This window comes from [Clostridium] ultunense DSM 10521, from assembly GCF_000511955.1.
In the GTDB taxonomy this organism is placed as follows: Bacteria; Bacillota; Clostridia; order Tissierellales; family Tepidimicrobiaceae; genus Schnuerera; species Schnuerera ultunensis.
Window position 1 is genome coordinate 698384 of sequence record NZ_AZSU01000003.1, and the last position, 97740, is coordinate 796123.

The 97740-nt window shown below is 32.5% G+C and carries 93 protein-coding genes and 3 riboswitches; of the genes, 19 read left to right on the top strand and 74 right to left on the bottom strand.

The window, feature by feature from the left end:
• On the bottom strand, positions 1-542 hold a 542-nt coding region (locus CUL_RS17240), incomplete at its 3' end, for a nucleoside recognition domain-containing protein (protein WP_035143067.1).
• Positions 543-751: 209 nt separating this feature from the next.
• Here CUL_RS17240 and CUL_RS0110660 point away from each other — a divergent pair.
• The gene (locus CUL_RS0110660; protein WP_025641644.1) at positions 752-1621 is read left to right on the top strand and encodes a DUF4349 domain-containing protein; all 870 of its coding nucleotides are present in this window, start codon (positions 752-754) and stop codon (positions 1619-1621) included.
• A 53-nt stretch (positions 1622-1674) separates the two neighbouring features.
• Here CUL_RS0110660 and CUL_RS0110665 read toward each other — a convergent pair whose 3' ends face one another.
• The 33 genes from CUL_RS0110665 to cobU form a co-directional block, all read right to left on the bottom strand.
• On the bottom strand, positions 1675-1926 hold the full coding sequence (locus CUL_RS0110665) for a cysteine-rich small domain-containing protein (protein WP_025641646.1): 252 nt from the start codon (positions 1924-1926) through the stop codon (positions 1675-1677).
• Positions 1926-2657, bottom strand: a complete 732-nt coding sequence (cobK, locus tag CUL_RS0110670; RefSeq protein ID WP_025641648.1) for a precorrin-6A reductase — start codon at positions 2655-2657, stop codon at positions 1926-1928. The genes CUL_RS0110665 and cobK overlap by 1 nt, the downstream gene beginning before the upstream one ends.
• Positions 2654-3376, bottom strand: a complete 723-nt coding sequence (gene cobJ / locus CUL_RS0110675) for a precorrin-3B C(17)-methyltransferase (RefSeq protein ID WP_025641650.1) — start codon at positions 3374-3376, stop codon at positions 2654-2656. The genes cobK and cobJ overlap by 4 nt, the downstream gene beginning before the upstream one ends.
• A 1-nt stretch (position 3377) precedes the next feature.
• The gene (gene cbiG / locus CUL_RS0110680) at positions 3378-4391 is read right to left on the bottom strand and encodes a cobalt-precorrin 5A hydrolase (protein ID WP_025641651.1); all 1014 of its coding nucleotides are present in this window, start codon (positions 4389-4391) and stop codon (positions 3378-3380) included.
• Positions 4388-5143: a precorrin-4 C(11)-methyltransferase gene (cobM, locus tag CUL_RS0110685; protein ID WP_025641653.1), complete on the bottom strand. Its 756-nt coding sequence runs from the start codon at positions 5141-5143 to the stop codon at positions 4388-4390. The genes cbiG and cobM overlap by 4 nt, the downstream gene beginning before the upstream one ends.
• A gap of 39 nt (positions 5144-5182) precedes the next feature.
• Positions 5183-5731 (bottom strand): precorrin-6Y C5,15-methyltransferase (decarboxylating) subunit CbiT, encoded by a 549-nt coding sequence (cbiT, locus tag CUL_RS0110690; RefSeq protein ID WP_025641655.1) that lies wholly within the window; start codon positions 5729-5731, stop codon positions 5183-5185.
• On the bottom strand, positions 5718-6308 hold the full coding sequence (gene cbiE / locus CUL_RS0110695) for a precorrin-6y C5,15-methyltransferase (decarboxylating) subunit CbiE (RefSeq protein WP_025641657.1): 591 nt from the start codon (positions 6306-6308) through the stop codon (positions 5718-5720). The genes cbiT and cbiE overlap by 14 nt, the downstream gene beginning before the upstream one ends.
• On the bottom strand, positions 6308-7384 hold the full coding sequence (gene cbiD / locus CUL_RS0110700; RefSeq protein WP_025641659.1) for a cobalt-precorrin-5B (C(1))-methyltransferase CbiD: 1077 nt from the start codon (positions 7382-7384) through the stop codon (positions 6308-6310). Before cbiD ends, cbiE begins: the two co-directional genes overlap by 1 nt.
• Entirely contained in the window at positions 7381-8001 is a 621-nt protein-coding gene (locus CUL_RS0110705; RefSeq protein ID WP_025641661.1) for a precorrin-8X methylmutase, read from the bottom strand. Before CUL_RS0110705 ends, cbiD begins: the two co-directional genes overlap by 4 nt.
• An 11-nt stretch (positions 8002-8012) precedes the next feature.
• On the bottom strand, positions 8013-9320 hold the full coding sequence (locus tag CUL_RS0110710; protein WP_025641663.1) for a cobyrinic acid a,c-diamide synthase CobB: 1308 nt from the start codon (positions 9318-9320) through the stop codon (positions 8013-8015).
• Complete coding sequence (locus CUL_RS0110715) at positions 9321-10370, bottom strand: pyridoxal phosphate-dependent aminotransferase (protein ID WP_025641665.1); 1050 nt, start codon at positions 10368-10370, stop codon at positions 9321-9323. It abuts the gene before it with no gap.
• A 4-nt stretch (positions 10371-10374) separates the two neighbouring features.
• Positions 10375-11325 carry an adenosylcobinamide-phosphate synthase CbiB gene (gene cbiB / locus CUL_RS0110720; RefSeq protein ID WP_035143068.1) on the bottom strand — a complete coding sequence of 317 codons (951 nt, stop codon included), beginning with the start codon at positions 11323-11325 and terminating at the stop codon, positions 10375-10377.
• Positions 11326-11333: 8 nt separating this feature from the next.
• The gene (locus CUL_RS0110725) at positions 11334-12176 is read right to left on the bottom strand and encodes a cobyric acid synthase (RefSeq protein ID WP_025641668.1); all 843 of its coding nucleotides are present in this window, start codon (positions 12174-12176) and stop codon (positions 11334-11336) included.
• Positions 12177-12192: 16 nt separating this feature from the next.
• Positions 12193-12972 (bottom strand): ABC transporter ATP-binding protein, encoded by a 780-nt coding sequence (locus CUL_RS0110730; RefSeq protein ID WP_025641670.1) that lies wholly within the window; start codon positions 12970-12972, stop codon positions 12193-12195.
• A gap of 31 nt (positions 12973-13003) precedes the next feature.
• Positions 13004-14014 carry an ABC transporter substrate-binding protein gene (locus tag CUL_RS0110735; protein WP_025641672.1) on the bottom strand — a complete coding sequence of 337 codons (1011 nt, stop codon included), beginning with the start codon at positions 14012-14014 and terminating at the stop codon, positions 13004-13006.
• 12 nt (positions 14015-14026) lie between these two features.
• A complete protein-coding gene (locus tag CUL_RS0110740; protein ID WP_005584668.1) occupies positions 14027-14803 on the bottom strand; it encodes a sirohydrochlorin cobaltochelatase in 777 nt (258 codons plus the stop codon).
• Entirely contained in the window at positions 14778-15599 is an 822-nt protein-coding gene (locus tag CUL_RS0110745) for an energy-coupling factor ABC transporter ATP-binding protein (RefSeq protein ID WP_025641676.1), read from the bottom strand. Before CUL_RS0110745 ends, CUL_RS0110740 begins: the two co-directional genes overlap by 26 nt.
• Positions 15600-16283 carry a cobalt ECF transporter T component CbiQ gene (gene cbiQ, locus CUL_RS0110750; protein WP_025641677.1) on the bottom strand — a complete coding sequence of 228 codons (684 nt, stop codon included), beginning with the start codon at positions 16281-16283 and terminating at the stop codon, positions 15600-15602. It abuts the gene before it with no gap.
• Positions 16267-16560, bottom strand: a complete 294-nt coding sequence (locus tag CUL_RS0110755; RefSeq protein WP_025641679.1) for an energy-coupling factor ABC transporter substrate-binding protein — start codon at positions 16558-16560, stop codon at positions 16267-16269. The genes cbiQ and CUL_RS0110755 overlap by 17 nt, the downstream gene beginning before the upstream one ends.
• Positions 16544-17275: an energy-coupling factor ABC transporter permease gene (locus CUL_RS0110760; RefSeq protein WP_025641681.1), complete on the bottom strand. Its 732-nt coding sequence runs from the start codon at positions 17273-17275 to the stop codon at positions 16544-16546. Before CUL_RS0110760 ends, CUL_RS0110755 begins: the two co-directional genes overlap by 17 nt.
• A gap of 214 nt (positions 17276-17489) precedes the next feature.
• Positions 17490-17666, bottom strand: a riboswitch (cobalamin riboswitch).
• A 59-nt stretch (positions 17667-17725) separates the two neighbouring features.
• The gene (locus CUL_RS0110765; protein WP_025641683.1) at positions 17726-19804 is read right to left on the bottom strand and encodes a putative cobaltochelatase; all 2079 of its coding nucleotides are present in this window, start codon (positions 19802-19804) and stop codon (positions 17726-17728) included.
• 23 nt (positions 19805-19827) lie between these two features.
• A complete protein-coding gene (locus tag CUL_RS19760) occupies positions 19828-20211 on the bottom strand; it encodes an SPASM domain-containing protein (protein ID WP_081722837.1) in 384 nt (127 codons plus the stop codon).
• Positions 20208-20846 (bottom strand): radical SAM protein, encoded by a 639-nt coding sequence (locus CUL_RS18060; RefSeq protein WP_051403539.1) that lies wholly within the window; start codon positions 20844-20846, stop codon positions 20208-20210. Before CUL_RS18060 ends, CUL_RS19760 begins: the two co-directional genes overlap by 4 nt.
• 14 nt (positions 20847-20860) lie before the next feature.
• Complete coding sequence (gene cobN / locus CUL_RS0110775) at positions 20861-24610, bottom strand: cobaltochelatase subunit CobN (RefSeq protein WP_025641685.1); 3750 nt, start codon at positions 24608-24610, stop codon at positions 20861-20863.
• Positions 24611-24659: 49 nt separating this feature from the next.
• Complete coding sequence (locus tag CUL_RS0110780) at positions 24660-25835, bottom strand: ABC transporter ATP-binding protein (RefSeq protein WP_025641687.1); 1176 nt, start codon at positions 25833-25835, stop codon at positions 24660-24662.
• Positions 25832-26848 carry a FecCD family ABC transporter permease gene (locus tag CUL_RS0110785; RefSeq protein ID WP_005583035.1) on the bottom strand — a complete coding sequence of 339 codons (1017 nt, stop codon included), beginning with the start codon at positions 26846-26848 and terminating at the stop codon, positions 25832-25834. Before CUL_RS0110785 ends, CUL_RS0110780 begins: the two co-directional genes overlap by 4 nt.
• Before the next feature lie 39 nt (positions 26849-26887).
• The gene (locus tag CUL_RS17250) at positions 26888-28090 is read right to left on the bottom strand and encodes an ABC transporter substrate-binding protein (protein WP_005583034.1); all 1203 of its coding nucleotides are present in this window, start codon (positions 28088-28090) and stop codon (positions 26888-26890) included.
• Positions 28091-28144: 54 nt separating this feature from the next.
• Positions 28145-28879, bottom strand: coding sequence for an ABC transporter permease (locus CUL_RS0110795; protein WP_005583033.1), 735 nt, complete (start codon positions 28877-28879; stop codon positions 28145-28147).
• A 1-nt stretch (position 28880) separates the two neighbouring features.
• The gene (locus CUL_RS0110800; RefSeq protein WP_025641689.1) at positions 28881-29723 is read right to left on the bottom strand and encodes an ABC transporter ATP-binding protein; all 843 of its coding nucleotides are present in this window, start codon (positions 29721-29723) and stop codon (positions 28881-28883) included.
• 75 nt (positions 29724-29798) lie between these two features.
• Positions 29799-30773: a FecCD family ABC transporter permease gene (locus CUL_RS0110805; protein ID WP_025641690.1), complete on the bottom strand. Its 975-nt coding sequence runs from the start codon at positions 30771-30773 to the stop codon at positions 29799-29801.
• A 127-nt stretch (positions 30774-30900) separates the two neighbouring features.
• Positions 30901-31077: riboswitch (cobalamin riboswitch) on the bottom strand.
• 76 nt (positions 31078-31153) lie between these two features.
• Positions 31154-31729 carry a histidine phosphatase family protein gene (locus CUL_RS0110810; protein WP_005583030.1) on the bottom strand — a complete coding sequence of 192 codons (576 nt, stop codon included), beginning with the start codon at positions 31727-31729 and terminating at the stop codon, positions 31154-31156.
• On the bottom strand, positions 31720-32484 hold the full coding sequence (gene cobS / locus CUL_RS0110815; protein ID WP_051403540.1) for an adenosylcobinamide-GDP ribazoletransferase: 765 nt from the start codon (positions 32482-32484) through the stop codon (positions 31720-31722). The genes CUL_RS0110810 and cobS overlap by 10 nt, the downstream gene beginning before the upstream one ends.
• A complete protein-coding gene (cobU, locus tag CUL_RS0110820) occupies positions 32454-32990 on the bottom strand; it encodes a bifunctional adenosylcobinamide kinase/adenosylcobinamide-phosphate guanylyltransferase (protein WP_005588158.1) in 537 nt (178 codons plus the stop codon). The genes cobS and cobU overlap by 31 nt, the downstream gene beginning before the upstream one ends.
• Before the next feature lie 125 nt (positions 32991-33115).
• Positions 33116-33295, top strand: a riboswitch (cobalamin riboswitch).
• Between the two features lie 113 nt (positions 33296-33408).
• Between cobU and CUL_RS0110825 the strand changes: the two genes are divergently transcribed.
• From CUL_RS0110825 to CUL_RS0110845, 5 genes are read left to right on the top strand one after another with little or no spacing between them, the layout of a single operon-like run.
• On the top strand, positions 33409-34356 hold the full coding sequence (locus CUL_RS0110825) for an ABC transporter substrate-binding protein (protein WP_025641694.1): 948 nt from the start codon (positions 33409-33411) through the stop codon (positions 34354-34356).
• A gap of 1 nt (position 34357) precedes the next feature.
• Positions 34358-35335, top strand: a complete 978-nt coding sequence (locus CUL_RS0110830) for a FecCD family ABC transporter permease (protein ID WP_005588160.1) — start codon at positions 34358-34360, stop codon at positions 35333-35335.
• Between the two features lie 13 nt (positions 35336-35348).
• Positions 35349-36149 (top strand): ABC transporter ATP-binding protein, encoded by an 801-nt coding sequence (locus tag CUL_RS0110835; RefSeq protein ID WP_005588161.1) that lies wholly within the window; start codon positions 35349-35351, stop codon positions 36147-36149.
• A 25-nt stretch (positions 36150-36174) separates the two neighbouring features.
• A complete protein-coding gene (locus tag CUL_RS0110840; RefSeq protein ID WP_025641697.1) occupies positions 36175-36678 on the top strand; it encodes an ECF transporter S component in 504 nt (167 codons plus the stop codon).
• Positions 36662-37390, top strand: a complete 729-nt coding sequence (locus CUL_RS0110845; protein ID WP_025641698.1) for an AIR synthase related protein — start codon at positions 36662-36664, stop codon at positions 37388-37390. The genes CUL_RS0110840 and CUL_RS0110845 overlap by 17 nt, the downstream gene beginning before the upstream one ends.
• Positions 37391-37436: 46 nt before the next feature.
• On the opposite strand, the gene CUL_RS18945 is transcribed toward CUL_RS0110845, so the two are convergent.
• From CUL_RS18945 to CUL_RS0110860, 3 genes are all read right to left on the bottom strand, one after another.
• Positions 37437-37595 carry a hypothetical protein gene (locus CUL_RS18945; RefSeq protein ID WP_005588164.1) on the bottom strand — a complete coding sequence of 53 codons (159 nt, stop codon included), beginning with the start codon at positions 37593-37595 and terminating at the stop codon, positions 37437-37439.
• A gap of 109 nt (positions 37596-37704) precedes the next feature.
• Positions 37705-38277: a hypothetical protein gene (locus tag CUL_RS0110855; RefSeq protein WP_005588165.1), complete on the bottom strand. Its 573-nt coding sequence runs from the start codon at positions 38275-38277 to the stop codon at positions 37705-37707.
• 246 nt (positions 38278-38523) lie between these two features.
• Positions 38524-39675, bottom strand: a complete 1152-nt coding sequence (locus CUL_RS0110860) for an aminotransferase class V-fold PLP-dependent enzyme (protein ID WP_005588166.1) — start codon at positions 39673-39675, stop codon at positions 38524-38526.
• A 199-nt stretch (positions 39676-39874) separates the two neighbouring features.
• Here CUL_RS0110860 and yedE point away from each other — a divergent pair, with 199 nt between their 5' ends.
• The 4 genes from yedE (at position 39875) to CUL_RS0110880 (ending at position 43550) form a co-directional block, all read left to right on the top strand.
• Positions 39875-40957 carry a YedE family putative selenium transporter gene (gene yedE, locus CUL_RS0110865; protein ID WP_025641699.1) on the top strand — a complete coding sequence of 361 codons (1083 nt, stop codon included), beginning with the start codon at positions 39875-39877 and terminating at the stop codon, positions 40955-40957.
• Between the two features lie 11 nt (positions 40958-40968).
• Positions 40969-41184, top strand: a complete 216-nt coding sequence (locus CUL_RS0110870) for a sulfurtransferase TusA family protein (protein ID WP_035143069.1) — start codon at positions 40969-40971, stop codon at positions 41182-41184.
• Between the two features lies 1 nt (position 41185).
• Positions 41186-41425: a putative Se/S carrier protein gene (locus CUL_RS0110875; RefSeq protein WP_005588169.1), complete on the top strand. Its 240-nt coding sequence runs from the start codon at positions 41186-41188 to the stop codon at positions 41423-41425.
• Positions 41426-41612: 187 nt separating this feature from the next.
• Positions 41613-43550: an amidohydrolase family protein gene (locus CUL_RS0110880; RefSeq protein WP_025641701.1), complete on the top strand. Its 1938-nt coding sequence runs from the start codon at positions 41613-41615 to the stop codon at positions 43548-43550.
• Here CUL_RS0110880 and CUL_RS0110885 read toward each other — a convergent pair.
• Positions 43547-44305: a sugar phosphate isomerase/epimerase family protein gene (locus tag CUL_RS0110885; RefSeq protein ID WP_005588171.1), complete on the bottom strand. Its 759-nt coding sequence runs from the start codon at positions 44303-44305 to the stop codon at positions 43547-43549. The two genes, CUL_RS0110880 and CUL_RS0110885, sit on opposite strands and share 4 nt — an antisense overlap.
• Before the next feature lie 111 nt (positions 44306-44416).
• Between CUL_RS0110885 and CUL_RS0110890 the strand changes: the two genes are divergently transcribed.
• The 6 genes from CUL_RS0110890 (at position 44417) to CUL_RS0110915 (ending at position 49207) form a co-directional block, all read left to right on the top strand.
• Entirely contained in the window at positions 44417-45091 is a 675-nt protein-coding gene (locus tag CUL_RS0110890; protein WP_005588174.1) for a TraX family protein, read from the top strand.
• A gap of 79 nt (positions 45092-45170) precedes the next feature.
• Positions 45171-46178, top strand: a complete 1008-nt coding sequence (locus CUL_RS0110895; protein WP_005588175.1) for an alpha/beta hydrolase — start codon at positions 45171-45173, stop codon at positions 46176-46178.
• A gap of 15 nt (positions 46179-46193) precedes the next feature.
• Positions 46194-47177, top strand: coding sequence for an alpha/beta hydrolase family protein (locus CUL_RS0110900; protein WP_025641705.1), 984 nt, complete (start codon positions 46194-46196; stop codon positions 47175-47177).
• 13 nt (positions 47178-47190) lie between these two features.
• A complete protein-coding gene (locus CUL_RS0110905) occupies positions 47191-47799 on the top strand; it encodes a regulatory protein RecX (RefSeq protein ID WP_025641707.1) in 609 nt (202 codons plus the stop codon).
• A gap of 11 nt (positions 47800-47810) precedes the next feature.
• Positions 47811-48065, top strand: a complete 255-nt coding sequence (locus CUL_RS0110910) for a GIY-YIG nuclease family protein (protein ID WP_005588180.1) — start codon at positions 47811-47813, stop codon at positions 48063-48065.
• A gap of 122 nt (positions 48066-48187) precedes the next feature.
• Positions 48188-49207: a D-alanine--D-alanine ligase family protein gene (locus tag CUL_RS0110915; protein WP_025641709.1), complete on the top strand. Its 1020-nt coding sequence runs from the start codon at positions 48188-48190 to the stop codon at positions 49205-49207.
• Positions 49208-49237: 30 nt separating this feature from the next.
• On the opposite strand, the gene CUL_RS0110920 is transcribed toward CUL_RS0110915, so the two are convergent.
• Entirely contained in the window at positions 49238-50164 is a 927-nt protein-coding gene (locus CUL_RS0110920) for a VanW family protein (RefSeq protein ID WP_005588182.1), read from the bottom strand.
• Between the two features lie 245 nt (positions 50165-50409).
• On the opposite strand from CUL_RS0110920, the gene CUL_RS0110925 reads away from it, so the two are divergent.
• Positions 50410-50982 carry a glycerol-3-phosphate responsive antiterminator gene (locus CUL_RS0110925; RefSeq protein ID WP_005588183.1) on the top strand — a complete coding sequence of 191 codons (573 nt, stop codon included), beginning with the start codon at positions 50410-50412 and terminating at the stop codon, positions 50980-50982.
• Between the two features lie 38 nt (positions 50983-51020).
• Here the strand turns inward: CUL_RS0110925 and CUL_RS0110930 are convergent, their stop codons facing one another.
• From CUL_RS0110930 to CUL_RS0110980, 11 genes are all read right to left on the bottom strand, one after another.
• Positions 51021-52640 (bottom strand): carbon starvation CstA family protein, encoded by a 1620-nt coding sequence (locus tag CUL_RS0110930; protein WP_025641712.1) that lies wholly within the window; start codon positions 52638-52640, stop codon positions 51021-51023.
• A gap of 47 nt (positions 52641-52687) precedes the next feature.
• Positions 52688-53182 carry a DUF8052 family protein gene (locus CUL_RS0110935; RefSeq protein WP_005588184.1) on the bottom strand — a complete coding sequence of 165 codons (495 nt, stop codon included), beginning with the start codon at positions 53180-53182 and terminating at the stop codon, positions 52688-52690.
• Positions 53183-53301: 119 nt separating this feature from the next.
• Positions 53302-54069 carry a LytR/AlgR family response regulator transcription factor gene (locus CUL_RS0110940; RefSeq protein WP_025641714.1) on the bottom strand — a complete coding sequence of 256 codons (768 nt, stop codon included), beginning with the start codon at positions 54067-54069 and terminating at the stop codon, positions 53302-53304.
• A complete protein-coding gene (locus CUL_RS0110945; protein ID WP_005588188.1) occupies positions 54066-55775 on the bottom strand; it encodes a sensor histidine kinase in 1710 nt (569 codons plus the stop codon). The genes CUL_RS0110940 and CUL_RS0110945 overlap by 4 nt, the downstream gene beginning before the upstream one ends.
• 90 nt (positions 55776-55865) lie before the next feature.
• Positions 55866-57359, bottom strand: a complete 1494-nt coding sequence (locus CUL_RS0110950) for a hypothetical protein (RefSeq protein WP_025641716.1) — start codon at positions 57357-57359, stop codon at positions 55866-55868.
• Positions 57356-58762: a sensor histidine kinase gene (locus CUL_RS0110955; RefSeq protein ID WP_025641718.1), complete on the bottom strand. Its 1407-nt coding sequence runs from the start codon at positions 58760-58762 to the stop codon at positions 57356-57358. The genes CUL_RS0110950 and CUL_RS0110955 overlap by 4 nt, the downstream gene beginning before the upstream one ends.
• Positions 58763-58780: 18 nt before the next feature.
• Positions 58781-59476, bottom strand: coding sequence for a response regulator transcription factor (locus tag CUL_RS0110960; protein WP_005588195.1), 696 nt, complete (start codon positions 59474-59476; stop codon positions 58781-58783).
• Positions 59477-59533: 57 nt separating this feature from the next.
• Complete coding sequence (locus tag CUL_RS0110965) at positions 59534-60406, bottom strand: polysaccharide deacetylase family protein (protein WP_005588196.1); 873 nt, start codon at positions 60404-60406, stop codon at positions 59534-59536.
• 170 nt (positions 60407-60576) lie between these two features.
• Positions 60577-60900 (bottom strand): polysaccharide deacetylase family protein, encoded by a 324-nt coding sequence (locus CUL_RS0110970; RefSeq protein ID WP_005588197.1) that lies wholly within the window; start codon positions 60898-60900, stop codon positions 60577-60579.
• Positions 60901-60965: 65 nt separating this feature from the next.
• Positions 60966-62693 (bottom strand): ABC transporter ATP-binding protein, encoded by a 1728-nt coding sequence (locus CUL_RS0110975; protein ID WP_025641720.1) that lies wholly within the window; start codon positions 62691-62693, stop codon positions 60966-60968.
• Positions 62694-62695: 2 nt separating this feature from the next.
• Positions 62696-63139: a MarR family winged helix-turn-helix transcriptional regulator gene (locus tag CUL_RS0110980; RefSeq protein WP_005588199.1), complete on the bottom strand. Its 444-nt coding sequence runs from the start codon at positions 63137-63139 to the stop codon at positions 62696-62698.
• Between the two features lie 124 nt (positions 63140-63263).
• Between CUL_RS0110980 and CUL_RS0110985 the strand changes: the two genes are divergently transcribed.
• On the top strand, positions 63264-64439 hold the full coding sequence (locus CUL_RS0110985) for an MFS transporter (RefSeq protein ID WP_025641722.1): 1176 nt from the start codon (positions 63264-63266) through the stop codon (positions 64437-64439).
• On the opposite strand, the gene CUL_RS0110990 is transcribed toward CUL_RS0110985, so the two are convergent.
• The 24 genes from CUL_RS0110990 to CUL_RS0111110 all read right to left on the bottom strand — a co-directional run bounded on the left by CUL_RS0110990 (position 64429) and on the right by CUL_RS0111110 (position 97213).
• On the bottom strand, positions 64429-66327 hold the full coding sequence (locus tag CUL_RS0110990; RefSeq protein WP_157752650.1) for a hypothetical protein: 1899 nt from the start codon (positions 66325-66327) through the stop codon (positions 64429-64431). The genes CUL_RS0110985 and CUL_RS0110990 overlap by 11 nt on opposite strands.
• 232 nt (positions 66328-66559) lie before the next feature.
• Positions 66560-67297, bottom strand: coding sequence for a helix-turn-helix domain-containing protein (locus tag CUL_RS0111000; protein ID WP_025641728.1), 738 nt, complete (start codon positions 67295-67297; stop codon positions 66560-66562).
• 11 nt (positions 67298-67308) lie between these two features.
• Positions 67309-68163: an alpha/beta hydrolase gene (locus CUL_RS0111005; RefSeq protein ID WP_025641729.1), complete on the bottom strand. Its 855-nt coding sequence runs from the start codon at positions 68161-68163 to the stop codon at positions 67309-67311.
• A gap of 10 nt (positions 68164-68173) precedes the next feature.
• A complete protein-coding gene (locus CUL_RS0111010) occupies positions 68174-71443 on the bottom strand; it encodes a UvrD-helicase domain-containing protein (RefSeq protein WP_025641731.1) in 3270 nt (1089 codons plus the stop codon).
• A gap of 148 nt (positions 71444-71591) precedes the next feature.
• Positions 71592-72521, bottom strand: coding sequence for a carbamate kinase (gene arcC / locus CUL_RS0111015; protein WP_025641732.1), 930 nt, complete (start codon positions 72519-72521; stop codon positions 71592-71594).
• Positions 72514-73947: a YlbE family protein gene (locus CUL_RS0111020; RefSeq protein WP_025641734.1), complete on the bottom strand. Its 1434-nt coding sequence runs from the start codon at positions 73945-73947 to the stop codon at positions 72514-72516. Before CUL_RS0111020 ends, arcC begins: the two co-directional genes overlap by 8 nt.
• A 13-nt stretch (positions 73948-73960) precedes the next feature.
• Positions 73961-75499 (bottom strand): acyl-CoA synthetase FdrA, encoded by a 1539-nt coding sequence (gene fdrA, locus CUL_RS0111025; protein ID WP_005588852.1) that lies wholly within the window; start codon positions 75497-75499, stop codon positions 73961-73963.
• 4 nt (positions 75500-75503) lie between these two features.
• On the bottom strand, positions 75504-76448 hold the full coding sequence (locus CUL_RS18065; RefSeq protein WP_005588853.1) for an oxamate carbamoyltransferase subunit AllH family protein: 945 nt from the start codon (positions 76446-76448) through the stop codon (positions 75504-75506).
• Between the two features lie 13 nt (positions 76449-76461).
• Positions 76462-77775 (bottom strand): uracil-xanthine permease family protein, encoded by a 1314-nt coding sequence (locus CUL_RS0111035; RefSeq protein WP_005588854.1) that lies wholly within the window; start codon positions 77773-77775, stop codon positions 76462-76464.
• Between the two features lie 63 nt (positions 77776-77838).
• Positions 77839-79092, bottom strand: coding sequence for a hypothetical protein (locus tag CUL_RS0111040; protein ID WP_005588855.1), 1254 nt, complete (start codon positions 79090-79092; stop codon positions 77839-77841).
• A 21-nt stretch (positions 79093-79113) separates the two neighbouring features.
• Positions 79114-80316 carry an amidohydrolase family protein gene (locus CUL_RS0111045; protein WP_025641740.1) on the bottom strand — a complete coding sequence of 401 codons (1203 nt, stop codon included), beginning with the start codon at positions 80314-80316 and terminating at the stop codon, positions 79114-79116.
• Positions 80317-80337: 21 nt separating this feature from the next.
• On the bottom strand, positions 80338-81438 hold the full coding sequence (atzD, locus tag CUL_RS0111050; protein ID WP_005588858.1) for a cyanuric acid amidohydrolase: 1101 nt from the start codon (positions 81436-81438) through the stop codon (positions 80338-80340).
• Positions 81439-81712: 274 nt separating this feature from the next.
• Complete coding sequence (locus CUL_RS0111055; RefSeq protein WP_005588860.1) at positions 81713-83323, bottom strand: PucR family transcriptional regulator; 1611 nt, start codon at positions 83321-83323, stop codon at positions 81713-81715.
• Positions 83308-86406 carry a PD-(D/E)XK nuclease family protein gene (locus tag CUL_RS0111060; protein WP_025641742.1) on the bottom strand — a complete coding sequence of 1033 codons (3099 nt, stop codon included), beginning with the start codon at positions 86404-86406 and terminating at the stop codon, positions 83308-83310. Before CUL_RS0111060 ends, CUL_RS0111055 begins: the two co-directional genes overlap by 16 nt.
• 10 nt (positions 86407-86416) lie before the next feature.
• Positions 86417-87316 (bottom strand): ROK family protein, encoded by a 900-nt coding sequence (locus CUL_RS0111065; protein WP_025641743.1) that lies wholly within the window; start codon positions 87314-87316, stop codon positions 86417-86419.
• A 27-nt stretch (positions 87317-87343) separates the two neighbouring features.
• The gene (locus tag CUL_RS0111070) at positions 87344-88024 is read right to left on the bottom strand and encodes a hypothetical protein (RefSeq protein WP_157752651.1); all 681 of its coding nucleotides are present in this window, start codon (positions 88022-88024) and stop codon (positions 87344-87346) included.
• 19 nt (positions 88025-88043) lie between these two features.
• Positions 88044-89300 carry a beta-N-acetylhexosaminidase gene (gene nagZ, locus CUL_RS0111075; protein WP_025641746.1) on the bottom strand — a complete coding sequence of 419 codons (1257 nt, stop codon included), beginning with the start codon at positions 89298-89300 and terminating at the stop codon, positions 88044-88046.
• Between the two features lie 172 nt (positions 89301-89472).
• The gene (locus CUL_RS0111080) at positions 89473-91569 is read right to left on the bottom strand and encodes an acetate--CoA ligase family protein (protein ID WP_025641747.1); all 2097 of its coding nucleotides are present in this window, start codon (positions 91567-91569) and stop codon (positions 89473-89475) included.
• 12 nt (positions 91570-91581) lie between these two features.
• Positions 91582-92115 (bottom strand): 2-oxoacid:ferredoxin oxidoreductase subunit gamma family protein, encoded by a 534-nt coding sequence (locus CUL_RS0111085; RefSeq protein ID WP_025641748.1) that lies wholly within the window; start codon positions 92113-92115, stop codon positions 91582-91584.
• Positions 92115-92852, bottom strand: a complete 738-nt coding sequence (locus CUL_RS0111090) for a thiamine pyrophosphate-dependent enzyme (protein WP_025641749.1) — start codon at positions 92850-92852, stop codon at positions 92115-92117. The genes CUL_RS0111085 and CUL_RS0111090 overlap by 1 nt, the downstream gene beginning before the upstream one ends.
• Positions 92853-92854: 2 nt before the next feature.
• On the bottom strand, positions 92855-93910 hold the full coding sequence (gene vorB, locus CUL_RS0111095; RefSeq protein WP_025641750.1) for a 3-methyl-2-oxobutanoate dehydrogenase subunit VorB: 1056 nt from the start codon (positions 93908-93910) through the stop codon (positions 92855-92857).
• A gap of 60 nt (positions 93911-93970) precedes the next feature.
• Positions 93971-94168, bottom strand: a complete 198-nt coding sequence (locus CUL_RS0111100) for a 4Fe-4S binding protein (protein WP_025641751.1) — start codon at positions 94166-94168, stop codon at positions 93971-93973.
• A gap of 132 nt (positions 94169-94300) precedes the next feature.
• Positions 94301-95446 carry a Glu/Leu/Phe/Val family dehydrogenase gene (locus CUL_RS0111105; protein ID WP_025641752.1) on the bottom strand — a complete coding sequence of 382 codons (1146 nt, stop codon included), beginning with the start codon at positions 95444-95446 and terminating at the stop codon, positions 94301-94303.
• Between the two features lie 375 nt (positions 95447-95821).
• Positions 95822-97213: a YfcC family protein gene (locus CUL_RS0111110; RefSeq protein ID WP_025641753.1), complete on the bottom strand. Its 1392-nt coding sequence runs from the start codon at positions 97211-97213 to the stop codon at positions 95822-95824.
• A 122-nt stretch (positions 97214-97335) separates the two neighbouring features.
• On the opposite strand from CUL_RS0111110, the gene CUL_RS0111115 reads away from it, so the two are divergent.
• Positions 97336-97740, top strand: a 405-nt coding sequence (locus tag CUL_RS0111115) for an IS1/IS1595 family N-terminal zinc-binding domain-containing protein (protein WP_025641755.1), incomplete at its 3' end; no start/stop codon positions are given.

Below are 97740 nucleotides of genomic sequence, written 5' to 3' on the forward strand. Positions count from 1 at the left end.
AAATTTTCTCCGCTAGGGCTAGTTAGCCCCATCATAAAAATAGTAACGATTAGTCCCATACCAAAGGAGGTACCAATATTAGTTAGTGCTGGTAATTGATATTTTTTGAAATATCTACGAAATCTTCTGTCTTCAGCTAAAGTCAATACTGCTGGATTATCTGATAAATAGGTTGTAAATATACTTATTACACTTGCCCCAGGAAGACCGTAGAGAGGCTTCATCAAAGGAGATAATAATTTATTCGCTAGTGAAATAACCCCAAATTCCGTTAAAATACTAGCTACTGCTCCTGCTATTACTGCTATGGCCATTATTTTAAATACTGTGTTCATGAGTAAATCATAGGCTGTATTTAGTAGAGTGTTTATCGCATTTATTAGCCCCATTTTACTTCCTAAAATGGTAAAGAATCCAATTATTATTGCCAAGCATACAAATCCTTCTAAACCTACAGCTTTTTTTAATTTTGTATCTGCCCTAGCTTCAACACCATATTTTTGACTAGCATCTACCTTATTAACATTAGATTGGTTAATCATCCCTTCACACTCCTCTGTGTAATTCTTTACTAAAGCATTTTTTACAGTAAAAGATTTATTTCTTTTAATTTTATTACCATATACTATTATACATTATTATTTAACAAATGCTTATTTTTTAAATTTTTTAACAATTGATAATAATGTAACTAATTTGTAGCATTTTTCTTGTATTTATATTGTATAATCATATTAAAGAGGTGAGCCTAGTGATAAATACTAAAAAGAAAATTCTTTTTTTGTTTAGTGTATTACTTGTTTTATCTATGATAGTTGGTTGCAGTGCAGAAAAAAGTAAAAATACGTCTGTAGATATGGCCATATCCGATTCTGATTCTCATGAGTCCTCAGAAAAAGAAGAAAGCAGTTTTAAAAATGAATCGTCTAGTCCATTGGAACCAGAAAAAGTCATCACCACAATTGATATTAGGTTTGAAACTACTGAGTTTGATAGATCTAATGATGAATTGAATAAGGTTATAGAAAAACATCAGGCTTATGTAGAGTATTCCAATATATCCTATAGTTCAAGGAATTTTCAAAATGGAGAATTTACTATTAGGGTTCCTAAGTCTAGTATTAATAATTTCAAATCCGATTTAAAAACAATAGGAAATAAAGTTTGGGAAAGTACTAATAAACAAGATGTGACCAAACAATATACTGATACAGAATCCAGAATGAAAGTTGTTGAAGTAAAAGAAGAAAGAATTCTTGCCCTTATGGAGAAAGCTGACAAAGTAGAGGATATTATCGCTTTAGAAAACCAGTTAAATGAAGTCATATATGAAAAAGAAAGGTTAAAATCTAGTCTAATGGATTTGGATGATAAAGTGGATTTTACTACAATCAATTTATATATCCAAGAAGTTGAAAAACTAACTAGCTCAACAAGTCCAGAAACTTCCTTTGGTAGAAAAGTTTTAGATGCTATTGATGAATCTTTATATTTCTTTAAAAACACTTTGGAAAAATTAGTAATTTTACTAATTTATTTATTACCCTTTATTATTATCCTTGGAATAATTGGTTTCTTAATCCATAAGGGTATGGTTAAGTATAAGAAGAGTAAAAAATAATTGAAACATTAGCCTTAGTTTCTTTGTTTAAATTGGAGACTAAGGCTATTTAACTACTTTCTTATCCGTCTATTCACTTCCATTATCTTTTCATTTATATAATCATATCCTTTCGGGGAATGGGGTATTAGGCAATTGGTACAGTCCTTTATTCCATTATTGTCAAAATGATTTCCTCCACATTCTTCTAAAAAATATAATGGACAATAACAGAACATACAATTAAAATTTTCTTCATCTTTTACTTTATGACAAGGAAAATACTCACAAGCAGTATTTCTATAAAATCTATAGGAATTCTCCATTAGACATGCCTCCTTATTATTTTTTCTATGGAATCTAAACTATGAAAGCCACCTTCCATCTCCCTCCCTATTATAATAGGGATTATACCTAATTCCTCACAAGCCCTTATTTTATCTAGGGTACCTCCTTCCTCTCCACTATCCTTCATTACTACATAATCTACACCATACTCTTTAAACATAGTCTTATTATACTCCACTGAGAAGGGCCCTAGGACAGCAATTATGTCCTTTAACTTTATATCATGTTTTCTACATATTTTAATACTTTCTAATGCAGGTAGTATTCGATAAATAAATCTATTTTCTCCCCGTACTTTTTCAAAATCGCCTATATTTTTTGAACCTGTGGTGAAAAATACCGTCCCATTTATTTTAGCAATATAATCATAGGCTTCCTCATAATTCTTCAAGTATATACCTTTAGAATTTGAGACTACTTTCTTTCTAGCATACCTAATATATCCTATATTCTTTTCTTCTGCCACCTTTTTTGCATTTTCTGTTACTACCTTTGCATAAGGGTGGGAAAGGTCTACTATTAAAGATATACAGTTTTTAGAGACAAACTCTAGCATTCCAGCATAGTCCATTCTTCCCGTATAAAACTTTAGATTTTCAATAAACTCTTCCCCACTTTCTGTTGCCACGGTAACAATATAGCTATCCAAATCCTTTATTCTATCTATAAGCCTTCTAGATTCGCTAGTACCACCAATTATCCAGATCATCTTATATGGTACCCCCTTGGAGTTATCATCTGGTCATCTTTTACATAGGTATTACTATTCCCTATTATTAATATACTTAGCATGTCCACCTTTTCATAAGAAATGTTTACTAAGGTAGTTAAGATTATTTCTGTATTTCCACGACCAGAATTCTTTACTATCCCCACCGGTGTGTCCCCTTCTTTATATTTAAGCATTATTTCTACGGCTTTTTCTAAATGGTCCTTCCTCCCCTTACTTCTAGGGTTGTAAATAGCTATTACAAAATCCCCTTCTGCTGCCTTTTCAATCCTTTTCTCGATTACTTCCCAAGGAGTTAATAAATCACTAAGGCTAATGGAGGCAAAATCATGCATAATGGGTGAACCTAATTCACTGGCTGCAGAAAAAGCAGCCGTAACTCCTGGAATTATTTCTACTTCTATATCCTCTTTCAATTCTAATATTGGCCCAGCCATACCATAAAGTCCAGCATCTCCTGTTGAAATTATAGCGGTGTTTTTTCCTTCTTTTACTTTTTTTATTGCTAATTTACACCTTTCTATTTCCCCTTTCATCCCTGTAGAATAAATTTCCTTTCCTTTTACCAAATTGCCCAGATAGTCTATATACGGGGTATAGCCTACAATAATATCAGATTTTTTTATAGTTTCTATGGCCTTCAATGTCATATGCTCTCTACCTCCAGGCCCTATACCGATTACATATAGTTTAGCCATCTTATACCTCCTTTGCTACGGATATGGTTATTCCATCTATTTTAATTTTCCCAGTTAACATCTTCCCTCCTAGTAGATAGGCAGAAGGTTCTGATACAGAATATACTCCTATTGTTTTCTTTACAAATTGGGATTTTGGAAATTGATCTTCTACCTTTTTTATCTCCTCTAAGGTAAATATTTTCAAGGGACAATTGAAATGATTGCAAGCCTCTATTATACCTATTTCATCCTTTTTCACTTCTATGGTTCCTATAGCTTTAATTCCCTTAGAAGATAAATTTAATTGAGTTAGTATATTTTCAATGGCTTCTATTATCCTTTTACCTTCCATACCCCTTCTACACCCTATACCTATATTGATATTCTTAGGTATTAATCTACAGTGTTTTTCATAGGGAATGTCTATCCTTTTTTGAGAACTTACTATAGTAACTCCTTGAATAGAATGGTCTATATCCTGAAAATTATCTAGTATTTTTAGATTGTCATATTTTATAATTTCCTTCAATTCGGAATAAAACCCTATTTTATTTTTATTTACCATCATGGCAGTAATATCCTTTACTGCCCCCATATCTTCCATATGGTAATTATTTTTCATAGCAAATAGATCTATAGATTCTATGCCTCTGTTATCCGAGGCAGTGGTAATAACAGGAATAGCTCCTATAATATCCCCTACCCATTGGGCCAATCTATTTGCACCACCAATATGGCCTGACAATAGACTAATGGAAAAATTACCTCCATCATCTACCACAACTACAGCAGGATCTAAAGTTTTATTAATAATATAAGGATTCATGAACCTAACAGCAATTCCTGTAGCAGATATGAAAATGAGTCCATCATATTCCTTTACGAAATAATCCATTCTAGTCTTTATGCCTCCATGAATTTCATCGTTAATAAAATGGTGGACAATATATTTATTATTTTTAGAGCTTGCTTTAACTAGTTTTTCACCTATTTCTTTTCCCTGTTGGGTAAAGGAAATACAGGCAATTTTCATTTAGAAGCCTCCCTATATTCATGGGAAAAGAATGGGTCATATAGTTTAGACCTTTCGTATTCTCCTTTTATAAAATCCCCTACTAATATCTGGGCGGTTTTAGTAATTCCTGCCTGTTCTACCTTTTCTTCTATATCCTTTAAAGTACCCATTATTATCTTTTCATCATCCCAAGTTGCCTTATATACTACAGCTACTGGTACATCTTCCCTACCATAACCTTTATTTAACTTTTTAACTACCCTATCCATATCCTTTACTGATAGGAATAAGGCCATTGAGGCTTTATGTTTAGCTAATAGCTCTAAATCCTCTTCTTCTGGCACTGGAGTTCGCCCTTCTATTCTGGTTAATATAACTGTTTGGGTTACATTAGGCAATGTAAACTCTTTTTTTATGGCAGAACAGGCAGCAGTAAAGGAGCTAACACCAGGGATAACTTCGTACTCTATGCCCATTTCATCTAATAAATCCATCTGTTCTCTTATTGCGCCATAAATAGTTGGATCTCCTGTATGTAACCTTACTACTTTCAACCCTTCCTTTACTGCCTTCTCCATCTTATCCACTATTTCTTCTAAGGTCATGGAAGCGCTATTATATATCTTACAAGAATCTCTACAAAATTTTAAATGATCCTTTGACACTAGGCTTCCAGCGTATATGACCATATCTGCCTTTTCTAATAACTGTCTTCCTTTAATGGTTATTAAATCCACATCTCCAGGGCCTGCTCCTACAAAACTAATCATTAGATTTCCTCCTCCCTAAAATATAAACATATAGCCTTTTCATCTTTTCACTCCCTTTGCTATAAATATAGGATTATTCCCCCTCATAAGCCCTATCTTGTCCATATAAGAAGACTGGATTAATTGGACATCAACATCTGTGTATTCATAGGCCTTTAATAATTGGAGAAAATGGTTTAAATTGTTTAGAGTGATAAAATTGCCACATAATATGCCTTTTGGTTCCATATGGTCATTTAGATATTCAAATATTTCCTTTAACTTACCACCACTACCTCCTAGGAAACATTTATTAAATTTGATATCTGGTAGAACCTCTGGTGCTTCTCCCTCTATTACATCTATAGTTACATTAAATTTAGACTTGTTTTTATTTATAATATCTATCCCCTCTTGATTTTTTTCAATTGCCCAAACTTCAGCCCCTTGTAGGCTAGCTTCTATAGATATGCTTCCTGTACCAGCGCCTATGTCCAATAACTTGTCCCCTTCTTCTATGGATAAGTAGGCCATAGTTAGTATTCTTATATTGAATTTGGTCATGGGAACCTTTCCCCGTATAAATTCTTCATCTCTAATCCATTTCATTTTCTATCACCACCACAGCTAAAGGAGTAATATCATCTATTTTTTTACCTATCTCTGCCTTTATTATCCTTTCATCTTCATAGGAAAGATTGAAACCTACATATATCCTGCCTTTAACTCCCATTTCATATAGGCTTTTAGAGATAAGTGAAGGGGTATTGTCTTTATCCGTAAGGATTATAGATAATTTATAATTCTTTACACTTTCTAGCTTTCCTTTTCTTCCATGTAAAGAAAGAAAATTTGCTCCTTGCCAGGTAATACCTAATTTTGCCATCATATATTGAAAGGAGGATAGCCCAGGCAATATCTTTTCAATCTTTATATTCTCCCTTTTAAGGTATTCAACAATTCCATAAAAACAAGGGTCTCCTGAAGCTAATATTAGAATATCTTCATATTCTTCTAGAAGTTTATCTATATGAGCAATTTTTTCTATTCTTATAAAATCCTTCCTAATATGGCCTAAAGAATTGGAAACCCTGCCAAAGGCTACTACTTTTTCAAAATTTTCTATGGCATCCTTTACCTCCCTAGTTAAAAATCTAGGATTTCCTGGACCTATACCAGCTACCACTACCCCATATGAACACCCCTTTCCATGGAATAGATAATTACCTTAACTGGATAATCTTCATCCTTCAAATATTTTTTAACCCTTTCTTCTGCTCCTTTTTCCATATCCTTTACAATATTCCCGTATCCTGCTTCAATACAAAGATTTAATCCTTCCTCTGCTGTTAAACAATTATTTATCTCTTCTAACAATGATTTAGATACTCCTTTTAAAGATAGATAATAAATAAAAGCTTCCATCCGTGCATCAGATATATTACTATGGGTATTAAATATACCTATGGATAGTTTAGCAAATTTACCAATATGGCCTACTAAAGTCATAGATTTAAATCCTTTATTGTATATATAGAGAATACTGTCTCCAATAAAATTGGAGATCTTCACTATACCACCTTTTAAATCTAGAGATTTTGCTAATTTCTCTCCATAATTTCCTGGTACTAAGATTATATTTTCCTTACCATATCTATCTTCTATAGCATCTACTTCCATATATATGGTCTTTATTAAAGCCTCCTGGGACATAGGATAAACTATGCCTTTAGTTCCTATAATAGATATACCGCCTTTAATTCCAATATTCTCATTGTAAGTTTTTTTACTAATCTCTTCTCCATTAGGAGCATAGATTAATACATTATATCCTTTAATGGATACCTTTCTTATTTCCTTTTTTATCATCTCTTTGGGTACAGGGTTTATGGCAGCTTCTCCAATCTCTCCAAACAAACCCTTTCTATTTATCCTCCCAATGCCTATTCCTCCGTCTATGACTATTTTTTCATCTTCCCTCTTTTCTACTTGGGCATATATTGCCATTCCATCGGTTACATCTGGATCATCGCCCCCATCTTTAATTACGGAACAGGAGGCTTTGTTTCCTTCTTTCTTTGGATTATTTATTTCAAGTTTCAGCCTTACCCCGGCTGGAGTATCTATTACCACATAGTTTGGAATTTCTCCAGTTTCCAACATAAGAACTGCTGCTTTAGTAGCTGCTGTAGCACAGGAACCAGTTGTATATCCACATCTTAATGGTTTCCCATCTTTTATCACATACATATCCAATTTCATCTTCCTACCACCATATACAATAGGGCGTTAACAATAGAGGCTGCAACGTTACTACCGCCTTTAGTGCCTATTGTAGATATGGAAGGAATATGAAATTCCCTTAAGTATTCTTTAGATTCCTTGGCACCAACAAAGCCTACTGGAACCCCTATGATAAATCTAGGATTAACTCTACTTTCCTTTACTAATTCCAATAGCCTAAATAAGGCAGTAGGTGCATTTCCTATGACGAACATATCTATTCCCTCTTCTATAGCTAAATCTATAGCTGCCGCCGAACGAGTAGTATTTAACCCTTCAGACAGAGCATAGGCCCTTTCATCATCGATTAAATATTTTAATTTACACCGAGTTTTTGATAGGGCTTTTTTATTTATTCCCATATAGGTCATTTTAGTGTCGGTAAAAATAACGCCTCCTTTTTTTATACTATCCACTGCCTCTTCAACAAAATTTCCTTTAAAGGATATAATATTTCTATATTCAAAATCTCCTGTTGTATGGATCATCCTCTTTGCAATTACCTTTTCTTTGTCAGTAAAAGATGTATCCCCCATTACTTCCTCTATAATATCCATACTTTTGTTCTCTATTTCCATTGGATTCTTAATATACATGATTTCCCTCCTTATCTTTTGTTCTCTATCCTATCCAGCAGATAATTAAAAGCCTCCATATTACCTAGGAAATTAATATGGGGATATGCTCCTAAAGCATTTTTATAGCTATATCCGCACTGCCAATTTCTATTGGTTTTAGGTTTACTTATATAATATAAAGGTCTATCTTCTATTTCTATTATAGAGCGGTGAAATTCCTGACCAACTAACTCTTCTCCCCTTCTGCCCAATATAGTATCCTCCATTAGTTGAATATTTGTATATCCAAACCTTTGAAGTCTATCCGTCATATAGGCTTTCCCTTTGAATATCCCTACCATAGGAGCATTTTCTATATTCTCTACTAAATACATAAAACCTCCAGCTTCCCCGTATATATAACCTCCTAATTCTACCATTTTTCTAATAGAATTTATCATAGTTTGATTTTGAGAAAGCTCTTTTTTATATAATTCAGGGTATCCTCCACCAATGTATAATAAATCACATTTTGGTATTTCTTTATCCTTTAGTGGAGAAAAGTATTCTACCTGACAGCTATTTTCCAATAGTCTTAAATTTTCATTATAATAAAAAGAGAAAGCTTTATCATAGGCTATGGCCACTTTAATATTTCTTTTTCTTGGATATTCATATTTTGCTATATCTAAATCATTCATAAGATGGATTATCTCCTCTAAATGGACAGTTTTTTCCATAATCTTTGACAGCCTATCGATTATATTTTCTGCATATTGGTTTTCCATACTTTGAACTAAACCAAGATACCAACTTTGTATTTCAAGATCCTTATCTTCTTCTACATAGCCTAATACTCTAATCCCTATATATTCTTCGATTTTTTCTTTTAATAGAAGGTAGATATCCTTTCTTACCTTATTCAAAATGATCCCTTTAATCCTAGAATCTGAAAAATCTACCATACCTTTTATCTTGGGAATAGCTGAAAACATCTCACCTTTTGGCGTATAGATAAGAAGAGCATTGATATTTAGTTTTTTTGATATATGATAACTGGAATTCTCAAAAGTATTATATATTCCATCAAAATATCCCATGGCTCCTTCTATTAGGGCGTATTCTCCTCTGTTCATAGATAGACCCACCTCTAATCCTTCCTCACCCATCATATACATATCCAAGTTTCCTGCTCTTTTTCCCGAAGCTAATCCTAAATACCTGGTATCGATAAAATCTGGTCCAGTCTTAAAGGCAGATATGTCTAATCCCCTATTTTTTAATGCTCTAATTAGCCCAAGGGTAATTAAAGTTTTACCAGTATTGCTAGAAGGGGCTGTAATCATTATAGTCTTCATCTATGATCTCTCCAATTCCTTAAAGGTTTTTATTAGCTTTAAATTATTCTCTCTGTTTTTTATAGCCAACCTAATATAGGTATTATCTAATCCATTAAAACTGGAGCATCTTCTAACTAACAAACCTCTTTTTAGAAAAAAATTGAATACATATTCTTCATTCCATTTCAATAGTTTTATTAGGATGTAATTAGTATGAGTCGGATAAGGTTTTATCCCTTCAATTTTGTCTAATTCCCTTAATAGAAATTCCCTTTCACCTTCTATATAAGCTTGACTCCTTTTTATATAGTCTTTACATTGGAAAATATATCTACCTGCCTGGTCCGCTAGGGAATTAACGCTCCAAGGTAATTCTATTTCTCCATATTTTTTACCTATATCCATTGATACACAACCATAACCTAATCTAATACCTGGAAGGGCAAAGAACTTAGTAGCAGCTCTAATTATTCCAACATTTTTAAAAGAGTCTTTTCTAAATATTTCAATACTATCATAATCCTTTGGACAGAACTCATAAAAGGCTTCATCTAGTAGTAGGTAGCCTTCCTTTTCCTTGATTATTTCGTATAATTCCATTAAAGTTTCTTTTTCAATCCTCAGCCCTGTTGGATTGTTAGGATTCCCTAGGATTAATAGATCTTCAGCCTTTATTGTCTTTTCTATAGAGGTTAAATCCAGAGTGAAATCCCCATAATAATTTAATCTAACTACTTCTTTTTCGTAGATTAAAGCCCTTTGTTCATATTCTGAAAAGGAGGGTAATGTAACTATTATTCTAGGAAACATAAGTACAAAATTATTTATTATATCTACTGCCCCATTGCCTACTATTACATTCCCTGGATTACATCTTAAATACTTTGATATACTGGATTTAAGATGCCTATACTTTATATCTGGGTAGTTTGTCATATTGTTAAAACCGTGGATTAATTCTTCTTCCAGACCTTCTGGAAATCCTAAAGGGTTTATATTGCTACTAAAGTCTATTAACTCCCCTTCATAATATTTTTCATAAGTTATTAAATCTCCACCATGTCTCATCTTTTCACCTACCTAATAAAATATTAATTAGTCCATAAATAACAAGTAATAATACTTCTGTTCTATACATAATCTCAATGGTTTTCTTAATATCCTGTCTCTGAATATTCCTGATTCTATCCCCTATAGTTGGCTTTTCTACTATCTTGCCAAAATAATAGCTATTACCCCCTAACTGAATATTTAAAAGACCTGCCACAGCTCCTTCTGGATAGGCTGCATTTGGGCTTTTATGATTGTTCCTATCTCGTATCATTATCCTAAAACCATTCTTTACATTGAACCTAAATATGGAAGATAGACATATTAAAACCCCTGTAAGTCTAGCGGGGATATAGTTGTATACATCGTCAACCTTTGCAGGAAAAAAGCCTAGTTCCATATATTTCTCATTCTTATAACCTAGCATAGAATCCATTGTATTAACCATCTTATACATGAAACCTCCTGGAGCACCTAATAGCATAATATAAAACAATGGGGCAATGACTCCATCAGCAGTATTCTCTCCTACGGTTTCTATAGCTGCTCTTATTATTTCTTCTTCTGAAAGGTTCTTCGTATCTCTTCCCACTATATAGGAAAGTTTAAATCTTGCTTCTTCAATTCCTTTATCTAGTCCATAATATACCTTCATAGCCTCCTTATCTAAAGATCTAGCTGCAATACAGGTATATATAAGGTATATATTGATGATGGAATGGAGAACTTTATATTCCTCTATGGTCTTTAGCAATAGATAGGGTATTGTAAAAGCTATAATAATGTTTATAATTACTATTAAAAGCCCTCCAATTTTTAAATTAGAGATTCTTCCCTGACGCCTCCAATGAATTTTTCTCACTAATTTTTCCTCTAAGGATATTAGCCTTCCCATTAGCTTTACAGGATGGGGAAAGCTATAAGGGTCTCCTATTATTAAGTCTAATATTACTGCTATTAAGATACCTTTCATATTTTCACCTAATCTAGTTTCAATAAAGAATATATATAGTCCATATCTAGATTTTCCCTTATCATTTTAGATAGTTTACCTAATTCCCCTTCTATTTCATCTTCCCTTTGAGGAAATAGATTACAATGTTTTTCATAGTCTATTAAGGAATCTTCGTCCACCAATTCTAATGGGGTAAGGGGAAGGGTCCCTATTACAGGTATATTTAGTAATTCTTCTATCATTTCAATGCCTGGATCCAACAATCTTTTATCGCCCCTAAACTTGTTGATAATTAGTCCCTTGATTCTAGCTCTTTCCTCTTCTTCTAAAAGTAGAACCGTGCCATAAAGGGATGCGAATACCCCTCCCCTATCTATATCTGCTACTAATAATACTGGTGCATCGGCCATCTTTGCCATTCCCATATTTACTATATCATTTTCCTTTAAATTGATCTCTGCAGGACTACCTGCGCCTTCCAAAACCATAATATGGTTTTCTTTTTCTAAATTTTTATAGGCTTCTTTAATCATTGGCTTTAATTCATCTTTATAGGTAAAGTATTCTAAAGCTTCCATTCTGTTATAAAACTTTCCTTTTATAATTACATCACTGCCTTTATCCGAATTGGGTATTAATAATATAGGATTCATATTAGGGTTTGGTTCAATACCTGCTGCTTTGGCTTGCAAAGCTTGGGCAGTGCTCATCTTATAACCTTCTTCTGTTTCATAATATTTTGAAGACATGTTTTGGGATTTAAAAGGGGCAACCTTATATCCATCTTCTTTAAATATCCTACATAATCCAGTGCATATAAAGGATTTTCCAGCTGAAGATGTGGTGCCTTGTATCATAATATTTGCCATTTAATACCTCCATCTTTTAATTTACTTTATAAGGTATAAAATAGGGACAATGGTTTATTTCATCCCTATATATGTGACCTTCTACCCTAAATACCTCTTTTAATAATTCTTTTTTAAATATGGAATTGGGATTATTATATTCCCATATTTGTCCATCTTTCAGTACTAATATATTATCCGAAAACCTAGCTGCTTGATTTAAATCGTGCAATACCATTAAAACCGTCAAGTTTAAAGTTTCATTTAGTTCCTTTACCAATTCTAGTATTTCTAGTTGATAGGATATATCTAAAAAAGTGGTAGGTTCGTCTAGTAGCAATATTTCAGGTTTTTGGGCTAAGGACATGGCTAGCCATGCCCTTTGCTGTTCTCCACCAGATAGAGCCATTATATATCTATCTCTAAATTCTTTCAGTCTAGTCTTTTCAATAGCCCAGTCCACAATTTCATAATCTTCTTTCCCCAACCTTTGTCCAAATTTCAAATGGGGATATCTGCCATAGGATACTAATTCTCTTACAGTAATATCGGCAGGTGTATTTTTAGATTGGGGAAGAATAGCCATTTTCCTTGCTACCCATTTTGTAGGTAAGTTTAATATATTCTCGTCCTCTATATAAACGGAACCTTTTACAGGCCTTATACATCTAGATAATGTCTTTATCAAAGTGGTTTTTCCTGAGCCATTTGGCCCTATTATACTTACTATTTGACCTTTCTCTACTCTTATACTTACATCCTTTAATATCTCCTTTTCTCCATAATTTACATAAAGATTTTTTGCTAGTAACCCCATGTCTACACCCTTTTTCTAATTGTAATTTTCCCTATTTAAAGGTATCAGGATAAAGAATTTTTGCTAACCCTTCATAGGCCTCCACATATCTATGGTTTGGTTTATACATATATAGTTCCTTTGGTAAGAATATATATCTATCCTCTTTCACAGCCGTCAAGGAATTCCAAGCTGGATTATCTTCTACATCCTTTTTAAGCCTTTCCAATACCTTTTCTTTATCGGAACCGGTGGTTTGTACGAAAATAAAATCTGGATCTTCTTCCAATATCTTTTCCATACTAAAGGCTATTGCATCGGGTCCTGTAGCTGCCGTATCCGATATATTTGTAGTGTGTAAATCCTTTAACATTTCCCCTACTGTAGAATCGGAACCCCTTACGGTAATGCTTTTTGCACTGGCCATCATTACTAAGATTTTATAGTTCTTATCCTTTGGAGCCTTCTCAATTATCTCTTCCAAACCATCTTTAACTTTAATTCCATATTCCTCATATAGATCTTCTCTATCATTTAAAGCTGTAAACAATCTTACCATTTTAAAATAATCATCTTTAACAAAATAATTTAATGCCACAATCTCAACTCCATTCTCCTCTAGAATAGGTACCAATTCCATCTGATGCTTCTGATTGGAATTAAGAATTACCAGGCCTGGCTCTAAGGATAATACTTTCTCCACATTTATAGCGCCTTGTTTTCCTACCACTTCTGCATCTTTGGCTTCTTCGACTATTTTTTCTGGTGGCGCTTCTAAACGGCCAACAACTGTACCTCCAGATTTACACCATACCTCCAGATAGGAATCGAATAATACTATTGTCCTTTCTGGGTGCTTCCTAATGGTCATCTCTTTATCCCTTCCATCTACAAAAGTAACGGAATCCTCCTTTATATCTATTCCATATTCCAATTCTTCTGTTTCTACTTGCTCTACTTTTCCTGTATTTGTTTTCAAATCTTCATTATTAGAACAAGCAGTAATTAAAGATAGAATTAAAATTAGAATTAATAATGATGAAATTATTTTTTCCCTATTCATTTCTTCCTCCTTTTAATCCATGATTTTTTCTAAATGTTCTAGATAAATATCCTGTATTTTCTCTAGTTGGCCTAGACCCTTTAGGATTGGTTTCACATTAAAACCTTCCCTTTCTAGTATGATTTTCCAAGAGATCCCTTCGTCCGAAGCCATATCGTTAATTGCATGGTCTCCAGCTACTAGCATAAGGGGTTTTAAGACCACCTTCTGTATTCCCCTATCTTTCAGTTTTGGAATTATATCCTCTAAGGTAACTCTACCTTCTACAGTAGCTATATACACATTTTCATATCCCTTTTCCCTAAAAGCCTTTTCCAACTTATCATAGGATATATCCTTTTCATGATCTGTACCATGACCCATAAATACAATCCCTTCCTTGGCCTTTATATCTGAGAGACTTAATCCCTCTACCACCTTTTTATAATCTTCATCATTATAAAGAAGGGGTTTCCCTATTTTAATAGAGTAATCCTTATTATTCTTTAAAAATTCCTCTACTTGTCTTAATAGTTTTTCATACTCATGGCCTAGTATTATATGAAGAGGCTGAATATATATTTCTTTTACTCCATTGGCTTTCATCTTTTCTAAAGCTTCCTTTGGATTGTCAACATGATAGTTGTCCCTATTTTTAAGTTTGTTTATTACCATTTGAGATGTAAAAGCCCTTGATACAAAAAAACCTTTGTACAGTTCTCTCACCCTATCCTCAATGCTTTCAATACATAACTTCCTAGTTTCTTCATAGGTTGTACCAAAACTAACTACTACAATTCCTTTTTTCATAGCCATCTCCTTTCCATTGAAATAACTGATTTTCATTTTTATATAATGGTAAGCCTAGTTCCTCGTGAAGTTTTACTAACCAAGGTCTTTCAAGATAAGCTTTTGTTAATAGGTTTTTTTCTAAAAATATTTCTTGTGTTAATCCTTCTCCCAGTATTTCACCTTGTCTTAGTACATAAACATAATCACAAATTTCATATATTAAATCCATATCATGGCTAGATATAACTATTTTCTTTTCCCTACTCAATTTCTTTATAATATCCTTTATTTCTTTAGTCATATAAGGGTCTAATCCACTGGTAGGTTCATCAAATAATATTACATCTAAATCCATAACCAATACTCCTGCTATAGCAATTCTCTTTTTCTGACCATAGCTTAAAAAATGAGTTGGTCTATCCCTTAATTCGTATCCATCTACAATTTCCAATGCTTTCTTAACCCTTATTTCTATTTCTTCTTCGCTATAGTTTAAATTTCTAAGGGAGAAAGCTAGGTCATCATATACATTAGAATAAAATAATTGCTTGTCTGGATCTTGAAATACAATATTTACCTTTTTTCTGTATTCCCTTAGAAATTTTTTACTATATTGTATATGTGAATTATCATATTTTATACATCCTTTGCTAGGTTTTAAGATACCTACCATATTTAGGAAGAGTGTTGATTTTCCAGAGCCGTTAGCTCCTATAACACCGATGACATTACCTTTACCTAAATCCATATTTATATTCTTTAATGCTTTAGTTCCATCTTCATATTTAAATTCTAAAGACTCAATAGTAATCATCTAATCACCTATTTTAAATTCGCCATTATATAGTTTGCTATCTAAAGAAATAATCATATCTTCATATCTCAATAGAACCCTTATAAATAAGGATTTTATAAGTAAAGCTATGGATCTGAAACTATTTCTCATATTGTTATAACCAAATTTCATCTCTTCTGCCATGATTATATCCTTTGATTCATCTAAAACGATAAATATAAATCTATAAATTAATACCAATAGTTCTATTAAAACATTGGGAAGCTTTAGTTTTTTCAATATCTTTATAATATTATTTAATGGTGTAGTCAAAGCTAAAAAAAATGTTGAACTAATTGATGCTAAAACCCTTGATAATGTATTTATAGATTCTGTTAAGGATTCCCTTGTAATTCCTATATATTTGTTAGATATTTTTACACTAAATATAAATATATCATTAGGAGAAATGCTTAATAATATGGAAATTATGCTAATCATTAAAAAAACAATGGGCATTGCCATAATCTTCAAATACTTATTCAAAGGTATATTGGCTACAAATATTGTCAAAAACGACATTATTATAAATATACTCATATTTATATAGGGATTGTTGAAAAAAATAACTATTGTCAAAGCCCCTATGACAAAGATAAACTTTGTCATAGGGTTATAATCAGCTAGTTTATTAGTATAAGCATATTTATCTATTAGTAGCAACTCTTCTCTTCTCCTTCATCACGCCAAAGATATAACCAATAATCCCAGCGCCAATGGCCACCTGTAGGGAGAATAACAAACTTTCTATTTCACCACTAGGTGGTTCCCATATTGAATCAAACCAAGGTTCATAATCTGAATTGATTTCGTTAATAACATCTTCTGCCTGATCATCAGCACCTTCGAATTCAGCACCTTTTTTAATAAACAAAGGGGTTATGATTATAATAATAGCTAATAGAATAAGTAATATATTAGTTTTATTTGATTGTTTCAATTTTAATCACCCCTTCCTTACTATATTCAACTAATAAATTATAAACAATGGCTGTTATTATTCCTTCTACAATAGCTAAAGGAATTTGAGTAACTGCAAATACAGATAAGAACTTGCTTAAGGAACCAACAAAACCACTTACAGAATCAGGAAATGCTAAAGATAATTGGGTTGCAGTTACTACATAGGTCATCAAATCGCCTAAAAAAGCTGCTAAAAATACTACAAAAGTTGTATTGCCGCCTTTCTTCTTAAAAAGTTTAAATATTCCATAGGATACTAATGGCCCTATTATTGCCATGGAAAAAGTATTGGCACCTAATGTGGTTAATCCACCATGGGCTAATAACAATGCTTGGAATAGTAATACTATTAATCCTACTACAGTCATAGTTGTGGGGCCAAATAATATGGCTCCTAGACCTACTCCCGTTGGATGGGAACAGCTGCCTGTTACAGAAGGTATTTTTAATGCAGATAGTACAAATACAAAACCTCCCGCTAGTCCTAATAGTACTTTTTGATTTGAGTCCCCTTTAAATATTTGATTTATCCTTTTAAATCCAATACCTATAAATGGCATAGATACAATAGCCCAGATAATAGCCCATTTAGCAGGGAGAAAGCCTTCCATAATATGCATAGCATTAGTAATACGTGGTGTCAATGCCATAAGGAATAGCACGAGCAAAAATACCATTTTTTTGCTTTTCATGAAAATCACCTCTCACTATTATTTAAAGGTATAACTACCTTTAGTGCTTATATAAGTCTTAAATCTTTAGTGAAAAGGATTCCCTTAACATAATAAGTATACTAATATTTTTAATAGGTTAGAGCCATAAAAAAATCCCCAACCTTCATAGTTAGGGATTAATATGCATTCATCAATTGCATAAAGATAAGCCTATCCTTCCCACCGAAGGTTACTTTAAATAAACTATTAGGCAGGTCTCCTGACTTATGATCATCCTACTCTCAACACCTTCCCGAGATATTCTCAGTGGTATAAGTTGATTTCGTCCCAATTTACAGTAGCGGGGGCTGTACTGGATTTACACCAGTTTCCCTTTTAATCTAATAGAACCTAATGTTTCTAATATTTAATTTTCTAACTTCATTTTATCATAAGACAATTTTTTCTGCAAGAATTCTTATTATACTTTCAACTAAAGTAACTTGCTTTTCTAAAATTTATACTATTCTTTACAAAGGTAAATATTTCATCCGCTCTTAAATCCTCTAACCTATAATAATTAGCATTCATACACATTGCAATCTCTTCTGCTAAATGAAGTTTTATATAGTCTTCTTCCGTATCTATAACTATATTTTGTATTCCCTCTGATGCTATTTTCTCTGCCACTTCTAATGCTTCTTTATGGGGATCCTTCCCTTGAAAAGATGTATTACCTCTTCCATCCGTCACTAATACCATTACCGGTATAATATCTGGGTCTTTTTTTATTGCAGCTTTTAATACCTTATATCCTCTATATATTCCTAATGACAATGGGGTCTTGCCTCCTGTTGGCAACTCCTCCAACTTTTTATGAGCTAAATCAACACTTCTTGTGATACCAAGAATAAGCTCTGCCTCTTCCTTTCTAAACGCAACCATTCCAACACTATCCCTTTTTTGATATGCATCTGTAAGAAGTGACATTATAGCGCCCTTTACAGCTTCCATCCTCTTTTGTGCTCCCATAGAACCACTAGCATCTACCACAAACAAAATAGTGCTTCCCGTTCGCTTTTCTCTCACCTTTTCCCTCAAATCATATTCCCTTATAGCCAAGGCAAGACCATTTTTATCCCTAGAACTTTGATAAAGGGCTGCAGCTCTCAAGGTTGCACCAAAAGCTATATCTCTAGGTTTGCCCTTTGGAAAAGTATATCGTACATATCTTCCTTGAAGTTCTCCTGTCTTGATAATACTCCTTCTACCACTACCCTTTCTCTTTCTTCTATCTAAAGGTTTGATATCCAGATCCTTTACTTTAAATATATCTCCAATTTTATCTATGCTTTCCTCATCTGAACTTTGAGAGTTATTCATATCATCGGTATCTTCTCTATTATCATCTTCATCATCCTCATATTCTGTATCATCATTATCATCTTGAAATTCTTCCTCTTGTTCTTCTTCCAATGGAGTCTCATCCGAAGTTTCTTGATTTTCTAATTCTTCATTGCTACTTCCCTGATCTTGTCTATCTTCTTCATTGTTTTCATCTTCCTTTTCTTCTTCAGATTCTGAAACATTTGGAGGAATATCTCTCATTCTATGAGGAAGTGCCAACTCTGAAGCTTCTTTCAAATCTTCAATAGTAATATTCTTTCTCCCATCTAGAACTGCAATAGCCTTAGCTGCTTCAACTATTACAATTTCTGCTCTATGGCCACTACAATTTGCCCTCAGAGATATTTCCGAAGCAAGCTTCATAGCATCTTCTGATACCTTCACATCTAGTATTAGCTCTCTTGCTTTTTCAATTTTAGACCATATCTTCTCATCTTCTTCCTTCCATTTATTCGTAAATAGTAACGGATCATTTTCATATTCAATTCTTCTCTTTATAATCTTTACTCTTTCATTTAAATCTTCACTTCCTACAACATCTACATAAAGACCAAATCTATCTAAAAGTTGAGGTCTAAGACCTCCTTCCTCAGGATTCATAGTACCTATCAGTACAAAAGAACAATCATGAGTAAAAGAAATTCCTTCTCTCTCCACATGATTTATACCTGACTGAGATACTTCTAAAATGGCATTTACAATACTCTCACTTAAAAGGTTTACCTCATCTACATAGAGGATATTTCTATTTGCCATAGCTAATATACCTGGTTCAAATTTCTTTTCTCCTTTTTTTATAGCATGTTCTATATCAAGAGTTCCTACCACTCTATCCTCTGTGGCACTAACTGGCAGATCAATAACCTTCATCTTTCCTTTCTTCTTTGAAAATTCTTCGCCTTTTTCATATCTTTCAAGGCATATATCACACATAGAACTTACATCATAAGGATCACAGCCAAAGATACATCCTTCTATTTCATCTTTTTCAGGCAAAAGCTCTTCAAAAGCCCTTACAGCAGTGGATTTAGCAGTTCCCTTTTCTCCTTTTATAAGAACTCCACCTAAATTAGGATTTATAACATTTAATATCAATGCTTTTTTCATAGTTTTCTGTCCTACAATAGCAGTAAATGGATATAATTTCTTCTTATTTCTCATATGTGAATGCTCCTTTCACTAAACTAAGTTTCCTTCTCTACAATTTCAAAAGATGTTTTTCTCAAGGTACAATCCTGTTCTGTAATAACCCCATTTTTATTTATTATCCCTCTAGCCGGACAAGCTCCTTGACAAAAGGATTTGTACTTGCAATTTTGACATCTTGCAGATGGAATAATTTCAACTTTTATATTTTTAATAGTTTTCTCATCTAACACATTGCCCATATAATATTCTTCCAATCCTACTAACGAACCACAAGGATAAATATCTCCATTTGGAAGAACTACAGCTGAACCTCCATAAGATGCATGGCAGTATACTCCACATTTTGGTGGATTATAGAGCCTCTTCCTAGCTTCTTCTATCTCCCGTATGATAACCTTTTTTCCTGAAATGCTTTCTATTTTTTTGTCCTTAGATAGGCCTTCTCTAAAGAGCTTTTTATATCTAGGGGTGAAGCTTCCATAACTTCACTTTTGGTATCAATAGCTCTTCCAGTCAGCCTCAAAAGATCAAGACCTATACCTCCTACATTGCCAAGATAATATGCAATATCCACTAGTTTATCTAAGTATTCAATATTTCTATCTGTAACAACGCAATTTATATTTGCCATTATTCCTTCTTCTCTTAAAATACTCATTCCTCTCAATACATCTTTTGAGTTTCCTCTCAAATATTCATTTATTTCAATAGGACCATCAAAGCTAACACCCATAGCAATATTCATCTTTTTTATATGTCTTGCTATTTCATAATCTATAAGAGTACCATTTGTCTGCATTTGAAGTATTGCAGAAATATTATTTGATTTTATATAGTCATATAATCTTTCTACCAATTTAAAATTTAAAATTGGCTCTCCTCCAGCAAATTGAAGCTTTATACAATTTTCTCCACACAAATCTATTGCTCTTTTAGCCACTTCAAAATTCATATACTCCTTATGCTTTCCAGCATCAGCATAACAATATCTACATCTTAAATTGCAATCTCTAGTCAACCACAACACTAAAAATCTAATATTCCCAAATGCCACAAATATACCCCCAACTATAGATGTACTTCAATATCCCCTTCAATTTCAACATATAACTTCCTCAACTTTTCAATACTCTCATCTTTTGCATTCCACATTCCTCTTTGATGAGCTTCCAAAAGCCTTTCAACCATACTATAAATAGCCCATGGATTCACGCTCTGTATCCATTTTCTTCTCTCATCATTAAAAAGATAGGCTTCAGAAATTCCCTCATACATCCAGTCCTCAATAACATCAGAAGTAGCATCCCATCCAAAAGCTATATCCATCATAAAAGAAATCTCTTGAGCTCCTTTATATCCGTGTCTTTTAAGTCCTTCAAACCATTTTGGATTCAATATTTTTGCACGCATTATTCTAGCAGTCTCTTCATTTACATCTTTTAGCTTTGTCCTTGAAGGATCACTGGTATCTCCACAATAAGCTCTAGGTTTTTTTCTAGAATGAGTTCTTACAGCAGCTATAAGCCCTCCATGATAATTATAAAAATCATCACTATCAAGCATATCAATTTCCATAGAGGATTCATTCTTCACTGTGACATCAGTATTAGAAAGTCTTCTTGCAAAAACTTCTTTTACTTTCTTTCCATATACATTCTTTTCATATGCATGCCCGCCCCATAGGGTGTATACATCCCCAAGGTCCGTTACATCCTCCCAATTCTTGCTGTTTATCAAAATACTTACTCCAGCCCCATAAGTCCCTGGAGGGCACCCAAATATCCTCATTAAAGATTCTTCCTTTGCCTCTTCAAAATTAACTCCCTTTTTCGTGAGTTCCTCAATGTCATTAAGTACATGTTTTCTTATATAGTTATCCTTCACATCTTCATCAAGAGAAGCAACTGTATTTACAGCATCCTCAACAAGCTCTATAAGGTTTGGAAAAGTATCTCTAAACAATCCTGATATCCTCAAAGTTACATCTATTCTAGGTCTTTTTAACTCTTCAAGAGGTATAACTTCAAATCCCACTACTTTGTCAGTATTTTCTAACCATTTAGGTTTCACACCCATTAAATAGAGAATCTCCGAAATATCATCACCATAGGTTTTCATAGTCTCTCCCGAATACACTATTATAGCAATACTCTCTGGAAGTTTCCCTTCTTCTTCCAAATATCTATTTAGCAAATCATCCCCCAGTTTTTTGCCTACTTCATATGACGCCCTTGAAGGTATTTTGGTAGGATCTACAGAATAAAAATTCCTCCCTGTTGGAAGTATGCTTACATTTCCTCTAGTTGGACAACCAGAGCCTCCTGGTGGTATAAAATTTCCCTTTGTTCCTTCTATAAAATACTTTATTTCATCAGTAGTACTGTCCAATTTTGCCTTCACAACTTGAGATGCAAAGGCTAAGACTTCTTTAAACTGAGAAAAATTTTTTCCATCATATTCAGGAATTATTTCATGTAGTACACAATCTATTTTTTCTATATCATAGCCACTTTTTCCAAACTCTTTAATAACTTTCCTAGACAATTCATCCAGTTCATCAAGAACCATTATATTTGTCTTCCCAGTCTCATCTAATTCATAAGGGTGGTCCTTTAAATAGCCATATTCAAGCTCATATCCATTACAAATAGCTTCCATGAGGGAAGGCGTATCTCCATTTTTAAGTCTCAAAAGGGCAACTACTAGATTGTCACATCTTTCATCCTTAGGAACCTCTCCAAATATATGAAGTCCATCTTTAACTAACGAACCCTTTATCTGATCTATCCAGCCATGAAGTTTTTGAATAAATTCTTCAAAATTTTCTTCCATATCCTTCTTTTCAAGCTTTAAATCCACGTCCATATTGTGTTCAATGGCTAAGTCTATAATATCCCTCTTTATATAAACTACCTTTCCTGGATCCCCTTGTATTGCATGATAGTATTGTTCGATAAGCTCATCAAGCTCTTCAATATAATCATAGGAACCACTCTTCATAAGTGAAGGAATCAAGTGATCAATTATAGCACAATATGATCTTCTCTTTGCTTGCATGCCTTCACCCGGAATATCTATAATATATGGATAAATATTAGGTATATCATCAATACATATATCAGGATAACATTCTTCAGAAAGGGCAATTTGTTTCCCTGGAAGCCATTCTAAAGTTCCATGAGTTCCTACATGAACAATAACATCTGCCTTAAATACATTCTTGATCCATTTATAATAGGCAATATACTGATGAGGGCATACAATATCTGTACTATGATAAACTTCATCTGCTTTTTCTTCATATCCTCTAGCAGGCTGGAGGCCTATGAATATATTTCCGTTCAATATCCCTGGTACAGGCATATTGCCATCATACACCATAAATTCTCCCGGTACTTCTCCCCAGTCATGCTCCATCTTGTTTTGAACTTTTTGTGGAAGATCTTCAAACCATTCCTTATATTGATCCTTATTTATAATATCAACACTTTTTTCAACAACTCTATCTGCAGTAAGCCATCTATTGTCATTGCTCACAGCATCAATTATTCTATTTATGATTTCATCTCCATCTTGAAAATCATATTCAGTATGTATTCCTATATCCTTTAGAGAATTCACCATATTATAAACAGCCCTAGGACTATCTAGCCCATAGGCACATCCGATCATATCGTTTCTAGGTGGAATATTGTGAAATATAATAGCTACCCTTTTATCTTTATTTAATTTTTTTCTTAGCTTAGCCCAGTTTAGTGCAAGTCTTGTTATCTTTTCTATCCTTTCCTTTATAGGCTTATCCACTGTTCTTTCTCCTAACTCACATTTCTCCGTTTTATGATAGGAAAAAGCACTAGTTATAAGCTGCCCATCAAACTCTGGCTGATATACACTGCAAGACAAACTTATGTTATCAAGACCCCTTATTGAATTTTCCCATTCATCATATTCTTGATATGAAAGTATAGCTTGAAGTACTGGTACTCCAAGCTTTTCAAATATACTGTTTGTAACAATATTCTGACCATCTCCAGGACTTCCAAGAGTGGTTTGTGAAAAACCCATAGTATTTATAACTGCATCTACAACAGGCTTTCCATCTATCATTAAAAGATTATTAATTGTCCAATCTATTCCCTTTCTCCCAATAGATTCATCAGGAGCTGAACTTGTATATATAGGTAGAGGAATACCTCCATATTTCTCTATGGCTTTTATGAAATAATCTATAGCCTCTGTATTGTTTGTATGCATATAATTGCTATAAAATAGTATCCCTATAACTGGTTTATTGGTATTCTCTATTTTCCCTAAATACTCTTGTACATTTATATCTTTCCCTGGATAGTATATGCCTTCCCAAACTGAAAGCTTAGGCAAATCGTACTCATATCTCTTTTCTCCAAAGATAGAAGCTATATATAAAATCATATTATAATAATTGTATTTTTCTTCCTTATCATAATAATTTATAATTCTTAAATACTGTTCCTGTTTAAGTCCTGTTTTCTTAAAAAGTACTCTGTTTTCCTCACTTAATCCTGATTTTATAAACATTTTTTTGTTCCCTGAAAATTCCTCTATAATCCTATTGAAATTTCTATAAAATCCAATTCCTCCATGAAGAGCTATAAATATAAAATTAGATGAACGTATTTTCTCTATACATTCAAATAGCTTTTTTTCATCTCCATCTATTTCCTCTATACTCATAAATTCAGCATCTATCTCTTCTGGATAATTGTCATCAGCAATATTTTTTGCTTCTTTTAAAATATATCCTCTAGAATCACCTAATAGAAATAAAATTTTAAACATCACATCATCCCCAGTTAAGTATATTTTCCTATCACATTAATCATCTGTTTTAAAGATAATCAACTATATTATCTATCATTGATGATATAGAATGATATTTAACTAATTTATATTCAGCATTTTCATCTCTTAATGATAGGATCTTCACCCCTTCTTGTGATGCAAATCGAAGTAAATCATAATTGCCCTTGTTGATCCCTACCAAACTTACTCCAGAATCTATAACAGCATGGCAATCTTTTATGTACTCTTTGGCCTCATCTATTTTTTTCGGTTTTATATCTACAAAGCAATCCTCTACTATCGTTTTGTAGGCTAATGTTTTAGATGCATTGTAATCAATATCATTTTTGAATAATATTCCGCTATAAAATCCAATACCTTTTTTATTTAATGCTCTATATATCTTTGTAGCTTTTCCTCCTCCACCAACAACAAAAACTTTAGGAGACTCTATCACTCTTGGCAACTCAATATTTCCTATAATTGTATTAAATGAACCACTGTTCAAATCATAGACTTCATTTACTGCTTCATCTGTTATTACATCCTCTGGTGTCCCATATTTATATATCTTGCCATTCTTAATCAACAATACTTTATCTGCAATTTTAGGCACTAGATCAATTTCATGCAATGACATAATTATTGTTTTATTCTTATCTAAAGATAGCTTTCCTAATATATTCAATAAATCTATTTTGAATCGAATATCTAAAAAAGATGTAGGCTCATCTAATACCATAATATCTGATTCTTGACATATTGCTCTTGCAATCATAACCCTTTGTTTCTCTCCATCACTCAATGCTTTAAACTCTTTATGTCTTAAACTTTGACCATCAACAATTTCTATAGACTCATTGATAATCTTCCAATCTTCATCAGTCAATTTCCCAAAATGATTAGTATAAGGATATCGACCTGTTGCTACTACTTCCTCAGCAGTCATCATTTCAGGGGAAATTTTCTCCGTCAGTACTATAGACATTTCCTTAGCTCTATCCTTGTTAGATAAAACATTCAGATCTTTGCCTAATACTGTTATTGAACCATCTAACCGTTTTATATGATCTATAATGGTTTTCAATATTGTAGACTTTCCACAGCCATTTGGCCCCAATAAGCAAAGGATTTCTCCTCTGCTTAAATCAATATTAATACCATCAACAACTATTCTTTGTTGATATCCTACTTTTAAATCCTTTGTTAAGAAAAAAGTCATATACCCTTCCTCCTATTTATCATCATATAAATGACTATAGGTGCTCCAATAAATGAGGTTACGGTACTGATACTTAGCTCAATAGGAGAGCAAATGGTTCTAGCTAAATAATCCGACAACAAACAAAAACTAGAACCTAGTAAAAATATCCCTGGTATAAGAGCCTTAGGTTGTGAGGTTTTCATAATCAATCTAGTCAAGTGAGGAACAGAAATTCCCACAAACGAAATAGGTCCTGCAAAAGCAGTAACACAAGCAGAAAGTATGCTAGATAAAGTTATTAATATTATTCTAAAGGTCTTAATATTGATCCCCATACTTTTAGCATAACTTTCACCTAATAAATATCCTTCCAAGGGCTTAGACAAAATAAATGTAAAAATAATTGTCGGTATTATAATAACAGTAGATACTTTTAGCATATCCCAAGTTATTCCTGAAAAACTTCCCATAGACCATATTGTAAGACTTGCTATCTTTTCTCGCTCAGCAAAAGTGATCATAAGGTTTGTCCCAGCTGATGCAATATATCCAAGCATAATTCCAACTACTATTAATGTAGAAATATCGTCTACCTTTCTTGCAAATATTAATACAAACAGCATAGCTAACAAACTACCTACAAAAGAAGCTATAAAAACGTTTAATGGTCCTGCATTGAATATTTTCAAATTGAAATTTGTTAGGAGGAAAATTCCAACAAACAATCTTGCCCCTGAAGAAATTCCAAGAACATAAGGGCCTGCTATGGGGTTTTTGAAAAAAGTTTGTAGTAAAAACCCCGAAATAGCTAATGCACCTCCAAATAATATGCTACTTATTATCCTTGGAATTCTAATTTTATATAGGATATTATGCTCTAAAGTCGATAACTCCCTATTTTTAAGAAGAACATCCTTCAAATCACCTAATGTGAAATCAATGGATCCAGATACTATGTTCACTACAATTGCAAATATCATGAATATTATTAAAGTGATTAATATGATACTGGATCTCTTATTCCTACTCATAATACCTCTCCAATCTTTAAATATAGTATTTAATTGAGGTTATTTCATTAAGAAAAAATACTCTGTTTCAGTAATTTCTCCATGGTGAGTGGTGAATATAGTATATAAATCCTCGATTATATCAGCTATGTGATCAGAATATTGATAATAATGAGGTTTGTATCCCCATACCCTTCCTTCTTTTACTGCTTTAACATCTGCAAAGTACTCAGCACCAGCTACTAAATCTCCTATGCTTTGTATACTTGGGCCATTGATATTGTTATAGAATAATATGTCTACATTTTCTATTCCTTTATAAAGTTCCTCAGCATTCATTTTGGTATTTCCATCTTCATCTGGATTTAATTCACTCATAATATATTCTCCACCTGCTAATTCAAACATCTTTACTTCATAATCCCCTTTATTCCTAACATAATAAACATCTCCCGATAGGAAAGTAGAGGCAAATTTCTCTTTTCCATCTCCTATTTCTGCAGCCTTTTTTTCTATTTCATCTATTTTTTTAATTTGTTCTTCAAAAAAGTCTTCTGCTTCTTCTTCTTTATCAAACAATGCACCTGCTAATTTTACCCATTCTAATCTACCTCTTGGATCTGTTTCTCTTTGCTCAGCATTTCCTATCCACTTTATTCCCATTTCATCAAATTTTGCAATGGTTTCATCTTTGCCATGAGATGTTCCAGTAGTAATCAATATTAGACTAGGATTCTTTGATTCTATTATTTCATAGTCTGGAGCACTATTTTTCCCTACATACGATATTTTACCTTCATCCATCATCTGTTGTATCTCTGGTACATGCCATCTATCTCTTTCTGTAGTGGTTAAAATTATCTTGTCCATAAGCCCTAAAGGTCTTAAAATTGCAATATTAGTTGTGGAAAAGATTCCAACTGTTTCTATAGGTAGTTGTATAACATTCATTTCCGTTTTTAACTCTGGTACTTCTTTTCCTTCTGGTACTAATAAAGTCTTTCTACCTTCCCAATCGGTTATAACCTTGTATCCACCTTCCAAATAATCTACCACAAATGATTTTGCATATTTTAATTCCATTTCACCTTCACGGACAAGTCCAGTATCTTCATCAATATCATCTTTTACAATTTCTTCAACTTTTTCTGGTTTCGCAGATGTTTCTTCACCCTTTTCCTTCCCTTTACAACCTGTTAAAGTCAATGATAGTACCAATATCATTAACATAACTTTAGTTAAAATACTAATTTTTCTATTCATGGTTTTTCTCTCCTCTTGTTTATATTTTTAATAATAATCCTTTAGTATCTCCCTCTAATCCAACTCCCTATAGCTAATAGCCAGTCCATAAATATAAAAAGCAATAGAGTAAAGCAACAATACTATAATAGAATTCCGATTAAAACTTCCCTTTAAAGCTATATCCCTTAATGCATTGGTGCTATGGGTTAGGGGTAGAATATTTATGAAATTTTTCATCCATAATGGTAGCTTGTTTAATGAGAAAAATGTCCCGCATAAAAATGACATTGGAGTCATTACGAAAGTATTGAATCTACTCATATCGTAATGACTATTAATTGAAAGTGCTGCACCATATCCAAAAGATGAAAATAAAAAACTATTTAAAAAACAAATTAATAGGAAATACAAATTAATTGGTATATAGATTTTAAATATGTAGGATATGGCTAAAACCAATAAACTGGCATACATTCCTCTAAAAGCTCCCGCTAATATATGCCCTAGGGCTAAAAGTTTCATATTGACAGGAGAAGTCAAATAGTATTCAAAACTTTTCTCGTATAGTCTAGAAACATTTAATCTAACTGAAACAGCGTTAAAGCTAGTATTCATAGTCGATAACGCAATGATCCCTGGAATTATAAAATGCATGTAGCTTGTCCCTTCAATATGAACATCAGAACCTAATCCCCAGCCAAATGCTATTATGTATAGTAAAGGATTTATTATTGCTGCAGTTGTTATATTGAACCATCTCCTTTTAAAGAAGATGAACTCTCTCCACAATATTGTAAATACTTCCATATTACATGACCTTCCTATTTGTAAAATTATAGAACACATCTTCTAAAGTTGTATCCCTAATTGTATATGTAAAGTTTTCTATACTTTTAGAGAATACAATAGCATCAGCTCTAGTATCAAAGTATTTATAATTAGTCTTTAAATTTTCATCGAAATATTCTACAGTATATTCTCCTAACCGTTCTTTAAGTATAGCAGGGGTATCATTTTCAAATATCCTACCCTGATCTATAAAACATACTTCATCACACAAATAATCTGCCTCCTCTATATAATGGGTTGTTAAAAGTATAGTCTTTCCCATGGATCTCATAGCCTTTAATATATCCCAGATTTTTCTTCTTCCATTGATGTCTACTCCTACAGTAGGTTCATCTAAAAAAATAATCTCTGGCTCATTTATTAAGGCCTTTGCTATCATAAGTTTCCTCTGCATTCCCCCAGATAGTTGACTTGCCTGTTTATCCCTACTCTTCTCTAATTCCATAAAATGCAACAATTTTTCTATCTTAATCCCGTGATCTTTTTTCTTTATCTTAAAAAGTCTTGCTGCAAACACTAGGTTTTCATAAACAGTTAACTCTTTATCTAGATTTGTATGTTGAGGTATTATTCCTATTTTGCTCTTTATATCATTATTATGTCGATTCATCTTTTGACCTTCTATAAAAACTTCTCCTTTAGTAGGTTTCAACAATCCAATCAACATCTTGATTAAAGTAGTTTTTCCTGCTCCATTTGGCCCTAGAAGGCCTACGAAACTACCATAATTTATGGTTAAGTTAGCATCTTCTACTGCTGTAAAATCACCAAACTTTTTAGTTAGATTTATGACTTCTATCATCCAATCACCTCCTATTGATTAAAACAAAACCACCGATGAGCCTTAACTTCCTCTCGAAGTTTAACAAAAGAATTATTAAATCTTCTCTTTTCTTCTCAATAGTAAAAGAAAGAACGGTGCTCCTAAAGCTGACATAATAATTCCTACTGGAATTTCCATTGGTGCAAATAGGGCTCTAGCCACAGTATCACATAGCATAACTACTGTTCCTCCTAAAAAGATAGATCCAAGAAATAAATATCTATAATTCGAACCTATGAACAATCTTGCAATATGAGGAACCATAAGGCCAACGAAGCCCAATAATCCAACAGCAGAAACAGCTGCTCCTGCTAATAATGAGGATAGTATTATAAATATAAATCTAGTTCTCTCTACATTTAATCCAAGACCTGTTGCTATTTCATCTCCTAACATTAGTACATTTAATTTGGTTGGCAATAGCAATACTAATATAATTCCTATGCTCACATAGGGAAGTATCATCTTTACCTGTATCCAAGTGATAGCTGATAGACCACCTACCATAAAAGATATTACCCCTGCCACTCTATCAGGATAAAATGTCATCAATGTATTTATACCAGCATTTAATAAAGAAGATACAGCTACTCCTGCTAATATTAATCTGGTAGGTAAGGCTCCATCCTTCCAAGCCAGTATATATATGAACAAAGTAGCCAAAAGGGAACCAACAAAGGCTCCACCTGGTACTAGATAATATAATTCGGGAAATAAAACGAGTAAAATTAGTGCTGCAAGGCCTCCTCCAGCAGATACTCCTATAATATTTGGACCTGCTAACGGATTCCTCATGACTCCTTGGAGTATAGCTCCAGATAGTGAAAGACATATGCCTACAAGACCTGCCATTATAGTCCTTGGAAGCCTGACATTCCATATAACCTGTCGATTCACATTGTTTTCTTCGGCAAGAATTGCTTTAGCTATTTCTCTTGCGGATATTTTTACAGCTCCATTACCAAGGCTTATAAAAAAACTTAATATGAATAGAAAAACAAATGCTAATATTAAGTATTTCTTCCTCATTGTCCACCCCTTTTCCTATACCAATACTAAAACAAGCCCCACCTTCTAAAGGTAGGGCTTGTTGACATAAATGATTAACTTATAAAAATGCCAAATAAAAACAATCCTATCCTTCCCTCCGAAGGTTAGTTAGCAAAAACATCAGGCAGGTCTCCTGACTTTTGGTCATCCTACTCTCAACACCTTCCCGAGATATTCTCAGTGGTATAAGTTGATTTCGTCCCAATTACAGTAGCGGGGGCTGTACTGGATTTACACCAGTTTCCCTATTAATCCAAAAGGAACCCAATATTTTTTATATTCAATTTTTTCAATTACATATTATCATAAAACTTTATATTGTCAACAAAATTTTATTTTATTATTACTTATCCATTATATTATTTCACAGTATAGTTGGCCTTTTCAATATATTTGAATCCATATTCATCTATAGAAATTATATTAACGCTTCCGTTTTCTATTTTAAATTTGAAAAAATAATCTAAATTATCAAATACCCAAGATAAAGCAATTCTAGTAACTCCATCATGACATACTAAAACCACATTTTCTCCCTTTTTTGATATTTCCTCTAAAAAGGAAGTCACTCTTTCATATGCCATTTTAATGCTTTCTCCTTTAGGAGTAACATAATTAATATAATCCTCATCCCATATTTTAGCTTCTTTAGGAAACTTGTCCTTGATTTCTTCATAGGTATTCCCTTCAAATAATCCAAAATCCACTTCCTTAATCCTTTCTTCCACTTCTCCATCTAAACCTAATATTTCCATAGTCTGGATAGCCCTGTATAAGGGACTTACATAGACTTTGTCAAAAACTAAGGTATCAACAAAGGTTTTAGTCTTTCTAATCTGCTCCTTTCCCTTATCTGTTAACCTAGTATCCTTTGTGCTAAATATTCTACCTACATTGTCCTCAGTTTGTCCATGGCGAATTAATATTATATCCACTTTAACACCCCCAAAAATATTATCAAGGATATTATCTCTCCAAGTTCTATAGTCGCTCCATATACATCTCCAGTAAAACCACCAATTTTTTTATATGTTATTTTTGTTATTACTTCTCCAACAAAAAACGAAAAGAATAGTGGTATTAAATAAATTGGATTAATGACTAGAACTATTATTAAATACCCAATTACACCAAATAAAGTATATTTTTTAGGATTACTTCTATGGAACATATACCCTATTCCATCTTCTTTAGCAATTCTTTTGGTAGACATTATATAAGCTATTACTAAACGACTATTTCCATAGGCTAATCCTAATATTAAGGGTATATTTCCTTCTAAATTTGAAATGAGAATATATTTGAGCAAAATATCCAGTACTATGGATATTACTCCAAAAGCTCCAATGCGACTGTCTTTCATAATTTCAAGGACCTTATTCTTGTCCCTATAAGATAGAAATCCATCACAAGTATCTGATAACCCGTCTAAATGAAGAGCTCCCGTTACTACTATCATAGATAATAGGGCAAAAAAGCTGCCTATATTTTCATTGAAATAGCCAAATATGTAGTAGAACAAACCTCCTATTCCACCTATTATCATCCCTACCAATGGAAAGAAAAAGATACTTTTGGATAGTTTTTCATCATTAAAATCTATAGATTTTTTTATAGGTAATCGGGTTAAGAACTGGATGGATACTATTAGTCCATCTATCATTTTATTTTCACCGGTATTCCACAACATACCAAATAAACCTCTTGGGATAGAGCTGCTACCCTTTGGTTTATCCTCCCCTGAATATCCCTAAAAACCCTGCCTAAATGATTATCTGGAACTAAAGAATAGCCTACTTCATTAGTCACCAACACTAAATTATATCCCCTATCCTCAATAACCTTTATTAGAGAGGATAATTCTCCATATATTCTATTTTCTATTTTACTCTGTAATTGATAATCTATATATTCTTTCTCTTTTGTTATATCAAACATTATATTGGATGTAAGGAGGGTTATACAATCTAATAGATAGTTTTTCTCCTCTCCCAGAGCACTGGTTAATGAATAGTTTCCTTCATAAGTTCTCCAATAGGAAGGCCGACTAGCCTTATGTAATTTAATCCTTTCCTCCATTTCATCATCCCATATTTTGGATGTGGCAATATATACTACATCCTTTTTGTCCTTATATAGATTTTCTGCAAAAGTACTTTTACCACTTCTAGCTCCACCAGTAACTAAAATAATCATATTATCACCTGAACTATTATTTTTTAAAACTTATATAATTAATTAGTTACAAGTATATCATGAATAACTGTTACTGAAAACTATTGACTTATTTAACCAGTAGTTATACAATATAGGTGTGTAATTGAATATAAAAGTCTTATGGACCGAAAGGTTAAAAGGGAAGACGGGTGAAAATCCCGCGCAGCCCCCGCTACTGTAAGTGAAGATAAAACCCTATAAGCCACTACCTAAGTTTTTAGGTGGGAAGGCAGGGTGGAAGATGAATCACAAGCCAGGAGACCTACCATAAGGTTTTTGTGAATTTACCTTCGGAGGGAAGGTGTAATCTGTTTTTTATGCTTAATTTTTGAAATGAAGGTCTGCCTCCTTAGGTAGGCCTTATTTTAATATTCAATATGATATTAGGAGGATGTTTATGAGAAAATTTAAAAAACTATTTATTTTTTTATTGGTATTTATTCTAACATTTTCATTGGTAGCTTGTACTACAGAGGATTCATCAGAACCTAAAGATAAGGTTGAAAACTCAGATGAAATAGTTGAAAACCAGTTTCCATTAAGTATTACTGACTTTTTAGAAAGAGAAGTAACTTTAGAAAAAGAACCTGAGAGGATAGTTTCTCTCGCTCCTTCTACTACCGAACTTATATATGCTTTGGGAGCTGGCGATAAAGTTGTAGGTGTTACAGATTATGATAATTATCCTCCTGAGGTTGAAGATATTCCAAAGGTAGGAGGTTTTAAAGGACCAAATATTGAGGCAATAACAGCGCAAAATCCTGATATAGTGTTGGCTTCTACTCAATCAGGCCAAGAGGAGATGGAAACTTTAGAAAATATGGGGATACCAGTTGTAATGGTAGAAGCTAAAGATATAGAAGGTATATATGAGTCCATAAGATTATTGGCTCAGATAACTGGAACTAATGAAAAAAGCCAAGAGATAATTAATGAGATGGAATCTAAGATTGGTGAAATAAAAGGTAAGGTAGAAGACCTTCCAACAATAGATGTGTTCTATCTAGTCTCTTTTGATGGAAATTGGACTGCTGGGAAAGGTACATTTATTGATGAGCTTATAACTCTCGCTGGTGGGAGAAACGTTGCCCAAAATGTTGACGGTTGGGCTCAATACAGTGTAGAGGAATTAGTTAAGAATAACCCTGATGCAATAATTACATCTCCTCATGCTGGTAATGTAGAAGATATGGAAAAAACTGAGGGTTACAAAGATACCAATGCCGTTAAGAATGAAAATATATTTGTAATAAGTGATGATGACATAATAGCTAGAGCTTCTAATAGGATTGTCCTAGGTCTAGAAGAGATTGCTAAATTCTTACATCCGGAGGTATTAGATTAAAGTGAAAAAAAGCATCTATTTTACTATAGCTATTCTGCTATTTTTCTTAACAGTTATAATCTCTATTTCTGCAGGAGCAGTTAAAATACCTCTGCAGGAAATTATAAATGTATTTACTGGAAATGGAGATGAAACCAGTAGAACTATAATCTTTAATTTAAGGCTTCCAAGGGTAATAGGTGCAGCAGTGGTAGGTATGGGGCTTTCAGTTGTAGGAGCCTTCTTTCAAGGTCTTTTGAGAAATCCTATGGCAGATCCCTACGTTTTGGGAATCTCTTCCGGTGCAGCTTTAGGTGCTACCATTGCTATAATACTGGGCCTTGGGCTTTTTAGCCTTAGTTTCTTGGCTTTTATTTCATCCTTAGCAGTTGTAGTTTTTGTCTATGCCATATCAAAAATCGGATCAAAAGTATCTATGACAACAATGTTACTAGCGGGTATAGCTATAAGCGCTTTTATTTCTGCAATTATATCCCTGTTGATGCTTTTAAACCATGACGAATTTACTAGAATCGTCTTCTGGACTATGGGAGGATTTAGTCTTACAAATTGGAATAGCATTGCTTTTTCTGCTCCTATAATAATTATTGGTTCTTTTGTAATGTATGTGTTTTCAAGAGATTTAAATGCTATTTTAACGGGAGAAGAAGTTGCTGAACACCTAGGAGTTAATACAGAGTTCATTAAAAAAATCATCCTTGTCTTAGGATCCTTGGTCACTGCTACTGCAGTATCAGTAGGGGGAATTATAGGTTTTGTTGGTCTTATTGTCCCCCATGTATCCAGGCTTATAGTAGGTCCTGATAATAGAATCCTTGTACCTTTTAGTGCCCTATCGGGAGCCATATTTCTGACTTTAGCTGATACTTTAGCTAGAGTTATTTTAAGACCTACAGAAGTACCCATTGGAATAATAACTGCAACTTTTGGTGGCCCTTTCTTTTTATATTTACTTATAAAGAACAAACAGAAAAATTAAGGAACGTGATAGTATGACTGTTTTACAAATAAACAAATTATATTTTTCCTATGGAAAAGCTGAAGTTTTAAAGGGTATTGATTTCACTATTAACAAAAATATGGTGGCAGGTATAATAGGAGGAAATGGTAGCGGAAAGTCCACCCTTTTAAAAAATATATCTGGATATCTGAAACCAGAATCAGGAAATGTTTTTATTGGAAAGAAAAATATTAAAGATTTTGCCATAAAAGATAAAGCCAAACATATAGCTTATGTACCTCAGGAAATGCCCCATGATTTTGAATTTAATTGCTATGATGTAGTGATGATGGGAAGAATGCCCTTTTTAAAAAGGTTCCAATCAGAAAGTAAAGAAGATAAAAATATTGTAAAAGAGTCTATGGAAATTACGAATACCTGGAGATTTAAAGACAAGAATATCAATGAGCTAAGTGGTGGAGAAAGACAAAGAGTCTATATAGCAAGAGCGTTAGCCCAGAAACCCAAAATTTTGCTTATGGACGAGCCAGTTTCACATCTGGACATTAAATATCAAATTGAAATACTATCCCTTGTAAACAGTTTATCATTAAAAGGAATACTAGTGATCACGGTACTCCATGATATTAACCTTGCTTCTCAATTTTGTGACGAGATATTCATAATGAAAGAGGGAAAGATAATGGCTTCTGGTGATCCTGAAAAGGTTTTAACCCCTGATAATATAAAATCAGCTTTTTCTATAGAAGTGGAATTACTTAATAACCCGATTACTCATAGTCCTTATGTTATTCCTACTTTAAATAGGAAAAAACAATTTCATGTAGTCTAGTACTAATACTTAGGAGGTTGATCATTTGAAAGAAAAAACTAAGACATTAAAAGATATTAAAACCCTTACTATGGTTGCTATGCTTGTAGCATTAAGTGCTGTAGGTGCCCTTATTAAGGTTTTTAATACCGTTGCTTTTGATTCAATGCCAGGGTATTTTGGAGCCTTATACTTAGGAGGCTGGTATGGAGCTATGGTAATAAGTTTAGGCCATTTGCTCACAGCAATTACATCTGGCTTTCCTTTAGGAATTACTGTCCATATATACATAGCAATACAAATGGCAGTATATGCATATCTATTTAGATTTTTTTATCAAAGATTTAATATATATATTGCCGTAATAGTTGGAACCATATTGAATGGCCCAATTTCCGCTCTTTTATTCGTACCCATATTTGGATGGGGATTTTTTATAGGATGGAGCCTTCCTCTGACTGTGGCTTCATTTATTAATATATTTTTAGCTTCTTTAATATATAAAGGAATATTAAAAATAGGCGGGAGTCAAATTGATAGAAAGATATAGGGATTTAATCATAATCTATGAGAAGGATATAGCCTATGTAATCTCTTGTGATAGTCTAGGTGCAATAGGTAGTAAAAAAAATGATGTATTGAAAGTAGACGAAGAGATTGTAGGAAGGGCTACTATAAAAGTTGCCCTATCGGAAGCATTGTGCATAGGGGCAAAGCCTATTATAATATCCGATACCCTGTCTGTTGAAATGAATCCTACAGGTAAAAAGATCTTAAAAGCTATAAAAAAGGAACTTGAGGAAAATGGACTTACAGATATAGTTTTTACAGGAAGTACAGAAGAAAACTTCCCCACTTCTATGACTGGTATAGGAATTACCGTAATATCTAGGGCAAAGATTTCTGATTTAAAAATTAAAAATGTTGAAAAAGGCATGTATCTTTCCCTTTTAGGATATCCTCTTGTAGGAAATGAAGTCTTAAATTCTAAGGATGTTCTTCAATTAAAAGACTATGTGGAAATCTCTAGTTCTAAAGAAATAATTGAAGCAATTCCAGTTGGTTCAAGGGGAATAAAATATGAATTAAGCATATTGGAAAAATTATCAGACTTGAAGGTAAATGAAAGTGTTCCTTTACATATTGATAAAATGAAATCTGGCGGTCCTTCTACTTGTTGCATTATAGTACATAAAGAAAGAACTCCATCTATTACTAAGTTGATAAATAAGCCTTTTACCTATATTGGAAAGCTAATTTAAATATAAAGCCCTAGTTTTATAATTCTAAAGAAACTAGGGCTTGTTACTATTTATTACTCTTTTTATTTTCTTTATTCCAATCCTTAAACTTTTTATTGTTTTTCATCTCTTCGTTGTCTACTACGCCATGTTCTGCTGCTATTTCATAGTTCATCTGATTGAAAAAACTTTCATCAATTTTTCTTTCAAATTTTTTATCTTTCATTATTATCACCTCATATGTATTTTTCACCTAATTTGGTGCTACATACGAGGTAATTTAAGGGATTATGCTTTTTATACTTCTTAATTACAAAGCTATAATACTGAAATTTTTAAAATAGATTAACGGCTAACAGGGTAGAAAAAATTCCTACAAAAGTCCCTAAAATCAATTCCCTTATATTATGCCTTTTTAAATTTATTCTTGACCAATATATTACTGGCATTATTAAAAAAAGCCATAACATCTTTAATCCAATTAGATTGGTTAGTAAAGTAATAGGTCCTGATACACCACAAGCATGCCCACTAGCCTTAATCTTTAATCCTTTATTTATAAAGGCTAAAAAACCTCCAGAAAATAGATAAGCCATAAAAATTTTTTTTACTAATATAGGTGCCCCACAAACAAAAGTAAGAATTGACCCAATTACATAACTTACAACAGCAAAGATAAAAGCCAATTTTCTTTCAATTTTTCTCCCCTGTGTCCTAAATGCTGGTATAATCCTATGTACAGGATAGGCAAGTAATGGAATTACTGTTAAAAAAGCAATACAATATATGAGCCAACCAATTCCTCCGGAATAACTGGTTCCATAAATAAAAGATAATAATACAGTAAAAAAAGCTATTATTGGAACTACCGTTATAAGGCTAATTATTTTAGCAATTTTATATTTCATACCTGAAACATCTCCTTATATTTATATGTATATCCTTTAAAAAACAAATTAAATCCAGCTAAGAACATCTTTAACTGGATTTAAGCTACATTTTTTCATTTCTTGGATTCAATATATTTTTATAAAATCTTTATTTTATTGTACAACATTTTCCTATATAAATGCAATAAAATAACTGATATTATTTTAACTATCCTGCTATTAATAATTATAATATTTAATATGATTCATCATAAAAGTCATATATTAATTTTTTATTACCTTATTTATAGCATCAATTACATAGTTCACATCCCCTATTGTATTAAAATGGCTAAAACTAAATCTAATAGTACCTTTTGGAAATGTTCCTAAAGTTTGATGAGCAGAAGGGGCACAGTGTAATCCACATCTAGTCATTATGCCAAATTCATTATATAGGTTATAGGATACCACTGCATTATCTTCTTCAGGAATATCTATAGAAATCACAGCTGTTCTATCCTTTATATCCTTCTTACCTATAATATCCAGTCCTGGAATATTTAAAATTCCTTCTAAAAAATGGTCTAATAAATATAATTCCTTTTCTCTTATGGTGCTTACTTTCTCCTTTAGAATATATTTTATAGAAGCATTCAATCCATAAACACCTGGAATATTCAAGGTCCCAGCTTCAAACTTGTCAGGCATGTACTCAGGTTGTACTTCCTTATCTGATAAACTGCCTGTGCCTCCTTCTATTAAGGTATCCAATGTTGAGGCCATTTCCTTACTTACTATAAATCCTCCTATGCCTTGAGGTCCTAAAAGCCCCTTATGACCTGTAAATGCTATAGCATCAGCACCTATATCTTTATAATGAATATCCAAAAAGCCTGCAGTCTGTGCCGTATCAATAATAAAATACAATCCTTTCTCTTTACATATAGATCCTACTCTTTTTAAATCTAGAATAGTACCACAAACATTAGATGCATGAGTCATAATAACAGCTTTAGTATTGGGTTTAATATATTTATTTATGTCTTCTGGATTCAACTCCCCTAGTTTATTGCAAGGTACTTTAGAAAACTCAATTCCTAATTTGGCAAGACTATTTAAAGGTCTAATGACAGCATTATGTTCCATTGATGAAACTACTACATGATCTCCTACCTTTATCAATCCTTTTATCAATACATTAAGACTTTCTGTAATATTTTTAGTAAATACTACATTTTCAGTCTTTTGATAGTTAAATAATTCACATATCAGTTCTCTAGTTTCATAAACTATGTTCTCCGCTTCAAAAGAACTTTTATAAGCTCCCCTATTCACATTACAACCTATATTTAATAAATAATTGGACATACTTTCAACAACTCCTGGTGCCTTAGGAAAGGCTGTAGCACCGTTATCTAAATATAAACCTCTCATAAATTTACACCTCCAATGTTTTCAATATCATCTGCAAGCTTTCATTAAAAGAATATCTCTATTTAATTAAATAAGCAATATATATAGATAAAGTTTATGACACATTTCGAACATATTTATATTCTTTATTATACATTTTCAAAGATTATTGTTAAACTTTAGATAAAGACATAGCTTAATTTTAGAGGAGGGTTTTAAAATGAATGAGAAAAAAGGCATTATTATAGCTGGAGCAGTCGTTGGAATAATTTCTGTGTTGCTGGTAATATTTGGAAATCCAGTTAATATGGGATTCTGTATAGCCTGTTTTATCAGAGATATTGCAGGTGGTATAGGAATGCACAGAGCGCCAATAGTTCAATATATTCGTCCTGAAATAATTGGGCTTGTTTTAGGTGCATTTATCATTTCAATGAAAAGCAAAGAGTTCCAAGCTAAAGGAGGTTCCTCACCTTTTACTAGATTTGTACTAGGAATTGGAGTAATGATAGGGGCTTTAATGTTTTTAGGTTGTCCTTTGAGAATGGTGTTGAGACTAGCTGGAGGAGACTTAAATGCAATATTAGGCATTGCAGGGTTTGTAGTTGGTATTTTTGTTGGAGTTTACTTTTTAAACAAAGGCTTCAATCTAAAAAGGAATTATAATCTACCTAAATTTGAAGGATACCTTTTTCCAATTGTAAATCTGGGTTTATTTGTTTTACTACTATCTGGTTTTAGTATGTTGATCTTCAGCGAAGAAGGTCCTGGATCAATGCACGCCCCTATTTGGATTGCATTATTTGCAGGATTGATAGTGGGAATATTGGCTCAAAAGACAAGGCTATGTATGGTAGGTGGTACTAGAGATATGATCATGTTTAAAGACAGCTACCTATTATCTGGCTTTTTAGCTATACTTATCTTTGCTTTTATAGGAAATCTGATTTTAGGGTATTTTAACCTAGGTTTTGCTGAACAACCAGTGGCACATACAGATGGATTATGGAACTTCCTGGGGATGGTTTTAGTAGGATGGGGTTCTGTACTTCTTGGTGGCTGTCCATTAAGACAACTTATATTAGCTGGAGAAGGAAATGCAGATTCGGCAGTAACAGTTATGGGAAGTTTGATAGGTGCAGCTATTGCCCATAACTTTGGTCTGGCTTCTAGCCCTGCCGGTGCTACAACTAATGGCAAAGTAGCAGTACTTATCTGTTTAGTATTGGTTATTCTTATTTCTCTAGCTAATTCAGAGATTCTGATTAGTAAAAAGACATTAACAAAATCAAGGAATAACTAGTTTGAAGGGAGATGAGCATAGTGGAAAAAATTGATACAAGAGGCATGTCTTGTCCCCAACCTGTGTTGATGACTAAGAATGCTATAGAGGAACATCCTGAAGGATTAGATATTCTAGTGGATAATAATACTGCAAAAAATAATATTACTAGGTTTCTAAAAAATTTAGGTTATAATTTAGAGTATAAGCAGGAAAGTAAAGATATATTAATTGAAGCGAGGAAATAATATGGATGAGTATGTAGCAGTGTTTTTTACCCATTCTGGTGCAATAAAATTTAATAGAAGATTGAAGACAAACAAAATAGAATGCGAACTAATGCCTGTACCTAGACAGCTCAGTTCTAATTGTGGAATAGGAGCCAAGTTTACATTTGATAAAGATGTAATAGATTTAGTAGATGATGAAATTGAAAAGATATTTATTTTTGAAAATGGAGAGTATAGGCTAGTTTATAGTGAAGAATAAGAAACAAGAACCTTGTATAAGATTGTATACAAGGTTCTTTAATTATTCTCTATTATTGTTTGGTAGCTCTTTTCATAAATTTAACCCTAATACCTCTTTCATAATATTTTACCAATTTTGTAGAAGACTTTACTGACATATGATACTATTATCTTAAGTAAGAAATGTATAACGGGGATGTGAAAGCGTGAGAAAAATACTTATTATTATCCTTATCCTTTGTTTATTACCTTTAAAACCAATAGCAGAAAAAGAAGAATACCATATTGTAATCAAAAATGGCACCATATTTAATCCTTCAACAGATCATGAATTAGTAGGTTATAACATAGGGATTAAAGATGATAAAATCTTAAGGATCACCAAGGAAGACATTTCGGGAAAAGAAGAGATAGATGCAACCGGCTTAGTAGTCTCCCCTGGTTTTATAGATCTTATATCCTATGACCCGAATTCTGTGGGTATTAGGCTAAAAGTTTTAGATGGAATCACTAGTAATTTGGCTATGCATGGTGGTACGGAAGATGCAGAACAATGGTATAGGGGCTGGTCTAAAAGCGGTGTTTTAACTAATTTTGGTGCTTCATCTTTTATTACTAGGCAACGCTGGCCCATTGTTGGTTATGGAGTAGATACAGAGATGACCAAGAAAGAGGATATAGAAAGATTAGTAGAAGATGCTAAAAGAAATATAGAAGCAGGTGCTTTAGGCATTTCCTTTAGCTTTGAATATGTACCTGGTATAAAATATGAAGTAATTCCTCTGCTGAATTTGGCCAAGGAATATAATGTACCTACCTTTTACCATTTGAGATATTCGGATGGAGATAGAGGCTTAGAGGGTATAAAGGAAGTTATAGAATATGGTAAAGAAACTGGCGCCATAATCCATATTATGCATATTAACAGTACTGGAGGAACCTTCCATATGGAGGAAGCTTTGGAGATGGTTAACAAAGCTAGAGAAGAAGGGTTGGATATTACTGCCTGTGTTTACCCCTATAATTTTTGGGCTACCTATATTGATTCAGCTAGATTTAGGCCGGAATGGCAGAAAAGGTATAGAATTACCTATGAGGATTTACAGATAGGAGGCACAGATATACGTATTACTAAAGATACCTTTGACAAATATAGGACCCAACATCTATTGGTAGCAGCCCATGGTTCTATGCCTGAAGAAGAATTGATAATGGCATTAAAAGACCCTCATATTATGATAGGTAGTGATACTATAATTGAACCCTCTGGCAACAATCATCCAAGAGGGGCAGGAACTTATAGTAGGCTCTTTGGAAAATATGTAAGAGAAGAGAAGGTCCTCTCTACTATGGATGCTATAAAAAAGGTAAGCTACTTACCTGCTAAAAGGATGGAATCTGTTGCTCCACAGATGAGGTATAAGGGAAGGATAGAGATAGGCAGTGATGCAGATATTACCATATTCAATCCAGATACCATAATAGATAGAAGTACTGTAAAGGACACAACCCTTCCCTCAGTAGGGGTAGAGTACGTAATTATCAATGGTGTTATAGTAAAAAACAATAATGGTATTGTAGAAGGAATAAGCCCTGGAAGACCAATACGCTCCTATTTTGTAGACAAAATAGATGAAAATAAACCTATTGATTTCAATTTAAAATTAGAGGATAAGGATAAAATATCTTTAGAATCAGTTTACGAATTAGATGGACAAATCTACCTCCCAATTAAAAGACTATTTGAGTATCTAAATATAGCAACAGAAAACAATAAGGACGGAAGTATAAATATTGGAAATGTTGTTAATCTAGAAATAGGGAATAAGGCGGCTAAAATTGGTGATAAGGAAATGGTTTTTGATAAGGAACCTATTATATATAAAGAAGGAATTTACATAGGTGCTAAAGACTTGGGAAAAATATTGGAAGGAAATTTTAAATTAATTTACCATGAAAAAGGGATTGACTTTAAATATGGAGAATCAGATAAAACTATTGAAGCATTTTTACCTATTGATGAAGAAAAGATTAAAACTACCAATAGCAAAAAATCTTATATTGGTGCTTACGGATTCTCAGCTTTGATTATAGCTTTAGTGCTATTTAGTTTGAAAGATAAAAAAGGATCAAGGGAAATTTAAATATCCCTGATCCTTTTTATTTCTTCACCCAGATTATGAATATCATATTCTAAAGCTATTATTGGATTAATATTATACATATATAGTAATTTCATAATAAATGCAATATTATTATTAGAAGGTCTGTTGTGTTCATCATAAATTCCATTGTTCCAATGGAGATGGATATATTCAATCCTTTTATTTAATATCCTTATCCAATCCTCTAAGCCATTTTTACTTTCAAGTATGGCATGTCCAATATCTAAGCATACTTTTACATTGGGTAAATCTATGGTATCAATTAAATCCTTTACAAAAATTGGGTCCTCTTCAAATACATTTTCTATAAGTACTATCCCCTTATAGTCATCCATTTCCTTTAGTATTTGATTCCAAAACTCTTTATTCAATCTATTAGTAAGTTCCTCTATTTTAGGCTCTTTTATCCAAGGACTTATTTGGCTATGAAATATTATATAATCTACATCTAGCTTTTTCCCAATTTTTAAAGTCAATATATATCTTTCGTAACTTGCCTGTCTTATCTTTTTATCTGGGCTTACTGGTTTTAAGTCCAAAAAGGGTCCATGTAAAGATAAGGTGTTAGAAAACCCGTATAAAGTTTTTTTGTATTCCTCTACCCTTTCTTTCCATCCCTCATCTAATAAATCAGGCTTAACAAAATCTTGTATCTCTAGTCCTATACCCAATTGAATATACTTTTCCTTATGAAAATCACGAATATTAGATATGCATTTAATAATCTTATGCATGGTTTTAACCCCATTTCTTACTAGTTTGTAAATACATATTATATACCAAATATGTTTAATTTGCTATAATTGTTTTATAGTTTATTATTTTTTCTTGGGAGGAGTAAAGTTGTGAGATTTCAGATATTGAATGGCTTCACATTAAAGATGATAATGACCATGTTTATGGTGCTTGATCATATTGCCCAATTTATACCCGGAGCCCCCTATTGGTTCCATTGGTTAGGTCGGTTAGTAGCTCCCATATTCATCTTTTTATTAACTGAAGGCTATATCCACACAAGGGATTCTTCAGTCTATATGAAAAGACTCTTTATATGGTCAGCTATAATGTTTGCTGGTAATGGAACTATTTGGTTAACCTTTAGGAAGGATACATTCATACCAAATAATATATTCTTTTCCATGGCTTTAGGAATAGCCCTTCTCATTAATTTAGAAAGAGAAGAAAAAAATAAATGGATTATATTTTTAATTGTACTCCTCTCTACTTTTGCTGAAGGCTCTTTAATGATTACAGCTATGGTGTTGATATTCCACTTTTTAAAAGAGGATAAAATGCGACTATCCTTAACTTATATTGTGATTTCTGCTACTTTTTTACAAGGTGGATTTACCTACAAAAATCTTTTTATTGAAAATCCTCAATGGATGATGGTTTTTGCATTGCCCTTTATTCTTATGTATAATGGCAAAAAAGGTCCTAATATTAAGTATTTTTTTTATATATTTTACCCAGTCCATATATGGATTCTCTTCATACTAGGGTACTTTATGGGAAAATAGAATCCTGCTAGGTTTACATGAGTAATTTTTTTCTTATATGATATAATAAACTAACCATCATTTTTAGAAAGGAATAGATATGAATATTAATTTCAATTATGAAAAGAAAAATATAGACTATGTATCTGGGTATATATTTAAAGGTAGAAGTTATAGATGTAGTTATGTAAGATATAAAACTTTGTATGAAAATTCCTCTCCTGGTACAGAGAATGTGGAAATGTATTTTTATCAACCTAAAAAAGAGGTTCGTGCCTCAACTTTAATCCTCCACGGACTAGGTAGTAGAAATATTAAGTTTTTATTATGGCTTGGTCCCCATCTGGCAAATGCAGGAGTAAGTACAACCATATTAATACTTCCTGGTAACTATACGAGGGTTGAAGATAATTCCATGAGTGGAAGAAGTTATCTTTATCCGGACATAAATGTTATGTACAAATTTTGGGAACATGGAGTAGTTGATACCTTAAGCACCATTGATTTACTTGAACAATCTAATTATTGGAAGGAAAACAATATTATTCTTGGGTATTGTTTAGGAGGAATGATTTCAACAATGGTTGGTGTTATAGATGCTAGGATCAACCATCTATTATTTATGACTACTGGTGGCCATATCCCTAGGATACTTCACCAATCCCCTGCTACGGCCTTTGTCAGAAGGATGTTTGATAAAGGTTTTAAAGCTGATTTTGATTTAGATAATAAAGAAAAATTATATAATATTTATAATAAAGAATTCCCAAGAGTAAAAAGTATGTCCTTAAATGAAATAGTATCTAACGATGAAATTCATCCCTTGTTTAAAATTGATCCCATATCCTATGCCCATTTATTGGATATGAAAAAAGTTACCTTCATAGATGCCTATTTTGATTCAACTTTACCTATACAATCTAGGAAGGTTTTATATGATGAAATGTATGGAGCTAATAGAAAAGTGCTGCCTATAAGTCATGTTAATTGGTTGCCCTTTGGATATTTTCTTGCAAAGTATATTCTTCATAAGCTAAATATTAATGCTAAAGAAGCAAAAAAAGCGCTGCTCACTAGAGAAGTAATAGAAAATCCATTGGAAAAATAAAATTGGATGGTGTTTATGGATAAAATTAAGGTAAAACTAAAAAAATCTTATTTTATAGCTAATAAAATATATCTTTTTTTAATTTTTATCTTCCTTGCTATAGAGGATTTTAGTTTAGGGTTTTATTATTTTTTAATATCCCTGTTTATCTATGGATGGAAAACCCTTAGATCAAAAGTTCCTATCGAGGTAAATAAAGAGTTTAAAAGCAAAACTTTTGTATATAAACGTACTAGGAATAGGGATTTAAAATTAGACCTATGGCTGCCCTCTAAGACTAGTAAGAAGAATCCCCTAGTATTTTTCTGCCATGGTGGCGGGTGGATTTCTGGCTTTAGAAATCAACCCAATAATGTTTCCTGGTGTAAATACTTGGCTTCAAAGGGTTTTGCTGTAGTTAGCATAGATTATAGATATGGATATAGGAATACTATGGAGGACATCCTTTCCGATTATACAGATGCACTAAACTATGTAAAGAAAAATCATAAAAGACTAAATGTAAATAAGGAAAAGATTATATTAATGGGATTATCAGCAGGAGGCCATCTTTCATTACTATATTCCACCTATCATACTAATCAAAAAAATGAAAAAGAGATGAAGGGAATTAAGGGGGTAGTGGCCTACTATTCTCCTACAGATTTAAATGATATATTTATCTCAGAAAATAAATCTATATTTGCAAGATTTGCAACAAAACAGACTTTAAAGGGAGGTCCTGTTGAAAAAGAAGAAATATATGATTACTATTCACCTATTAGTTGGATAAGCGATAGAATGGTTCCCTGCTTAATTGCCCATGGGAAGATGGATACTACTGTACCCTTTAAATCCTCTGTGAAATTTGTTAAAACCTTAAGGGAATATAAAATAAAATATACCTTTTTAGTCCATAGAAAAGGTGGACATTCCTTCGATACAAAGCTTAAAGATATTAGCACGGTAAATACATTAGAAAGAACTGTAAGATTTATTAGAAAAACTATGGATATGTAAAGTAGGTGTTCCAATGATTATTACAAAGATAGAACCACAAAATAATGACAAAAGAGTTAATGTATATCTAAATGGAGAGTTTGCCTTCGGGCTTATGATGGAAATCCAATATAAATATGGTCTAAAGGAAGGGATGGTTTTAGACCAAGATTTTGTTGAAGAAGTGCTATTGGAAGAAGAACAATTAAAAGCCAACAATACTGCATTAAGTTACTTAACTCACAGAAAGAGAACAGAGAAAGAAATTATAGATAAATTAAAGAAAAAGGGTTTTGAAGAAAATATAATAGAAAAGACTTTAGATTATCTGCAAAACTATGGTTTAGTAGATGATTTAGACTTTGCCAGTAGTTTCGCTAGGGATAAGATAAAGTTAAATAAGCAAGGCCCTCAAAGAATCAAATATGAACTATATAGGAAAGGTATCTCTCAGGAAATAATTGAAAAAATTCTAAAGGAAGACGATGAATATCCTAGAGCTTTGGAATTGGCTAAGAAAAAACTACCTTCCTATAAGAATGACAATAGGGATAAAATCTATAGAAAATTAGGAGGGTTCCTGCAAAGACGAGGATATTCCTATGATTGTATTTCTAGAGTATTGAAGGAATTATTAGAATAGGTGATAATAGAATGTGCTATGTATATATTTTAGAATGTGCAGATAAGACCCTATATACAGGTTGGACTGTAGATTTAGAAAAACGGTTAAAAATCCATAATGAAGGGAAAGCCTCTAAATATACTAGGGCTCGGCTTCCTGTAAAATTAGTATATGTAGAAAAGTATGAAAATAAAATTAATGCACAAAAGCGGGAATGGCAGATAAAGCAACTAAGTAGAAAAGAAAAACTCGAACTGTTAAATAATGGTTTAAATAATAATTAATCTTAAAATATAACTTAATTTTACATTTTTTACCTTGACTATATTAGGTTTTTAGTGTATTCTCAATATAATTGTAACTAGCTTGTTTACTAATATACATTAATATGAAGGAGGAATGTCTATTGAGGATTGCTATTGTGACGGATAAATCTAGAATGGATTTATTACCGTCAGAAGAAGGTTTTAAAGAGGATGAACAGAAGAGAAAGACTGCTGAAGAAGTAAAGAATATTTTGTCCCAAAAATATGATTGTATTTCTTTAATAGCCGACGATAACATTATTAATCAGCTAAAAGCTGAAAATGTAGACCTAGTCTTCAACCTGTGTAATGGCATAAGAGGCGATAGTAAACTAGCCCAATTACCTGCCCTTTTAGAGTATGCCAACATTCCTTACACCGGTTCTTCAATCTTAGGTCACACCCTTGCCATAAATAAGGTTTACTCATCTAAAATATTTAGAGCTGCAGATATACCTACACCTAATTTTGTTTCAGTCTATAATGCTGATCAACTAAAAGATTTAAATATTAAGTTTCCTATTTTGGTAAAACCAAATGATGAAGGCTCCAGTAGGGGCATACATCAAGACAGCCTGGTTTTTGACATGGATAGTTTAATTGAAAAAGTAGAAGAAGAATTAGGGATATATAATCCGCCTATTATGCTAAATGAATATATTGAGGGTAGAGAGTTCTCCATAGGAATTGTGGGAAATGAAGAAGATATGATGGTATTGCCTATTCAAGAGGTAGATCTTTCACATCTTCCTGAAGATTTAATTAGATTTTACAGCTTTGAAATAAAGGCTTATTACAAAGATAAGACTGTTTACCATATACCTCCCCAGCTAGATGAAGGGGAAAAAAGGCTTTTAGAATACACTGCCATCAAAGCTTTTAAAGCTTTAGGATTAAAAGATTATGCTAGAGTAGATATTAGGCTAAAGGATGGAATTCCCTATGTTTTAGAAATCAACTCCCTTCCAGGGCTTATGAAAGAAAAAAGCTCTTTATATAGGATGGCTGAAGCCACCAGTTTAGGTTATGAGGGTTTAGTCTTTAAAATAGTGGAAACTTCCATTAAAAGATATAATCTTCAAACTGGTACTTTCCATGGGCCACGTATAGTTGGTATTTAATTTTATGATGAAGATGATACCCCCTTATCCTCATCTATTAACTTCTATTACATAGGGTAAGGGAAGGTATCTGCTAATTCCTAAGTTTTTTATTTTAGTTGTACCATCTTCGTATTGGATCTTAACCCTAGATTCTACAGTAGCTCCATCTATCCCTCGAAGGATTATTTTTTCCTCTCCTTTTTCCAAATTCGGGTTGTTTTTATAATGGATAGGAGCCTTCACCTTCTTCTTTATATCATGTTCCCATTCTACTCTAGGTGGCCTTTCTTGGCCATAAAATCCAATATATAATCTATTTCCAACAATTTCTGACCAGATTAAGATGGCAAAATCCTTATGGTTCTTAAATCTGAAATCCTTATAGCCATAAGCAACTGTGGCATCTTGCCCATAAGGAACATAGTTAACTGGCATGGAATGGTTATGTCTTTCAATTGTCTCCAAATCACTTAATATTGCAACATTATATAGAGTAGAAGCAATTTTACATACCCCACCGCCTTCTGATTCTACAATATTGGGACCTGCAAAAGATGCTCCTTTTCTATATCCTCTTTCCTTAGTATAAGGGCCTATTAATTGATTCTGAGAAAATATCTCCTCAGTAGACAATACTATACCTTTAAGGGATTTAGAAGCTAGTTTCACATTATACTCTTCCCCAGGTAGTGGATCTATTAATACTGCACAATAAGCTGCCATTAAAACAGGTGTATTATGATTCTTTTGAGCTTCTAAGAACTCCTCATCCTCTGTCCAGGGTAGATTATTTACTGGTCCAGATATATCAGGAGTATCTATTTTAACATCTTCTTTTTCTGTTTCATCAATTTGAATTTCAATACAATCCTCTTTTACATCTAGATTAGCTTCAGCTTTTTCCGGGGAATAGGATTCCAATGCTAATAACATGGCTAAATTGGCAACAAAAGTTGAGATTTTATCCTTAGACATTAAAAAACCTCCATTTTCTATTTTCATGTTTAACTATTATATTTTAGTTTTTAGTTTGGAAATAGAAAATATACATAAATATGTTTCCATTTCCTAAAATATTATTTTTCTAATCTTTCTTTCTCTAATAATCTTTACCCCGATAAATTAATATGATAAAATTAAGTCATAAAAACATAATTTTTATACAGTATTTTGCATATATTGATTGCTATATTTTATTATTTTAAATATGAGGTGGTCTTTTGGGTAGTTTTTTTGATAGAATAGAAATTAATCCTATAATAGCTGCTATCAATGAATTAGATCAATTAGATGAAGCTTTAGATTCTCCATGTGAAATAATTTTTTTACTTACTGGTAATATCTTCAATTTAAAAGAAATAGCCAATAGAGTTAAGTCTAAAGGTAAGGGTCTGTATATCGACATAGATTTAATCGACGGTTTTTCTAAGGATACTTGGGGATTGGAGTACATTGTTAAAAATATTTATCCAGATGGTATTATTACTAGTAAAGAAAACCTAGTTAGGCTCAGCAAAGATTTAGGTTCTTTTACAATATTAAGGCTATTTGTCATGGACTCAATATCCTTAAAAAATGGCATTCGATCCATAAAAACTTCTAGACCTCATGCTGTAGAAATTTTTCCAGGAATTATGCCAAAGATTATGAAAATGGTTTATGAAAAAACAAATACTCCAATTATTGCTAGTGGTTTAATTATGGACAAAGAGGATGTAATAGAAGGTTTAAATTCTAATGCCATAGCCGTTTCCTCTAACAACAAAAATGTATGGTATATGGAAGGAAGTTAAAAAATGGGTCGGAATCAAATTCCAACCCATCTTTTTCTTTATTTTGCTTGACTTACTTTTCCATGATCTTCTTGGAAAAGGATCTGATAGCCTTGGATTGCCAAAACTATAGCTAGTATAAATAACAGTACTGGAAATACAACAAGTATATAGTTTGCTTTAACAAAATTGCTCTGGATTAAGAATACCAATGCAGTAAGAGTTACTATAAGCATAAATACCATTGGTATAGTTATCATATTGAAACTCTTGTCTGATTTCTTCAACCATAAAGCCACCGCCATTAATGCTAATGCTGATAGTAATTGGTTTGCAGAACCAAATATTGGCCAAATGGCAGCATATCCACCTGCTGCTAATACAGAGCCTAAAACTACGGTAATAGCTGTTGACACATACATATTAGTTAACGGTGATTGGCTTTCCTTTTCAGTATCTTCAAAATATTCTTGGAAAATAAACCTACCTAGCCTAGTAGCAGTATCTAAACTGGTTAATGCAAAAGCCGATACAGCTAATGCGACAAAGGTCTTACCTGCTTCAAAGGGAATACCAAATTTAGACATAAATATGCCTACACCATTGGAAAATACATTTACAGGTCCACCTTTTAATAGCTCAGTTAGTTCTCCTTGAGTTAAATAGGCAGCAGTAATCAAGGCTACAACAGCCAATACTCCTTCAATAAGCATTCCCCCATATCCTATGGCTTTTGCATCTTTTTCATTATCTATCTGTTTAGAAGTAGTTCCAGAACCCACTAAGGAGTGAAACCCGGATATAGCACCACAGGCTACTGTAACGAATAGCATTGGAAATAAGTACTGTCCATCGCCTACTTTAAAGGATGTTATAGCTTGCAACTTAATTTCTGGTCTGTATATCAATAATCCTAATACAGATCCAGCCATCATAGCGTATAATAAGAATGAGTTTAAGTAGTCCCTAGGTTGTAACAATATCCACACTGGCGCTGTAGATGCGATGAAGATATATACAGCTAAAATAACTATCCAAGTATTTACACTTAATTGTAGTGGAAATACAGTACCTAACCATACACAAATGAATAAAAAAATTACTCCAATAATAGTACCTGTTTTTAAAGATACCCCTTTTCTATATACTGCATATCCAAAACCAATAGCTAGGACTATGAAGAGTAATGAAGAGGTTGCTGCTTGCGGTGTTGATGCAAAAGTAGAGGCAACTATGTTAGTAAAAGCTGCTACTATCAATAGCAGAGTTAACCATGCAAATATTGAAAATAGCTGTTTGCCCCTTTTACCCATTGTATCATTTATTACTTCCCCTATAGATTTTCCTTTATGCCGAATAGAAACGAATAAGGAACCAAAATCATGGACTCCTCCAAAGAAAATACTACCAATTATTACCCACAACAATACTGGCACCCAACCAAATACAGCAGCTTGAATAGGTCCATTAATTGGGCCTGCCCCAGCAATAGATGAAAAATGGTGTCCTAATAAAACTGCTGGACTAGTAGGCACATAGTCTACACCATCATTGATTTCATGGGCTGGGGTCTTTCTGGATGTATCTACACCCCATTTTTTTGCAAGCCATGAACCATAGGTGGCGTAGGCAATAATGAAAATAATAATACTGCTAACCATTAACCATAATGAATTCATAATAACGCCCCTTCCCTTTAAACTATTAAAGTATAATTATTATATAATTATACTTGATAAACCTGTCTAACCTCCTTCCCTTTTCTATTCGTTACTATATATTTATCATTCATAGTAACCAAAATTAAGCGGATATCCACCCATCCTTTGAATCCAAAGACAAACCCTTTATGATACTTGAATTCCCTTATTTTATCAATGATATCAGTGGTAGGCTTGTTTTCTAGTACTATTACTCCTGTTATAGTGCTGGACATATGTTCTTCGTTAGGATTTACCAGAATATCAATGGTCCTAATTAAAGAATGTATATGGGTTGCAAGATGGTCTTTGTCCAATTTATCAAAATATTTTATAAAACAATATTCATTATTTTCCATAGCATCTATTACCGTTTTTTTGGTTAAAATATATCGTTCAGTTCTTGAATTATATTTAGCAAAAAGATCAAAATCACAATTATTAATAGTATAATTCCTTATAAGATCGAAATTCTTCTTAAGTCTATTTTCTATAGTTTCTAAATAAGTATTATAATCCATTATATCCTCCTCAACCTTCAATTAAATTATATACCAGAATAAGTCATAAAAAGGAATTTAAAAATGAGTTGCATAAAATAAGGGATGAAATACATTATTAGGGTTTGAAATACATTTCCTTATTTTATATTCATTAATTCTTTAAACTCCTTCGATTGGCTTCGGCTAACAGGGATCTTAATATCCGTATATTTTAGTATTACATTAAAAGTAGAATTAAACCAAGGTTCTATGACTTCAATAAAATCTAGATTAATCAGAAAGGATTTATGAGATCTAAAAAAGGTGGGTTTGTCTAACTTTTCACAAAGTTCGCTTAAAGTATAGTTTATTTCAAATTTACCCTTTGTGCTGATAATTACTGTGTTTCTATCTTCTACAGTAGCGTATATTATTTCTTTTGAATCCAAAGGTATAAGTTTACCCATATTATGGACACAAACTCTAGTTTTAGTTTCCTCCCTCTTATGTCCTAAGTTTTCAATAAGGGTGTTGAGTTTATCCATATATTCTTTTCTCCCCTTTCCCATATTGGTAACAATTCTTTTCATCCTCTTTTCCAATCGTTCTTCAGAAATAGGTTTCAATATATAATCCATGGCATTTACTTCAAAGGCTTCTAAAGCGTATTTTTCATAGGCAGTTACAAAGACTATATAGGGTCTATGAAGTCCATCTAATATCTTCCTAGCCACTTCAATTCCATTTAATTTAGGCATTTGAATGTCAAGAAAGATTAAATCTGGTTTCAATTTGTCATTCAATTCCAATGCCTCTATTCCATGACAGGCCTCCCCTATAACATTAATATCATTAAATTTTTCTAATATATATATTAATTCTTCTCGGGCAGGAGTTTCATCATCAACAACTATTGTTCTTATCATACTGCTACCCTCCTTATCTTTTTAGGAATTCTCATCTTAACAGTTGTACCATAACCTAACTTACTTTCTATAATTAATCCATATGCCTTTCCATATTTATTTTTAAGTCTATTGTTGACATTTTTAAGACCAATTCCAGTAGAGTGATCTCTATCATCTAATAAGGATTCTAAAAGCTCCTCACTCATCCCCACCCCATTATCCTTTACTATAAGTTCTGTTTCTTTTTCATTATCTAGAGCTATTATCTCTACAGTGCTTCCTTCTACTTTTTCAAAAACTCCATGTTTAACTGCATTTTCCACTAAGGGTTGAAGAAGTAAGGGTGGTAATGAACAATCTATATTCTCAGGAATATCATAAATAATATTTAATTTATCCCCAAATCTTGCCTTTTCAATTTCCAAATAGGATTTAATATTTTCAATCTCCCTATATAAATCAACTTCGCTATTATTTTCCTGTAGATTATTTCTAAAATAATTACCTAAATGGATTAGTAACCTTCTAGCATTGTCTGGTTGAGTTCTTATTAAAGAAACGATTGTGTTTATTGCATTGAAAAGAAAATGTGGATTTATTTGAGCTTGCAATGCCTTTAGCTCAGATTTTGCTAATAATTCCGATTGATAGTCTATTTTACTCAGTTCAATCTGGGTTGAAAATAGATGTCCTAGTCCTAGGGCTAGTTCTGATTCCACTTTGGTAATTGAATTCTCTTGATCCTTATATAGTTTTAATGTACCAATTACCTTATCTCCTTCCATTAGAGGAATGATTATGGCCGATTTTAGCCTACAGTCAACATTATCACATCCAATTTCTTCTTGAGTATTAGCAATAACACAATTGCCTTCTTTTAACACCTCCTTAGTTAAACTGGTCCTAACAGAGTTACCTGCTAGATGGTGGTCTTCTCCAATGCCTACATGGGCCAATATCTTTTCTTTATCTGTAATAGCAACTGCTTTAACTCCAGTCATATTTTTTATTATTTTCACTACTTCTAAAGCAGTACTTTCATTTAATCCCTTCCGAAAATATTTTAAAGTCTTATTAGCAATTTTTAAAGCTAACTGGGCTTGATAGGCTTCAGCTGTCTCTAAATCCTTAAATACACCATAGATTATAGATATACATACTGCTATCCCTAACCCATTAGCAATTATCATAGGTATGCCTATTATCTTTACCAATTCCAAGGCTTCAGAAAAGGGTTTAGAAAAGTTTAAAATGATTATCATCTGCCAAACTTCTGCCATCATGCCAGCTATAAGGGCAAAGATCAATTTGTTATCAGATTTATCAATTTTCTTCTTTAAAAACCCAGCCATTATTCCCTCAGTAAAAGTTGAAAGACCACAGGAAAAGGCTGTAAAACCACCTATATCTATTAAATATCTATGGCCCCCAGCTATGAGTCCAGATAAAGTACCAACTAAAGGTCCACCAAATAGCCCGCCTACAAAGACCCCTATTACCCGAGCATTGGCAATAGCACCTCGAATGGGAATTCCTGTATAAGTACCTATAATTCCATAGATTCCAAATATAATAGATAATAATATTTTGTCTTTTAAATTAATATTCTGTTTTGCCACTAGTTTTCTAAAAGGTTTTATTCGGGTCATTATAAAAGCCAATAACATTATTAATCCAACGCGGCTCATTAAATTTTGGAAAAGTATTATTAACAGTGGAAACACCCCTTCCTCTTAACGTTAATTCTATTATAGTAAAGTATCTTACTATTTACAATAGGACCTAAAATGATGACAAGCTGGTAATTGATCAGCTCAATTACCAGCTTGTTTTAAAAATTCCTCTTCCCAGAGTTTTGGATATCTTCCTATAGCCCACTCTGCCATAATTATTTTTTCAGTAGAATTTAACTCTATATTTTTTATGGGTCTATTGCTAATTTCTCCATCTTCCATAGGATAAATCAAAATATCATTGTGAGTCAATATTATGGCTATATCTTCATTAGGAGATATAAAAGCATCAAGAGCGTTGGATATTTTTGATTTTATCCTATTCCAAGGAATGGACAATTCATCATAATAGACTATTTCCTTGGGAGGAATAGCTTTAATATTGAAGTTCTCATAGGTATATATACCATTCTCAATAAAATTAATTCTTCCTTTAAAGACCCAATGACCGTTTCTTCTAAATAGACCGAAACTCTCCTCATTAGGTTTTAAATCTATTAAACTCTTTTTGTATTCTTCCCTATCTCTTAATATCTCTTTATTAGCTCCTTCAATAAAAGATTCTTTTCCAATCTCACCTAGAACATCGGAAATCATCAATGGCTTAACTTTTCCAATATTGTCAATAGGATAAAATTCTAATAACCTTTCCCCTTTGTTACGATAGTGAATATTTTCTATTGAGATATAATCGTTGCCAATATATAGAATGTTTTTAATAGTATTATCTATTTTCTCTTTTTCCTTGGTTTCCATCTCAGCTCCCTTATCTAAAGTCTTGTTCAAAGGAATAGCCACAATATTATCGTTGATCTTCCCATCCTTATCTTCTCGTTTTACACTTACCTTCCAAAAACCTGTTTTTCTTGGCAACAGTATATCTTCCATTTCATATACACTAACTATCTCCTTATCATTACTCCTAATGAATATAGTCCTATAATCCCATTTCTCAATACCTTCCTCCTTGTTTTCCAAATCTAGAGACTTAAGGCCAAGTAACATCCCTGTTCTCAAAGCGTCTTCATCTAAACTCTCACCAGTGTCTAACAGTATTTCCTCAGTGGCTAGAGTAAAATCTAATCCTTCCTTTTTAATGTCATCGGAAACCTTATTTAAATAAAAAAACGCTCCCTCTATATTTACAATAACAGTATCCTCAGATATTTTTATGAATTCATAAAAAAATTGCTCCGACCCTGTTATAGAAACTACCTCTATTTTTTCCGAATCTATGCTTAAGAAATCTGATGTTACTTTATGATGATATATTAAATACTCATCTGTATCCACATTCTTAATCCTAAATGAAGGCTCGGTGCAATAATCATCTCCCATGGTTATAAGTTCACTATGGAATAATGCTTCCATACCTATATAGGATTTTGCTTTTTCTTCATCCATTAGACTAGCAGCATTTAATCGATAATCTTCAACTTTCCATTTGCCATAAATAGGCAAATTATTGTTCTTTGGGGCTTCAATATTATCGGATAGTTCTATACTATCCATATTGCATGATACGATCATAAACATAGATAATATCAATACTATTAATAGTGAGATTTTTTTCATTGCCCTTCCACTCCTTTTATGGGAATAGATACTATTACCTTTGTACCTTGGTTTAACCTACTCTTAATTTCCATAGATCCTTCATGTAGTTTTATAATTTCATCGCAAATGGAAAGCCCTAGTCCACTGTTTGATTTGCTGTTTTTTCCTTTATAAAACTTTTCTTTAATATAGGGCAGGTCTTCTTCATATATGCCACATCCATTATCTTCTATTTCAATAGATATGTTTTTTCCATTTTTTTTAGCTAACAGAGTTACTTTTCCTCCATTTGGAGTGAACTTAAAGGCGTTATCCAATAAATTTATCAATACCTGTTTAATCCTATTTTCATCGGCAGTAATGTGGGGCAGATTAGAATCATAATATATATCATATTGAATATTTTTCTCTTCTGCCCTAAACTGAAATTGTTTACCTATTTGTTCTATTGAATCCTTTATATCTATTTCTTCTTTTTCTAGTGTAATCCTTCCGGAAACAAATCTAGAGAAATCTAATAATTCTTCCACCATATTGGATAATCTATCACTTTCCTTTTCAATTATATCCAATCCATCTTTCAAAAGTTGCTCATCTTTTAATTTATCAGATTTTAATGTAATTGCCCATCCCTTTATGGAAGTCAATGGAGTCCTTAATTCATGAGAGACTGAAGATATGAAATCAGTTTTAAGTTCTTCTTTCTTTATCAACTCTTCCGCCATATAGTTTAAAGTATCTGAAAGTTTCCCTAATTCATCATCAAATCTCTTTCTAGATCTAATCTTTAGTTGTCCTGCTGCCATTTTTTCTGCTACGGTTGTTACTTCCCGTAGTGGCTGAATAATGGTATTTGCAAGAAATATACTTAGAACTCCAGATATTATTATAACCATAAGGCCGACTATCAGTAGTACTTTAGCAATATTCCTTATTATTCTATTAGTATTCCTTAATGAAGAAATAAATCTTAGTACGCCTATAGTCTTACCTTCAACAACCAAAGGATATGAAACCGCCATTACAGCTGATGTATCGTATTCTACATTACCTATCCAGGTTCCCCTATTTCCATCTAAAGCATTTATAACATCAGAAGTGTTTACTGTACTAAAAGAATTGGATGCCCCAATCGAGTCCATTAACACTCTACCTTTTAAATCCAATATTTGGACCTGGGCTTTTGTTTGACGCCAAAAAACATCTATATCGTCGATGATTATATCCTCTAATCGATTAGATGAAAAATATCTAGAATAGAAATCTGTGGAAAGTATTATTTGATTTGAAAGAATTTCTTCTACACTTTTATAATAATATTTTTTTACAGCATTTATTAAAAAAACTTCCAATATCAATACGCTCATGATTATCACGAGCATAAAATTGCCAACTAATCTCTTCTTAATACTGGTCTTCATGTTTTCCTCCTAAGGTTACTATTTGTCTCTCCATCTATAGCCTATACCCCATATAGTTTCAATATAATAGGGGTTGCTAGGATCATCTTCAATCTTAGATCTTAATCTTCTAACATTTACATCTACAATTTTTGAATCCCCTACGAAATCATAACCCCATACTATATTCAATATCTCATCTCTACTAAAAGCCTTACCAGGGTTTTCAATAAAAAGTTTTATTATTGAATATTCCGTTGGTGTTAATTCGACCTCTTCGTCTTGTTTATGGAATTTTCTTGAATATTTATCTATTTTAAAAGGGGCATCCACTATTATATTTTGGTTTTCTTCTTTTGGAGAATCCATTCTTCTAAGTAAAGACTTTACCCTAAGAACTAATTCTATTGGATTGAAGGGCTTTACCATATAATCATCGGTACCAAATTCTAACCCCATTATCTTGTCAATATCTTGAGATTTAGCTGTAAGCATAATTATACCCATAGTTGGAAATTCTTGTCTAAGAATTTTACACACTTCAAATCCATCTATTCCTGGCAGCATGATATCCAATACTACCACATCAATTTTCTCAGTTTTAACAATATCTATACCTTTTTCCCCAGTTCCTGCTTCTTTAACAATAAACCCTTCTCTTTCTAAATTAATTTTAATAAATTTTCTTATATGTTCCTCGTCTTCTACTACAAGGATTCTTTTTCCTAATACCATCTCTATAACCTCCAGCTAAGACAATGAATAAAAGTAATTGCTGTTAATTAACAGCAATTATCTTAAAACTTGGAATTCATAATCATTCTGTTGTAGATATTCAATAATATATGGTAAGGATTCAGAGGTTGTATATTTTGAATCCATATCATGCATTAAAATTATAAGTTCTTTTTGTCCGTTATAAGTGCTTTTAAATCTTTGGATTAATCTATCTTTTGGAATATAATGCCCTTCTGCATCTCCATTTAAAGAATTCCAATCATAATAAGTATATCCTTTTTCTAATACAGCCTTTCTAAAAGGTGCTTTTTTCTCACCAAAGGAACCTCCAGGAAATCTAACTAGTTTTGTTTCGTAATCCTCACCTAATATACCCTTCAACACTTTTTCAGTATTTTCCAGCTCCTTTAAAAAATTGGAAGTTCTTCTATATATATAATTGTATCTATGACTGTAGGTATGATTTCCTATAGCATGTCCTTCTTGGTGGATTCTTTTAATTATTTCTGGATACTTTTCTGCTGAACTTCCTATTACAAAAAAGGTTGCCTTTACATCATATTTCTTTAAAATATCTAATATCTGAGGGGTTACTTTCTCCGAGGGACCATCATCAAAGGTTAAGAAAACATTCCTTCTGTTTTCCACTTGGTCTAATTCCTTTTGTTGTCTTTTTTCTAACTCTGCAAGTTTGGCCTTCTCGGCTTGGATAAGCTGCTTTTCATGTTGTAGAGCTAAATTTACTGCAGATTTTTCAGACATTAATAGGATACTTTCTGATAGATTCCCAGCCTCTACCACATCTGAGGCTCCTTTTTTATAGTATTTATACGAAGTCCTGAGGAAGAACAATATGAATATAATAATAAATACTGTAATATATCTTATGACTTTTATTTTATTTTTATCTTTTCTAGATTTTCCCATCTATGTCCCTCCTTTATTCCTTATGTCAATTCTAAAACTATTCCCTATATATAGAATACTATATGCCCCAAAATTTTGCATTACAAAGATGTAAATAAAAAATTACAAAAAGGTTACAAATTAATAAGTACCAAATAGGTTGCCCTAACCTATTTAGTACCATATTAAATTTAATATTCCGCCCCATAGAATCCATGTGGATTTATTCTCCGTATCAATTCAGATATAAGTATTATACTTATAATATCCCTGACCAGCCTTCTTCTCCCATAAAAAGGCCTTTGGGTTACTCTGTACCTACCTCTCCTTTCTATAGGGTCTTCATCTATTTCTGGACATTCATACACCATTTTCTCATAGACTTCATCTATCATGGCCTCCATATCTTCTTTAGAAATATCTCTTTTATCCCCATTTTTCTCCAAGTATCTATTTACCGAATCTATGGCTTTAGGGTATATCCTATAATATAGTTCTGGATAGTTATAATCCATAATAAAACCTCCCCATGCATATTCAATATATAATATGCATTAGGAGGTGTTATTGATACAATTATTTAGGATACTAAATCTTTAAACTGAGATCTATATAGATTAGCATATATGTCATCTATTTCTAGAAGCTCTTCATGACTGCCTTTTTCTTCAATCCCCTCATTGGTTAATACCAAAATTTCATCTGCATTCTTTATAGTTGATAATCTATGGGCTATTATTAAGGTGGTTCTACCTTTAGCCAGTTCTTCTAAGGATTCTTGGATCAATACTTCCGTTTCATTATCCAGTGCAGATGTAGCCTCGTCTAAAATCAGAATTGGGGGGTCTTTTAAAAACAATCTAGCTATGGAAATTCTTTGCTTTTGTCCTCCTGATAATTTAACTCCCTTTTCTCCAATATAGGTATCATATCCATTGGGAAGGGTCATTATAAAATCATGAATACGGGCTTTTTTTGCTGCTTCAATTATATCTTCCTCAGGTTTAGTCGGATCCCCATAGGATATATTATCCATAATAGTTCCAGTAAATAAGAATACATCCTGCTGCACTAAGCCGATATTCTTCCTTAAAGATTTAAGGGTAATATCCCTTATATCCTTCCCATCGATTAAGATTTGGCCTTCATTAATATCATAAAATCTAGGTATTAGATGGCATAGAGTAGTTTTACCCGCCCCAGAAGGTCCTACTATTGCAACGGTTTTTCCTGCTTCAATGTTTAAGTTTAAATCCGATAATACTCTATCTTCACCATTGGTATAGCTAAAGGATACATCTTTGAATTCAATATCCCCTTTTACCTTGGTAAGTTCTACAGCATCTTCCTTATCTATAATGTCTGGTTCAATATTCATAATCTCCATAAATCTTTCAAAACCTGTCATGCCATCCTGATATTGTTGCATAAAATCTGACAACCTTCTAATAGGCTGCATGAAAAAATTAACGTATAGAGTATATGCAAGTAAGTCTCCTAAGGTAATGAATTCCCTGTATACAAAATATCCACCAGCACTAATTACTATTAGATTAAGAATATTGGTAATAAGGCCTATTCCAGCAACAAACTCAGCCATAGCTTTATAAGAATATTTTCTTGCTTCTTTAAATTCATCGTTTCCATCATTAAATTTTTGAATTTCATACTCCTCATTGGTGAAGGATTTGGCCACCCGTACTCCTGATATGCTATTTTCCAATTGAGCATTTACATTAGCAATTTTCTTTCTAACCTGTCTAAAGGAGTCTTGCATTTTAGTCCTTTTACTCATGGAAAACCAGATCATTACAGGAACAAAAGCAAATATTATTAAAGTTAATCTCCATTCTATCCTAATTAAAAGGATAAAAGAACCTACCAACATTACCAGGGAAATAAATAGATCTTCGGGACCATGATGAGCTAGTTCTGTAATATCCCTTAAATCGTTGACCAGCCTTGACATTATGTGCCCAGTTTTGGTGTTGTCATAATAACTAAAGGGCAGAGTTTGTAAATGGGCAAATAAATCTTTCCGCATATCATACTCAATATATACACCTAGAACATGTCCCCAGTAGGATACTATATAATAACTAATATATCTAAATATAAACAGAACTAACATTATAATAGTCCATCTAAGTAAAAGGTCCATCCTACCAGCTGGTATAATTTCATTGACAATATTTCGTGTAACCATAGGAAATACCAAATCGAATGCAGAAATTAAAAAAGCAAAAAACATATCTATAAAGAATAGTTTTCTATGGGGTTTATAATAGGAAATAAATTTCTTAAGCAATTTCAATCCTCCTTTTTCAAATTATTATATAATATGCTTAAATTAGTTAATAAATTTTCTATTTCATCCTTTTCCATCTTTTCTAAGGCAATATAGGTAACCCTATTGCTCCTCTCTTGTCGAATAGTGTGGATTAAATCCAATCCTCTTTCCGTAATAATAACCCTAGTAACCCTTCTATCCTTTGGGTCATCAACTCTACTAACTAATTCCTTTTCTTCAAGGCGTGATATCTTCTCCGATATAGTATTTTGTGCTCTATTAAATTTCTTAGAAATTTCATTAATTGTAGGGGGTTTTTCGCTAAAGCTTAAATAGATTAATAGGTGATATTGGTCATAGGTTAAACCATATTCTTGAGCTATTTGATGCCCTTTTGTATGGATAATATTGCTACATTCTCTAATATAGTCGGAAATGGTTTCCGATGCTTTTTGTAATTCCATATTATCACCTCCAAAATCACCTTCGTTTATCTAATATATCGCATAACGATATTATACCATCCCTATTCCCTTTTTTCAATTATAATATATAATAATATTTAGTACATAATTTAAGGAGGTCTCCATGAATTTCTTTTTAATGTTTTTAACTACATTCTTAATACAATTAATTATTGCAACAGAAATGAATATTATAGCCCCTTTGGCTCCCTTCCTATCCCAGTATTTTAATATTAAAGATAGTTCGGTTATCATGTTCAATATAGGGTTTTCTCTAGTAGGCCTTTTGGTTCCTATTTTAGGCGTTTTTGCCGATAAATATGGCAAAAAGAAAAGTTTAATGGTGGCTTTAATCTTCTTTATCGGTGGTACATTAGTAAGTGGATTAGCTAAAAATCCTATCCTATTCGCCTTAGGTAGGATTTTTGTAGGAATTGGATACTTTTCCCTTAGTGGCACTAATCTATCCTATTTGAGTGAATTTGTCCCCTACGAATCTAGGGGAAAAGCTTCTGGAATATTAAGAACCGCCTTTGGGATTGCTATTCTATTTAGCCCTCTATATGCAACCAATATGATAAATAAATATGGAGTATTAGAAAGTGTCTACCTTCCTCTTACAACTATTGGAGTAATATGTTTATTATTATTATTTAAATTACCTGAAACAAAGAAATCTAAGAATGTAAGGTTGGATATAAACGAGCTTTTAACTATGCTACGAAACCCAATTAATTATAAATCTTTAATGATAATTTTTTTTATCCTTGCAGCACCTACTTTGTTATTAAGCTTCCTAGGTATATATATTTCCAATTATTTTAATCTTAATCAAGTTGAAATTGGTTATTTATATACTATAGTTGCATTTGGAACTACTTTGGGTATTATATTTGCTGCTTTATTTACTGATAAAATAGGGAAAGAAAAGTTGTCTAGAGTCCTTTTTACCTTTGTATTGGTCTCTCTAATCCCTATAGTTTTTTCAAAATCTATAAGGGTTATAGTTGGTTTTTTAACTCTAGTTACCGTTGGTTTAGATGGAGGATGGACTGCTTATCAGACTCTTTGTACCGAAATAAATCCCGAAAAGAGGGGCACCTTTATGAGCTTATTTTATACCGTAAATGCAATAACAGTAACCATCTATTCCATATTAGGCCCTGTTTTTTATAATATAGGTGGTTACAAATTACTGGTAATCATATCCATAATAACTACTTCTATGGCCCTTAAAATATTATTTAGTATGTCTATAGAAAAAAATTTAATCTCAAAAAACAATCCCTCTAAATTCTAGAGGGATTTTCTCTATTATAAACCAACAAAGATATTAAATAATGGGTCATATATATGAAGGTTATCATACCTGTATCATTAAGTAAGAAACCTATAATTCCGGTAATGAGTATTATATAAGTTTGTTTCTTTAAATTTTCATTGATGCCATTTAATAAGGTTCTAAGAGAGATTGCCTGAGCTACTAATACTATGCTAAAGGGAGGCAGTAAGGTTAGTTTTATTAACTCCCTAGCTTTAATCCTAAACATGTCTACAAACTCACTAATTCCATGGGTCTTTAGTCTTATAAAAAAGTTAATTGCATGGCTTTTTTCATTGCTAAGATAATCAAAGTACATATTCACACCAAATATTAAAATTCCAGCCAAGATTAGAAGGGCTAAGTTTTTTATATTCCAGTTCTTTCCCAGTAAATTTGTATATATAATAATCAAAAACAAAGCTAAAGCAGTTAGAAACCCTCCCGTATTTGCTCCATAATTAGCAGACAAAACTATCATATTGGTAAAAACATGTATTAAACAGATTAAGTTTTTTAAAAATTCGTTTTTAAATAGTTCCATGACAAAATAGCAGCTGATTATAGAACTTACTAATAAAACTCCCATAATGCCATTATTAAATCCATAATATCTAGCTCCATAGAATAAATTATTAAAGCCTATATAGGAGTTATATATGGTTTCAGGGTAAAAAATGATTCCAAGGATAATTAATCCGTAGGTCAATGTAGCGAACAATTTAATAGTATTTACATCTCTATCTGCCATAAATATGGTTATAATGTAGGAGGTTAGCAGGTTTATGAATAGATATAGAGCTATATTTATATGTAAACTTGACGCCCCCATTAGTAATCCAATAAAGATATTGATAACAATAAAGCTATTGAATAAGTTGATTTTGTCAAGTTTATCTTTTCTATTTTTATAGATATAATAAGCTGTATAACCCTGTACAAAGTATACTAAGCCATGAAATATATATGTTATTAAGATTAAATTTATGGTCTTTTTAAATAAATCTTTAATATTGTTTAGATTGTTCTGTCTTTCTACTATATTAATTTTATTTCCTATAATAGAACTATCCTTCTCCCCATAAATAGAGAGTAATTCTCCATAAATATCTTCTATGGTTATAAAACCCTCTCTTTTAGTTGAAGAGCTTTTAATCATTCCATTGTCCTTGCCGTTAATATAGATAACAGGTACTAGACTGCTATTGATAATATATTCCATCCTTTTAGATACTTTTTTGGGAAGTATAAAAATATTATAATCTTTATATTCCTGGATATAATCTTTCAATAATCTTACTCTATAGTTAGTCTGGTCTATATTATAGGATAGTACCAATATATTAGATTTAGATAAATGAAGGTTAGTCTTATTAATTAACCAATTCTTATGATATTTTATTTCAATCTCGCCATAATTAATACTGCCAGTATTGTTTGCAGCTACTATAGCCGAAGAATTATCGCCTATATAGGATATACCTTCATCTTTTAATTTTTCCCCCAAAACATTTGTTTTAATATTGTTAATTCCTTTAGATAAATCCTTAACCATATCCTCATAGCCTGATATAATTATTGTCCCATTTTCATCTTTATAGAGTCCTTTATAATATTCTGGTTTGATTCCCACTTTTCTTCCTGCGGCAATTGAAAAATAGTAGCTTTCAACTCCAAATGGTTTCCTCGTCTTTATGTTCATAAGTCCAGTTCCAAAATTGATTCCATCAGTAATATCTTCTAAAACCTCTAAATCCAATTCATCGACTAAAATTAAAATTGACTTTTCCTCCATGGCATAAGAAGTATTACCAAATAATTGGACTAAAATTATAGCTAAAATAATTATTATATTTCGTTTTTCCATAGGAACACCCTTTAATATATGATGTAGTTCAAAATACAAAATATTCCTAACACTATAGAAAGAATTCCAAGGAATATTCTATATTTATATAACCCGGTTGATCTGTCTATTGCTTTTTCCACTATATTTCTTTCCTTCCCTATTCTTTTAACGGTATACTTTTGGTTTAAAATCGTAAAAAGTCCTAGCATAAAAAATAATATTCCTACCAATAACAACTGTATCGCCTCTTTTATATAATATTAGAAATACTATTCTCCAACTCTAATACCCTTCCATCCTTAAATACTATTTTGTCTATAATGCTCTTAGTTATTTCATAATTGCCCAATTTATAATAAGATAAAGCTTTGTAATAAAGCATATTGTCCTCTTCGCCATATAGGCTTGCCAGGTTATAATAGGTTATTGCCATTTCATAATTTTTATCCATAAAATATGTTTTACCCATAGCCTTGTAACAATTATTTATACCACTAATATCCTCTTCTCTAAAATAGTGTAGGAGACTTTTGGAGAAATGGGTTATAGCACAGGAGTATAATCTTTCTCTATAAAGAAGTTTTCCTTTTAGTTTTAAGGATTTAGCCAATAAATCTGGTAAACCATATTCCCTGGATAAATGTATTATCTTATATAATTCCCAATATTTTTCATACTTATCTATACCATTTTTATTTGTTATTCTGTTAAACCCATCTATACATAATTCTCGAGCAATATCCTTTTCGTTTTTAATAAAATAGGAAGAGTTAATATTTAGGATAATCCCCTTTTCTTTAGCTTTCGCATTCAATATATCTGCAAGATAGGTTGCATTGATTATACTAATAGGTCTTTTGCCATTTTCAAACATGGAGATATAGTTTTTTGACATATATTTGCCGGACAAATCTCCTTGAGTCAATCCCAATCTATTTCTAATTTCCTTAAGCCTTTGTCCTGGTTTTAATATTCTTAAATCGTCCATATCGTCACTCCCTATTCAATCAATAGAGCCTTTTGCCTTTCTCTATTTGATCTATTATATAACCAATTCATTATATCCAGTAAAACCTTATCCCTTTTATTTTCATTTAATATTTCGTGGAATAGGTCGTCATAGATTTTAATCTCTTTATCTTCAGATAAAATATTATTATATAAAAATATAGCTGTCTCCTTTGGAACTATTTTGTCCTTCTCTCCATGGATAATCAAACAAGGGTAATTATAGTTTCCTATATTTTTCCCTATCCAACTAGTTCCTTTTACTAAAAATTGAACATAAAAATTTAGAGTAGCTTCCTTAAGGACTAGTGGATCCATTTCATAATCTTCAACCACTTCTGCCACACTACAAATATCCTTGGAAAGTTGATTTTTTATCTTCATCTTAGGTAGGAACAGGTTAATAAAATTGTAAATATCCCCTTTAATTCCTTCTATTTGGGGAACTCTCCTAACTGCTGCCCCTGAAAAAATCTGCCCTTCTAGCTTATTTGGATACTTTATACCGTATAGACAAGTAATAAATCCTCCCATACTATGGCCTAGCATGAACAGTGGTAATTTAGGGTACTCTTCTTTTGCTAAATTTACCACTCTATCTGCATCTTCGGCAAGATCCATAAAACTATTTATATGACCCTTTAAACCTTTACTTCTACCATGTCCCCTTAGATCATATCTATAAACACCAAAATTTGCTTCATTTAATTTTTCCGTTACATAATCATACCTATTGAAGTGTTCAGCAAATCCATGATTTATGATTATATTGGCTATTGCTCCCTTTGGTACATCCTTTCTATAATAGAGTTTAACCTTACCTTCACAGTTTATATAATTTTCCATTCCAATCCCCCTAGTTAATATTACACAATATGCTGTATTCACAATATTCTTCACATTCTTCGGATTTTTTATATTGCTCAATAGAATTATTTTCGTTTATAAATTGAATAAATCCTTTAATATCTTCATAATTTTTTTCTAAACTTTCTCTACTTATATCTATTTCTTCCAATTCTCCCGTTTCTAAAAATAGTATAGCAGCCCTTTCTATTTCCATATTGGTAATCCTCTTGAAAACATTGACATAAAGCTGTAATTGAGGCTGATATATTTTTACTAGTTGGTCTTTATTATATACTCTATTAGTTTTGAAATCTAGTATTTCAGCTTTCCCATCACTAATATTTATCCTATCTATTATACCATATAGATGGACATCTTCTACTTTTAAGTAAAACTCCTTTTCTGAATAGGTTTCATCATAATCTTCCCTATGATATTTTATGTAGTTCCTTATATATGGAGTAAGTTCTTTTTTTATATCTTCATCATATTCTATGCCGAAGGAGGTAACCACCCTTTTCATCAAATCTTCGGACTCTATACCCATTTTATAATATTGGCAAAACTTATGGACAATGTTCCCTTTAGTAGTTGGATTTAATACAAAAGTTTCTCCTTTAGTAGTTAAACCAACGGTATCCAAAGAAAGCCTGTTATAATAGTTCATGAAAAATCTTCTCCTACATTGGTTAAACTCTATAAATTGAGAAGGGCTAATTCTGGAGAAAATCTTTTGATTATATCCTTTTACCACATGAAGTAATGGAGTTTTATTGTTATCAAAGGGTTTAATCTGAAATAATTCATTATTTAAACTCTTGATTGGTTGTTGTAATAGAGGTTTAAATTTTACCTCATCTATTACTTCAATATGGTCTACATCCATTAAATCCTTAACCATGTTTTTAAAACCTCTATCCTTCCCCTGATTACCAAGTAGCAATCTTTTTTCTGCCCTAGTCATAGCTACATATAATAAACGTTTGTTTTCTTCATCTTCGTTAGCTTTAATATCTTCTTTGATTTTATTATAAAATGGAGATTTTTTATCGTATTTAAATCCAACTCCCTTGTCCTTGTCTAACAATATATAAGGTTGTTGATAATTGAACCCCCTAGACATCTGAGGTATTACCACTACGGGAAATTGTAAGCCTTTAGATTTATGGATGGTCATTAATTTTACCACATCTGCATCCTCTGAATGAATTTTTGCCTGGGATTCATCTGTATCCTTTAGTCTCTCTACATGATCTATAAAATCCTCCAAAGAACCTGAAGTATTCCTGTCAAAATCTAGAGCCAATTCAATAAATTTATAGACATTGGATACTAATTGTCTACCTCCATGGTATAGCATAAGGCTTTCCATATAATAGGTCTTTTTTATAAGTTCCATTAACAAAGGATATACTCCATATAATCCTTTCTTTACCATTAGGCCCTTCAGTAGTTTCTTTACATCCTTGATCTTATTCTTTTCATCTTCCCCTATATATTCCACATCTACATCCAATGTTTCAAATAAACAATTTTCCCTATGTCTTAGAAGCCAATATAAAGTCTTGTCCGAAAGGCCAACCATAGGACTCCTTAAAAACCCTATAGTGGAGATGGTATCATATCTATTGCTTGTAGCCTTTAGACCATTCATAAGGTCTATTATCTCCTGACCATGATAAAACCCTTTACCCCCTATATTATAATAGGGAATACCATATTCCATCAATGCTTCCTCGTATATATAATCCATAGTTGAGGCTCTAAACAATAAGGCAAAATCTCCGTAGTTAAACTGACCTTCCTCAACTAACTCCTTTATCCTACTAGCTATCAATCTACTTTCATAATAGGTGTTATAGTCCCTTTTACTAATATTAGGAGGTGCTATTAAATCTTCCTTTTCCAATATTTCCACGTCTATTTTGTTTTTAGAAACATGATGGTTTTTCAAACTTACATATCTAGTACCCATTAATTTATCAAATAATGAATTTACAAATTCTAGGATAGTATCAACAGTTCTAAAATTCTTATTTAGATTAATAGTCTTCTGATTTGATATCTTCTCTATATCCTCCATTACATGATAGAAAACCTGCAAATCTGCCCCTCTAAACCCATATATAGATTGTTTAGGATCCCCAACTACAAAGAGGTTATTTCTGTCTAGTATTTCATCTTTAGAACAGAGTTTGTAAAATATCTTTTTCTGTAATTCATTGGTATCTTGAAATTCATCTACCATAATATATTTAAACTTGTTTTGATATTTTTTCCTGATGGATTCATCATCTAATAATTTTAAGACCAGGATTTGCAAATCATCATAATCTAAACTTCCTAATTCATCTTTTTTAACACTATATTTTCTGTCAATTTCTATTAATAGTTTAAAAAGCCCTTGGTATAACCATAGATATTCCTTTTCTTTAATAAGGAATACATTATTTATAGTATCTTTTAAACCTTCTATTCTATCTGCCTCTTTGGAATTGGTTCCAATATTATCATATAAATATTCTAGAATTGAAATCAATTCTTCCTCCGGATAATTGTCTTTATAGAAGCTTAGCCAAATATCATCAGTTCTTAATTTATCAATCTTAGAATTTTTTCTAGACTTTCCCATTAAATATATGAAACTTTCCTTAATATATCGAATATGAGCTGGGTTCAATTGAATACTAGATATATATGATAAAGTCATATCCCTTACTTCCTCAAAGGAATATCCTACTGTCCTTATTTTATTATAAATGGCTTTTATTTCAAATACCACCTTGTCCAAATCATCTCTATTGAATACTTTTACCAAATTATAAATTTTTTCATCTTCTTCTATAGATTGTATTAGCTCTTCTAATATGGTGTCTTCTAGTAATATATCGGCTTCACCTTGATCTAGTATAGTAAACATAGGGTCTACACCAGCATTTAATGAGTTGTCCCTTAGAATATTGCCACAGAAGCCGTGGATGGTGGATATGTTGGCTTTTTCCATATCTCTATAATATCTAATCCACCTTTCCCCTAAGGAGAATCTTTTCTTTATCCCCTCCCTAATCCTTTCCTTCATCTCTTGGGTGGCTTTTTTAGTAAAGGTTATGGCAACAATGGATTCCACTTCTTTACCTTTCTCTAAATCACCGTGTTCCAGTATGTAAATATACCTTTCTGTAAGCACTTTAGTCTTTCCAGTACCAGCACCAGCATTTACAGCTAGATTTCTATCTATAGTTGTGATAGATAAATTTTGTTCTTTTGTATTATTCATAATATTACCCCCAGACTTCTTGCAATATCTACTATTATTATAACAGAATTCTACTTTAATTCACCATTTTAGACCGTTTTAAGTTACAATTGCAATAAATAAAATGAGAACTAGGATTAATCCTAGTTCTCATTTTATTAATATATACCTACCAATTTGGATTAAGGATTTTATCATAGATAATAGTTCCACTTTCTCCAACTAATACCTCTTCTACCTTCTCCAATGATGCGATTACCGCCTGCCTTCCCTTCTTGGACCTTGCAAAGTTTACTGCTGCTATTACTTTGGGTAGCATACTACCTGGTGCAAATTGATTTTCCTCCATATATTTATAGGCCTCATCTACGGACATTTTATTTAGGTTTAATTGATTTTTCTTGCCAAAATTAATCGCTATCCTATCCACTGCTGTTAATATGAATAAATAATCTGCATCTACCAATTCGGCTACTTTACCGCTTGCAAAATCCTTATCTATTACAGCGTTAATCCCTTCATATCCAAAACCTTTTTTTATTACGGGTATTCCACCACCACCAACGGTTATTACTATATATCCTCCTTTTATTAAGGATTTTATACAATCCTTTTCAATTATATCTATAGGTTTTGGTGAGGCTACTACCCTTCTATATCCCCTACCGGAATCCTCCATCATTATATAATTTTTTTCCTTTTTAAGTTTTTCTGCTTCATCCTTAGAATAAAATTTTCCTATAGGTTTTGTTGGATTTTTTAAGGCTTCATCCCGCTCATCTACCACAGCCTGAGTTATCAGCGTAACTACATTCTTATTTATATTTCTTTTATTTAATTCCGCATATACACTATTTTGAAGATGATACCCTATATACCCTTGGCTCATTGCTATACATTCAGGGAAAGGCATAGATATATCATGCATGGATTGTTCAATCATGCCTACTTGGGGTCCATTGCCATGAGCAATGACTACTTCATGGCCTCTTTCTATAAGGCCTACTATATGCTTCGCTGTTCCCTTTACTATATTAATTTGCTCACTAGGGGTATCGCCTAAGGCATTTCCCCCTAACGCTATTAGAATTCTACTCATCCTGCCCCTCCAAATATTCATCATTAAATCTTTTCAGAGCTTTTTCAAAACATTCCATAGGCGGATTTACCAATCCCGCCCCGACTTGACCAATTCCTGCCACTTTATGGGCCATCCCAGTATTTATAATAGGCAATATCCCTTTTTCTATTACCTTGATTATATCAATACCTACAGCCGAACCCCGAAAATCTAAGGTTGGTATAGAATAGTTTGGGTTTTCACTTACAGTAATTTCATGCATCTTTTCACTATACCCTATTGCGTCCTCTACAGTCCCTCCTACAAATTGTACTATTGCTGGAGACCCGCCCATAGCAAACCCTCCAATTCCCATTGTTTCAGTAATGGCGCTATCCCCTATATCTGGATTGGCATCCTCTTCCTTAAACCCTGGAAACATTAATCCTTTTATCATATTAGCAGGGCCTGTAAACCATTCATCCTTACCTAGTCCACTTATACGTATCCCGAAATCTACACCATTTCTGGCCATGGTGGTTACAACCGTTGAGTGTTTAATTCCATGGGCTGCATCAGTTGCCACTTTGCAGGCTGGCATAGAAAGGTTTAGAAAATAATGTTCATTCCCTTTTATAAATTCCAACACTCTTCTTTTTACATCCATATCCACATCCGTATCCATTATATGAACGGCTATCTCTCTAAAGAATAGGCTAGTAGAAGCCTTGTTTCTATTGTGGCACTCATCCCCCATATGGACTGCCTGGGAAATTATGGATTTAATATCTATTCCCCCATCAATGGTTTTTAAGGCTTTTTTAACAGTAGGTGCAAATTCTTCTTCTATCCATTTAAGGCGGTTTATTACCTCTTTATCAAATGCACCATATCTTAGAACCTTGCCCAAACCTTCATTTATTGTGCAATATCCATAATTCCCATATGTCTTATTGTAAATTACGTGTACTGGCATAGATGGTGAAATTATACCAGCCATAGGCCCTACCGCATTATGTTCATTGCAGGGAGCAAATTTAATCTTTCTTGATTTAGCAATTTCTTCTGCCTCTTTCTCATCCTTTGCCATTCCCTCATAAAGCAATGCGCCTATTATTGCCCCTTTCATAGGTCCTGCCATCCTATTCCATTCTATAGGTGGCCCAGAATGAAGAATCGTATTCTCATCCATACCAGGAATTGCATTTTTCGCTTGATCTATATCAACTAATATTGGATGTGAACTTATCATCCTGTCAACCGCTTCTCTATTGGCTACTGCTATATCCTTTTGGCTAGACAATCTGTCAATAATATTCAGCAATTTAATGTCCCCACCAGCAGCAGGTGACCAATCCAATTGCAATACATCCTGTCCTTGAATTTCCAAATCATCTTTAAAATTCTTTGTTCCTAAATTTAATACTTTTAGTTTTTTTGAAAATAGACTATTTATATTATTCATTTCAGCTCCTCCATTATGATAGTATTTCTTTTACTATATTTGCTGCTTCAAGATTACTTTTGGCTACAATGACCCCTTCCTCTTCCAGCATTTCTTTCTGTTTTTCATATACTTGTTTATCTAGTTCTGTTCCACATATATAGGCTACGAATATTAAATTTCTACCTGCCTTACGGGCTATTTCCTTCGCTTTTTTTATTGAATCTGTGGTCACCCCTACTGGGTCATCATGAGAGCCATAACCTAATTCAAAATCCATTAAAATAACTCCCACATTTTCATCTTTTGACTCTCTTATTATCCTTTCAACCCTTAATGTTGGCTCTATCATAGGATGTGGTTTCCCAAAAGTAAATTCATCTTCACCTAAATCCAATAGCACATTCCCGCTATAATCATTAATATTACCTATTTTCTCGGATTTGTTTTTAGCCACATTGCTCCTTACAGATTCAAAACTATCCCTTAATACTGATAGAGCCTCGGAACAAAGGGTCCCACCGCAGAACAATCCTCTGAAATACTTTTGTTCCGGTTTTAATAATTTTTTTAATTCCTTTACATCCACTGGCGATGATTTTTCCTTTTCATGTAATGCCGATTCATATTCTCCAGTTAGTTCCACTGCTTTTCTAGCCGCATCATATAATCCATATACAAAATATGCCTTTGAATTTTGGCGATCATCTTCCTTTCCATCTATAAAACAGACTACAACCGGTTTTTTCACTGTTTTTATTTCTTCTAGAATCTTTTCCTCTACAGATATTTCCGGCGGTTTAGAAATTAGGACTATTACTTCTGTGTTTTCGTCCTTATCCAAAGCCCTAAGGCCTTCCATCATCATTATGCCGCCTATTTCTTTCGATAGATCCCTTCCCCCAGTTCCTATTGCCTGGGATATTCCTCCACCAAGTCTGTGTATCTGAACCATAACCTCCTGTAACCCAGTCCCTGATGCGCCTACTATCCCAATTCGTCCTTTTCTCACTTCATTGGCAAAACATAATCCCACATTATTTATACAGGCTGTTCCACAGTCTGGCCCCATTACAAGAAGCCCCTTTTCTTTTCCTATTTCTTTCAACATTTTTTCATCTTCTAGGCTTACATTGTCGCTGAATAGCATTACATGTAGATTTTTTTCTAGGGCTTTTTTGGCCTCTCTTGCTGCATATTGGCCTGGTACCGATATTACCGCAAGATTAGCATCTTCCATGTATTCCACAGCTTTATCAATTGTTTTGGGATTTTGGAATTTCCCTTTTTCCTTTTTCTTGCTCTTAGGGCTTAGAAGCTCATCTACTAAAGCAAGGGCCTCTTCATAACTATTTTCATTGGAGGCTTGAATTGCAATTATTAAATCGTTGCTCCCTGCATTATTTGAATCATCAGTGGCTAAGCCTACATTTTGCAATAATTGTTTGTTCATATCTGTTGCCATGGATATTACTGCCTCTTCTACCCCTTCCATATCCAATATTTTGCTAGATAAAGACATCAAAGTGACAGAGTCATAATAGGCATTTTTTCTAATTATAGTGTTTTTCATATTTTTATTCCTCCATGTTAAAATTATTTATTAGTAAAATAAAGGCTACGACTATTCCAACAGCCAAATCCGTACCAGAAGAAGAACCAATTTCAAATAGTTTTTTAAATGAAAACTTTAACCGCTTTTTATCTTCTCCCAAAAATGAATCTATGACGTTAAGAATATGCTCTTCAGTCCTACCTTTAATAGCAGCGTAAAGCGTTTGTCTGCTAACATCTGTGGTCGAAATTTTATCTATATCAACTAAGTTTATTAATTTCTTTTTTATTCTATATGAATAATTGGTTATAACTATATTTAATACAGATATAAATCCAACTAGAAAATCATCCCCCGATGGAGTCAGTCCTATACCAAATCCTATTAGAGGATTTATTTGTTCTTTGTTCATATAGTTATTATTTATTGCATCTATAAAACAGTCTATCCTTTTAGCCAATTCTATCTCCACTATTCCCGGTCTATAGTTATTAATATTTAGATAGTTTTTTAAATAATAATACCTGCATCCGCCAACTGAACCCTTTTCCAATATAAATTTATTGAAACATTTTATATTTTGGGCTATTGCCGCCTTGTTCAGAATAGCCTTTTTTTTCACTTTGGGCATCCATAGACAACTATCGAGACCCAATTTTATATTCAATATACCTTGTAGGTTCAATCTATTATTCGATTTAAAAATTGCATCTCCTTTTTTGAAACCAAAGGTTCTAAAATCAATATCTTTTGTATTTACTCTTAGGGTGAAGGGACTATTGCCTATATTTTCAGAGGATATTGCATATATAATACCTTTATCATCCTTGAAATTTATGACATTTCTATATATGCTATGAATTTCACCAATTATTTTCAAATCTTCCATTTGATTAAACAGTTCCATAAAATCCTTGCCATAGCTAATGGCAGCAAATTCAGTAAATATATATTTATCCCATTTCATATGCTGTCCCTTCTTATGGATTCATCTTCTGTTCTTCATCTGGTAAAAGCAAATCTAGAATTATTGAAACCATGGCCGACGGACCCACCCCTGAGGTTAAAAATAATTGCAATTCTCTAGGTAAATTTTGTGTGGCTTCTGGTACTATGCTTAATCCAACGCCTAAACCTACAGCTACGGCAATTATAAGGGTATTTCTACTATTTAATTTTATTTTTCTTAATAAGGATAAACCGGATACGGCTATTATGGAAAACATTGCTATTGCTGCTCCACCTAATACTGGCTCTGGTATTATAGCGATTAAAGAACCAAATTTAGGGAATAGGGATAATATTATTAAAATGATTGCCCCTATCTTTACTACATGCCTGCTAAATACACCTGTCAAGCTAATAACACCTATATTCTGAGTGTAGGAAGTGTTGGGAAATGCATTAAATATTGCGGCTACACTGCTTCCTAGCCCATCTGCAATTACCCCACCGCTCATTTCCTTATCAGTAGCCTCCCTACCTTCTGCCCCAATAGTAATAGCCGATATATCGCCTATGGTTTCTATTGCCGTAGCCACATACATAAACAACATAGCAATAATAGCAGTAGGATGAAATGTCCATTTATATACAAATGGTTTAGGCAATGAAAACCAAGATGCTTCTAATACTGGCGTTGCATCGAGCATATTAAAGAAAAACGATACAATATATCCTACAATTATCCCCAACAATATTGAGGATGACCTTAAAAATTTGTTTTTGTTTTGGTTTAATATAATTATTGTTATTAGGACTATAGTTGCTATTAATAGGCTCTTTAAATCACCCATATTTGAACCTCCACCAGCAGCTTGTTTAATTCCAACAGGTATAAGGGTTATTCCTATTGTCAGTACAACAATTCCTGATACCAAAGGAGTGAATATCTTTTTCAGTTTTGAATGGTTTTTCCCCAATAAAATTTCAAACAATCCTCCAATGAAACTTGCGCCCAAAACTCCTTCTATACCAAAATCCTTAGCAATTGCCAAAACTGTTGATATAAAAGCGTTGCTAGTCCCCATTACTATAGGCAGTCCCGACCCTATTCCCTTATATTTGGCTATCTGCATAAAGGTGGCAATCCCCGCCATAAATAGGGCACATTGTATTAAAAATGTGGTTTCACTAGCAGATAAACCTAGTAAACCCGATACTAAAAGTGGCACAGTTATATTGCCCGCAAACATGGCCAATATATGTTGGAATGCTAAAGGTATAGCCTTTGATAACCCAGGCCTATCTTCAACCCCGTAAATTATGTCAATATCTGTCTTTTTCTCTCCCATAATATCTCTCCTGTCTTTACGGAAGGGATTAAAGACAATAATCAATAATCCCTTCCATAATTTTTATATAACTATGATTGCAACAATAATCAATAAGGCCAGAGCCCCTAGAATATACATTAGATTCTTTTTTACAACTTCCATAATATCAATTTCAAAACCCTTCGATAGGGCAGCCACATTTATTTGAACTGGGCTTATTTGGGTTCCTAAACCTGTTGCTATAGCAACAAAACCCATTGCTTCCGAGGGTAGACCAAGAGCTGATAAGGTTGGAAGTATCAAGGTTAATACACCAGCAGCAAAGGCTCCAGATGGAATAGCTATTAAAAATGCAATAATCATTGCAACAGGCAATATTATTCCTTCAGGTACATTGCTTGCTAGGGCTGCTATCTGTTCAAAAGTTCCCAATTCACTAATCATATTGATAAAAGCCAAAAACATACCTACTGCAAATAAGGTTGTAAGAATAAACCTTGAACCTTCAATTAATGATTCACAAGTTTCGTTTATATTTAAAGGTGTTAAAAGGACAGTCAATATGGCTGTAAATATAACCGCAGTTGCAGGTGTAAATAGATCTATTCCAATTAATGAATTCAGCCCTCCACCGGCCACTACCATAATTAGCAAGGCTATGGCTGGTATGGATTGTTTTAATAATGCACCATTGCTTCTGCCATCATCTTTGTTTTCTATGTCTGCTCCTCCTTTAACTAATGAACCTCTTTTTTGTACTCCATAGATAGCCAATCCAGCTGCCAATAAATAAAAGGCTATGGTATAGGGTCTCATTGCTGCAGCGTGTGCTATTACATCTCTACCAGCGCTTTCCGCTGCTAAAACGGTTTCAGTTGATGCTGGTGATGTTGTAAAACCTACTGCCGAAACAAGAGCCATAGCTGCAATAACCTCCGGAACCGCTCCTACGGCTGCAGCTGCTAAGGGCGCAGTAACCATTGTGTTTCCGGCTCCCATCCCTGCCATATAGGTGGCAAATCCTTGAATTAAAACTATTATTCCTGCTAATATGCTAATTTTCCCTTTTAAACTTCTTCTAGAAAGCTCCACTAAGGATTCAATACTCCCAGCCTGTGAAACCATTGCCGCCGAGGCTGCATATATTATTGGAACAGTAATCCCCAGCATATTGCCTATGCCGCCAACGAACATTTGGGATGCTTGAGGCAGCCCTATCTTTCCAATCAATATTGCTAGGATTCCTCCTACCAACCCAGCAAAAAGCATATGTTGTCTTTTAAATAGAAGTGCTAGTATTACAACTAACGGTATTATATTTATTAAAAGGCTCATATAAATTCCTCCTCAATTGTTTTATATATTGATTTCAAACATATTGTTTTTAAAGTATCCAAAGATATTGACCTGTCCAATTATTGAATCCATTTTGGTTCTTGCATCCAATACTATGAATTTTGCCTTATCTTTTTCCTTAATTCCAAAACCAAACCCTAAAATCTTCCCTGGGACTATTGATACCGTATCAAATAGTTTATTTAAATCATCTTCCCCGCCCATCTGTGTCCCATGGGCTGCTATCAATAATTCTTCTAAAAGGTTGCCGTTTCCAAATGAGTTGAAAGGGTCCCTAATATTATCAGAACCTATCATTACCGGTATCCCATTATCTAATAAAAGTTTTACAGGTGCTATACCCCTTCTTATATTAAATTCATCCCCTCGGCCCTGCAAATATAAGTTGGTAGAAGGTAGGGCAATTATATTTATCTTAGCCTTTTTAACCAAATCAATCACCGGTCTAATGGTGTTTTTATCATTTGCAGATAGGCTACAACAATGACCAGCTGTGACTCTACCTATATAACCATTTGCTATGGTTATATTCGCTAAATCCCTAATAGTTAAAGATTTAGCATCATCTGTTTCATCTATGTGCATATCAATATCTACATCGTATTTCATACCAAGTTCAAATATCATTTTAATATGTTTTATAGGTTCATCTTCTGTAGCAGGTATCCCTCCCACCAAATCTGCACCAAGCTTAAGGGCTTCTTCTAAATAATTATAGGATTTTCTGTTTCCTACTATCCCTTCCTGAGGAAATGCAACTATCTGGATATTAATCATATCCTTATATTTTTCTTTTAGCTCCAGTAAAACTTCAACTGATTTTATGCCTATTGTTTCATCAACATCTATATGGGTTCTAATAAATCTTGTCCCCTTTTGGAATGCCATCTCCAAAACCTTTTCTGCTCTTTCCTTTATGTCCTCTTTTGTCATTTGAGATTTATATTTACTCATTATTTTGATAGCTTCATTGAGAGTACCACTTTTGTTTATTATTCTTTCCCCAATCAACGCTTTATCAAGGTGCATATGACTATCCACAAATCCATCCATCAAAATTCTGCCCTCTAAATCAATTAGTTTAGCTTGGGGATTGTTTTTTTCGAAACCCTCCCCAATATTTTGCACTATTCCCTCTTTAATATATATATCTGTTATTTCATTGGTAAAAGGAAAGTATCCATTTCTCAAAATATAATTCATTTTGTCACTCCAATTCCTTTTTTATTTTTCAATTATAACGGCTACAGGTCCACCACCAGCGGGACCTTGATGTTCCGCGCCTCCTGAAACATAGACCATGGGATCTCCTACAATTGAAGCTATTACACCATTGACCACCGCCCTAGCATGACGAGTATGATTTATATCTGAATCTGTTAGCATAGTGTTTCTCCTGCCCCTTACATGTCCATCTGGGGAAGCTTCTGCCTTCGCAAGGACATTTACTATTCTTTTTTTATCTTCCTCTGTGGGCAATTTGTCAATTTTCAATCCACTATTTGTCATGGCTTTTATAATTCCTTCTAGGTCGATGGCATCTTCCATTACGCTATGTCCAATTCTATATTTACTGATGGATTTTCTAGAGTTCCCCATCAATATAATTTCACAGTTTAATAGTTCTACTCCTGCAGATGTTGATGCTACTTCTGAATACAGTGACCAATCTTTTAATATAGCATCTTCTGTCACTTTATTTTCATCTATTTCACCCAAGGCTATAGCCACACCTAATGCGGAAGCGCCCCTTGTATATCCCATGGATTCATAGGTGTCCTCAACAATTACGGATTTTCCCCTTGATTTTGCTTCCTGTATCCTATCGGAAGTCAATAAAGGACATTTTATTTGCACAAAATGAACGTCTTCTTTATCTTCAATTCCTGCTTTTTCGATTAATTCTAGGACTACCTCTTTTACTTCATTGACCATTGTTAAGGTTCCCATCTCCTCAGGTAAAAAATCTCTGGTAAATCCTACACTTACCGCTAAAGATTTTTCCTCTTTAGTTATATCTTCTGTTTCTGTTTTTGTGAAAATGGTTGCATGGGGCGTCATTACGCCCTCGGTTCCACCTGACATTACAAATGCGACCTTTTCTTCTATCTCTTTCTCGGTTTTACCTAGCTTTTTTGATAGAAAACTTCTGAAAGATGCAGTGCAAAATCCTCTTGTAAAGTCATTTACACATCCATTGCCTTCAGTTTTGCCTAAGATTGCAATAATCTCTTCTGGATTAATCTCATTGGTATTAATTAGTTCTTCTAAACTTGACATATCATCTGGACCTGACATAGGAATTTTATATACTTTTACATTCATCTTTTTTCCTCCTCCATTTGATTTGGTTTATTTTATTTTTAACAATCTAGAAGCTTGTTTCCACATAAAACCTTATAAATCTTATGTTTATATAAATTATAGCATGTCCATTTTTTATAATCATCATAACCCATAGCCAAATAAAATAGGTATCGTTGTCAGTAGTTGACAACGATACCTATTTTATTATATATAGCTGCTGTATAGAACATCCAATGCTATAGATTAATTAAAGATATCATCTACTTTACAATAATCCTTAGTTTGATTACCTCTATTGGGATGCAATCCATAAATAAATATTATATGCTAAGACTAATTCGCCTATGTCAAACCCATTATCAATTTTAATGCCTAATTCCGTTATCCTATCTATTCTATATCTTAAGGTATTATAATGTATGAATAAGGATTCTGCCGATTTTTTTATATTGAAATTATTTTCAATTAAAACTCTAAGGGTCTCCATTAATTTCATATCATTGGTCTTATCGTGTTCTATAATCTTGCCTAATTTGCTGTCTACATACTTATTTAAAATATCCATATCCTTTACTTCCTTAATAATATCAAATATCTCAAAATCACTATAATGGTTAACAAAAGAATCATTGTATAAAACAGTCCCCGCAACTACGCAGCTTTGCGCCTCCTTATAGGCTTGGGAAAATCTATTAACATTATCTATAATATTAGATATTCCAATTCCTACTTTAGATTTTCCTTTTAATCTATTAGCTATTACATTTCCAACCTCAATACAATTATCCTTAATATTTTTCATAAAAATAACATTTATAAATATTACAATTGAATCATCTATATATACAACCTTTATTTTATTGCTATTTATGATTAGCCTATCTTCTAATATTTTTTCAATAAATCGTGAATCTAGGATTTCCTCAATTAGCGCCCTTTTTTTACTATTATCCTCCATTAGTAGTTTTATTGTCATTATTGACATTGGAAATTCCATATTCCAGCCGAATGTTTTGGCCTTATTAATCATCTCTATGGGAGAATATATCTTACCCTGCAAAACATCCCTGATAAAAACATCCTGAAAACCTTTTTCCTTCTCCAGTACAGCGTTATTTTTATAAAATACAGAGGCTATCAATAATGATGCTTGCTCAATGGCAATTTTTAAATTTGGGTTTTCGTCCTTTCCTTTTAATAGTACAATATATCCAAACCTTGTTTTCCCGGCATTAATATGATGTTTTACATAGGTATCTTCATCATATATTGCATCCTTTGTCTCTATTTTAAAGCTGTTACTGTTTTGATTATTAGGGTTTAAAATTATAGAAGGATTCTGGCCATCCAAATCCTTAGACATATGAGTAATATTAAAATCGTTATCCAATAAAATTGTAGGAAATTGTACTATTTTAGACAGACTATTGACCAATGAATCAATTTCCTCTCCTTTTAAAAAGAGTTCCATGAAATTCTGGTGCACTTGGTTTCTAAATTGAAGCATATCTATATGGTTCTTTAAGGATAGGGCTAGAATTTCTGCTACCAAATCCGATAGATTGGAACCCTGGGGTAGTTCTATGATTGGGAAATCCAAATCGTTGGCTTGTTCTATCATTATTGGTTTAATTTCTTCAATATATCTAACAGGTTTTATACATATGCCAGCAAGATTTAACTCTGATAATCTTGGAATCAATTGGTCGGTAGCTGTCTCATCGTTATATATTGGATAAAGGGTGGTAATTAGCAAATTATGGGCATCTACATAAGGAAAAATATCAGGTACTTCCATCAAATTGGCATTGTTCACAATATTAGAAAGTCCCCCTTCACCTGCAACTATTCTTGCATGTTTAAATCCATCTAATTTTAATACATCTTTTACTCTAATGGGCATATCAATCGCTCCTCTTTATATCTACATATGTCCTTATATATACAATAGGGTGAGCATTCCATTGGGTTTACTGAAAAGTCTCCCTGGTGGATGGATTCTATATAGGATTTAATAAATTCTTTTGTTGTATCTAATAATTCTTCTAATTCTTCTTCAGTAATAGCACCTTTGTTCCTCTTACTTACTAGGTCTTTTTCTTCCACATTGCCTATCTTTAATTGAAACTCTCCAGTGGATATAATTCCATATAGGGCGCCTATTATTGGTTTATCTTTTTGGGATAGTATATATAGGGGTAATTGTAATGATAATCCAGCTTTCATATGGTCAATATTCCTATTATTGTAATCGCTATTTTTATAATCTATTATTATATATTTATCTTCATCAATATACTTGTCCATTCTATCTATAGCACCAGTAAATGGAACCTTTAAGCCATCTACCTCTATTTCAAAGGGTTCTTTTCTTCCAAATTGGATTTCAAAATCCATAGGTGCTATTTTTTTCTTCAATTTAGTTAATCTATCTATATCGGATTTAATAAATTCTAATATCCTATTAACATTGTTTTCTATCCTTAACTGCCAAAGTTTAGGATCTAAATCTATTCCTAGGGATTCCATCTTCTTTTCTACTTTTTCAATTATATAATCATTGGTTTCATCTACATTAAATATATTTTTTCCCTCTATATGGGCTTGGATTTCTTCCCTATAATTATAATAATATTCCTTTAAAACCTCATGATTAATAACCCCTCTATCTAGAGGAGTAAAATCCTGAAATTCCCTCTCCATTTCTTCCACATTTAATACATTATTCAATAAGAAATAATAGGGACATTTTCCATAGGATTCTAGATAGCTAATAGAGTATATTTTATCCTTATGGATATTCTTAATATCTTCTATTATATTTTCATCACCAATATTTCCACAATATTGATTAAATTCATCCCTATTTCTTTCTACTTCACATAAAATCCTATTATTTACTTCCTTAAAGGTATTTTCGTCTATATGATTATACATAAAGAATAGTTCTTCCCCATATTCTCCTTCATAATAATTTCCAAGTAAATACTGGGATAATTCTCTCTTAGTAGTCAATTGGTTTATATCCCTTTTAATGATATAGTCCATATCAACTGTTGCTAGATTTACTTTTTCCTCAATTGTTTCTCCATCTATACTATTCAATACTTCATCTAGGAATAAGGAAGGTATATCCTTCTCATCTTCAGTAGCATTTTCTGAATAGGATAGGTATAGAGTATGAGTACAAGCAGCAATAAGGGTAGTAAATATTATGGATTCTTTATCCAACCTCTCATAGTAATTTTTCACATCTATTCCTATATCCTTTAATTCTTTATAATTATCCTCTTTAAAAAAGAAATTGTTTTCAACTATATTGGGATACTTCCCTTGAGAAAGGCCTACAAGGAATAATACCTGGAATTTCTGTCCTCTGGCAGTTACAGGAGAGAAGATATTGATACCCCTAGGATTACCTTGGACTTCCTTTATGCTTTCCCTCTCAAGGTAGTTTTCCAATAAGGTTAAAAATTCTTCCAAAGGTATTTTATCCTGTATTATCTTTGAAACAATAATAATGGTATCTAAAATTTCCTTTAACTTATTAAAGGCTGAAATATCTCTAAGGAATAGATTAAAGTCTCCCGTAAGGTTATAGATATCTAATATCTTTTCTTCTATATGATATTTATCTAAAAATTTCATAATAAATGATATATATTCCCTTATTGTAGCTTCTGATGGAATAGATTCCATTTCCTCTTCTATTATTAATAGTATTGATTGTAAATTAGGTACATATGCTGAAAAATCTGACCTACTCCTATGTATCAAATCCTCAATAGATCTAAATCTTAGTTTCCTTAAAGCATATTCTAAAGCTTCCCTTTCACCCATATTAGAAAGATTAAAATAATTGCTTTTTATTCTGTTAATAATAGCCTTTTTAGAATCTTCCTTTATTTGTAAAACATATATTAATTCCTTTATTAATGGTATTTCAATTAATTTTATATCCTTATTCAATGAACAGGGAATCTTTTCTTCGTCAAATACTTGAAACATTTTATTCCTATATTCATCTGTATTTGTAAGTACAATAGCCATATCCCTTAAATCTATTCCCTCTAAATTATATCTTTTTATTTCTTCTGAAATCTTCTTCAATTCCAAATGACTATTAGCCGCCTTTATCATATGGATATGGGAATTTGGTTCCATTTTATTTGCCGATTCATCAAATAGAGAGCTGGCCATCTTTTCATAATAGGTCAATTCCCCTTTAGATTCATTTTCTATTTCAAATCCCAATTCCTTAAGATATTCTATAGTTTCTAAGAGGGTATTAAAATTTCTAGGCCTATTAAAGGGAATATTAATATAAATGGAACAACTAGTCCTAGTTATTTCCTTTAGTAGTTCTAATTCTTGGGGTCTAAAATCAAAAAAACCGTCTATAATTATGAAATCTATATCATCGAAAAAACTATTATCCCCTTTTAGTAGGGATAAGGATTTGAAGAAGCTTTCTTCTCTATCTATTAGACCATAATTATTCAACTGATTTTCATATTCCTCATATATCAATCCTATTTCAAAGTAAAATGCTTCTTTTGGACATTTTTTTAGATATTCTTCAGCAGTTATTAAAGATCTTTTTATCTCTCCAATAATTTCAACTAGGCTTTTAACAAAACCCTTTTTGGTAGATATATTCCTATAATATTTTAATCTGTTCTTTTCATTTAACTCTCTTAGTGTCTTAGAAATAAGGGCTTCTTTCATCTCTCTATCTATACAGGTATAGAAATTATCCTCTAATAATCTATCTACTATATCGTCAAAGGTAAATAGATTGATATTAAAAGTGCCTTTTATCTCTTCAATCATTTTTTGCCTATAATTTTCTAATAAATTCCCATTTGGTAGTATATAATAGAAACTATTCCCCTTACCTAATTCTAAATAATGTAGAGCTTTGTTAAATAATTCCTGGGTTTTAGGATTATTATAAGGACCTAAATAGACTATTCTATCTGACATTTTCATCCTCCTAAATATTATCAAAGGCTACTTTTGCAGCTCCGATCATTCCAGCATCATTCAAGTATTTAGCCGGTAAAATTTCTGTCCCCTTTGGATTATTACAGTTATGATAATAATAATCTATAGCTTTCTCCCACCAAAATTCTTTAGAGTTGATGACTCCACCACCAATTATTATTCCCTCAGGATCAAATATATTTTTTATAGATATTAAATAGGTTCCTAAATCAGCAACAAACTTATCTATAGCCTTTTTACAATTCTTGTCGGTTTCATAGTTTTTAAATATATCTTTCCCTTCCAGTCTTTCTCCTGTCAACTCTAGATAGGTTTTTTCTACAGCATTTCCCGATATATATTGTTCTACACAGCCTTTCTGTCCACAGGTACATAATCTACCATTAGGATATAGTATAGTATGACCTAATTCAGCTCCTTGATAGTTTTTACCATACCAGATTCCAGATTTTTTGGAAAATATAGCTCCTCCAACTCCAGTCCCTAAGGTTAACATAATAAAACTATCCAATCCTTTTCCTGCCCCTAACCATTCTTCACATACGGCTGCTACATTAGCATCATTTTCTACAAAAATGGGTATTCCCCTAAATTCTTTTGATAATTCTTCTCTAATCTTAGTACCTGCCCATCCCTTTATATTTCCACCTATGGTTAATACTTCTCCTTTTTTTACATCTATGAATCCAGGAGAGCCCAACCCAATAGCTTCTACTTTCCCTCCCTCTATTAATTCTTTTATAACTTCCATTATCTTATTTATAACAACAGTTCTACCGCCCTGGGAACCTGTAACTTGGCTAGCTTTTTTTAGTACTTCTCCCTTTTCATTAATAAGTCCACCATATATGCTAGTACCACCTAAATCGATTCCTATAACCTTTTTCATTCTAATTCCTCCTAACTATAATAGGGATTATCCCTCAATATTGGTTAAATAATATACTTTCAACCTTTCATCTAGTTCATTATAATAATCTAGTAATTTATTCTTATCTACAATGCCTGTCCCCCAAAGATATAGATAATTGAGTACTTTAGGGTTGAAAGATAGGTTTAAGAATTTTTTAGCAAATATATTTGCCCCTATATCACTAGTTTTAATGATAGGGTAGGACTTTTTAATAGGTCCTAATCTAAATACATTCACCTCATCTAATTTTTCATAGGTATTCCCTATCTCCTTAGATTCCATATAATGAAACAACTCATGGGCTAATAATATTCTATATATATTGTTATAATTTAAAAATTTAATCCCTAATCCGCTATAGGCTTGCTCCATTCTTTTTATAGATTTTTCATACAATATTATTTTTTCTTTATCTTCTTTGTATTTCCCTCTAAGCTTTACCATCTCAAAATCATATTCGGTAGTATCTACTTCCACTTGAATCTTTTTATCTTCACAGATTTCTTCTAAAGAATTATATCTTTTCATGAAATTTAATGCTGTTTCAATCCCTATTTTAATGGATTCATCAATAAAATAATCTACCTTAGTTTTTGGTATCTTTTTAAAACTATTATCTTCCATCAATTCAGCCATCGACATAATCCTATCGGTAGCTCTATCAATGATAATTTTATATGGCAAAGTATCAACCCTTTCCATCCTATCTAGAAATTTTATTTAATAGTTCTTTGGTTTTAGAATTTAATAAGTTCATTTCAATTTTATCTATTATATTGTCTTCTATTTTATATTTTTCTTTCAATTGAAGGATTCTATATATTTTTTCATCTAGTTCTTCTTCAGATATGGTTCCATTATTAACTTCTTCCTTTATCCTATTAATAATTTTTATTTGATTTTCATAACCATGGCATATTAGTAGTAAGTCACCACCAGCCTTTAAAAACTTAACTGCTGCCTCTTCAATATTATAGTTTTTAATTATTGTTCCCATAGTCATATCATCTGATATTATTACACCTTTATAGGATAATTTCTCCCTAAGTAATTTTGTCAAAATCTCCTTTGATAAGGTAGCAGGATACTTGTTGTCCAATTCAGGGAAAAGTATGTGACCTACCATTATTCCGTCAACACCTTGTCTAATACCTTCAATGAAAGGTGCTAATTCTAATTCTTCCAGTTCCTTAATATCTTTATTTATCACAGGCAAATCTATATGGGAATCCATATCCGTATCTCCATGGCCTGGAAAATGTTTTGTAACAGGAATAATATTTTCTGACCTTGTGCCTTTCATTACCTGTATTCCGTTTTCTATTACTGTTTCAATTGTAGAGCCAAAAGCCCTATCTCCTATTACTGGATTTTTTGGATTGGAGTTTATATCTAAGACTGGGCCAAAGTTCATATTAAATCCCAAAGATTTTAATCTCTTTCCTATTATTTTACCATATTCGAAGGAGATATCTCTATCATTTATTTCCCCTATTTTTCTAGCTGCTGGTAGTTTTAAAAATGAGTTGGGAAGTCTAGATACCCTTCCTCCTTCTTCATCTACTGATAAGAATAATGGTATTGGGTTAGTTGAATTAGCCTTTTTTAAACTATTTAATAGTTCTAAAGTCTGGTTTTCTTCAGAGATATTATATTTGAATAGAGTGAAACCACCTATATGAAATTTCTCGATAATTTCCTTTGTATGGTCATCTATTGTATAACCATTTATCCCTACTATCATCAGTTGACCTATCTTTTCATCTAATGTCATACTATCTATTTTCTCTTGAATATTATTTTTAGTTTCAAGTTTTTCTGTTGGTTCTATTTTTCTTTCTTTCTTCATTGCATTATCTTTATGCTGATAATTATACTTATTTTCTTCTCTGGCATTCCTACATCCAGGTATAATCAAAATCAATCCAATGAGTATAATTATTAATATTTTTCTATTCATATTATCCTCTTTTCGTTTTCTCTTATATTTCAGCGAAAATATATTTTTCACAATTAGTATTGTCCTTTAGGCCAATTTTATTATACTATCTCTATTATTGCAATATCTTAAAGGATATAAAAGAGTGTAGAAGAAAATCTTCTACACTCTTTTATATTCTAAATATATTATTTTACTCTTGTATTAATATTAAAGCATCAGCTACAGATAATTTTTTTCCTTTTTCGTATAGGAAAACTGGATTTATGTCAACTTCAACTACTTTATCTTTGTTCTTCACTGCAAAATCAGACACTTTTACTATTAAATCTGTCAATGCTTCTATATCTAGTTCTTCACTACTACGATACCCAGTTAATAGTGGATAAGCTTTTAAGGACTTTATCATATTCATAGCTTCTATATGGTTAAGGGGTGCTGGATATAATGCAACATCTTTAAATATCTCTACAAACACCCCTCCCAATCCGCAAAGCACCATTGGACCATATATAGGATCATTATTTACCCCTACTATAAGTTCTAATCCCTTTGATAACATCTCCTGGACTAATATTCCATTAATCTTTGCCTCAGGAGCATTTTTAACTACATTGTTCATTATTTCGTCAAAAGCTTGTCCTAACTCTTTTTCAGATTTAATATTTAATTTAACGCCACCCACGTCTGATTTGTGTGGAATATCTGCTGATTCAATCTTCATTACGAGCGGATATCCTGTTTCCTTGGCAATTTCATATGCTTCTTCTTTAGTTTTAGCTATTTGCTCTTTTGGTACTGGTATTCCAGCCTTTGCTAACATAGTTTTACTTTCATGTTCTGACAAAAATTTCTTTGTTTTTAATCTGGTGTTTTTTGGCAATGCTAATTCCAATGTATGATTCTCGCTATTGTATTCAACAAAATCACTAAATTTCTTTAAAATTTCCATTGCATAAACAACTGGAGGTAAGATTGGAACCCCTGCCTTTTCTAGCCTCTCAGTATATTCTGGGTTTCTTGTATTTTCTATATAAGGAATCATTGCCATAGGCTTAGTATTTCCTTCTTTGACTACCTTTTCAATACCTTCGGTCATATAATATATACATGGATCAGCTATATTAAGCAATAAAGTATATCCTATTAATACCATGTCTATATTAGGATCATCCATTACTGTTTTTAGTGCCTTTGCATACTTTTTACTATCATATGATAATGTAGCTGTCATATCTAAGGGGTTATTAGGGGTTGCATAGCTAGGTAGCATTTGATTTAATTTGTTTAAGGTTTCTTTGGTGAAATCTGGAAAATTTAATCCTTTTGAATACGCCATATCTGCTGTAATTATGGTTTCTCCACCAGATAAATTCATAGATGCTAATCTAGCTTTTTTAGGATACTCTTTTATTGTAGCCAGTAGGTGAGCAGTTGATAAAAGCTCTTCCATATCATTAACTCTAATGACACCAAATTTTTTAAATATAGCATCGTAGGTCTTATCAGAACCAGAAAGACTCCCAGTATGAGAAGCTGAAATCTGTGACCCCTTTTCTGACCTACCTGTTTTTAAAACAACAATAGGTTTTTTCTTTATAGCTGCCTTTTTTAGTGCTTCTACAAATATTCCCGGCTTAGAAACACCTTCCAAATATACCGCTACTACTTTAGTGTTTTGATCTTCTACCAAATAATTTAAATATTCTTCCATTGTAATTACAGAGCTATTTCCAGCTGAAATTACATAAGAAAATTTACCCTTTGGGTTATCCATCAGAGAAAGACATAATTGTCCACTTTGGGAAATTAGCCCAACATTTCCTTTTCTATCTCTTTTCTCAGAAATAAATGCAAAACTATATACATTATCAATATAATTAATAAAGCCTCCACAGTTAGGCCCAAGAAGTGCAATATCCAATTGAATACAAGTTTCAATTAATTCTTTCTCTGCTATTTTACCTTCTACAGTTCCTGTTTCTGAATAACCGCTAGCATATACCACTGCAGCTTTACACCCTTTTTCTTTCGATTGTTTAAGAATATCAATAACAGAACTCTGTGGTGTACAAATTATTACCATATCAAAATTAGTGGGTATTTCATCAGTGGAATTATAACATTTTTGTCCAAATATCTCTGTTCTTTTAGGATTAACAAAATAATATTTAGATGGATTACTAAAATCCATTATATTTCTACAAGTATCTCCTCCAAAGGAGCCTCCTCTTTCACTCGCTCCTATAACTGCAATTTTTTTTGGTTGTAAAAGATTGGATATATTCATTCAATACTCCTCCTAATTATCTAATAAATCATATCCTTTTTCAAAGCAAAGCCTATTTGCTGGATTCACTATTCCTTTTGAGGCGAAAAAGCCATCTATACCTTCTATAAAAGAGTCCTTATCAAAGATACCAGTAGCCTTCGCAAAAGCACCTAAAACTGTAATATTTAATCCTTTTGGATTATTTACTTCTCTAGCTATATCATTTGCTGGTACCTTAACTATTCTAATATCATCTCTATATTTCTTACCTTTTACCATAGACGAATTAACTATTAATAGACCGTCAGGCTTTATCATATTTTCAAATTTTTCTACAGAAGGTGCGTTCATAGCAATAAGTACATCTATATTTTTAACAAATGGACTTGCAATTTCTTGATCATCTATTTTTACATTACAGTTAGCTGTCCCTCCTCGCATTTCTGAACCATAGGATGGAATCCAAGTAACATTTTTACCGTTATTTATTGCAATCTTCGCTAAAATTAATCCTGCTGTTAAAACTCCCTGACCACCAAAACCTGCAGATATAATTTCAACCATTATTGTATTCCCTCCTTATCAATATATTCACCCGTTTTATAATAATCTGCAACCACTTTATCTACTCTTTCAGCACATCTAACAGGTTTCATGCCTAGATTAGTAGGACAAGGCGATAGTATTTCTACTAAACAATATCCTTCATTATTCATGTGTTTTTCAAAAGCTTTTCTTATATATTTTTTTGTTTTCTTAATATCTGTTGCATTGGATACTGAACTCCTCGCCAAATACGCAACGTCTAAATCTCCTAAAACTTTTACTACATCAAAAGGTTTTCCCGTTTTTGAGATATCTCTTCCTTTAATTGAAGTTGAAGTTTTTTGTCCTTCTAATGTGGTAGGTGCCATCTGTCCACCAGTCATTCCAAAAACTCCATTATTTATAACAATAGCTACTACATTATCGTTCCTAAGGGCTCCGTACATAGTTTCTGCAATGCCTATCGAATAAGCTGCTCCATCACCAAGGTATGCCAAAACAGGATTATCTTTTCTAACTTTTTTTACACCAATCGCTGTAGCTATTGGCCTTCCATGGGCTGCCATTATAGTGTCAAATCTCCATGTATCAATATTTAGAGAAGCACATGCAACATCAACCACTGTTAATAATTTTTCTGTTAGCCCCATTTCTTCCATTACTTCTCCAATCAACCGAGCTACAATACCATGTCCACATCCAGGGCAAAATGATGTTTCAGCAAAAGATATTGATTCCGGTGCCTTTATCTTCATTTTTATACCTCCTCATCCAATATTATTTTTTTAACTTTTTCAATGACTATTTCTGTTTCAGGTACATCTTTAACTGTAGTATATTTATATACTGGATAAGCATTGTTTACTGCTAAAACTACATCATCTACCATTTGTCCTAAAATATTCATTTCTACTGTCATTAGTGCTTTACATTTATCTGATAATTCCTTAAAAGCTTCTATAGGGAAGGGCCATAATGTAATAGGCCTTATTAAGCCTAATTTTATTCCTTGTTTTCTTGCTACCTTTACTGCCTCTTTACATACTCTAGAGCTTATTCCATAAGAAACTAGTACTACCTCTGCATCTTCTAAATATATTGACTCCCATCTTTGTTCATTGCCTTCCATAGATTTATATTTATCTATCAAGAAACTATCATAGTTTCCCATATAGTATAAAAGATTGGTAATCTTTCTTTGCTCTTCTCCTTTTTTACAACCTTTTATTGACCAATTGAATTTATCTATATCATGCTCTTGCATTTCAGGTAAAACTACCTTCTCTACCATTTGTCCGATAGCTGCGTCTGATGCAATTAGTACAGGGTGTCTATATTTTTCCGATAAATCAAAAGCAAGATAAGTCAAATCAGCATTTTCTTGAACGGAGGCAGGTGCTAATACTATAACTCTATAATCCCCATGACCTCCACCTCTAGTCAATTGCCAATAATCTCCCTGACTCTGGCCAATATCCCCTAACCCATTTCCATATCTCATAACATCAACTATTACAGCTGGAAGATCTGCTGCAACTAAATAAGATATTCCTTCTTGCAATAAACTAAACCCAGGACCTGATGAGCTAGTTATCACTCTAGCTCCAGCTGCTGAAGCACCAAGTAGCATATTTATTCCAGCTAATTCGGACTCCGTCTGTATAAACTCTCCTTCGACTTCGTCCATCCTCCATGACAAATATTCTAGTATTTCACTTTGCGGTGTGATAGGGTACCCGCTAAAAAATCTACAACCTGCTCTTATTGCTGCTTCTGCTAATGCTTCATTCCCTTTCATTAATACATACTCCATTATTTGACCTCCTCTCATACAACTCATATAACATATTTAAAATATAATAACGGTAAACTTTTACACTATTTCAAAAACATAATCTGGACATACTTGATAGCAAATACCACAACCTATACATTTTTCTTCATTTACATGAATTGGTTGATAACCTTTTTTATTGGTTATAGCCATGATTGATATTGCATCTTTTGGACACGCCTTGATACAATAATAGCATCCCTTACATCTATTTGAGTTTGTTTTTGCTTTAGACATAGAATATCGCCTCCTTCATTATTTCAATTGGCATTACCTATCAAGTGACATTTGTAAAGCCAATACTTAAAACTACAACCACTAGTATTGGCTTAATCATCTATAAATTCTATTTAAAATCAATAAATTTTTTTATATTTCCGGTCCATCAAAAACCTTTGGTGCAAATATTTCAAGTGCTACATCTCTTTGATATCTATTTTGTTTTTTACTTTCTTCAAATAATTTTCTCGTGTTTTTTCTGCAAATATGTTCGATATCATCAATTACTAAGTGAGGTTCTGGTTTTATTAACCCAAATACAATTACATCATAGAATCGAATAGCTCCTAGATTTGCAATAAAGTCTACTACTATATCTTTGTCACTTTCTCTAAATATTTTATCTGCTTTTGGAGAAATTGGAATATTTGCTCCTTCCACAATTAGGTCAGCTTTAACTTTATCAACGTTGTTTTCATTAATAACATCTTCCAAAGCTGCTGGTATTAATATGTCGCATTCTACATCTAGCCATTCTGAATTAGGTCTTATTTCATAATTTGGCTCGAAGTGGTTTTTATCCATTTCTCCAAGTTTATTTTTATGATTTATAAGTTTTTGGACATCTAGTCCTTCACCGCAAGTAACTAACAAATTGGCATCTGAAATACCCACAATTTTATACCCCAATTGACTAAGTTTTAAGGCACAGCTAGCTCCGACACTTCCAAAGCCTTGAATTACTACTTTAGCACCTTCTTCTCTTTTTAAGAATTTCCAAGCTTCATCAGCAGAAAACGCTACCCCGTATCCAGTAACAACATCATTTATGGGTATACCATCTACTTTTTCTCCCATCATGACATCAAAATCTTTAATTCCTTTTTGAACTACAGGATCTTTTTCCATAGATTTAGTTTGAGGCAATTCAAATTCAAATTCCTTAAATACTTTCAATACATCATCATATCTTGTCCCTAAATCTTCTCCAAGAGAAACTCCTACTTTAATATATGGCATCATTGCAATTAAATATCTTCTTAAAACATCATAAGCATCTGGAGCTCTATAATCATAAACAATTCCACCTTTACATCCTCCTGTTGTATCTGATTCACAAGCTGTGTATTTATAAGCCATCCCAAGTGCAAGTCTTTCAACTTCCTCTCTAGTAACTGTTGGATGCATACGTGTTCCACCACCAGTATATCCTTTGACAAAATTGTGTACTACTAGCCATCCTTTTGCATCTGTTAAATTGTCATTCCACTCAATAACTAAATATGGTCTTTGCATAATAATTCCTCCTTATTGTTTAATTTTGATAGATATAGAAAACTAATCCGAGCATCTAATTTTTAAGTTTAGTTAAATAATTGCGATTAATAATCAACTATTTTGATTCATTTCTTTGCTTCATTTTATTTAAATATATAACACTTAATATATTATATATTATATATTATATATAAGAATTGTCAACTACTTATTCTTAATAGAATATTATATGCAATATTGAATTACATGGCTAGTTAGATTAGCTAAGTATAAGCTTTGATTAGTGTATTCCAAGAGATGTTTTATATAATATTCAATTTTATATTGTTCAAGCAATTTATTGTATGCAATATATTGTATATTGTTTCTTGTATTTCAACTAACAATCGTTGTTTAGAAAGGTCCATAGCCTATTACATTTGCTACAATAATGAAAATACATTGAAATACAATCATAATATAGAAAAATGGAAGGAAAAATTTATACCATCTTTCTAAGGGTATTTTCCCTATCCCGCATATTACAGAAATAGCCGCTGTGGGCCAAATTAAATTGGAAAAACCGTCTCCCATCTGAAAAGCTAGCACTGCTACTTGACGATTAATATTATGCATATCCGCTAAAGGAATCATAATAGGCATAACTGCAGCAGCTTGGCCAGATCCAGATGGTATAAATAAATTAAGAATTGTTTGGATAAATAACATACCCACTGGATATAGATGATAGGGAAGGTTTTTCATTATATTATACAAATAGTAAATAATGGTATCAATAATCACACCTTCGCTTAATATGACTAAAATACTTCTTGCAAGCCCTATAACTATTACTCCTAAAATAATATCCTTAAAACCCTCCACTACTGTGTGTACTATTTTTTGGCTTGAATATCCAAGAAAAACACTGCTAAATAAACCTCCCATAATAAATAGTGCAGAAATTTCTTTGAAGTACCATCCTCGCGCCATAGCACCATATATCATAAAACCTACAACAACAACTAGACCTAACATTATAATTTTTTGTTGAAAAGTAAAATTCCGTTCTTCCATATTCTCTTCAGTATAATCAAAATATATGTCCTCTACATAGCTTTTCATTATACCATTAGAAATTCTCTCAGCATAACGCATAACCCATAAAATATATAATGTAACAAACACTATGTAAATAATTATTCGATACGTGGCTCCAGAACAAAAGGGTAGCTCTGCAATATTTTGTGCGACCCCTATGGTATATGGATTAAAGGCTGAGGCTGCAAAACCAATCATAACTGCCCCGCCAGAAATAGCAATTCCTACAATTGCATCATAACCAACCATGTTTGCTGTTGTTATAAATAGGGGAATAAGGGGATAAATATCCTCAGTCTCCCCATAAGAAAATCCTGCTAAAGAGATTAAAATAATAAATATTGGGATAATAAGATTCTTTTTATTTCCTAGCTTTTTAATTAATGCAATAATAGCTCCACTAAAGGCCCCTGAGTCTGTAATTACCCTAATATAAAAACTAGAAAAAAAACAAAGATAGATAATATCACTAGCATCCAAAAAACCTTGATGAATGCTACCAAATATTTCCATAATCCCCAAATAATTTTTTTCTATTCTTTGAAATGAATCGCCATCCACCACCTCAATTCCTGTTTGAGGGTCAACTTCTCTGTCAAATTTTCCAGATGGTATTATATAGGTCAATAATAATACGAGTATAAATATCATAAATATAGTCGTTACTGGCGATGAAAATAGAAAACTTTGTTTACTCTTTTCCATTATTTTTCCTCCTCCAAGCAGACTGCGCTCTGTAAACTTAAATGAAAATTGAGGACTTCAATCCTCTGTGGTACAATGTTTTTGCTAGAAAACAAATACCTCCCAGAAAGGATGAAGTCCTCATGCAAAAAATTGTACCACTTCAGTGTCCAAAATGCAATAATAAAGAATCTTTTTATCGCTACGGCAAAGATAAAGATGGATATCAAAAGTACCTTTGCCGTAAATGTAATCACCAATTTGCTCCTGATAGACCAACATCTAAAAAGAAACCTAAATACCCTCGTTGTCCTGTTTGTGGTAAAGCAACATTTCTTCATCATGATTATAAATATTACTCTAATTATCGTTGTTGTGATAAAAAATGTAATCATTCTATGTTTGTTCCTAAACCAAATAATATATTACCTGCATCCATGTCTAAATTAGTTGGTAAGACTGATTTTAAACGTATGCGTTATCCTGTGTATATTATTTTTACTGCTTTATCTATGTTCTATCTTGGTAAAAATTCTTTTAGAAATATT

Coding starts and splice junctions, on each gene's coding strand:
- CUL_RS0110665 (WP_025641646.1), bottom strand. CDS start 1,926: ATGGAGAATTCCTATAGATTTTATAGAAATACTGCTTGTGAGTATTTT.
- cobK (WP_025641648.1), bottom strand. CDS start 2,657: ATGATCTGGATAATTGGTGGTACTAGCGAATCTAGAAGGCTTATAGAT.
- cobJ (WP_025641650.1), bottom strand. CDS start 3,376: ATGGCTAAACTATATGTAATCGGTATAGGGCCTGGAGGTAGAGAGCAT.
- cbiG (WP_025641651.1), bottom strand. CDS start 4,391: ATGAAAATTGCCTGTATTTCCTTTACCCAACAGGGAAAAGAAATAGGT.
- cobM (WP_025641653.1), bottom strand. CDS start 5,143: ATGATTAGTTTTGTAGGAGCAGGCCCTGGAGATGTGGATTTAATAACC.
- cbiT (WP_025641655.1), bottom strand. CDS start 5,731: ATGAAATGGATTAGAGATGAAGAATTTATACGGGGAAAGGTTCCCATG.
- cbiD (WP_025641659.1), bottom strand. CDS start 7,384: ATGAAATTGGATATGTATGTGATAAAAGATGGGAAACCATTAAGATGT.
- CUL_RS0110705 (WP_025641661.1), bottom strand. CDS start 8,001: ATGTATATTAAGAATCCAATGGAAATAGAGAACAAAAGTATGGATATT.
- CUL_RS0110710 (WP_025641663.1), bottom strand. CDS start 9,320: ATGAAGACTATAATGATTACAGCCCCTTCTAGCAATACTGGTAAAACT.
- CUL_RS0110715 (WP_025641665.1), bottom strand. CDS start 10,370: ATGAGACATGGTGGAGATTTAATAACTTATGAAAAATATTATGAAGGG.
- cbiB (WP_035143068.1), bottom strand. CDS start 11,325: ATGAAAGGTATCTTAATAGCAGTAATATTAGACTTAATAATAGGAGAC.
- CUL_RS0110725 (WP_025641668.1), bottom strand. CDS start 12,176: ATGGCAAATATTATGATACAAGGCACCACATCTTCAGCTGGAAAATCC.
- CUL_RS0110730 (WP_025641670.1), bottom strand. CDS start 12,972: ATGGGGTTACTAGCAAAAAATCTTTATGTAAATTATGGAGAAAAGGAG.
- CUL_RS0110735 (WP_025641672.1), bottom strand. CDS start 14,014: ATGAATAGGGAAAAAATAATTTCATCATTATTAATTCTAATTTTAATT.
- CUL_RS0110740 (WP_005584668.1), bottom strand. CDS start 14,803: ATGAAAAAAGGAATTGTAGTAGTTAGTTTTGGTACAACCTATGAAGAA.
- CUL_RS0110745 (WP_025641676.1), bottom strand. CDS start 15,599: ATGATTACTATTGAGTCTTTAGAATTTAAATATGAAGATGGAACTAAA.
- CUL_RS0110760 (WP_025641681.1), bottom strand. CDS start 17,275: ATGAAAAGCAAAAAAATGGTATTTTTGCTCGTGCTATTCCTTATGGCA.
- CUL_RS0110765 (WP_025641683.1), bottom strand. CDS start 19,804: ATGAGAAATAAGAAGAAATTATATCCATTTACTGCTATTGTAGGACAG.
- cobN (WP_025641685.1), bottom strand. CDS start 24,610: ATGTTTAAAATTTTATTTCTATTAGGTGATTCTAGAGGATATATTTTA.
- CUL_RS0110780 (WP_025641687.1), bottom strand. CDS start 25,835: ATGACTTTTTTCTTAACAAAGGATTTAAAAGTAGGATATCAACAAAGA.
- CUL_RS0110785 (WP_005583035.1), bottom strand. CDS start 26,848: ATGAGTAGGAATAAGAGATCCAGTATCATATTAATCACTTTAATAATA.
- CUL_RS17250 (WP_005583034.1), bottom strand. CDS start 28,090: ATGAATAGAAAAATTAGTATTTTAACTAAAGTTATGTTAATGATATTG.
- CUL_RS0110795 (WP_005583033.1), bottom strand. CDS start 28,879: ATGGAAGTATTTACAATATTGTGGAGAGAGTTCATCTTCTTTAAAAGG.
- CUL_RS0110800 (WP_025641689.1), bottom strand. CDS start 29,723: ATGATAGAAGTCATAAATCTAACTAAAAAGTTTGGTGATTTTACAGCA.
- CUL_RS0110805 (WP_025641690.1), bottom strand. CDS start 30,773: ATGAGGAAGAAATACTTAATATTAGCATTTGTTTTTCTATTCATATTA.
- cobS (WP_051403540.1), bottom strand. CDS start 32,484: ATGTTGTGGAATACCGGTGAAAATAAAATGATAGATGGACTAATAGTA.
- cobU (WP_005588158.1), bottom strand. CDS start 32,990: ATGATTATTTTAGTTACTGGTGGAGCTAGAAGTGGTAAAAGTACTTTT.
- CUL_RS0110825 (WP_025641694.1), top strand. CDS start 33,409: ATGAGAAAATTTAAAAAACTATTTATTTTTTTATTGGTATTTATTCTA.
- CUL_RS0110835 (WP_005588161.1), top strand. CDS start 35,349: ATGACTGTTTTACAAATAAACAAATTATATTTTTCCTATGGAAAAGCT.
- CUL_RS18945 (WP_005588164.1), bottom strand. CDS start 37,595: ATGAAAGATAAAAAATTTGAAAGAAAAATTGATGAAAGTTTTTTCAAT.
- CUL_RS0110855 (WP_005588165.1), bottom strand. CDS start 38,277: ATGAAATATAAAATTGCTAAAATAATTAGCCTTATAACGGTAGTTCCA.
- CUL_RS0110860 (WP_005588166.1), bottom strand. CDS start 39,675: ATGAGAGGTTTATATTTAGATAACGGTGCTACAGCCTTTCCTAAGGCA.
- yedE (WP_025641699.1), top strand. CDS start 39,875: ATGAATGAGAAAAAAGGCATTATTATAGCTGGAGCAGTCGTTGGAATA.
- CUL_RS0110870 (WP_035143069.1), top strand. CDS start 40,969: ATGAGCATAGTGGAAAAAATTGATACAAGAGGCATGTCTTGTCCCCAA.
- CUL_RS0110875 (WP_005588169.1), top strand. CDS start 41,186: ATGGATGAGTATGTAGCAGTGTTTTTTACCCATTCTGGTGCAATAAAA.
- CUL_RS0110885 (WP_005588171.1), bottom strand. CDS start 44,305: ATGCATAAGATTATTAAATGCATATCTAATATTCGTGATTTTCATAAG.
- CUL_RS0110895 (WP_005588175.1), top strand. CDS start 45,171: ATGAATATTAATTTCAATTATGAAAAGAAAAATATAGACTATGTATCT.
- CUL_RS0110900 (WP_025641705.1), top strand. CDS start 46,194: ATGGATAAAATTAAGGTAAAACTAAAAAAATCTTATTTTATAGCTAAT.
- CUL_RS0110905 (WP_025641707.1), top strand. CDS start 47,191: ATGATTATTACAAAGATAGAACCACAAAATAATGACAAAAGAGTTAAT.
- CUL_RS0110910 (WP_005588180.1), top strand. CDS start 47,811: ATGTGCTATGTATATATTTTAGAATGTGCAGATAAGACCCTATATACA.
- CUL_RS0110920 (WP_005588182.1), bottom strand. CDS start 50,164: ATGTCTAAGGATAAAATCTCAACTTTTGTTGCCAATTTAGCCATGTTA.
- CUL_RS0110930 (WP_025641712.1), bottom strand. CDS start 52,640: ATGAATTCATTATGGTTAATGGTTAGCAGTATTATTATTTTCATTATT.
- CUL_RS0110935 (WP_005588184.1), bottom strand. CDS start 53,182: ATGGATTATAATACTTATTTAGAAACTATAGAAAATAGACTTAAGAAG.
- CUL_RS0110940 (WP_025641714.1), bottom strand. CDS start 54,069: ATGATAAGAACAATAGTTGTTGATGATGAAACTCCTGCCCGAGAAGAA.
- CUL_RS0110950 (WP_025641716.1), bottom strand. CDS start 57,359: ATGAAAAAAATCTCACTATTAATAGTATTGATATTATCTATGTTTATG.
- CUL_RS0110955 (WP_025641718.1), bottom strand. CDS start 58,762: ATGAAGACCAGTATTAAGAAGAGATTAGTTGGCAATTTTATGCTCGTG.
- CUL_RS0110960 (WP_005588195.1), bottom strand. CDS start 59,476: ATGGTATTAGGAAAAAGAATCCTTGTAGTAGAAGACGAGGAACATATA.
- CUL_RS0110965 (WP_005588196.1), bottom strand. CDS start 60,406: ATGGGAAAATCTAGAAAAGATAAAAATAAAATAAAAGTCATAAGATAT.
- CUL_RS0110970 (WP_005588197.1), bottom strand. CDS start 60,900: ATGGATTATAACTATCCAGAACTATATTATAGGATATACCCTAAAGCC.
- CUL_RS0110980 (WP_005588199.1), bottom strand. CDS start 63,139: ATGGAATTACAAAAAGCATCGGAAACCATTTCCGACTATATTAGAGAA.
- CUL_RS0110985 (WP_025641722.1), top strand. CDS start 63,264: ATGAATTTCTTTTTAATGTTTTTAACTACATTCTTAATACAATTAATT.
- CUL_RS0110990 (WP_157752650.1), bottom strand. CDS start 66,327: ATGGAAAAACGAAATATAATAATTATTTTAGCTATAATTTTAGTCCAA.
- CUL_RS0111000 (WP_025641728.1), bottom strand. CDS start 67,297: ATGGACGATTTAAGAATATTAAAACCAGGACAAAGGCTTAAGGAAATT.
- CUL_RS0111005 (WP_025641729.1), bottom strand. CDS start 68,163: ATGGAAAATTATATAAACTGTGAAGGTAAGGTTAAACTCTATTATAGA.
- CUL_RS0111010 (WP_025641731.1), bottom strand. CDS start 71,443: ATGAATAATACAAAAGAACAAAATTTATCTATCACAACTATAGATAGA.
- arcC (WP_025641732.1), bottom strand. CDS start 72,521: ATGAGTAGAATTCTAATAGCGTTAGGGGGAAATGCCTTAGGCGATACC.
- CUL_RS0111020 (WP_025641734.1), bottom strand. CDS start 73,947: ATGAATAATATAAATAGTCTATTTTCAAAAAAACTAAAAGTATTAAAT.
- fdrA (WP_005588852.1), bottom strand. CDS start 75,499: ATGAAAAACACTATAATTAGAAAAAATGCCTATTATGACTCTGTCACT.
- CUL_RS18065 (WP_005588853.1), bottom strand. CDS start 76,448: ATGAAATGGGATAAATATATATTTACTGAATTTGCTGCCATTAGCTAT.
- CUL_RS0111035 (WP_005588854.1), bottom strand. CDS start 77,775: ATGGGAGAGAAAAAGACAGATATTGACATAATTTACGGGGTTGAAGAT.
- CUL_RS0111040 (WP_005588855.1), bottom strand. CDS start 79,092: ATGAGCCTTTTAATAAATATAATACCGTTAGTTGTAATACTAGCACTT.
- CUL_RS0111045 (WP_025641740.1), bottom strand. CDS start 80,316: ATGAATTATATTTTGAGAAATGGATACTTTCCTTTTACCAATGAAATA.
- atzD (WP_005588858.1), bottom strand. CDS start 81,438: ATGAATGTAAAAGTATATAAAATTCCTATGTCAGGTCCAGATGATATG.
- CUL_RS0111055 (WP_005588860.1), bottom strand. CDS start 83,323: ATGCCCATTAGAGTAAAAGATGTATTAAAATTAGATGGATTTAAACAT.
- CUL_RS0111060 (WP_025641742.1), bottom strand. CDS start 86,406: ATGTCAGATAGAATAGTCTATTTAGGTCCTTATAATAATCCTAAAACC.
- CUL_RS0111065 (WP_025641743.1), bottom strand. CDS start 87,316: ATGAAAAAGGTTATAGGAATCGATTTAGGTGGTACTAGCATATATGGT.
- nagZ (WP_025641746.1), bottom strand. CDS start 89,300: ATGAATAGAAAAATATTAATAATTATACTCATTGGATTGATTTTGATT.
- CUL_RS0111080 (WP_025641747.1), bottom strand. CDS start 91,569: ATGAATATATCCAATCTTTTACAACCAAAAAAAATTGCAGTTATAGGA.
- CUL_RS0111085 (WP_025641748.1), bottom strand. CDS start 92,115: ATGGTTGAAATTATATCTGCAGGTTTTGGTGGTCAGGGAGTTTTAACA.
- CUL_RS0111090 (WP_025641749.1), bottom strand. CDS start 92,852: ATGAAGATAAAGGCACCGGAATCAATATCTTTTGCTGAAACATCATTT.
- vorB (WP_025641750.1), bottom strand. CDS start 93,910: ATGGAGTATGTATTAATGAAAGGGAATGAAGCATTAGCAGAAGCAGCA.
- CUL_RS0111100 (WP_025641751.1), bottom strand. CDS start 94,168: ATGTCTAAAGCAAAAACAAACTCAAATAGATGTAAGGGATGCTATTAT.
- CUL_RS0111105 (WP_025641752.1), bottom strand. CDS start 95,446: ATGCAAAGACCATATTTAGTTATTGAGTGGAATGACAATTTAACAGAT.
- CUL_RS0111110 (WP_025641753.1), bottom strand. CDS start 97,213: ATGGAAAAGAGTAAACAAAGTTTTCTATTTTCATCGCCAGTAACGACT.